This window comes from Candidatus Poseidonia alphae (assembly GCF_943787815.1).
In the GTDB taxonomy this organism is placed as follows: Archaea; Thermoplasmatota; Poseidoniia; order Poseidoniales; family Poseidoniaceae; genus Poseidonia; species Poseidonia alphae.
Genome location: NZ_CALSNW010000001.1, coordinates 461373 through 576715 on the forward strand (window position 1 = coordinate 461373; position 115343 = coordinate 576715).

Sequence of the window (115343 nt, forward strand, 5' to 3'; positions counted from 1 at the left end):
GTTTACAACCCATATTGTAAGGTCCCAAGCCACATCCACGGTCGCTGCTCCAGAAAAGGAGGCCAAGTTCAGGTCGATGTTAACTGGTTGATGAAGATGAAGATCTGATGCATCATCAAGTTGAATCATTGTAGTTCCGGATTCATCTTCAAGGCCGGACCAGTTGACTTGACTGTTTTCCAGTTGAACAAAGCCCGAGCAGGAGGAAGTGATGGTGTTACCTTGCCCACCAAGGTTTGGATGATTTGTCAGCTTCAGACACGATGTTCCTGAAAAATCACTGTCGGAAATGGTGGATGGGAAATTCCCGTTGTTATCACCGCTCCATTCCAAGCCGGTATGGTTTCCAGCAAAGGACATCCCCTCAATGTGTGCAGCGGTTCGCAACAGTTCAACTGCTGGCTGTCCAGGACTTTCCGCTGTAATGTTCGCTTGGAGAATGTTGACGCGCCCAGTTGCGCCTGCGGGCATGGTATCCTCGTTATCGATGGTAAGAGCGGGAACATCCACACTGTTTCCATAGAGCGTGATTCCCTCAAGCCACAAATCCACTGAGTTTTCAGCCAAAATACCGGCTCCGGTTGAACCCGAAACCATGCAGTTCCTGCATCGGACATCCCCGGATTCAGATTCCAAGTCGTTGGATTCTTGATAATACAAGCCCGCTTGGTTTTGAGCCAGTGGATTGGTTGCTGCATCGCCACCGTTATTGGTCGCGGTGAGGTTCTCAAAGGTCACGTACCTCGAATCAAGAACCTGTGCACCGGACTGCTCGTTGTCGTTAAGTTGGAGTCCATTAACGACCACTGTGGCTCTATCGATCAACAGACCGTGCTTTGTATTGTTGTGTACATTCCAATCAAAACCTTGCATAGCACCTCCGGAGGTTGAGGAGATGCCCGGTCCAACCGAGCCTGAAATTTCCATGCCCTCAAAGTTGGGTGCGAAAAAAGACGACCTGACAGCGAGTCCAGCTTCATGTGGTCCCTCACCAGGATCGCCCGAATCTCGAATCGTGAGGTTTCGGAAGGTGGTCGTATCGTCAACGAAATACAAACGTACTCCAACGGTCGTTGAATCTTCAATGAGGGTGTTGTCAAACCATGCACCGGTTGCATTGACTTCGAGTGCAGCATATCCAATGTTAGCCGTTGTCGCTCCGCTTGTCCCGGTGCCTCTGATGGTCAAATTGGTGAAATCTGCCGTTTCATAATTGGTGTAATTGGTGTGATTGTTTTTGTCAACATAGACGCCTCGATACATTGAATTTGTAATTGTTGCATCACGGACGACTGCGCGAGTGTAACCACCGTCGTCGATGTGACGAATGACCATTCCCGTGTCTGATTTGTCAATGGAAACGTTGGTGAGAAGGGGTTGACTGTCTTCCACCCAAATTCCTGCAGCCGTAGCCCAACTTGACCCTGAGCAATTGTCTACAGTGATGCCCTGTATGAGCCCGCCCGATGCGCCCCAAATGTTCACACCACGTGTCAAAACATCAGTGAAAACTGCACGGGTGACAATGGGGGTTGAACCTGCTCCGATTGATAGACCAATACCGTAGCGCCAGTCGCCTTGGAAAGCCAAATCACGGCCAGCTTCATTGATGAATAGATCTGTGATTCTTGGGGCAGCATTGTTGAACATGTCAACGCCCACGCGGTCAGCATTGACCACGGTCAAATTCTCGATGACTGGGTTAGAACTGTAAATGGTCACCCCGTAAATGGAATCCTCAATCGTCAAATTTTGCAGAAGAGAGCCGCGTCCTGAGGAAGAGGAATTGAATTGAATGCCCTCATGGTCTGATAGTCCGCTTGCTTCAAGGGTTACGGGACAACTTTGAGTCCCCAATACAGTCAGCCGTCCATCCACAACAATTCGCACGCCCCCATCCATCTGTACGACTGTGCAAGCCTGAATCACCAATTCATCCGAAACAGGTACGGTATACGTGTTCGTGAGAACCTGTGTACCCGACCACGTGATTTGGGCTCGAGCCCCGGTATTCTGAACGATTGGGTCAACCGATTCTGATTCATTGAGAGGGTGGATGGCTGTCAACAACGGCAGAAGGAAGAGAAGTGTGACAAATATCACCCGCGAGGCTGGACGAGGGAGCACTGTCATATCCCTCAATCACCTGCTTTACCCTTTCAATGGTTCGCTGCTTTGTATCGGGAGAAGAAATGCATCAAGAGGAAGCCATAAATCCCGACTTTCATTCCAACATACATGCCTGAGGCATTTATTCTGTTCAAAACCGAACCCACGCATGAACGTGAAGTGTACCTCTCGCTCACTGGACATGAAGACGTCGCAGAAGTTCACGCACTCTACGGGGAATTTGACCTCTTGGTCCGTATTACCGCTTCAAATTCAAAACGTCTTTCCGACCTCGTCATGAATACATTTCGAAAAATCAAAGGCGTCAAGGAAACACAAACGCTGATTGCAGTTGAAGGATGAGTGATGAAATGGCTATTGGATTCGTATTGATTACCACCCTTCCTGGCGAAGAGGATAACGTCCGTAATGCACTTGATAACATCGATTTAGTGACCAACCGGTGGATGCTATTTGGCGAATACGACATCATCGCTCGCGTTCAGGCTGATGAAGAGTTTGCACTTACCCGATGCATTGTAGAAGACATTCGTTCTCTTTCCGGAATTGCTGACACCAAAACATTGATCGGAGCAGAACTCTAATCACAACAATCGATGCATTCGTTTAACGAGTGTACGGCTCGCTGAATGACAGCCTGCTGAACGGAAGCAGCGGCTTGCTTCCCGCATTGACATGAGCGACGTGTTTGGCGTGATTTTTGAGTGTAAATACCACCACCTACCTGCATAACGCTGATGAGCAACTCCTTTGGAACGGAGCACATCAGGTGATGGAACATCTTCAAACACGCCTTGTGCCTTCTTGGAATCATGCGCCCATAGGAATTCAGCGAGGGTCAGTTGTAAAGCCGCTTTGTGAAAGGCCGTAGGCTGGCGTTGGATGACCTCTTCAGCCTCGTTGATGATCAACTCAAGATTGTCGGATGAATGGAAGCGAAAGGATGCCTTTAATTTGAGCAGACGAACAAAGGGGTCATGCTCATCGCTGATTGATGCCAGTGCATCACGGAGTTCGTTAGCTCGTTGAACATCGCCTTCAAACAGAGCTGCTGCGTGTTGAATCATGGAAAGACTCACCATCATTGCCGCGCGTAATTCCTGCCGTTGAGGGAGTTTGACATCTTGAAGTAGGGATTGAACCGTTGACAATGCCGTTTCAGATGGTTCGTCAAACAAACGGTCTTCAAGATGTTGCACGGCTGCTGAGAGTAAAGTACGAGCCGCTTCCACATCGTTTGCATGGGCAAGAACGGACTGCAACAACCGTTGAGATTCCACCTCATTGCCCTCGAGAATCGCTTTTTGATAAGCCAATTCACTTCGAAGACTTTCGCTTGAGATGGCTTCAAGATGAACCCCTACTCGATCGAGTTCATGACGGTGCAAGGCAACTTTGCCCGCCCAATAATGAAGCATCTCATCTTCTGGTTTCTGTTCAACGGCTCGGTTCAGAATTACAGCGATTGCTGCTCCTTGAGCAGGAAGAAGGCGTTCAACTTGGCTCTCAATTTGCGATTTGAATTCGGGGTCATCAAGGGCAAGTTGGTGGTACAATCGAAGAATTTGTGAATCAGGAGTATCTTCACACAAAAGCCAGTGGTTCAAAGATGTTTGATGAAGTTCCTTGAGCCGGTCTTTGGAGAACATCGTTCGGCGAACGTTCCGAACAAGGTGTTGAATCTCGAGTTTCATGTTATCGTGTTCCCATCGCAAGAGGGCATGCACGTCCAAATCTGCGATTTCGTCCTGATGCGGGACGTCTTTTGCAGCAAGCGGTCGGGGGAAGAGAACATAGTGATCTAAAGCAGCCAATTCTTCATCCCCAAGGTTTTGCAGAATCGTTTGCTCTACAAAATTTTGAATGTCTTCTCCGGCTTCTGGAAGCGGTGTTCCTTCCGAGTATAATTGGAGAGCCATCGGGTGCCCACCCAGTGCGTTTGCGATTGAAAGGCGATGCTCCAAGTCCAAATGCTCCCCCAACAGTTGGGCCGCATCTTCAGGGTCAAGAGCAGACAGTTGCCGGTACTCAAATTCACCATCAAACGGCAGCGGAGTCCGGCCAACAAGAAGAAGCGTCGTAGTGCTGTCACATTGGAACGTTTCAATCATGGCTTTGACGTTGGTTGCGTGCCTCGGTGGTATCAAATGGACATCATCGATCACAAACATGCGCTTCTCATCAGCGGCCTCAAGAAGTGATTCTAATGCCTCTGTATCGTGGGGAAGTGGTTTCATGGCTGGAAACCACTGTTGAATGATATTCCTCATGTCTGAGAATTCGTTCACAATGGCTGAATGTATGGATGTACCTTCAAGCGAGGCTCGGCTCATCAATGCTTGAGCAACGGTTGTTTTTCCAATCCCTGATAGACCTCCAAGCAAAACGGGTTGTTGACGGCCAAACATGGATTCCAACTCAATAATGGCCTCCTTACGACCGATGAGTTCCACCTGTAGATGGTTCTGCTTGAGAGCATCTTGACCCTCATCAACCTCAGCGTCTTTGGGGTGTTCCAACAACCATAGGCGTCCTTTTTCGGTGGCGTGATACACCTGTCTTCGACGAGAACCTCCTCCGATGACATGAGCAACACGAACGGTGATCAATTGTTCAGACTCCAACAAATTGAGAGGACGATTTAACCCAGACCGCACAACACCCATCGCTTCAGCAAGACCGGGGAGGGAAAGGTTGCGAGGAACATCCCAGGCTTGATCCAAGGCCTCGGGAAAGGTACCGAGGTATCGGAGTAACTTTTCCTGTGGACGACTAAGCATATCTCTTCCATAATGCACTTCTTGCTCCTCCTTCATCAATCATCCCATTGGTTGCATGAACCCTTCTCTTCACAGGGTTGCCCTTTTGAGCCACCGTCTACAAGAGGGTTTCATGCCCGTCGACCTCAGTTCGGCTAACCTCCCCAAGGAGGCGGGTGTTTATCTTTTCAAAACCAGAGAGGGGCGGGTCCTCTATGTGGGGAAAGCAACGCGCCTTAACGAGCGAATCCGTTCCTATTTTGCATCCACCCCTGATCGACAAATGATTCCGGAACTTGTCGCAAAAGCGGATGATATCGAATGCATCGTAACCCAGACGCCTCAAGCGGCACTCGTTCTCGAACGGCAATTGATTCGAGAGCACATGCCGCGCTACAATTCAATGCTCAAGGATGGGAAATCCTTTCCCTATCTTGTTTTGACAGACCATGAGTTTCCTCGAATCATGTACACGCGTTATCCACCTAAACATTCCGAGCAGTGGGGTCCATTTCCCAATGCTGGTGCTGCAAAACAGGTCATGCAGTTGCTACGACGGCAATTTGGGATTCGTGATTGTAAAGAATTGCTTCCGCAGGGATGCCTTTCCATGCACATTGGTTTGTGTACTGGCCCTTGCGTCTCACCAGAAGGCTACAATGAGAATGTCAAGAACGTCCGCCAAATTTTGAACGGAAACGCAGCAGCCCTCACGGACGAATTGGTTGCTTCCATGGAAAGCGCTTCTGCTCGTGAAGCCTTCGAAGAAGCGGCAAGATACAGAGACACCATTCGGGCTGTGCGGGCTACGACCAGCCAACATGTCGTATCGAGCAAAGTCTACCGCGACTGTGACGCCATAGGTCTCGCCACTCAAGGGGAACTGGCTGCTGTTGTTGTATTGCATGCTGACGAAGGTATGGTTCAGGGCCAAGAAGCGTGGCCTGTGGTCTATGGAGGCGACATTGGTGAAACCATTTCCATGTTCATTTCAGAACATTATGCTCACCGAAGGCCACCTCGACTTCTTCTAAGCCCTGTGCCCATTTTCGATGGACTTCAATCGTGGTTAAATCAACGAAGAGGAGGTTCGGTGGAAGTGCGGACACCTCAGCGAGGCGACCTCGAAAATTTGGCGACACTGGCTCGCCAAAATGCTGAGATTCAACTGCAACGGATGGCCACAAAAACAAGCGGCTCCCTTGAACAAAGAGCCGCAGATGACGGGGCGGCAGTCTTGGGATTGGACCAACTGAATCACCTGGTTTGTTTTGACATGGCTCAACTCCTTGGAAGTGAACGAGTCGGTGCGAGCGTGGTCATGAGAAACGGACGGCCTGCCAAGGATGAGTATCGAAAATACGTGGTAAAAGGAGACGCTATCGATGATTTACGAATGATGAAAGAGGTGGTCGTGAGGTGGGCGAAGCGGCAAGAAGAATGGCCTGACCTGTTGCTCATCGACGGTGGAGAAACTCACCTCAGTACCATCACAACGGCATTGGAAGAGCACGGTTGGGCCGGGCGATTTCCTCTGGCTGCCTTGGCCAAACGCGAAGAAACCGTTTATCGAGACGGTCACGAGCCACTGATTCTTGACCGGCAGGGAAGGGTGATGGTTCACGCAAGAGACGAAGCCCATCGCTTTGTCAACACCTTCCATCGCAAACGGCGAAGTCGGAACCGCCTGGCAGATCCACTGGAAGCCGTTGAGGGATTAGGGGCCAAAAAACTGCAAACACTTCTTCGCCATTTTGGCGGAAGAAAAGGCATTGAACACGCTGCGGTCAATGAATTGTTAACCGTCCCAGGCATTGGTCCATCCTTGGCCCAACGAATCTATGATTCAATGCACTGAGGGTCAGTAATCATCGATTGAAGCCATGTCTTCAATGGACTCCCCGCGCCGTAATCCTGGGCTTGAAAACCCTACCAAGTCCGAGAACTCATGGTCCCCAAGTTGAGCCTTGTTGATGTTGCTTTCCCGCCGCTTCAAACGTTCCTTCTTGGCCTTCTTCTTCCTACGACGGCGTCGAATAAAGAGGACCAAAAGGAGGATCACGATGGTCGGGTAAATCCAGAATTGAAGCAAGAAATACATCCAACTGACATGGATACTGAATGAAATGTCATCGTTGAATTCGCCTGGTGGAATCACGTAAGTTATGGTTTGTCGACCTCCATCTTCAGTGACCCTGAGGTTGCCTGATGTTGAATCCCAATCCTGAATTTCTACGCCCCAAGGGAGCGAAAAAGAAATCGGACCGGCGATATTGAGGTCGTAATCATCTTCAACGGTTGTATTCACATCCCCTGTGCTGAATTCGTAAGGATAGGTAATGCCCTTCATGTTTGCAATTGAATTGGTCAACCCGGTGGTCAGAGCATTAGCTGCCCGTTCCATAGGTTGAATAAACGAGGTCGTAAGGGCATCTGCAACAACGCTAAGGCCAAGTCCAGCAGGGTCTTGGTTCTGTATTTTTTCCGTATCAAGGTCCAAGCCAATAGTAAACGTAACCCTTGGTATGCTAACCTTCAACGTAATGGGCTCCTCATCTGATATGGTCTCATCCGGAGCATCTATGCCTGAAATCTGCGTTTTAAGTTCAAAACCACTCAGGTCCATTTTTTCAACACCTTCTTCAGATTCAAGGTCTGTTCCAGCCTGATGCATGAGTTTGGTTACGGTTTCTCCGAACTGTACGGTAAAGTCCTTCATTCCCTGCCGCGTGGCCACCATCTCGATTTCATCCCCATCCAAATCCACTGTATGGTTCAAGGGCTCTTCCATTCTGCTGGACAAGTCAATAATGAGACGAATGAGGTCTGAAGGGATTGCTTCCATGGTGACTTTTGTATCTCCGTCTTGCGGAAGGTCCTCTGTTGGGATTCCAATTCGGTAAATGCTAAGTTCCGCATCTAAAGCAAAAGTGAAACTGACGGATTGGCTCCATTCATTCAAATTAAACTTCTCCCAATCCAGGGTAATTTGACTGTTGATGCATGTGGACTGGTTTGCATAGCAGATTACGTCATCTTGTTCGTTCTTAATTTCGCTCTCCCATGAATAGGAAGGGCCCGTTCCTGTGAAGGAAATATCCGTTTCTTGTGAGCCTTCAATGGTCTTTGTTAAGATGATTTTTGAACTTCCATCAAGGGTAGTAATCCAAGAGGGAACGAGAATTTCAACGGTGAGTTCAGATGGAGGAAGATTGCTTGGAATGATGTCGTCAAGGTAACTTGAATCAAGCACTGTCTCAAGCGTTATTCCGGAATTCATCAACCGTTCCAAATCGTTTTGCTGCACTCCATCAAGGAAGTCATCCACCATGTCATTGGTATTGTATTCCTTGAGAATACTGATGAGATTCATGTTTTCAATAGGTGCACTCGTTGTTTGGAGGTAAACCGGATATGTGGCATCCATTGCAACCGCCCCCTCAAGACAATAATTCAATTCTTGGCCCGATAGTATGGGTTCGGAACATCCTGTAGAATGGCTGTAATTAAGCCCTCCAGGCTGTTCAAAGTTCCCTGTTCCGTCGGATTCTGAAACCCATTCTAAGTCGCTCATGGTGATCTCTCCAACGCCTGCTACCGTAGAGCCAATTCCTTCCACGATATCTCCAATCGGGAATTGATCGGTAAACTGCGTTAGGTCAACGATGCCGTTATGGTATGCAAGACGTATTCCATCGGAGGTAATGAGCGGAATACTAGCATCTGAAGAGACTTCAAACATGTTGACTCCCCAGTCTGAGAGCGTAGCCTCATCCAGATAATACAAGCCTGCAACAAAGTCAATCGTGGCTGCATCTTCATCGCGTAAATCCAAAACGAGATTTAAGTCAAGGGCTTTTGTTCCTTCATCCACCCACACCGTAGGGGTTCCTGATGAGTTGCGGTGTCCCATCTTCAAGTCGACGCTTTGAAGCAGATCCGTGTCGACTTCTTGAGCGGTTAGGTGGTCCATGGACCATTCTGCAGCCCAGTAACTTGGAGGGCCGTTACGGGCAACGAGCGACCCGTTATCATCCACTGACAAGACCGTAGAGTATGCTGGAGGGTTGATGACGAAGTCGGCTTTGTGCCCGGGTTGGGTCGTTAACTCAAATCCAGTGTTGATGTCTGCGCCCATCGTCAAAAGCCCCTTGTAGGTACGCTCAAGGTCTAAATTTTCATTTCCAGCGAGATTGAAATTTGAGGACATCAATTCGACGGAAGCCACTGCAGTAAAACACAATGGAGGTTCAAACACGTTGTCTTGACTGGCCCCTTCTGCAGCTGAATCGGTTGTTTCATCGGTGGAGCATTGCGTGACTGTGCCTGCATTGGTATATTGATTGACATAATTTGTACTGAGGCTTGTTACCGTTCCAAATCCACTTGTAAGGGCGTCTTCGATAGCATCATTCACTTCGTTTTTCAGTTTTTGACCCACCGTTGGAGTTCCACTTCCACCGGTTTCTGTGTTGAACATTTGACGGATTAAATCAGCAGGGGCTCCGTCGTTAGAATCGAGTCCATCGGTATTTTCAAGTGTGTTTCCTACAATCGTTCCGGAACCAAGCCCGAGAGAATCTCGCTCGAATTCACGAACGGCCCAAGTCAGTTCAAGTTCGATACTCGAGGTTGAAACCAAGTCGAAAACGTACATTCCTTCGACCCAATCCTGACGATTCGGAGTCATGTCTTCGGCGTGGTCGTATTCGTCACACTCACCTCCCAGAGAACTGCAGGATTGCATGCCCGCAGCACTTGCAAGAGGCGCCCAAACCTGGAGGAAAAGGAATCCAACAATGAGGGTTGGAATGAGCGGATTGGACCGATTCTTATTCAAACATAGTGCCGACATCGTACGGGCTATGAACGGGAACTTGAAAGCAGTTCCCCTCATGCCCTTACCATGAACCATGAGGAAAGCGTACACCCTTTCCTTGCAGTTCATCGCCTTCAAGGAGCGCGCGTCCATGCGCTGCTCAAATCCCAAAAAATCTTGCATTTACACATCGCACCGGTTGAACATGAAGATGATTTCATCGCGTTCCCCCTCCTTTCTATCGACCTCTCTGCATCGTTGAAAAACGACATTTCTGCAATCACCAATCGCCCCGTGCAATTGATTTTGCGCACTCCTCATGTGATGGAAACTGTGGACCCACACAATCGGCTTCGAAACGTGGTGGAGGGAGTGGTTAACCCGCTTGGCCTCCAAACAACAGATAGCCAACCTCCAGCCCTTCCTTGATACACTTCCTAAGAAGTGGGAACGTCTTGGAGAACTCGTGCTCTTTCCATCAGGCAGTTTCAGTCAAGAGATTTGGGCGGGATGTTCTCCCGAAGACCAAAGTGAACTTTGGCGTGCCGTCGCCTCCGCTCTTAACGTCACAAGTGTAGGCATTCAATCACCGATTGCGAACGATGCTGTTCGTTCATCTCAAGCCACCGTTCTTCTCGGCACCTCGCTCGTGAAGTTCATTGACCACGGTATTCACTATGAGTTTGATGCCGCTCAAGTTATGTTTTCCTCCGGCAACGTCACCGAACGTCGTCGTATCGGGGCGATGGACATGAGGGGTGAAACAATTGTAGATGCTTTTGCTGGAGTCGGTTACTATTCGTTTCCCATGCTCCTCAATGCAGGGGCTGCTCACGTTCATGCGTGCGAAATGAACCCACCATCCATTGATGGACTTGTTCGAGGAGCGGAAGCAAACGGCATTACCAACAGGATAACCGTTTATCGCGGAAACAATCAGAAGTCGCTTCCCCAACTCAAAGGAATCGCTGACCGATGCCATCTTGGCTTGCTTCCATCGTCAGAAGCCGTGTGGGGTCTGTGTTTACAAGCTCTGAAACCCCAGGGAGGTTGGTTGCACGTCCACATGAATGTAAAAGAGGAAGAGATCAGCGATTGGAAACGCAGTACGATTGAACAATTTCAATCCCTGAGTGACAGTATGAAACTTGGATTTACCATTCGAGGTGACCATCTTGAGCGGGTCAAATGGTATGCCCCATATGTCCGCCATGTGGTCTATGACGTTGAATGCCGACCCTAGGGTCATGACCATCCGGTTGTTTCATTGAAGCTCGCAATCAACGTCGCATTCCAAATCTCTCCAATCGTGGTTTGATTGGTTCGTTTTCCGACCTCTGTTTGGAACACGTACCCTTGTTCGTTGACAAAAGCGACATGGGGAATTGACTTCACACCCAATTCGCTTGAAAATTCCGGCATGAGCATGAACGGCCGGTTAATGGAACGATTGAGGTTGGATTCCGTGGTTTCGTGCCAGGTGCTCATGTTGGAAAAATCAGGGTTATCATCTTGGGAAAAAACCATCATTCTACCTTCTGGAATCACGCTGTCGTAAGCATCAAGGGTGGTTTCACAATGCGAACACCAAGGTGCTGAAAAGTAAGCGATGTAAGCACCTTGGGCCATTATGGTTCGGTTAAATTCAGTACCGTTATTGGAAATTGCGGTCCATTCCGGAACATGTTGTGCTTCTACAACAGAGGGTTCATCAACGGCACTTTCAGGTTCCTCTATCGCTGAATCGGAGGAGATACAACCTGAGAGAAACAAGCAAAGTACCAAGCAGACTGTGAACCGGTTTGAACATCCCATAGCATCACAACCCATCATCAACAAGTTCAGCATCAATTATAATGGCTTCCTTGTACATTCCCAATGGCTCTTCACTCCGCCCTCGATAAACAATGACGGGGATGGCTGCGAGCAGAAGAAGAACAAGTGAGATGGTCATGATCTTCACGACGGTCTCACCAAATGAACTGCTCTCAATAACATCGGCAGGGGGATTGCGGATTGTACCGTCCGGGTCCGCCACTCCAATCATTTCCATCGAGATGATTTTCGCTTGATAAAGGGGCCTTCCCCCCGAAGCAAACGGGTTGTCCAAATCGGTCCCTGTAGGCTCATCGGACGTTGGCGTTTCGGCAATTGCACGGATGTGCGACATTCCATCTCGAACAATTCCAAAGGTAGCATAGCCCTCATCGTCTCGGCTTTCCGGGTCCAAATTGTGAGCTTCTGTTTCAGCGATGTACCACTGCGCGTCTGCGGAGTCAGGGTCTTGACCTCGGGCCATTCCAAGGGCGCCATCCACATGCGAAAGGTTGCCATTGAGTTCGAGAGGTATGGTCTCGCCCGTACCACCGCTTCCACAGGATGGTGCAGTTGCAGGATAAACCCCAAGAGTTTTGCATGTCGGGTCACCAGATTGTGTCACGAAATCATTGATTACACGGTGGAAAAAGATGCCGTCATACAACCCTGATTCAACGTGTGAGATCATGTTGTCCGTTGTAATAGGGGCCCATTCTTCAAAGAGTTCAATGATGATGATACCATCCGATTGCCCTGCAAGATGCCCTTCTTGATAGGTCACTTGAACTTCAATGATAGCATTTCCTTTGTACGACTCCATCATCGGCGAATCTTCTGTTTCAGGGCGGTCATCCCACAGCGTCGGGTCAAGACCGTTGCTGCGCCACAAGGGTTCAGCTTGTTGTGCCCCAATTGTTGAGGGCAGCAAGACGGTTAGAAACAGGCCGACCATAAGCAGCGACCGTATCACCATCGGGCGAGTCATGGTTGTCGCAGGAGCATCTCCCCCATGAATCGTGCGGATGATGTTAGAAATGACCGCTAGACAGAAAAAGCAGAGGTTCTATTCCCCCACCATGGAAGGAAACTCGACCAATGAAAACATGCTCAAATACGCTCGATGGACGGTTGTCATTGTCATCATAACAACGCTCAGTCAAGCCTCAACCGGCTTGTCATCACTGTACGATTACAATACTGCACCAAGTCATGCTTGGACCGCTCAAATCGGATTGCTTGCCTGTATCGGATTGGTTGTCTTTGTCGTGATGTCCAAGACTGACGACTCCAAAGTCAAGGGTATGTCATTCGGTTTGCTGTCTGCATGGGTTCTGCAGTACGGCTTGGGTGAAATGTTTGCTAAGATGCATTGGGTCTCGCTTGTCCATGGCGTCATCGCCATGGGGATTTTACTCCACGCAATGGGGCTGCTGCGAGCATTGCCGAGCCCCAATGCAGAGCCTGCCGTCTGAACACGTCAAAGCGTCAGCCTCTTGAGACTGAACTCGGTCGTCATGGTATGAGCGCCGTCCCGCAGACCGTAAGTGTCAGCCTGGCACTCGATGCTGCCCTTGTTGATGCGCCAACCGATGAAGGTGCTCCTTTTGAGCCCGTGGAAGGCAAAGGGCGTCGCCAGTTGAACCTCTCAGCCGGAGCGACCATCGCCGTTTCCATCGCCGTCCTCATGCTCGCAATGACGCTTGGAACTAACCTCACACAATCGGCCAAAGAAAACGGTGCTTTCTCTGGGGAATGGTGGGAGACTCCCCTTGAACTTCGTCACACAATGGACCTCCCAATGGATACGTTGCGAGCTCAACTCCCCGTGAATGGAACCTACGAGGCACTCCCTTACGAAGAACATTTCATCGAAGTTGACTTGCCTGCGAGTGAACAAGACGCGGGCTTCCCTGGAGATGCACTGATGCATGTTTCCCTGTGGCTGCCTGATGTTCCCGAAGGAGAGAAAATTCCAGTGATCATGACCATTCATCCGTACTATGATTTTGGTGGAGAGGGCGTGGCTGGCGATGACTCCTCCCCCAACACCGTACCTGATGGCGGCGTTGGAAAATGGGTTTACGATACGTTTGTACCGCACGGGTATGCGCTCGCCCAAGCCTCAACGTTTGGAACGGGTCAATCCACACACTGCCAAGACGTGAAGGGGCTGGGGGAACAGACTGGAATTCAAGCCGTTGTCGACTGGCTCGGCGAACAGGAATGGTCCAACGGTAACGTTGGCCTCATGGGTAAATCCTACGCTGGAACGACCAATTGGGAGGCAGCACAGCAACCTTCTGAACATCTGAAGACCATCGTACCCATTTCAGGGTCAATCGGCGTTCAAGAAATGTTCTACCGCAACGGCTCTTCAGAGGCAAGAGCCATGCTTTACGACGCTCTCTACGAAGGTGCAACAACCGACGGTACAACCGACGACATGCGCATGTGCAGTGACGACCTCATCGGGCCTCTCAACCCGTTTTCTACTTGGGCCGGAGCGGAATTTGGTGGCGCAGAATGGAACGACTATTGGGACGAGCGACGCCACCTGCCTGATGTTCTCGAGAATTATCAAGGAAGTGTGTATTTGGTTTGGGGGCTTCAAGATTGGAACGTTGACCCTTACCATGCCTTCCCAACGTACCAGCTCCTTCGGGATGCAGGCATCAATGCTCGAGCAATTTCAGGCCAGTGGGCACACAATTACCCCGACCAACCTGACCGACACAGTGAATTGTCGTCCGGCTACGGGCGAGAGGCATATCCGAACATGAGCAGAATGGATTGGGCCGTGGAACTCTTTGCTTGGTTCAACTACTATCTCAAGGATATCGGAGAAGAACCTGAACCCATGGTACAAATTCAAACCAACGACGGAAAATGGCATGTTGAGGAAACCTGGCCCCCTGAAGACATGACATGGTGGCCGGTAACGCTGGACGCCGCCGAAGGTTCAGGGGGAACGGTCAACGCCAACAATCAACGTTCGTTCCAACTCGAACCCCTTGAGGAACCGATTCACATCTCAGGTATGCCTACGCTTCATCTCTCCGTAGATACACTAGCCTGCCAAGGGGGCCAAATATTCGCCACAATGTACGGGGACGGTCTTCGATTGGGTCATGCAACGATGGATGTGCGTTACCGTGATGGAGGCTATGAAGCCAAAACTGCACTGCCGTTCCAATCGTATATCATGCTCATGGAATTCAATCCACTGGACGTCATGCTGACGGAGGGAACACAAATTGAAATCGTTCTAACGGAGAGCGGAGAAGACTACCTCCCCAGCCCGTGTGCTGCCATCGGCCTTAACGTCAATTTTGACGAATCGTCAACCCTTAGCCTGCCGCTGATCGATCGACCTGTGGGTGACGAACGGTGGTTCCTTGCACCACCGTGGTGGGAACAACAGCCGATTCCAGAATGAGGGTCATCCATGCGAGTCCTCGCCTTTGAAGACATGTACGACATTGAAACCATGCTTGTTTCATCAGGCATTGACGTCAGTGATTTAACATTTCAACAGCGATGGAATTCCAGTGATGCTCTCGCACACATTGAATCCTTCAACCCAGATGTGTTGCTGCTTGACCACTTCATGCCCCCAACCAGTGGATACGATGTTTTGAAAGAACTTCTTGCATCTGAAGTGCCGAGGCCTCATACCATCGTTGCAATGTCAAGTGAACCGTCCAAAAACCAAGCCATGCTTGAACTCGGAGCAGATTATGGAATGATCAAGTTCACTGTGACAGAACTGGACATTTGGTCCAATCACTCTTCGTCGTAAGGTTGCCAGTCGGCTTGGCCTTCCTCTCGGTACCACCAGTAGCCATCTTCGTCCTCAAACCATTCAACACCGTTTTCATCAATGGAATAATTATCATCGCCTTCGTCCTCTTCTTCTTCAAGAACTTCTTCAACTTCTTCGGCAGCACTGGGATTGGCCATTCCAGATTCCTCGGAAATGCGGCGCTTTGCATCGTCAACATCCGATTCGGCTCCTCCAAAGACGCGGTTTGTTGTTCGAATCTCTGCTTGGTGGTCACCTTGACGAATTGCATTGTCCGACTCTTGATAGAAATCATCGGTCATCTTTTCACGGAATTCATCGAACTCTTCTTTTCCAAAACTTCCGGTGAATTCATCACCCTTGGATTTCATGAGGTCGTCTAAGTTGATCCGCTTGCCCGTGTTAAGGTCAGGCGCATTGGGAACATCACCTGCATAGAATGCGTCTTCTTCCGTCCCTAATTTACCGAATACACGACCTTCTGGGTCGGCTTCTTCAATGGCTTCGACAAGGAGGTCATGTTCTTCTTCATCGATGTCTTCGGCCTCGAACAAATCTCCTGCCTGGTCAACCAGCGCTTCGAGTTGTGAAGCGAGTTCTGCTTCTTCTTCGCCGTATTGGTCAACCAGTTTGTCAACCTGTTTCAACATCTTTTCGTAAGGGCTACCGGTGATGGCCCCGAGAAACCTACCGAATCCGCCCTTCTTCTTCGCCATGGTTTACCCTTGCCATTACCCTTCTTCAAAGATTGTCCTCGTCGGACCCTTGATGGTGAACTTCTCCTTGGGTGGTTCATGGTGGAGGATTGGTTGGAGACATTGATGGTGTCCTATAACCGCGATTCTTACGAGCAGCGTAGCGGTTACATGGCTCAGATACACCTGCCTGGGCCGGTGTTTCAGTCGCTCGTATGGTGGGCTTTACAGGCGCTTCCAGACGAAATATTGGTTGGGATTGACATCGACCCAAAGCAACCCCACAAACCTCAGGTTGATGCCTATTTTTCCGGTGATGAAGTCCATGGGAATTTGTTCCAAGGCCAGGGCTACACCATCAGTGAGGCTCACATCGTAAATCGCGGCGATTCCTACTCCGTCCACCACCTCCCGGAGGATTGGACCGATGACATGTTTTCGAGCCAGCGCGGCTCAAGAGCGGGCCGATTTACGCATTGGCTCCATACACATCCAAACGCTCCCGCAATCCCCAGTGGACCCGATGCTGATGCTGCACAAGAGACCACTGGAATTGACATGATTTTGGGCCTGAGGTTTTCTCCCGAGGGGCCGCTACCGTGGTTTGATGATGTTGAGGGGACGCGTCGCTCAATGAAAGGGGTAGGCGAAAAAAACGCACCGAGAAAGCGGTCATTCTTCGCTCGCCATCGCCTTCCGGTTCTAGGGAAGGCCCCAAGTGGTCACAGCATCCATGAAATTCAGTTGATTGGCTTTCATAAATCCGGGCATGGCGTCAATATTGTATTTGTAGATGAAAACGGATGGCCCTATGGTTGGGACGGGGAAGCAGAGGGATTGCAACCTGTTCAGAAGTGAAACCACCTAAGCGTCTTCCAAAAGTGAGTGAAGTTCAAGCAAACGGTCAGGATTAACCCCAATGTCACTCTGACCGAGCCGTGATTGGGAGTGAAGTTCGAACTCAGTGCCGCCGGTACTCAATTGTCGTAATTGAACAACCACGTCGTCGGGAAATCTCCAAAACGGAGTGATTGCGACCGCGTGAATGTAGTACTCCTCGCCTTCAACTGATTCTTCCACGAGTATTTGGAAGTTGTTTTCCACAACCCAATTTGTGAGAGCGGCAAGAGATGTATTCAGTTCAACACCGTTGGTCGTGTTGAGTTCCAGGTCCATCCGAAACGTACTTCCACCACCCAAATGAGCGCAATTTTGGCTGTTGGATTCACAAGAAGGCATGGTTGTAAAGGGGACATCAGGCGCAGCCCCGAAAATCCATGCTTGCACCAAGAGAAGAGGGGAAAGTAGAGCGAACACAATCAACGCATTTCGTTTGATCTTTGAAGGTGATTCAACGTCTTCCTCAGATTCCAATTGGCAACCCCCCAGGACTCCAGTTTCGATACTCGTAATAAGCGGCCATGCACGCTTCTTCATCGGATTCATCGACGAAGGATACCATTCCAGAAGCAACGCCACTCGTTACGGGTTCGTTTCGTAGTCGCCACGAAAGCAGATCCTCATCCCTGGCATCTTTTCCTTGTCGCACCCAATGGTCCACATTCCATTGGCGAGCAGTGTCCCACTGAACTTGGGCTCGTTCCATGAGGTCGCTCCATGTACAGCCCTCACCGGTAATTGCATTCCATGCATCGAGCATGATGTGGTCGGGTGTGGCCCCTTTTGCAAAGGCACACAAAATCATTGAGTCGCGGATTACGATGCTGTGCTGACTGGTGACAAGTTCACCCATGAGGTCAACTGCTGAACGGTTTGGAAGACCTGTTGGGTCCTTGTAGTTCGCACGCATATGGTTGGCTCCAACGTTTGACGTCATGTAGGCCATGGCGTTTCCACGCTTTCCACGTGGGTCCCATGCTGGTAGATCAAGGCCTTTGCAGTGAGCGGTTAGCCGTGTTGTCGGGTGTCCCGTTTCGTTCTCTATCCATTCACTCATGCCGACTGCTCCCGCCGTAAGCGTCCCGAAGAGCGTGCCGTCCCCTGGGGTTGCATGGGCCAAGAGATGAAGGGCCAATGGCGGCAATTCTGGAATTCCAAACCGCCACGGGACAACATCTCCCTCCCTGAACGAACCAAAATCAAAGGGTGCGTGGAAATGGTCCGACCAAGATTCGGGCAACCATCCTCTCTCCGCTGCTTCACAGACAAATGAGAGCGCAGCTCCAGAGGAAATCGTATCCATTCCCAGTCGGTTGCATGCATCGTTTCCATCCATCACATCGAGACTTGAGCCGATGCCAAGGTTGGACCCCAACATCGCGAGGGTCTCGTATTCAGGACGGTCAACGCGATTCATGTGAACTGGCCGGCCGCGAGTCTTCGTTCCATCAATCACCGGGCGGTCAGCGGCCTCACATGCAATCGGGCATGGAGCACAGCACCCCGACTGTTTGGCGTCTGGGAGCGATTCATGCCAGTGTTCTCCTGAAAGTTCATGCGTTGAAAGTTTGACTTGAACGGGAACAGGAGTTGCTCCTTTTCGAACTGCTTCCGCAGTTTGGCCACCCTTGCCGCCTCCTGCTTTGAGCGTTGAGAGGTCCGGCATCTGGGCGTCTGTTGATGCGTAATTTGCCGTCGGCATCCGCCCGTTTTCAGCAGCATAGAGTGGCCCCCGACTTGTTCCAAAACTGTAGAAGGGGTCCCCGGATTTCCTTCGTAAGCCCATTTCACTCCGCTGCTTTTTGACAGCATCACCGAGGGAGAATTCGTTTGCATAACGGACCATGGAAGACGAATCCGAACTCGCCTTGACGGTGACTGCTTTGAGGCGCTTGAACCCGAATGAGGCTCCCGTCCCCCCACGCCCCGCAGCCCGTCTTCCAGCCGTCAATGGCGAAGCAATACGAATTCCGTTTTCACCCGCAGGGCCGATTGAAAGGCACTCTCCGAGTTCGTCAAGGTGTTGCTCAACCTCCCAAGTGGTGAGGCCTAGCAGCGGTTCTGCATCATGGAGAGTCGCGCATTGGTCGTTGATTTCAAGACGCACCCAACGCTCGCTTGCGCCCGTGATAAAGAGGCCGTCCCAGCCAGCTTTCCTAAGATCATGTCCGATGTTTCCACCGATGTAAGTGTCGATATAACACTCGGTCAAGGGAGACCGAGTGACGACGACGGCGCGACCTGATGATCCGATCTTGGAAGCCTGATAGGGGCCTGTCATGAACAACAGTGGGGTCGTCGGATGTGATGCTGCATCCATTCTCCCCGTCACGGGGTGCAGTTGTGCGGTCGCTGAATCGTAATCCGTTGTATCCCATTCAACGAGCAGTTTGGTGGCGAGAGCTTTACCGCCCATTGATGAAATGCACCATTCGTATGGAATGTCTCGCTCCTCGCAAGTTCCTTTGGATAAATCAACCCAAAGGACGCGGCCTGGAAAACCATCAAACCTCCATGGGTGTGCCATGGTGAGAACTTATCTCGGACTCCTAAAAAGACTCCACTTCATTTCGTGGAAATCGAAGGCCGTCACGCTTCGTTTTCAACCGCAATGGTCCCGAGCGCGAAATAGCCAGAACGCCGCAAAGCGAGGGAATCCTCGCTCTTGTCCTCAAGGGCAGGTGGAAACAAAAGGAATCTCAATCCAACGCTGAAACAAACTAAACACGCTGCTAAGATCATGCATAAGAGCAACATTGAGTTGTATTAGGGGTCGGCGCCAGCTGCGACGGCCGAGCGGTCAATGTAGGTGCACAGAATGACGACCAGTCCTAGTGCTCCGATCTGCCAACCGTTTCTCAAAAATGGAATCGGAACCAGAAGCATCAAAAAAAGGTGAACATAATAGAAGTTCATCGATGAAAGATAAGCAGTTAGTTCAACAACCACCCCGCTCACATCCGGATTGTCAATACCCACTGCAGGGACCAATTCTTGTAACCTGCGGAGAATAAAATACAACAGCAGCCAAATGACCAATGACGCTCCCATTTTACGATCCCATGTTCGTTCATCTTTGCGGTCGGGACGAAGATGGAAATACGAAATGAAGAGAAGAATGAATACGCTCAAAATTTATCCAATGTCGTCGAGCAGGTCAAGACCTTCCGCCATAAGATGGAATGATTCCAACGAGTTATAATATTTTTAACGACAAAGCAACAATTCAGTGCTATTCTCAATCATTTACACGATGATGGGTTGGAGTTAATCCCCTTTCCATTCTACTGGATTAATACATCTAGAACTTCTTATCCGTTGTCTCATCTTAAGCGATGAAATGAAAGCGGCGGTTGTTCTCTCACTCGGGAGGGATTGGAGGGGCATATCCACCAGCAACTGCTTCTTTGACGATGGTCATGTCTGAATCAACCATCATTTGAACCAATTCTTCAAATGAAGTACCAGGTACCCAGCCGAGTTCTTTTTCTGCAAGAGAAGGGTCACCGATCAACAAATCAACTTCAGCCGGGCGGAAGAACTTGGGGTTTGTTCGAACACGAACATTGCCGTCTTGGTCAGTAGCGATGGTATCAACACCATCTCCGGACCATATTAGATTCATTCCGACGTGTGAAAAGGCAAGCGTGATCATGTCACGAACACTGTGTGTACGACCGGTGGCAACGACATAATCGCCTGGCTTGTCCTGTTGGAGCATCCGCCATTGCATCTCGACGTAATCGCCGGCGAAACCCCAGTCACGCTTTGCATCAACGTTTCCAATCCACAGGCACTCATCAAAGCCTTGAGCGATTCTGGCTGCGGTCATGGTTACTTTCCGAGTCACGAATTCCAGTCCACGCCGTGGGCTTTCGTGATTGAAAAGGATTCCAGTACAAGCGAACATATCGTAAGATTCACGGTAGTTGCGAGTGATTTCAAAGGCGAATACCTTGGCGCATCCATACGGAGAACGTGGATGAAATGGAGTCATCTCCGTTTGAGGTACATCACGGACCTTACCGTATTGTTCAGACGAACCTGCTTGATAAAATCGGCAATTCGGGGCATGCTTCCTAATGGCTTCAAGACAACGGAGTGCCCCTAGACCGGTAATGTCAGCGGTCATCATTGGAGAGCGCCATGATTCGGGAACGAAAGACATGGCTCCGAGGTTGTAAAATTCATCGGGTTGGGTTTGAGCAACCGCGTTGTCAATTGAATTCTGGTCGGCCAAGTCTCCGTTCAACAAATGAAAGTTTTCGTGTTCCATCAAGTGATTGATGAGGCTTCGCCCGGAGGTGGGTTGAGAGACTCGGCGGACCAAACCATGGACGGTGTATCCTTTTTCAAGAAGCAATTCAGCCAGATAAGACCCGTCTTGTCCTGTGAGACCTGTAATCATAGCCGTCTTTCCGCTCATAACCTCCCGTTAGCGGCTCCCTTTTTCAATCGTCGCGTCCCCGGGAAGACCGAAACAAGGGCTAACCCACTAAGAGTGGGAGGGTTTCAAACGGGAGGTAAGGGACTTAAGTTCGATCTGTTTGACGGGTTCATATGGCTTCTTGAACCGATGGAGCAACAACCAAAGACAACGGTACCAGTTTATGTTCTGCACAAAGATTGGAAGGGAAAGCAATCACAGGTAGTAACCCAACTGAGGGTTATTGTTTGAGTCGGTATTCTTGTAAAAATTTGCCTCAGGGAACGACCATCATGACCTGTTTAGCCATAATTCCAAATAGCAGACCATAACAAAGAATTGCATGAGAGTTCATTGGAGTGTCCGCAATATCCCTCGTTTAGAAAAACAAAAGGATGATGGAGATGAAGGATGGTTCACTGGTGAACAATCTCACTCCGCAGGAGTAGCCGATGGCGTTAGTGTCTTTTTGTGCATGAGGATTCGACATGCTTAAGGCGTTTTATTGGCGCCTTAATCTTGGGTTTAAGAAAATCAAATCAAAGCGACTTAGAAAGAAACTCGGCAATAATATCAAAGCCATCATCACGAACAGTGAAAACGGTTTATTCGCAGTTGACCCAGAGGACCTTGAAGTAGGCCAAAAGTTACGTTCAGGTGGATTTGGTATTGAAGAAGTGCAACGACTGAAGAAGTTCATCAACAATAATTCAAAGGTTTTGATTGTTGGAACGCACATTGGCTCTTTAGCAATTCCACTTTCAAAACATTGTAAGGAAGTAACGGCGATTGAAGCGAATCCAAACACCTTCGAATTACTGGAAATAAATCTTCAACTTAACAATGCTAAAAACATAACACCGCACAACATTTTTGCTAATGATTCTCATGAAAAAGTAGAATTTCTACTCAATACAGTAAACTCAGGTGGAAGCAAGAGGAAACCAAAAAAGAGCAGTTTCATGTATGATTATGACAACCCAGAAATTATTGAATTGGAATCTCACAGACTTGACGATTATTTGCCTGAGCATGATTATGACCTCGTTCTGCTGGATATAGAGGGGTCAGAGTACTTTGCAATGAAAGGTATGGAAGACATTCTATCCCATTGTAAAACATTAGTTGTTGAATTTCTGCCACATCACCTAAAGAATGTTGCAGATATCAACGTTGAAACATTTCTCTCAGTATTACCAGGTCATTTTACCAAATTTAAATTACCAGATCATAACCAAGAACACAACATTTCAGAAGTCAAGGCAGTGCTGCAGAACATGTATGATTCAAACATCGGCGAGGATGGAATAATATTCACTTCTAACTAGAAATTAATTCTACGCTAACGGCTCAACATTATAGCAACCACCCCTCTCACATAACACATGGCTAACCTTCAAAGAAAGCGCCTTTTGCTTGTGAAAGGCTCTTTTGAGCACTTCGGTGGAGGGGAAAGAGATTTGATCAATAATCTCGAAGCCTGGTCAAAATATTTTGACTTGAGTGTTGCAACATTACATCCCAATAAAGAACTCATAGAGAAATCAAATGAATTGAACATACCGCTCTTTTCTCCGGTAAGTAATTGGTCTTATTCGCGCGGAATATTTTCAGAAATATTTGCAAGGTCATCTCGAAATGCATCTAAAAAATGGTACTCTATGCTTTCTTTAACAAAACAAGGAGTTGGCTTGAATACATTGTTTTCTAACATTGATGCAGTCAACATAACAACTGGAATGGCCTCATTAGAACTCCTTCCACTGATACCTAACAACATCCCCATTCATACACTCATGCATGAACCAAACCGCGGTTTACACAGCAACGACCTCCACTTTGACGTCGATGGAACACCCAAACAAAATCTCAAATTGACAAATTTCCTGTTGTCAAAACAGAGAAAGATCGATGAAAAATTAGTAACACTCGCTTCCAAGAGAGGGAAGATTAGTGGTAATTCGAAAAACACATGCGATCGGATCAAACAAGTTTATGATGTCGAATCTAACTTTATTTATCCCAGTATAAATCCAAATCTTTGGCCGATTAAACCAACCAAAGACGAAGACTGGGGGTCTGTTAAAAAAGAATTTGGTCTTATCAAAAACAAGTATGTCATCACCATTGGCCATGCTATTTTTGCGAAAGGCCTATGGGAAACCATCACAAAACTAGGCAGTTCTAATTTACAAATTGTTCAAATCGGCGGTGGGGTTAATGAAAAACACAAGGAGCACGCCAGAAAAAATAACGTCGAATTAAAAGCTCTGCCCAGAGTATCACAAGCGACCATTAGAGCATTGATGAGAAACGCTAAGGCAATGGTGAGTCATGCTATCAACGAACCGTTTGGTTTAACTCCACCAGAGGCATATTTTGTCGATTGCCCAGTTATCGTTTCGAATCAAGGAGGATTTAGAGAAACTGTTGTTGATGGAAAAACAGGACGCTTAATGGATGAAGGAGATGATTGGATTGCAGCAATCGATGAAGGGCATAAAAACAGAAAGGAATGGTCTAAGGCTGGCCGAGAACACATTCAAAAAATCGATCTAACGCCTGAAACGCAGGCAAGAAAAGTATTCGAATCCTTCACTTGGCATTTTGAAGAGGAATAATCACAACATGTTTTGAACCATGCTCTTCAATCCAGAGTAAATCAACACAACTGGCAACAGTGGTTTTATTGCTCTTTCATTAACGATTTAAACACCATCATTCAAACCGATGAGTCCACCAAGCAAGACAACAAACACAAAGTATGTCAAAACCCTCAAATTGAAGCCATGGCCGTAGAGTACTCGCGTTAATGGTTGGTGAAGATGGCTTCCAATGCACGATGACGCCCGTTGAACCTGTTGGGCTTTTCAGAAGAGATGATGGAGGGGCTTCGAAGTGTGCGAAGACTTCACTGGAGGATGGAACCTTGCGCGAGCGTTGCGCAAAGGCTGGGGGGTTATATGTGGAGGAGAACTTTGTACTGCCCGTTCAAATCACAGCATTGGAACGTCTGTTATCCGATTCGTGATTTATTCATAAAGTGTGACGGGATTAAAAGTTCATGAACCTCGAAACCCCAGACAAAAAGCTGCTTGTTGTCGGAGCCGGTGGCATTGGTGCAAGCCTCTTGGAAAACTTGATTCCAGCCCTAATCAGAGTCGCTCTTCCGTGCTCTGTGACCGTCATGGATGCAGACACTGTAGAACCCACCAACCTCGGCCATCAACGCTACAGTTTGACCGATGTAGGTCATCATAAAGTCACTCAGTTGGCTCAGCGCCTGGATTCAGAGCATGTGAGCGTTGTCGGACTTCCGGAGAATTTGCGGCAGTCCAAGCAACTCGAAGGTTATGATTTGGTCGTGGTTTGTGTTGACAGGCCAGAACCTCGTCGCTTGGTCCACAGTCTTGACATTCCTTGGATTGATTTGCGTTGTTCTGGAGACGGATGGGTAGCTCTCACATCCCAAAGTTCACGAGGATTGGTCCAAGAAATGACACCGGACCACGAACCAAAGAGTTGCCAGGTCGATGGTGCATTGGAATCTGGGAACCTTGAATTCGGATTTGCAGTTGCTGCCGCCATTGGTTCTCAATGGGCCATTCAAGAATTGCGAGGAAGACCATCGCCCACCCAAACCATGGGCAGCATCACTTACGGTGCTCTTTCTTTCCCGGAGGTGAAGGCATGATGGTCGAACTTCCGGAATTCGCCCAAACGGGTTTGGATGAAGCGACATGGGATGAAGCCTGCCTCGCGGCGAGTGAACGACAGGTCGAAAACTCTCAACTTCTCTTGGCTCAAGAGACCTTAGCTGCTCACAGTCGTTGGGACGGAGTGTACATCTTGTCTGTTCTTGCAGGCTTGGAAACCTCCGTTCTCATCGACGCTGAAAACAACATATACATCGATTGGGGAACGGCTGGACAAGTCACCCTTCAACCACCAGTTGGGGCGAAAAGTCCGTTCAAATTGTGGGTTCACACCCATCCTGATTTCGCCGCATATTGGAGCACGACCGACACCAACAGCCTTTCTCTGGGCACCATGATTTTGGAAACCGCCATGGTATTGGGTGAACCTGGCCCTAAGTTCACAAGCAATTCTACCTTCAATAAGCAACTGAAGGCTCCCTTCATTTCCGCCGAAGGTCCTCTTTCAAATTGGACCAATGAAGAACCAACTCCCTGGCATTCATGGTACCAAAGCAACAACATTGCGGTGGAGGTGGATGCATGAGTGCTCGGCGACCAAAAGACGAAGAAGAATTTGTAAAAGCGCTTCTTGCTATTGAGGAAGGTCGAGGGAAAAGCATCGCCGAAGTCATCGAAGAAATCAGTGGTTCTGCGCCATCCGGCGAAACCATAGAAGCCGTTCGTAATCGGTTGCAACTCGCTCAGGAAAATGGTGAATCCGTTGACATCGCAGCGATCGTTGAGTCCCTCAACAGTCTGATGTCAAAGTGGGTTTAGTTTCACTCGTTGTTGTACGTCGCTCTACGGTTCTCGATAAGCGCAGACAAGCCTTCTAGCGCATCTTTCGTCGAGAAAATCGTGTCCAACCCGTCCAGTTCCATCTGCAAACCGTCACCCAGAGAGGTTGATGCTGTAGCATTGATGAGTTCGCTGGCCATCCTCAACCCAATGGGAGCTGTAAAGGACAAACTCTTGATTTGACGCAAAACCGTCTTGTCTTCTGCCTCGAACCCTTCCGGGCAAGCTCCATTCATGAGAGCAGCCATGTTGGCATCTGAGTAAAACGAAGATGCAAATTGAGCGACCTTAGAGTCAGGGTTTGACGGTTGCCCGGGATATTTGTTGGCTGGCTTTCCTTCCGATGCGATGGTTGCTACGCAAGAGTCAACGCTGGCAACGTCCACGAGGTGGGTAATCAAGCCGAGATCTTTTGCCGTTTGAGCGTTCATGAAGTTTCCAGCCAATACAGCCCAGCGGGCTGCAGGGATTCCACAGATTCGTGCCGGTCGTTGTGAACCGCCGAGTCCAGGGTAGATTCCAATCGAAGTTTCAGGGAAGCGGAATTGCGTCCTACGTGTACCGATCCGGTAATCGCAAGCAAGCGCAAGTTCCAATCCTCCGCCAAGAGCGAGGCCGGTCGTGAGGGCTACCGTTGTCTTGGATGAGGTCTCAAGCATGTCAAGCATGGTGTGGCCATCTGCAGTGAAATCGTAAATTTCTGGGATTGCATCTGCACGGATTTTGTCAACAAAGAATTTGACATCAGCTCCCGCAACAAATGCCTTTCCGGCTCCATCGAGGACAACGGTATGAACGGAATCGTCGGAGTTTGCCGCAGATACCGCGGCGGTGAGTTGCTCAACAACAGTGACATTGAGTGCGTTCATGGCTTCGGGCCGGTTGATGGTGATGGTTGCGACACCGTCTGAAACGATGGAATCCACGTAGGAGAAATCCCAGTCGTTCCCGCCTTGTTGAGTGAAGAACGCAGGAACGCTCCAGCCCTCTCCAGCCATGTCAGCGTACTTGACTGCCATCCGATGTGCTTCAGCGACCCCGATTTTATTCATCAATTCAAAAGGCCCACGAGCCCAGCGCAGTCCAACCTTTGCGCCGCGGTCTACGTCTTCCATGCTGCAAATATCTTCGTCCACGATTTGTGCCGCGACACCAAATACAACGCCGAGCAGGCGTTCTGAAACTGCAGTGTATTGATCTTCCGAATGTTCATCATCACCGGACACGTCCCAGTGCGCATTTGCTTCAATCAAGTCTCGAAGGTTTTGAGCACCGGTGTAACGAGGGGTTTTGAGTTGCTCAGCGAGATAGTCCGTAGAGTGCAGTGCAATTGGGGGGCCTGTGAGGTTCATCAGACCGAAGGGGCCAAGCCCGATTCGGAATGCTTTGCAAGCGATGGCATCAATTTGAGCCGCAGTTGCTGCGCCTTCTTCCAATAACAAACATGCTTCATTCAGCCATGGGACGAAAAATCGGTTGACGACGAATCCGGGTCGGTCTGCACAAACGATGACGACCTTGCCCAGCATTTTGCAATACTGTACGACTTTGTCAATGGTCTCTTGGCTTGATGATTGAGCCGGGATCACTTCAACCAAACGATTCTTGGCGGGGTGATAGAAGAAATGAAGGCCAACAAAGCGGTCAGGGCGTCCGGTCGCTTGTGCAAGAGCATTGACTGATAGGGAAGACGTGTTGGATGCGAGGATGGTGTCTGGTCCGCAGACTTCGTCAAGTGTGGAAAACACTGCTGTCTTCACGTCAAAATCTTCGAACACTGCCTCGATCACCAAGTCGGTATTGGCTGCCGTTTCCTCAACTCCGATAACACCGGTTATGCGGCCCTGAATATCTTCAACTTGTTGCGGTGAGAAGATTCTTCGTTCAACCGCCTCCGAGAGGAAATTCGTTATGATGGACTGCCCCCGTTCAACCCATTGTGCTTCGCGGTCCACCATTTGAACATCAAATTCTTCTTGAGCACTTTTCTGGGCAATTCCCGACCCCATGTTTCCTGCGCCGACGACGGCTACGCGCTGAATAGGTTGCATGTTACTGCGCAATCAAACGATGCTCATGAAGCATACGGATGGTTCACGATGACGAAATCTCAGTCCAAGCATGGCTCATATCGCTGTGGAAACGCTCTGGAGACAGAAATTCAACGTGTTTGATAAGAGCCTGGACAGGTTCCCGATCTGCCCCGTTTCGAGCCGACCAGCTTGAATGAACCTCTTGAATTGCTTGACGCCAAGCGTCTTCGTCTTCAGCACCAAGGCAGTGTCCGTCCGGCATCAATTCATTGTGTGCAGGTCGGTCAGATGCAAGAACAGGTTGGCCTGCCGCCATTGATTCAACGGGAGGGTAGCCAAATCCTTCAGCTCCCGAGGGAAACAGTAGAGCCTCGGTATGCCAACGGTAATGATTGAGGATACCGTCGCTTATCTCGCCGCCAACATGAGTCCAAGGAACTCCGTGCTGAGTTGCATATTCACTGGCGGTGACACCCCCATAAGGGCATGAATCGCCTCCAATATGGTGAATCATCAACGATTGAAGAAGTTCTTCAGGCAGTTGACTGAGCATCCTGATGAGGAATTTCAAACGCTTTCTAGGGGCGTGACTTCCCACAACCAAGAGGTTGCAGGTTGTTGATGAAAGACCACTTGGGGCTGGAGGGAGTGGAAGCGTTGGCGCAAATTTAGCTGTGTCCAATCCATAGGGGATGCGGTAAAGGGGTATGTTGGGGAAGTGCTTTCGACACAACGATTCGGTTGCTTGCGTGTTACAGATGATGCCGTTCGCTCGGCTTATTCCTTTCATCAGGCGCTTCAAATCCGAGCGGCGGTACCAGGGTGGACGTTGTTCACCCACCTCAATACGTTCTCCATTGAGGGCAATCGTCTCTGGAAAGAGATGGAAGAAATCATGGATATAAACGACAACTGGCGCAGGTGATCGCTTCGGAATAAGATGCGCCTGTTCTTGGTCTGCGACATGAATCAAGTCGACTGAACTGGCTTTGTGCAAGCGGCGGATTGTTTGCAGCACCTGCTTTGGATGGCCAAACCAGCGTTTCAAAAGACGCCGCAATCCAGAAGCCCCTACAGGCAAAGTGTACTCTTCAATACCTGCGCTTTCCCACCCTGTAATTTGTTCGGCTTCCAACGAGGTTCTCAGGTCGTGAAAGGCTCCTCCGAGTCCGGAATACCGTGAGAGGGTTCCTCCGCGAACAAGCAACACGCGCCGCCGAGGGTGCGCGTTCTTGTCTTGAGCCATGAACTGCGGAAGACGCTGGACTTCTTCAAAGAACCACCTTGAGGGCTCCTTGGGGTTTGCTTCTTGGGAGAAGAATGTACATTGGGTGTGGAAAAGAAACCAAGTAGTGGTGACGCTCGCGAACGGTTGAAGCCCATGCCGACCCCACCAATGAAAATTCCAGCTGATGCGTTTGAAGCCCTTCAAAACAACATTGAGGGCACGCTCAACAACGGTAAAATCATCCGTTCAACCCTGGCGAATTACTCCAACCAAGGGCCCTATAACGCAGACTGGGAAGTGGAGGCAGCAGTTGAAGCACTCCATGTCTTCGGCTCCCGTTGGACCATTGAAATTCTCGCAACATTGTACATTACGGGCCCTCGCCGCTTCAATGAAATGAAGAACATGCTCAGCGGAATTTCTAGCCGAACTCTCTCCGATAAGTTGCGGTTCCTTGCAGAGGAAGGCTTGGTCTTACGCCTGGTCACCGAAGGTCCGCCTGTCAAAGTCAATTACGAACTCAGTCAGCACGGCTTGACCTGCGGCAGACTTCTTTCACCTATGGTGGCCCACTTGAAAGTAAAGATGGGCTCTGTCCAATCTGAATGACGTCAGGGCTCAACACGGTTTTGCTGTACAACACGCCCGTCTTGAAGATTAAACGCTGTAAGGACTGCAGGCATTCCTTGCTTTGCGTGATACAAACACGTATCGAGGCCGATGGCCGCGGGTCGGGCATTGTTCAAGCAAACTTCACTCCGCCAAACCTTGCCCCATGATTGCTCATCGTGTCCTGGAAGACTTGCCGTTGGAGTATGACCAAACACCACGGTTCGCTGATGGTCAACAGGTTCCGAGACCTCATGAAATTCCTTTCGTATCCACAAATATTCATCTTCTGTTTGCTCATCAAGCGGGAGATTTGGCTTATACCCCGCATGAACCAGTCGCCATTCCTTCAGGACAATATGGAGAGGGAGGGTTTCAATCCATTCGTTATCATCCTTGATTTGCTTCTTCATTGCTTGATGGTCAGGTTGGGTTAATACATTGTTAAATGCATTAAGATACGAACGAACGGTTGTGTCTCCGCCGTTCTTGATCCAAACCAACAGGTCTATGTTCGGGTCTTGGAGTCCCTCAAGAGAGAAGTTTTCAGCCATCATGGCCTCATGATTTCCTTTGACGCAGAAGATTTGTTCATTCGTTCGTGCAGTGTGGACAACTCCGTATGAGTTTGGACCTCGGTCAATAAGGTCGCCGAGTAAAACCACTCGGTCGTTTTCCCCAAGATTCAACTCGTCAATGAGAGAAATAAAACTTTGATAGAATCCATGAATATCTCCGATGACCCACACGTTTGCGCCATCGTCCAATGCTGTTTGCAACTGCATTTCAATCGCTTCATTCCTCTTGTAATCCATCATAAAAACCCACCATAATATCACTCCTTCAAGAGTATATTAACACCTTAATCGTCGGTTGCAATTGCGACTCAAATCAGCGATGGTTTAAGGAAGGAGAAGACAAACCTCACCTCATGCCTCTTCTCTCCCAATGGGTACGGCAGCGACCATGGTTGGCTGCTGGCTTGGCCGGAGCAGCCAGCAGTGTTGCTGGACTTGCTGGAGGGGTAGCGGCTGCTGCCGGCGCAGTTGGAGCCATGACAATGGGAGGCATCCGAACCAAAGCAACCCACCACGAACACCCCTTGCGGCGAAGAATTTTGTCCACCTTGGAGGCGCACCCCGGCTTGTGCTATCGTGAATTGCAAACTGCAATGAGTACCGCCAATGGAACCCTGAGGCATCATCTTGATGTTCTGCAAACCCGCAAGTCGGTCACGATTCTCCCAGTGAACGGACGAACATGCTATTTTGCAGGAGCACCAAGTCAGATTGAAGTTCTCCGTAGCACAGTGATCGGGGAAGAGAGAATGGCACAAAGTCTCCCGATTGGCCTTTCCCTTGTACAACGCTTAATTCTAGAGAACATCGAACGGGAGGGCGTTCCTCGGTCGCAAGCCGAGCTTGCTCGGCGCCTTGGAAGAACTCGAGCTACCGTGCACAGCGCTGTAAAGGTACTACGACGCCGGGGGATTTTACGTGATGACAAAATTGAACTCATGCCCCATATTGACCTAGACATGTGCTGGCAGCCGCACGGTAGCGTGGATTACGAATGGAAGGACGAACGAAGGACGGCGTGACCGCTGCTTTGAATTTCTTTTGAAATCTATCGCTTGAGCGGCATTTACTGCATAGACTTCAAAGGCTCTCGCCATTGGCTTCCCTTCGGTTGTCAACATGTTCTCGGTACGAATGGTCGAACTTCCCCTACCCTCGACCGACCGCGAAGTTGATGCGCTCGTTGAATGGATTACCGACACGCTTTGTCTGGTCCGAAAACGAGGCGATGCAATGGCTGACAACGGCAGAGCTGGGCCGGTCCACCGACTGTTGCGAGACCATTTGTTTGGTCAACCCAACACCGCTTGGGACGCTCAAATGTTGGCTGATGAACTCGCCTTGATGCCGGCATCGCTCAACCATCACCTCACACGGCTTGTAGAGAGTGGAATCGTAGGCTATACCAACGAAGGGAAAGGATGGCGTCGTTATTTCTTAAGAGGTGGTTCATTGAGCAATGCAGTGGCCTTTTTCCAACAAAATTGTTCGCTTGTCCTCCATCAACGAATGGCCGCTTTGGAACCGTATTGGAAGCGAGCAGGTGAACCGATGGAAGTGGAGCTTCCCGAACCTGAACATGCTTCATTCATGCTTGGTCTAACCGACCATCGACCAATACCGAACGATTCCAATGGAACCGTACTTTCACATTGGATGAGTGACTTTGGGATGCTCGGTGAGCGTCCAGGCCAAGAGATCGTAGCGGACTCGTTATCCGTTCGCTTGATGACAACGCTGTTGGAACGAGATCTCCCCCTCTCTCTTGACGAAGCCGTTGAATCCCATGGAGGACAAAAGGCTCGCATAGGACGGATTTTAGACCGTTTCAGAGCGTCGGGCATGGTAGAGAGGGTTGCCCGAACCGACCGGTTAAGCGTCGCATTATGGACGGCAATGACCACACAATATCAACGCCGAGGAGAGGATTGGATGTTGAGAAAAGGCGGATTCCAACGTTTGCTTAACAACAAACAGCAGAACAACCTACTGGATTCATTGAAGAAAGGAAACCTCAATGTTGATGACGTTGGAACGCATTTAAACACCATGGAGGCACGAGACCAAATGCTTCTTCTGAACCTACTCGGCGGTCGTCTTCCGATGGGATACCGACTCTCAGGGCCCTCCCCCCAAGCCATACAACGACGCGTTCAGGAACGCATGGACCGGGTGCTTCGGAGAATGGTTCGAGTCGCCAACTTACTCGATGAAGCCCTTGAAACCTCAAGAGTTGAGGGGAATCCATGACCGAGCACATCCAACCCGCCCCTGGGCCTTGGGACGGTGACGCTCGTCCACTTTTTCTGGCACCGATGTCAGGAGTTTCAGATCTACCGTTCCGGTTGCTGTCAAAGGAATGCGGTGCGGACGTGACCATCACGGAGTTTACAAATTCCACGGCACTCACCCGAGAAGCCGCCACATCATGGCGTCGCATGGAAACCCACGATACCGAAGTCCCCTTTATTCCTCAAATCTTTGGAGGCGACCCCGGAGACATGGCGACTGCGGCTGAAATGCTTGCACCAAGTGCTGACATCATCGACCTCAACTTTGGTTGCCCTGCTCCAAAGGTAACCAATATTTGTGCGGGGGCCGCCCTCATGGGCGAACCAGAACGGTTGGTTGGGATGGTGGATAATATCGTTGAACGTGTAGATACTCCGGTGACGGCTAAAATGCGTCTTGGAACCGGCAGCGGTCATAACAACGCGACGGAACTGTGCAAGCGTTTGGAGGAGGTAGGAACTCAGCGCCTCTGCATCCACGGACGAACCCTTCGCCAGAGGTATACAGGTGTTGCAGACTGGACTTCAATCAAACAAGCAGTGGAGGCAGTGGAGGTCCCGGTCATTGCGAACGGTGACGTTGTAGATGCCGCTTCGGCTGCAGCATGCCTGGAGCAAACGGGCGCTGCAGGACTCATGGTTGGCCGAGGTGCAATCGGACGCCCGTCTGTATTTGCCGACATCAAAGTGGGACTCGGATGGATGAAGGAGGAGGATTTGCCTTGGATTGCCTCCAATGAGGGATGGTATGAATTGGATGATGTCCAGCAATCGTTTGCATCACGAAGATGGTGCTGGGACCGCTACATCGATTTGTGTGAGGAAACCGTCGGCATTCAAGCTCGTTGGATGAAGCGTCATGCGATTGCTTTCACCAAAGGGTTGCCCAATGCAAAGAAGGTCAGGAACATCATGCACGAACAAAATACGCCCAAAGCAATGGCTGATGCGATAAGCACGTACTTGGCTAACGGAGTGTAACACTCAGAAGGTGGATTCCCAGTCTTCAAGGTCGTTGGCTTCTGCCCACGCCTCATCGGTGGTTTCTCCACGAACCTTGAGGACTTCACGGGCGAGGAGCCAGTAAATCAAAGCGAGTGAGCGACGACCCTTGTTGTTCGCTGGAAGAGCGATATCAACGTTTCGAAGGTGGTTGTTTGCATCAACAATACCGACGATTGGAAGGCCGGTAGCAACTGCTTCACGAAGTGCTTGCTGGTCTGCAGCAGGGTCAGTAACGAACAAGACATCCGGTTCAAGGTAGGAGCGGAGAGCAGGGTTGGTCAAGGATCCTGGAATAAAACGGCCAACGGCTGAGTGGGCGCCGACTGCCTCTGCAAATTTACGAGCAGGGCGTTGTCCGTATTGGCGGGCGCTGACAATCATAATCGAAGGGGCATCAAAGGTGTTGAGGAAGGCTGCAATGGACCGGATACGTGCGTCGGTGATGTGAATATCAAGAAGGTAAAGACCGTCTTCACGGACTCGGTCGATGAAGCGACCCATATCGGCACTCTTCTGTTGAGTTCCGATGTTGACGGCGCTCTCCTCATAGGCTTCGGCGGAGACTAGCAAACTTCCTTCATCGGACATAATAGACCACAGTAAGCCGCCCACAGACCCCCTGTATTAAACCGCTTCGTCCCAAAAGTGTTCACCGACCTTAGGGTTTTTGAAGGAATCAAGGAGGGAAAAGGTATCAAAAAGAGAACACAGCACGGCATCGTATGGGGGACGAGGGCAAGGAAATGTCAGCGGCTCACGAACCCACAGACCCGAACGCCACCGTTGACGCTGAAGGCTACTGGAAAAGGGAGAATGGAGATTGTTTGCCGGTCAGTGCGAGCGACCTGGAACGTTACACCTATTGCCCACTGTCTTGGTCTCTAGCAGCACATGGCCATGCTGGCCAAGGTGAAGAAATTATCAAGGGACAGGAACGTCACAAAGCGATTCACCACATCTACTCAGAATACCAACACCTGCGAATTCAAACAAAACGCAACTTGCTCATATGGCAGTGGTGGTACGCCATCGTACTCTTATTGGTTGTTGATGCTGTCTTGTTTCGAGGATTCAGCAGCTCAAATTTTGATACCGATGAATTTTCTAAATTGCTCGCGACTTGGGCGTTGTCTTGTCTTGTGGTAGGAATCAGTGCACTGCTCCTCCCTTGGCGGAAGTTCATTGGGATGGAGATTTATCAAGATTCAACCATTCACTTCAGTACCGAGAATAAAGCTGTGGTTGAACCTTATTTTGAACCAAGAGACTTCAAAGGTGGATGGTTCGAAGGTGGGCGTATTGAAGTGGCCTTCTTTATGGCGGCTATCGTCATGGCGCTTCACTCCATTGCACTTCGCTTTGCAAGCGATAAAGAGCAGGCTGCCTATGTTTTTGCCTTCATCGCCATCTGTTGGACGCTCATAGCCTCTATCCAACTGCAGAGAGCCTTAGTAGCCAACAGTAAATCCTTGGACTTAGCAGACGAAAACAACATCGCCATCGGGACCGAGGTCGCATATTCTGACGATGAATCAACCAGTGATTTGCTTGTTGATGGGAAGACTGGACTTAGAGGCCGGCCCGACCAAATCGTCATTATTGATGGCGAATTTATTCCTGTAGAGCAAAAAACCGGAAAGGTACCTAAGCGCCCCCATGATTCTCATTCAATGCAAGTACTGGCCTATGCCCATCTCATTGAGACCACGACGGGACGGGCCCCTCCCTACGGCATCCTTAGATACGGAGAAGAGGATTTGCATGTTATCGATTGGAATGCAAAAACAAAGGTTTCTCTCTTTGAGCGGATCAAGACCATCCAACAAGTTATGGCCCAAGGTGGGGCTGCTCGAAATCATAATCGGCCCGGAAAATGTAAGAATTGTTCGCGCCGCTATGCGTGTCCCGACCCGTTGGACCCGTGATGAACAGCGCCCTGAATTGTCCCTTAGGATTGATAATTGTTGACACAATTGAACAGTTCCCTGAGTGCCGGCCCTAAGGATTGACCTTTTTCGGAGAGTGAATATTCGACGCGTGCTGGGACTTCAGCGAACACTTTTCGCACTAATAAGCCCCTTTGGCTGAATTCATCCAATCTGCGGCTAAGCGTTGTTGCGGTGATGGATAATTCACGTTTGAGTTCGTTAAAGCGGACTGGCTTTTGGTGGGTGTTCATAAAATAAAGCATCTCGAGAACATAGGACTTGCCAAGTAAGGCAATCAGGTATTTTCCTGCAGACTGCAGACAGACTGGCTTAATTTCCAGATGTGGTTCCATAACATTACCAAGTACAATTGGTATATCAATCTGCGAGTATCTGCTGAGATACTATCAAGATTCAAGGCATCATCGTAACAACGCACTTCCCTTTGGCTCTGCCCGAAAATGAGCGAGTAAAGGCCCCCTGCCAGCCGGATTGAATGTCTTCTGAATGAAACTCCCATGTGCCGTCAAGAACAGGTTTGATGGTGCCGGCTTGAAGATGGTCTGCAAGGACCCGTAAATCATCTCCACTCGGTGATAAAAAGAGATAGGTCCAAGATGCATTAGCGGCCTGTGCAGCCTTGAATTCCTTTCTCTTTTGTTTCCGCTTCAAAAACAACTTGAGAATCCATGCAGACCCACCAATCCGCCGAATTTCCTCAAGGGTCGGCATCCCTGCAATCGTGACGATGCTTCCTCCTTCTTTGACGATCTCTGCCATGTCCAAGCTTTCAGCAGTAGTGTCAAAGCAGACGTCAAATTTATTGCTGACATCCTTTGAATAGAGGTCTACAAACTTTTGAGATTTGTAATCTACGACTTCATCTGCACCCAAGGATTTGCACATCTCGGCTTTCTCGCCTTTTGATGCAGTGGTCACCACGCGACCTGCTTTGAATACATGCTTTGCAAGTTGGATGGCCAAGGTACCTACTCCTCCTGCGCCCCCAGAGATGAAGATGGAATCACCTTCCTTGAGGCCTGAGGTCTTGAGAACTTGAAGAGCGGTCATACCAACAAGCGGGATTGAAGCGGCTTCTTCGAAACTAATATGTTCTGGCTTCGACACTGCATTCGAGATGTGGGCCACGCAGTATTCAGCCATTGCACCACGGAACCATGGTGTTTTGTTTCCATCGCTTGAATCACCGAAGAGTCGGGCAAATACGGGCTCACCAACTGTGAATGTTCCATCCTCATCGGCTTGTTCAACAACCCCTGCAACATCGTAAGAGATGACGTGAGGGAATGAAGCGACTGGACGAACCATCTTCAAATCTCCACCAAGGAGGGCTTTGTCAACGGGATTTATTGAAGAGGCATGCACTTTGATGACGATGTTTGTTTTTGGGTCAAAGCCGTGCGGGAACGGGACATCTATTTTCTTCAAATTGGCCGGTTTACCGTATTTTGAAAATCCAACGGCTTTCATTGTTCTCTGATTCGGATGATTGCTCATGAAGCGAACGGACTGGCTTCCATTGATAAGGGGATGAGTGGCGCATGTGTCATCTTGTAACAAAGTTGTAACCTGTGTGCTAATAACAATCTGGTACTTAGAAGAGAACATGACCCAAGAACAGAACCTTCGGTTGCAATCGATGTGCGATTCAGGAAAGGCCCATGTCAACGATTTGTTCGTCTTACTGTCGAAGTCGAAGATGCTAAACATCCTGTATGTTCTCAATTGCAATCCAGAACCCTTGCGATTTTCGGAGGTCAAAACAAGGGTGAATTCTTCCTCCACAACGGTGGCCCGCAGGCTCAGTGAGTTGGAAGCCCATGGGTTGGTCACGCGAACTGTTTTTCCCACGGTTCCGACCACGGTTCAATACGCACTCACCAGCGACGCAGTGGCCTTGAAGCCCTGCCTTGAATCACTCTTTGACTGGGTGCTTAATCGGGCTGATGGACTACCGGCTGTGCAGGAAAAAATCTCCTGATTGATCCGACCAGCAGCCTTTCGGGCAAAAGAAGCAATATAGTTCAATCTTGAGCCTTTCGTATGGAAATTGTACCGTTGGGGAAAAAAGACATCTCGGCGGTGTGGGAAATCAATCAACAAGGCCTACCAGGGACCGGAGAGGTCACCCATCAAGAAGTGGAAGCTTTGCTTGAATTGGCTTCATTTGCAGTCGGTATCTTTGATTTGGAAGAACTGCTTGGTTTTGTGATTTGCATGCCCCCAGGAACACAATATGCAAGTTTGAATTATTCTTGGTTCAACGAACGTTACGATTCGTTCGTTTATGTGGACCGTATTGCAGTCTCAGAGCAGCACAGAAACAAGAGCATAGGGGCACATCTGTACGACTTCGTTGTAGAGGCTGCCATGAACATCAATGCCCCAGTCGCAGCAGAAGTGAGCCTAAAGCCTCCTAACCCTGGTTCAATGCGATTTCATTCAAGGTTTCAGTTTGAAGAGGTTGGAGTACTTCATCACGATTCCAAATCGGTTACCATGTTAATGCGACCAGCTGATTCGTGAGACCTTCACCAAGCCGAATCACGAGCACTCTTCGACAAGAGGGTATTGCATGCAGGTGTTGGTCACGGTGACAAGAATGTTGAAGTTATCTTGAATCGTTCCAAAGGTGCTTTCTCCCCATCCACGGGCTTTGACGTCAAGCTCCCATTCTCCGTATGCAAACCTCGGGTTTGGCGAGAGCCGCTCTTCAAGTGGAGAGGAGTCTTCACTCACGTCTTGTTCCCATACAATGTTTCCATCAGCATCAGTTAGAGTCGCACGGACATAGCGGGTGGTATTGTCCGATGGAAGGGTATCGGAAAACGAAAAACTCGCCTTGAAGTAAATACGAACCTCTGTCGTAGAGCCATCAACGAGGAATGTGGAACGGTTGGTGAATTCCTCAAAACTCACGACGTTGAAGGTATGGGCTACCTCAACCTTGGTATAATCCAGACTTTCATACGCCTCAGGCCTCAAATTCTCCACGGTTTCTCTTGCCGCAATCAGACTCAAGCATCCGGACATTGAACAAAGCAGGGCTGTTAACAACAACGCCATTACCCTACCTTGCTGCCTCATCATGCCTACCGAAGATGATGGCCCCTATCAAATCCGCGACCGAGTGTTTCCGCTGAGTTCAAGTGGATGAAGGCCAAGCGCCCGATGTCTGAATGAAGCGAGCACAAGGCCGAGCTACGGCGATGACGAACCCTATGAACGCTGACAGACGCTCAACCAAACCGTGCTCCACAGGTCCCACATTCATCGGCTTCCGGAGGTAGGTCTGCGCCACAAGCACCGCATTCGGCAGACGGGTCAGAAACCTCTTTTTCAGTTTCATCCTTCTTGCGTTGACGTGCACTTCGGCGACGAACAGGTTTGCGTGCTTTCGCATCTTCTCGCCGTTCCTCAGCGGTCTTGGTCGATCCGGATAGAGGGAGATCATCATCATCAAAGGAGAAGTTAGCCGTAGCTTCAACCACTTCATTCCCTGCAAGGGCGGAATCGGTGAGCGTCATGCCGACCGTAACCTTCTCACCAGGCAGAACGCCTTCTTCTCCGGTGATTTCGAACAAGCGCTCGCGGATGCTAGCATCCGACGCACTCAATTCCCCATCGTCCGCGTCCAATGAACGCAATTCACCCTTGGAAGCAAGGATGGCCTCGAGGTCGTGGTCAGGCGATTCGTCCCGAGACGATTTGAGTGTTGTGACGACTTGAGATTTGTACTCTTCAACCTCCTCGTCTGTCATTTCTTCGAGAGCAACTTCGTCCGCATGGCGACGGTCATATGCCGCCTCAACCTCAGCCTCGGCAGCCTCAATATTAGCATCCCATTCTTCCTCGAGGTGTTCTTCATCAAATCCGAATTCCTTGACCGTCTCAGCAAAGTTCTGAGTTCCAGTAACGATCCTGTCTTCATCTTCTTCCTCAGGTAGGGCAACGGTTTCCTTGACGGTTTCCTTTCGCTCTTTGCGTTGCCGTTGTTCAAAGAAGGACGAAACATCTTGTTCTGCACCACAGTATGCACAATTGTCCAGCAAGTCAGGAATTGATTCGCCGCATTCATGACAGTCGTGGAACTGGCTTCGAGCCTTCTTGAGATTAAAGGAGCAGTGTGGACAGCGATCTTCTGTTCCTTCCAGCTCTCCGTCACAGGCAGGGCAGTAATCAAAGATGTCGCGCTCAACTTCTTCTTCACGCTCTCGGGTAAGAAGTACGGCAGCAACCAAAACTCCAACGAGAATGAGCGCTCCAATTCCAAACAGCGTCATGGTTCCTGCATCTGAGGAGGACGAATCGTCTGCGGTGTCGGCTGCAGCCATGGTTGCAAAGGACATGGTGAAGAGGTCAGCAATACTGGTTTCTTCTGGAATAAAGCGAACGGTAGTCATCGCTGCTGTTGCTGTGAATGTACACGAAAGCGACACGCGATCTCCTCGCACAGCAACCGTCGTCGCCACCGTGGAGAGGATGTTTCCTGACCCATCATCACATGAGAAATTAGCGCTACCTGTTTCTTTGCTCGTCATGTTGATGGAAAGGGTATATTCGGCGCCGTCTTGAAGTGGGCTTGCAGCAGGTGCATTATCAGCATCTACAACGCTCAAAGAAGCGTATTCCCAGCTCAATTTCAATTTTGATTCGACCTGTGCAGAGGTTGAAAACTTTGAATTCTGCTTGTTGTCGTCCCAACTGCCCACTGCAGCAACCCAATTGCCGCTGAACAATGCTTCGTGCTCTCCCAGGTTGGTTGGTAGACTGACGGTCCATGTGAGAATCTCTCCATCGGCGAGGGTGATTTGTGGCGATTGGCCGTTAATCCCGTCGAAGGTGTATTCGATGTACCCTCTTACCGCCTTATCGCCAGTGTTGGTCACCGTGATGCGCCATTCAACATCATCGCCCGACTGAACGGTGCACGCAGTGCATAGAGGCGGGTCGACGTTCACGTCTGGAATCGGAGAAATGGTGAGCATGCCCGAGGCTTCGTCGTTATCGGTGGACTCTTGTTCAAAACCTGATTCCCCAAATGGATTAATTCGCGCTGTGACCACGTGATCGCCATCAGGGAGTGAACCGATAGTGGACGAATTGAGTTCAGCCGAGAACGCTTGTTCCGCATAGCCAGTTCCTATGATTTGAACGGTAAACGGAGCGCCCATGACAACACCGCCAAGCGGGTTGTTGATTTCAAGAACCATTGGGATGTTTGCAGGTCCGGTGCCATTGGTACGGACGATGGTCCCGGAGACCATCCAAGGTCCTTCGAGGGCTTCAGGGTCACTTTCAACCGTCAGACCGTCTTTGAACGATAGGTCCATTCTGCTTGAGACGACCAATTGAACGGTCTCTGTTTTTCCAGTTTCGGACGCTTCATATATTGAATTGTCAATATCCGGTGTTGCCTCAATCAAGTGAATGCCGCTGCTTGGAGCGATTATTGTTGTGTTAACCCAAGCAGAGGACCCAGCGGTCAGGGCTGGGGTGGAAAGTATAACATCTGCGGATTCTGGAACGCTGAGCAACAGATTGCTGCCTGCCGCATCAACCGTACCTGAATTCAATACAAGAGCCGAAAAATCAATGACATCTCCAGAATAAACCGGTTGTGACTGGTCAACTGAAGCGGAATCAACCCGAAGATTGGGCAGACCCTGTACCGTGAACTCTTCGTTAAATTGGACCGGTGTGTCGCCTCCAGCACTGAATTCAAACCAAACCTTTTGCACGCCTTCTGTCAATCCGTTCCACGTAGCACTTACCGTTGTAAATTCTCCACCAGTAATGGTAATTTCATCTTGAAGAAGACGGTTTTGAGGGGAAATGGAGTTCTTGTAAAACGCAACCTGTACGTTGAACGCATCGCTTTGAGCACTGTTGTACAGGCCGACTTCGATGTCAACTGAACCCCCCATGACTGGGTTTTGTGGGGTCAGTGAAAGTTGAGTCGCAGACGATTGAACTCCTCCGCTATCACCGGCTTGAACGGAGAGCGGAATTAAACCGACCAATAACAAGGCTACGATGATGGCGGCCTTCGGCGTTCTCTGCATGGATAACTCTTGCACATGCAAAGCACTTGAACCCATCTCTTCTTGACCCGTTTAAGCGCAGTGCTTCTTCACAGAATATGAATGCGGGAGGGTGTATGAAAGCCGGAAAGGGTGAAGGAACGCAAAATCGGAGGGGAGGATTGAAGGACAATCGCACCTGTCGTGAATGCATGGGACGGAGTTATGTGGGCATCTTGCTTGTGCTCACCCTCCTCGCTGGGACTGTCCCATTGCCGCAGCAAGGAGAAACCATGCTCCTCAATGACGCCATTGCGCCCCTTGAAAGCGGTACATCGAGTCTTTCAATCGCCTTCTCAAACGGACCATCGCAAGACGACGAGATCACTGGGCTCCAAACGCTGACCTTCAGTTTGACTGGAACGGGTACGCTGGATTCTCTTTTGCTCGAAATTACCGATGATGATACCTCGATATCTCAACCTGATTGGAGTACTGTGATTAATTTGACCGAGACCCCTTGGATGTACCCGTTTGACAGCACCGATTACACCAACGGAAGTTACACGTTACGGGCAACGGGCTGGGACAGTGATGCAGAAGCAAATACGACCACTCTATCCGGCTCCTTCAATATCACAAATCAAGTTCCCGTGATTACCATCTTCACCGCACTCAACCCAGATGCGGGTGGCGGCACTTCGATCAGTGACCGTGCGTGGTTCAACATCCCAAGCCAGGGAACCATTGCTTTCCGTTGGGGTGCAAACGATGACGACTTGAAACAAGCAACACTCACGACCGTCCCCGGCCCTGGAACCCCTGCAACCGATGGGCCAACATCGCTTGCCTATGGATGGGATTGGGCATCGGGTAACATGCCGGAAGGCACATGGTCACCCCGACTCACCGTGTACGACCAATCCGGACTTTCCAATACCTCAACCCTTCACATCGGGATTGACCGAACAGGGCCGACCGTTGGAACCATCACCGTTGGGGACGGTTCAACGTGGCACCGCTCAGGGAGCATTACCCTAAGCAACATCATGAGTTCAGCGAACGACGGTCAAGGATCCGGGGTTGCGAGCATCCAATACATGGTCGCTGGGGCGTCATCATGGACGACCACGACGAGTGATTCAGTGACGCTCTCCTTTACCGAAGGAACCCATGAACTCATGGTTCGGGCCATTGACCGAGTGGGGAATGTTGGGGCAAACCAAACGATTGACATCAACGTTGATGAAACTGACCCTGTGCCGCTTGGATGGACGGTCGATGAACTTACAACCAGCAGAATTGGACCAGCAAACGTTTCCTTTAGCGCAGAAGACCTTGGTTCAGGGATGGATAATGTGTCATCCTACATTCAATACGGATTTGATTCCAATGGCGTAGGCCAAACTCCCGATATTTCTGGCCGATGGTTGAATTTGGGAGTCAATGGACTTGACGGCCAAATCGGCCTCTCCAGTTGGGTTACAAAATCGCGCCAGCACATCATGCTCAGGGCGTTCTTACAGGATGAGGCAGGCAATACCTACACCACAGAAGCATCATCCTTCCAGATCCTCCCTGGATTGGACCTCTATTGGAACGCAAGCCAAACAAACCTTGACCGCTTGGTTGTACGCCCGGGTGAACAAAACGGAAACATCACCATTACAAGCGTCCTTGAGTCAAATCAGGATTATCCTGGGAGCATCATCGTTCGCTTGGAGTCCGCACCTGCTGACCGCTCATCGACGGTTGAATGGACGGTCATGGAAACACGAAATTTGCCCCTTGGAACACTATCAAACAGTACCGAAACCGTAACCTGGCATTATACCGTCCCTACATCAGGCCAATTTGATTTACGACTTATCATTGACTTCGCCAACGTCATTGATGAATTTGATGAAGGCAACAATGCGAATTATCTCGTCGTTACCGGAGCGTCTCTTGATGCCCCAGGAACGGTCCCTTCATTTGCCCCTTCATTGCTCCTCCTCATCCTCGTTGGGTTTGGAATCTCCTTGCTCCAACGCAAGACAAGGGATTGAAAAGAGAAGGCAGGCAGGGTGAGCCATGCGACAGTCCCTACCACGGGTACCCAAAGACCGCATTGCGGTCATCATTGGAGCCAAGGGTGAAACAGCGAGAGCCATTAAGAAGGCTGCAGGCTGTAAAGAGTTCAACATTGATTCTGACAGCGGAGATCTGGAAGTTCTTTGGGGAGCAGCTGGCTCTTACGACCCTGTAAAGGCCATGAAACTCCCCGATGTGGTCAAAGCAATTGGCCGAGGAATGGCCCCGAATGCCGCCGTTACCCTTTTGCAAGACGACCACTTTTTCGAACTCGTTGACCTCCGAGATTTCGTCGGAAAGCGTTCCAACCAACAGCGTAGAATTCGCGCACGAATCATTGGCCGAGAGGGGAAGATTCGAAAACTCATCGAGAATCTCACCCAAACCCAAATCAGCATCTACAATTCAACGGTGGTCCTGGTTGGAGAAGAAGGTGGATTGTATTCTGCCCGCCATGCGATTGAAATGCTAGCAGGTGGCTCTGAACATGGCAGTGTCATCAGTTTCCTTGAACGAGACCGGAAGCGAGCACGCCTTGAATCAAAGTCGCTCGATGCATTTGAAGAGCGGGAAGACACGCAGCGCCCAACATCTGGCTTTGACAGCCTTGTCCCCGGCCTTGCTGAAATATCAGAGAGCAGAAATCACCGTAGAATGCGAGCAGCACAGGTTGACCCTGAGGACGGTGACGCCGTTTCCAACATGATGGAACTGGCTGAAGACGAAACCGTCAATTGGGAAGAAGAATGATCAGTTCCATTCTTCAGGGAGTTCAATTTGTTTTACATGGGATACATCCATGTTAAGCACTTCATACATAGCCTCTGCAAGGTCTACATCAAGGTTGTTTTTCTGCCCCCATTCAACCAGACGAGTCACGTCCCTCACGAGGAATTCTTGCGACTTTGGATGGCTTTCAACCACGCCTTGCCCCACATCAATCACTTTTGCACGACCGTCGTGCCAGAGAATGTTGTAGGGTGAAAAATCTCCGTGAACCAAGTTCGCTTTCTGCCAAGAAACGGCTAGAAATTCGATCAAGTCATTGTAGACAGACTGCGGGTCATCCACGAGGACATCACGTAGTTTTGGGGAAGGGGATTGTTCGGTGCCAAGATAATCCATAATGAGGACATTCTTGTGGATGCCTCGTGGAAGTGGAACGTTCAATCCCCAACGAGCCAAGCGAGTGAGGTTGCGATGTTCTTTACGAACCCATACCTCGACGAGGTCTCGATGCTTTCTTCGCAAACCTGTGAACCGTGGGTCGCCTTCTATGTATTGAACGAGGTTCTTGAAAACTGCGTTTGAAGTGTGAAAAATTTTGACGGCAACAGGCTCCCCAGAGAGACTTGTCCCGTGAAATACATGCGCTTCTTTCCCGCGTGCAACTGGGAAGTCAAGTGTGTCAATAACGCCGGTCTTCATCAATTTGTAAAGGGCCATGAGTGTCAACCGGTCAAACACTTGGTCGAACACACGACGGTCCACCCAATCAAAGGAACCCGTGCCCATAGCGCCTTGGATTTTTTCTTCGATGTCTCGGAACATTGAGCTGTAACGCTTTTCCTTCATCCAAGCGTACTTTGAAGATTTTTCTTCCAAGTCACGAACAAATTCGTTTTGCTCTTTCCGTTCAAAATCCGAGTCCAATTGTTGTTCTCTGGACCGTTTCTTATCCACCTTGAGAGGACGTCGTTTCCGCGATTGACGACGGGCGAGTTCTTCCCAATCATCGTCCTTGGCCATGCTGGCACCTCATTGAATCAAGTTCATGCGAAGAGGGCGTCAATGTCATCATCGTCATCGTCGTCGTCATCACTGCTCTCTTCCTCTGGAAATTCCTCTACTGGAGCAGCAGCAACTTCAGGCTCTGAATCTTCCTCAACGGCTTCTTCAACGGCTTCTTCATCATCAGAAAAGAGGTCGTCACTGTCATCAGCATCATCAGCAAAGAGGTCGTCACTGTCATCAGCATCATCAGCAAAGAGGTCTTCAGGTTCTTCTTCCGCGGGTTGAGCCACTTCTTCGGAGGGGGAACCTGCTGAACTGAACAAATCGTCGTGTTCGTCATCATCATCATAGCGGGTGCTCATACCAAACATATCCACATCGTCGGGCAGAACCCCTTTTCGTGAGAGATACATGGCCTGAGTTTTGGTGTAGCGGTGCTTCACATCAGCCTTTGAATCTTGGAAATCCCAAGGCCAAACGATGATGAGGTCACCTTCACGAACCCATTGACGGCGACGCATCTTTCCGGGAATCCGAGCCATACGGGTTTCACCGTCAGCACAGAGAACGGTCACACGACGACCTCCTAGGATTTGTGAAGCGAGAGCAAACATTTCGTTCACTTTCTTATTCGGCATTTTGACACGGATCTTACCGTCGCTTGAGCCTTCAGGATTCTCAAGACGTGCGAGTTCTTCGACGTCTACTTTTTCCTCATGTCTACGACCCAATCAGTCTCACCTGTCTGCGCTATCGGCCTACCCTTCTTGAAGTCATCACCCCAAGAAGGTGTTTTGGACGCCTGCGGAAGGGATTCACCAAGCCCCAACGAGGGCATTGGCTGCTGATTCACACAATGCAATAAGCTGCCCTGCGCCGACACCAAAGTAAATTGTTGAAGCAACACAGGCGACGATCGCTAAGCGGACTGAAGACCCTCTCGGAAGCGGTCCTTCACGGCCTTCCTCTGGTTCGTTGAAGAACATCACCAAGCCCACTCGGAGGTAGTAGAAGACTGATATTGCTGAATTGATAACCATGATGAGGGCAAGATACCAAACCCAGTGAATCTCGCTGAATGTAATGCTGCCTGAGGCGCCTGATTCCAAGAGGGCTGCTTTGACGATACCCATGATTACGAGCAGTTTCGAGAGGAATCCAGCAAGAGGTGGAACACCAGCCAGGGACATCATGAAGATGAACATAGCAACAGCGAGGAAGGGTTCGCGCTTGACCAAACCGCCCAACGATTCGAGGGTATGGCCACCGTTTTCGGATTCAAGTAGGGAGAGTACCAAGAAGGCTCCAAGTTTGAAACAGACCAGTACAACAAGGTGGAACATCAGTGCAGTAACGACTGCAAGTGCAGCAGTTCTGCTCGCATCGGCATGGTCGGCCTCCCAGTTCAAAGCCCCGATTGCTGTAATCGCAGCCAGCATGTAACCCGCATGGGCAACCGATGAGTAAGCGAGCATTCGCTTCGGATTGGTAGAGCCAAGGGCGGCAAGGTTCCCCCAGGTCATGGTAACGACGGACAAGACGGCCAGAGCGACAAGCCATACCGTTGTACCGTCCTCCATGCCTTCTGGGGATGCAACGACCAAGAGAATACGTAGAAGTCCTACAATTCCCATGGCTTTGCTCGCTGTGGCTAGGACACCTGCAACAGGGCCGGGTGCTCCAGCGTAGGCGTCAGGTGCAGCAAAGTGGAACGGTGCAGCACTGACCTTGAAACCAAAGCCGACGAGAAGCATTCCAAGCGCTGTGAGCGGTAGAGGGTCCATTCCTGTAGCGTTGAAGTGCGCGGTGAGTTCTTCGAATTGAAGGGAGCCAGCCCACAGGTAAAGCAGGGAAAGACCGTAGAGGCCAACACCGGATGCTACCGAGCCGACGATGAAATATTTCATTCCTGCTTCAGAGCCTTCCTTGGTTTCTTTCATGAACGCCACGAGAACATAGGTGGAGAACGACGCCAGTTCAAGACCGATGAACAACAGGAACAGATCTTGGGCTAAAGCCACGACTGACATCCCAAGACCGCAGGTCATGAGCAGGATGTAGAAGTCAACTTGGCGACGATTGTTGTAGAGGCCTGAGACACTTCGGTCCTTACGACTGGTCGCTGGAAGGCGGTCAATCGATGCGATCGAAGCCAGGGCAAGAGCGCCGTAGAAAATTAATTCAAACAAGCGACTGAATTCGTCAACTTTCAGGAGTTCATTGGTACCTGATGCGATGGTTTTGGTTTCCATTCCACCGATAAAAGAGATGGCTGCGAGGATGAACGCCATCACAAAGAACACGGATGCAAAGATTCCAGGGAGACGAGGGTCACTGTCTAACGTTCCACGCTTTCCACCAAACAACCACGGGATTCGAACTTGAGTTAGCGGGATTCGGAATTTTGCATCTCCGAGATTGGGTACAATCATCAGTGTGAACAGTCCAATGACAAGAACAAATTCTGGGGCTAAGGCCGTTACAAAACCTTCTCCAAAGGGTTCGATTACATCATCCATATCAGACACCTCCGTTCAAAATTGGAATCAACAACTGCTCAAAGAACCCAACCGTCCATCCGTTCATCATGTCCAAGGCAATCCAGGGCATGATTCCGAAAAGGATGGTAAACGCAGCCATGATGACCATGGAAATCTTCTCCGAATCTGCAATGTCTGGAACGGGCTCACCGTGAAGACTGGCAGGAGGTTGGGTGTCATCCCCGCCCTCGAAGATGGTTCGTTGCATGGACCACAGGTAGTATGCTGCAGTGATAGCAAGAACGAAGGCAGGACCAACCATCCAGAAAACACTCCAGTTCTCTGCTGCAAGGAAGTGCCACAAGGCGAGGAACATCATCAGTTCTGCGACGAACCCAGCGAGGAGCGGAAGACCGAGAGAGGCCATCCATGCGAACATCATCGAAGTTGCGAGCCAAGGTGAGTGCTTGGCCATACCTCGCATGGCCCCGATCTCCATGCTGTGATAGTGATGCTTGAAGGCACCACAAACTGCGAAGAGCATGGGGCTGATGATTCCGTGAGCGAACATCATGAAGAGCGCGGCTGCCCATCCAAGAGGTTGCATGGTCGCAATACCGATGAGAATAACACCCATGTGGGACACAGAGGAGTAGGCAACCATTTTCTTGAGGTTGGTTTGGCCTAGACAGACGACTGCTCCCCAAACGAGTGAGACCATTCCGAGTGCAAGAAGCCAGAATTGGAAGAACTCCGCTGCATGAGGGAACATGGCAAGAGGTAGACGGAACATACCGTAAGCACCCATCTTGAGCATGACACCGGCAAGCAACATCGAACCGCCAGTAGGTGCTTGAACGTGAGCGTCGGGCAGCCAAGTGTGGAATGGAACGGAAGGGAGCTTAACGAGGAAACCGATCATCAGCATGACGAAGAGAACCTTCTGCATGCTTTCACCGAGGAACCACATTCCGCCTGCGTTTTCAGCTTGTGAGTGACTGATGAGTGTTGGAATGTCAAACGTTCGACCGGTCCACGTACCTGAATAGGACAACGCAGAGTCGGGTTGCAAGAAGTACATGGTAACCAATCCAAGCAACATCACGACCGACGCGGTAAAGGTGTAGATGAAGAATTTTTGAGAAGCGTACTTGCGGTCTTTTCCACCCCATTTGAGGATGAGGAAGAACATTGGAATGAGTGTTAACTCCCAGAAGACATAGAACATGAACAAGTCCAAAGCGACAAAGACGCCAATCAATGCACCTCCCATCATGAGTATGAGTGGGAAGTACACGGATGCGTTCTTTTCATTCCACGTAGCAACGATGGTAATGGGCAACAAGAAAGTTGTCAGCCATACCATTGGGAAGGAGAGAGCGTCCATACCGACACTCCAATGGATTCCCAGTGCTTCGATCCATTCATAACGGAATTCAAAGTTAAACGAACCGAAATTCATCGTACTCCAGTCGCTCATGTTGTCCATTTGTCCGAAGAACATCATGGTGGTCACGCCGAGCATGATGAACGAGACGATGAGAGACACCATACGAATGGACGGACCCAATTTTTCACGGGCCGCATTGGAAGTGTTTCCGATGAACATGAGCAGAACGATGCTGCTGATCAGCGGGAGTCCAACAAGGGGTAGCGAGATCCAATCAATTCCTGTGTTCATGCAACCACCCCCCAGATGAGGCCAAAGAGAACGAGAGTTCCAACCGCAGCCATCAGAATGTAATCACGGGCAGAACCGGTGGTCAAAGCCCGTAGTTTCGTAGAGAGTTGTTGTGAAGTGCGCTCAATTGTCTTGATGGTTCCGTCAATCACGCCCGAATCTGCTTCTGCTGCTTTGAAAGAGAAGGCCGCCACAATCTTCAGCATGGCCATGTCGTAGTAGTGGTCGAAGTAAAGGCGGTTGCTCAATGCTGTAGCAAGTGTGGATTCGCTCAGGGCAGAGTTGTCCCAATGGTAGCGCCCTTTGACGGCGGCATTGAGTGCAAGAACAGGAGCGAACCACGGCTTGGCTGCTTCACCGTCATCCAGTTTACCGCCGTACAATGACAGAGCAAGTCCAGGGCCTACGATGGCGCCAAAGAACAAGGCAACGTAAGAGAGAATGAAGAAGAACGAATCGTGGTTTGCAAAGGCATGTTCCATTTCATAGAGGAATCCATCGAGCAGGGAATCGTGGAGCAGTTCTCCCTTGGACTCAGGAGCCCAGTGTGTGAAGCCCATGCTTGCTAGAATGATTCCTGACAGCGTGATGAAGGTAAGAAGAAACAGCGGCGTCTTGATCCAAGTATTGGTCGGCCCAACATGTGCTGCAACCTCTCCTTTGGGAGAACCTGCAAAGGTCTTGAGCCACATTCGAGACATGTAAAACCCGGTCATTCCAGCGCCGAGAAGGACGCAGAGAGCTGGATACATGAAACGGGGGTCATCAAGAGCAACTCGCCAAGTGTTAGCGATGATTCCTTCCTTGGACCAGAACCCTCCAATGAGAGGGAATCCCATGATGGAAAGTGAACCGACGAGCATGGCTGTTGCGGTAATGGGCATCTTGGAAGCCAGCCCGCCCATGTTTTCCATGGACTGCGCATCGAATTCCTCGTGGTGGTCATCGTGGCCGTGGGCTTCCTCAAGAAGGACACGGCTCAGGGTAAGGTCAAGTTCAGGAACGTTGATTTTGCCGTTGCCGTCAAGATCGATGGCGTTCATGAGTGGTTCCATTTCCCATGGCGGCAGGTCAGCGATTTCTGCGCTCTTGAGAGCTTCTTTGAATTCATAGGTGTCAATTTCACCAGAACCATCCAAGTCGATTGACGTGAAGAAATCGAAGGCAGATTGGTCTTTTTCTTTGAGGTAAGTCGCCAGCATCAACAATTCCTTGGGGCTTGAGTCGTGATGATGGTCGTCATGGTGCAAATGGTGGTGTGCGTGGTGAACTTCGTGAATCACTGCACCGCTGGCCATAAAGAGCATTCCTTTGGCCATAGCGTGGTTGAACAGGTGGAAAAGCGCAGCGCCAAAGGCAACAACAACAATGCCGTGTTCAACTTCATGCCCTGCACCGTGCCAGTGCAGCGTGTTGGCGAGATAGAGCGCAGCACCAAGTCCAGTGAAGATGTATGCTAATTGTGACATGGTCGAATAAGCGAGGACTTTCTTCAGGTCTGTCTGTACAAAGGCAATTGCTGCAGCCATGACGGCGGTTGTTCCACCGATGGCGGCGATGATGAAGGCAAGGTCGTCCAATTGCCCAAACATGTGTTCGGAGCCAAAGAACGGGAACATACGAGCAACGAGGTACAATCCTGCGTTGACCATGGTCGCTGCGTGAATAAGAGCAGAAACAGGAGTTGGCCCTTCCATAGCGTCAGGCAACCAAACGTGAAGAGGGAATTGTGCAGACTTGCCAACTGCGCCGATGAACATCAAACCAAGGGCCCAAGCCAAACTTGCTGGGTCAACCTTTGCGATGTTGTCATCGTTGAACACATAGGCATAATCGAGATGTCCGTCAAAGAGTGTCCATAGCATGGCCAAACCGACCATGAGGAACACATCACCAACACGAGTGGTGAGGAAGGCTTTCTTGGCGGCGTATGCTGCACTGGGGCGTTCATAATAGAATCCGATAAGCAGGTAGGAACAAAGGCCCATCAATTCCCAGAAGATGAACAACCAAAGGAAGGAATCGGCGAGAACCATTCCAAGCATACCCGAGCAGAACAACACGAATTCAGCATAGAAGCGATGGTTTCGGTTGTCGTTAATGGGGTCGGTATTCATGTAGCCAATAGCGAAACTGTTGATGAGAAGACACAAGAATGAAGCAACGAAAAGAAGCACGACCGTGATGTGGTCAACGTGTACTCCGAATCCAAACACAACCGTGTCGGTTTCATTACCTGAGTTCCACATACTGGATGTGAACCAGGTCCAATCGGTGAACTCGCTCATCGAATCAAAGCTGCCGATGAAGTCCTTGATGAGCCAGAGGGATAGAAGGAGGCTGGCCCCCATGATGACGAGAGCAATCAATCCACCCTCCTTGACATTGTTCTTCCAAAAGGGATTGCCGTTGAAGATTTTCCCAAGGAAGAGAATCACTGGGAAGGCCAACATGGGCAAAATGAGGATAAGAGGTGCGTATTCAATCGCACTGCTGTGAATAATTACTTCGGAACTGCTTGTACTACCCATCATATCACCTCAGTTCTTTAGGACGTTGATATCGTCCAGTGTAATCGATTCGTGTTGCCCGTACATGGCCAAGAAGATGGCCAGTCCAACCGCAACTTCACTGGCCGCAATAGCGATGGCGAAAATGGTGTAGACCCAACCCGTTGCATCGCCGTGGTGGATGGCTGCAGCGGCAAATTGCATGTTTGCTGCGTTCAGCATCAACTCAATGCACATGAGAACGATGATGGCGTTTTTACGAGTGAAAGCACCTGCAAGTCCAATGACAAACAACAGTGCTGAAAGACCTGAAACCCATGCTGGATCAATCATTCTTCTTCACCTCCAAATTCCCACAAAAGATTTTCCATTCGTTCATCACGAACAAGATAGGCAGCACCCATCATGGCCATAGCCATGAGCAAACCAAGAACGGCCAATGCCAGTCCCCACTCGTTGAGCATTGAATCGGCGAGTCCTGAGGTGGTGGGTGTGCCGGTGCTTGGATTGCTCCAAACCTCATCGTCGTTAACGATGGCGACGAGAATAAAGCCCAGAGCCACGAGGCCAAGACGGGTAAACAATGAAAGGAATTTCATTCAAAGTCCTCCTCAAGAATTTGACGGCGTGTCAGCATGATACCAAACAGCACCACTAAACCTACGCTCGCCAGATAGACAAGAATCTGAATGGCCGCCAGAAATTCTGCACCGAGCAGGATGAAGATTCCAGAGACAGCCATGAAACAGAAGATCAGCGAGAGCATCGAGTGTGCAACCCTTTGTGCGAAAATAAGGCCCAGCGCACCGCCGAGCGTAATCGCAGCAAAAAGGAAGAACACACCGGTTTCAGCAGCACTCGCTATGTCCATCTCAAGCGTCCCCCTTTGCGGCTTCCTTTGCAGCCTTCTTGGCTCGCTTGGTACGTTCCTTAGAAGCACGCTTTGCTAGTTCAGCATCCACGGCTTCTTGGTGTACGCCAGGAAGAACGCGAGTACGGGAGGCATCAAACCAAAGGTCTTGGCGAGTAAAACCGGACATGCCGTCGTACTCGTTGGTCATGAAGAAGGAAGTGAAGCCACAGGACTCCATGCACAGCCCACAGAACATACAGCGTCCAAGGTCAATGCGACCGGAGACGATTTGGTCGTCAGCAGGTCGGAGTTCGTCTTGGGAAACAATGGCCTCTTCTCCTGAATCGTTCCATCGAACCGTTGCAGTATCTCCTGAGAGGTCCAGAACTTCAGCAAAGCGCCATTCGTCAGGCGCATCAGTGTGTGCAGTAACAAGATTGAACTCTTCAAGTTCTGCCTTCACTTCTGGCTTTTCAACCGCCGCATATTTACCGACTTCAAGTTCCATACCTAAGCCACCGTCTTCACCGTCTGCGGAATCCAAAACGTCAACCCGTAGTTCCGTTGTCATGTGAAGGCAATCGTTAGGACAAATGTTGACACACATCTTGCACGCCGTACAGGTTTCCCAGATGACACCAATTCGTCCGTTGTAATTCCCTGGAACGAAGAGCCATGGCTCCATGTCTTCGAGTCGTTCGTAAGGGTATTGAACCGTTTGAGGCTTCCATAGGGTCGGCTTAAGGTCGGAAGTCACGCGGTCAGGAGCGAATTCCTGACGGGAAATATCGTTCATTACAACCGATGATGCAGCACGGCTACGGCTTCCATCGTCTAAAAATTCAGGGTGGCTGGTGTTGTGATAATCACCGAGCTTCTTTCCGAACCGCTTGCCGATGAACGGGAAGGTTCGAAGAGCTGTAATCAGAGTAATCTTAAACGGGTACCAAAATAGGTTTCTAAAATTCGGTTGTGCGTGTGGATGCATTGGCATGGTTTCACCTCACTCCTGCCCCGGGACAACGGTTCCCGCAGGCTCTACTGTTTGCACGTGGAACATTCGCTCCTGTGCAACTGATTTGTCTTCATCGTTGAGATAGATCCAGAACATTCCTATCCAGAACAAGGTTGTTGCTGCTGGTACAAAGAAGGGGATACCAAAGGCGTCCCAAGCCATACCGCCTGCGACGTCATTCTGAGCGGACATGTCATCGGGGTTGAACAGGTAAAGCCGGTACACAAGCGAGAGAACCAATTGAAGTACGGCAAGAGGGAGAAGCATACGCCATCCGAATTCCAAAATTTGGTCGGTTCGAATCCGCGCTAGAGCAAAGCGAGCCCAAACGAACACGATGAGGAAAACGAGCCACGACTTGATGAGCGTCATTATGGCGCCTGGAATCAGCAGATAGAGTCCGCCAAGTCCCAAGAATTCAATCGACCCAATGGTTCCCTGCAGCGGGAGATGCCATCCGCCGAGGAAAAAGTGAGTGAAGAGGAAACAGGCTGCATAGGTGCGTATGTATTCCGCCATAAACAGCATACCAAACCGCATACCACCGTATTCTGTCCACCAGCCTTCAACCAATTCAGCTTCGGCTTCAGGCATGTCGAACGGGACACGCTCAACTTCTGCAATCATCGTGATGAGGAACAGTGCTGCCCCAAGTGGCATCAAGAAGATGTTCCATGAACCAGCAGCATGCTGGAAATGGATGCTTTCGATGATGTTGAACGTCCCTGAGAGAATCGCAACGGATAAGAGCGTGAGAAGCAATGGAATTTCGTAAGCCGTAAGTTGGGCAGCGGAACGAATTCCGCCGATCAGAGTGTACTTGTTGTTGGAAGACCAACCAGCGAAGAAAACACCGATTGGAGCGATACCAAAGATGGCGATAGCGTAGAGAATTGAGAGGTCGGGGTTGGTAGCATAGATGCCGCTTGAAAGAGGGATCATACCCAAAATAAGCAGGGTTGATGAAACAATAAGGAACGGAGAGACTTCGAAAATCAATTTATCAGCACGTTGGGGGACCATGTGTTCCTTGACGAGAAATTTCATTCCGTCTGCGACGTTCTGGAAAAATCCTGGAACGATGGTCTTGCCCATCCAGGAACGGTTGTTTACACGGTCAACGGTTGGGAAGTTCTCATCTCGGTTCCCGTATTTCTTGTTCAACCATTTGTTGATGGCTCCTACGGGTTTGCCTGCGCCAAACGGCAGCATGTTCCACCATTCACCGGCAGTAACTCCGTTTTCACCGACCCACAGGGAACGCAGAGCAGTCGTTGCTCCGTATCGGTCTTGCATACGAGCAACAGCCTTTCGTTCAATCCATAGAATGGCGAATTGAGAGAAAAACAGCATCAAGAAGACGATGTTCACTGCTGCAAATGTACCGGCTGCAAATGAGATGCTCGAGGCACTTTCTTCAGCGGCTGTCCCATCCAAGAGCTTGATGATGTTGGAGCGGAATACACCTTCCTTATCCAAGAAGAATCCTACCAAATCGTACTTGTCATCCATCTTATCACCTCAACGGTCGGTTTCTCCAATGCACGGGTCAAAGCTCCCCATGATGGCGGGGATGTCGGCCACTTTGTAGCCAATCATGGTCTTTGCAACGTAAGGAATGGTGATGAACATCGGCGAACGGATGGACAACCGGTACGGGTTTTTACCACGTCCATCGCCACCGCCCTGAATGTAGAACTTGGATGCACCACGGGTGCACTCGTAGTTGGAAAACCCTGTGGCTCCTTCTGGAGCACGGGTTGGGGCCTTTGCGAGAATCATTTCGTCACCGTTGGAATAATTGGTGTTCTTTCCACCAGGGATTTTTTCAATGGCGTCAAGGATCATTCGGCAGGACTGTCGCATTTCTTCCATGCGGACACGGTAGCGGTCGTAACAATCTGCACCTTTGACCGAAGTTGGTTTTTCAACTGCAGGCTCCCAGTCGACTTGGTCGTATACGGAGTAGGGGTGTGCCCAACGAGCGTCGTAGTTCACACCAGCCGCACGAATGTTTGGGCCGGACACTCCGGCGTTGACCATGTCTTCGGCATTGGCGTAACCAACACCTTGGAGGCGAACGAGCCAAATGGTTGATTCGTCCAACATCATTTCGTATTCTTCAATACGCTTCTCGAAGAGCTTCACTTTGGCGACAAGGCGGTCGGCGAAGCCAACGGGAATATCTCGCTTAACGCCGCCGATTCGGGGATAGTTGTAATGCATTCGTGAACCGCCAAGTTCTTGAAGCAAATCAAGGAACATTTCGCGGTCTCTCATGCACCAGGTCATCAGTGTGAGGCTGCCGATATCGGGCCCGTAGGCACCGAGCCACATCAAGTGGGATGCGAGGCGTTGGCATTCAGCGGAGATGAGGCGAATGTATTCTGCTCGTTCTGGAACTTCAACTTCCAGCAGGTCTTCTGCTGCATAGATGTAAGAATTGGCCCAGGTCATTGCACTCACATAGCAGAGTCGGTCGCAGTAAGGGGTGATTTGGGTGAAGTCGCGGGATTCTGCGATCTTCTCGACGCCGCGGTGGATGTAGCCGAGTTCGGCTTCAGTGTCCACTACAGTTTCTCCGTCAACCTTGACGCGAAGCGTCCAAAGTCCGTGCGTCATCGGGTGTTGAGGCCCCATTGTAATCCACATTTGTGCCATGATATCACCTCACTTAACCCGACCCTCATCGGTTGGTTTACGACCGAACCCTTGGGCGTCATCGTACATTTCATTGTAATCATGATATCGCAGTTTGTGTTGCTTTTGGAGCGGATGGAATCCCTCTGGGCTGTCGTGGGGGTTCAATACGCGGTGCATGTTTTCGTGGCCTTCAAAACGAATACCTACGAGGTCCCATGTTTCCTTCTCGTTCCAATCGGCTCCGACCCAAACGCTCTGAACGCTTGGGACACTGGGTTCGTCGCCTTGAGGCAATGCAACAAGGATTTCAAACTCCAAAGGAATGTCTGAGCCGGTAAGTTCGGAAGCAACGAGCACTGTGTTGGTGAAAGGTTTCTGGTCAACAACAGGCTGGCGCATGAGGTGGTAAACAACTTCCCAGCCTCGGTCGTCGCTGCCTTCAGGGAAATGTGTCCCTGTTACCATTGAACAGTAATTTGCTCCGTGGTCAAAACGCAAGGACTTGGCAACAGCCGGCCAGTGTTGAGGCGGGCAATGGATGCGAACAAAAGCCATCTTGAAGGCGTTGGAGTGGTGTTCCACCGTTGAAACGACGTCGGACCCTCCGAAACGCTTGGAAAGAATGGCGACGCAGGATTCTGCTGCAGAATCGCTTTGTTCGTTGCTCACACGCATTCCCATGTTCAATCCTCTCCAACGATGATGGGCTTCTCGCCCTTTCGTCCACTGCTTGGAGCAGCGCCGATTCGAATGATCTTTTCACGAAGCAGTCCAAAACCGTCGATGAGGGCTTCGGGCCGCGGTGGGCAGCCAGGAATGTAAACGTCCACTGGGATGACCGTGTCAACGCCTTCCAACACGTTGTAGGATTGGAAGTAAGGGCCGCCCGAGATGGCGCATTCGCCCATAGCAATGCAGTACTTTGGCTCCGGCATTTGTTCCCAGAGGCGGACGACCTTGTCGGCGAATTTCTTCGTGATTGGGCCGTTGACAAGAAGGACGTCGGATTGACGAGGGGAAGAGCGGAACAAAACACCGAATCGGTCTCCGTCAAAACGTGGAGTTGCAGCAGCAGCCATTTCAATGGCGCAACACTTGATTCCCAAGTGGAGCGTGAACAGTGACTTTCGACCTGCCCAATTGAAGTATCGTCCTGCGAGAACACTCAAAAATTGCTTGATTTTGGTTGCTTTAAGTGCCTCATCGGTGACGTCTCCTACCATTTCAACAAGTGCACGGCTATTGAACGCCGCATAGTTTTCGTCTTGACCTGCCATATCATTCACCTCAGATGTAAATGCGACCCCGCTTGCGGAACACGTACCATACTCCAAGAGCCATGGTTGCGAAGAAGATCGCCAATGTAGAGAGTGCCTCGGTTGCGCCGGCCACCGCCGCAGTGCGGTCTGTGACGTCTGCTGCCGTAGCGTCTGCAGCGACCATTCCTCCCAAGACGAGGAACATGAAGGCTACATCGAAGACGAGGAAAATGATGGCGTACCAGTAGTACTGGAAGTGGAACTGAATCATTGCATCTCCGACGGGTTCGCTCCCACATTCAAAGGTCGTGAGGCGCCGAGGATACAGGCTGTGGTCTCGCTCGTAGCCTTCGAGCAAGTAGGAGCGCGTGATGTGAGGGCGGGCCGGGTCAACCTTGGGTCGAACGACCCACGTGATGAGGAAATTGGTCAGCGGCATGATGATGCCCAGAATGGTGAGGAAACCAATAGAAAGGTATTCACTGGGTACGGATTCAATTCCAGACATGTTGACACCCTCAGAGAACGCATACGCTCTCTGTTCTTACCGAATTGAGCCCCCTCAATAAGCGTTGTCAAAGACCATAAAGCAAAATCGGCTATCTCGATGGTTTTTTCCCGGGCATAACCGAGGTTTTCTTCAACCGAAATTATGCCGCAGTGCTCTCTTTTTAATCTCTGCGGATGAGGAAGAGGAGCAAAAGTGCAACAATTACCGTTGCGCCGATAGCTTGGAGGGTGGTATTGCCGGCCAAGTCCAAAGCGCCTCCTGCAGGTTCTCCTTGAACGATAAATTGCAGATTCTGTCGATCGAGAACTCCCGTATCGGTCGGTTCAGCCGAAAGCGTGAATTTGTAGGTATCTGAAAGTTCAGCCCCATACGGCGCTCGGATGGTGGCGTTGACGTACAAGCGCTCACCTTCTTCAACCATGCAGGTTAGTTCATTTTGTTCAAACGTACAATCACCGTCATCGCTGTTCAATACAACAGACCATCCACGGAGGTTCTCGGATGTAAAGACGCGGATTTCTGTTCGTACGTTGCCCGTGTTGACAATTGAAATCTCATGTTCAATGGCTTCTCCACCGTAGACCAAATCAAGTTCTTGTTGAGCACCTGCCTCAATAAACTCGAGGTCTTGAATCACGGAAACATCGAGCATGATGGAGACCATCCCCGTTCGGTTTGCAGCGTTTGAAACACTGGTAACAACGACCTCCAAGAGACCGCCTTGGCCTGTTTCGGCACCCGCGCTTACGCGGATCGTTAATTCGAAGTAAATCTTGTACGCCCTTGCCTCATAGCCCACCATGAGACCCTCGTTGAGTTTTATGCTCTCGACGATGCTAGGTGTATCCCCCAGTATTGGGGCTCCATCCTCAAGGACATACGTTTCATTAGCGATGTCCCAGATTCCATACCCACGAGGGATATCAACTTCTCCAGTGACCGGAAGGCCGTTGAGCGTGAGTGAACGGGTAGCGACTCCTTCAAGCCCGTTCATTGTAAAGACGGCGGCGTCACGTCCGTCGCCCATGTTCGTGACCCAAAGGCCGTAGGTGACCTCTCCGTTAGGAGGTAGGGTTTGTGACCCACTTTTGTCCGTTTCACCATCCACCAATTCCAGATTCATGGCAAAGTTTCGATCGGATAAAATTGCGAGGAAGTCCGCTTCTCTCTGGTTGTCTGGAATGCCATCGTTGTTCAGGTCTTGTGAATTTGTGTCGTCTTTGTTGCGCACACGGATGGTGAGAAGCGTGTTGTCAAGTTCTTCACCCTGCGGAATACTCACGACCAAATACACCACAGTAACCGTTTGAGGGTCGAGAATAATTTCAGTGAATTGCATTCCATTTTCATCTTCAAAAAGGGTATCCCATTCGGGGCTTTCGGATTGATCGATGACCGATAGAGCCATTCGGTCTCGAACGTTACCCAAGTTGGAGATTTCAATCGGGAAGCTCACATCGGTTAGCGAGCGCCCTGTTTGCTCGGTCGCTGGCGTTATCACTTCAAAATCATGGATTGCTCCAACCGTCACCCGCAAGACCACGCTATCGTAGGTTGCGCCACCACTTGATGGGAGAACTGAGAGTGTGATTTCAACAGCTTCGGTAGCGAGAGCGCCCTGAGGAACGCGAATCGTCAAATCGACTGAAACCGAACCTTGATTTCCATGCCGAGAACCAACCAGCACCGTTGATTGCTCCAACTGAATGGCCCAGCCAGCCGGTGCACTTGATGAGGAGATGCGCAGATTGTCCTGTCCGTTTCCTTGATTTGCAACGGTGACTACCGTAGATTTGTTGGTGCCGGGGTCAATTCCATCAAGAAGCGTAGTAGCCAGTGAAATACTTGCACCATAAGATTGCCCAACAACAACACGAAGTTGCTTTTGACAGTCCGGATCTACGCTGCTTCCATCTTTTCCAAGAATGGTAATGACCGCTTCAGAACCCGCGTCGATTGAATCGTCTGGCGCAACATCCAAGTCAACGGAAATTGTTCCTTCTCCGCCATCATAAGAAAGCAGGCGTGTCGAGGCTCCATCAACGCTAACCCATGATGCTTTACTGCCTGTCGATGCGATTGTTACGGTCCAGTCAACGTTTCCTGTGTTGGTGAAGGTAGCCGACAGTGATGCTTCTGCACCGGGATTCACCGACAATGATGTCTTGCTCAGTTCAACAGAACAGGTCTTAAGTTCGGGGACAATGAGTTTGAAATCGTCCGTGTCCTTTGCCTCATTCGTTGGATCATTGGTTACCGTCCCCGTGACGTCCCAGCAGTAATCGTTCGCAGATTGTCCATCTGGAATGACAACCGTTGCCGTAATGGTTTCAGTTTCCTCGCTGTCGAGGGAGACTGTGGTATCGCTGAGGGAGACGCTGAATTCAGAGGCACTGCCGCAACCGGGGTCGTTGTTTTCTTCAATGGCAAGAGCAATTGTTTCGTTGGTCTGCCCGGTGTTCTCGACCTCAATTCGATAGTCCAATTCGTCTTCACCGGCCCAATCTTGCTCCTTATCAACGCTGTTAACGGTAAGGTCAACACCAAACACAGCACTTCCAGAGCCATCGCCGGCTGTTGTCGTGACGGTAGCTGTTTCTTGAGCAGGAGCGCCAGCAACATCAGGTGGAGTCGCCTGTTCGTTTGCGTTGACGGTGATTGTGGTATCACAGGTTCCTTCAGCCCCTTGGGTAAGCGTCACGTTCATTGTAGCCTCTTCGTAAGCACCGGCATCGATTTGACCAGGGATTTGAGTGATGGATGACGAATATGCGTTGCATTCCTGTGTTGCTTCTTGAGTGGTGCTCAATGAAACGGACACGGGATTGGACCCCGTGTTTCGAACACGAATGACGTATTCACCTGATTCACCAGGATTCACTTCCAATGCAGCGGGGATGGGAGTGACCGTGATGGAAGCATCTCGAGCGCCGTCTGCAGAAACGGTGGGTGCGGCCAAAGGCAACACCGATAGAGACATCAAAACGACGAGAAACAGCGCCAAACGCTGGTGGGGAGCGGCCGCGGCGTCACGAGGGACCATACCATTCCCTCATGGTCATCCTATCAAAAGCCTATGCTCTTTTTGACTCAAAAGTGGCCTCTAGAAGCATCAGGCTTGAACAAAGTGTTCAGAGCTTTCTGAGCAATTTACACACTGGTCAAGTTGAGTCGCCTCACAGTTACCATGAGCCACTCCATGATACCGAGCCCCACAGGTGGGACATCCCAAAGTCGGGCCGATGACCGGCTCTCTGCAGGACCAGCAAATCGGGGCGGGTGTGGCCGCAACATCAGGTTCCGGAAGAGCGTTGACCGGGAGTTGTGGAACTCCGTAAGCAGGATGGTTTTTGATGGGGAGCATTGGCCCGTCTTGTTGACTCGGTGTTCGGCGTAGGACGACGGCTCCAAAGGCGCCAAGAACTGCGAGAAGCACAACCATACCAAAGAGAACTGAGGTACTGGTTAGTCCAGACGTCAAGGAACTACCGACGGGCTCTCCTTGAGAAACCACAGGGAAGGAAAAGGAGGCTGAAGAATCCTCACTTCCAACCAGGTTCAAGTTCACCGTAGTTTCTCCGGGCTGGTCTGCACGAAGGTCCAAACGAACCAATGTTGATTGGCCCACTTCAAGTTCAACAATATCGTTACCGTCGATTGAAGCGGTCCAATCATCTCCTGCATCAACACGTACTTGGCGCTCAAAGCGGGTGTTCCCTAAGTTGGTGATTTCAATGACAACTTGTTCGCCATCTCCTGTTTTGAATTCAGGGATACGTTCCACACTCCATCCCGCAACTTCATTCTCACCCACCAAGAGGCCTACGGTCTTTGTCAGGCTTACTCCTTCTCCTTCAAGCGTTAAGGTAAACGACGGTTCGGCAAAAGGCAAGGCTCCGTTGGCGATGAGAATGGAACATGTAATCGGTACAAATTGACCGAGTTCAACCGTTTCAGAGAAGGTACAATCACCAAACAGACCTGAATCGGTTTGCAAGCTTACGCTTGGCGACCATGGCGTGGTTGCCTCGTTGGTCACCAACCAAGTGAATTTCATGGGGTCGCCTGTCGGATGAGACCCAGAGGCTTGAGGGGTTGGAAAGGTCGTACCGTCAGAAAATTCCAACCCTGCAAAGGTGAGCGATGGTGCAGCCAGCGTTTCTACGACCAAATCGCCATCCCAAGAAAAGAGGGCGTTTTGAGCCTCTAGGTTGAATTGGATGGGGCCGGACTTAGCAGCACCGTTCCCTTGTAACGTGTAGAGAAGATTTGTGCTGCCCCCCCAAGGCAAGTTGATGGGTTCGATGACTGATGTAATGGACCAACCCGGTGGGAGCGTGAACGACGGAGTCAATTCAAGGTCAATGTTTCCATTGTGTTCCACCGAATACAACAAAGAAACGGTTGAGTTGGGGCTCAGTTTCGAGTACGAGGACTCCAAATGGATGTAAACATCACGGATGGTTTCTACTTTGATGGGGATTTCAAAGACAACCGTCTTTTGCAGTTCCGTTTGGCTGATTGCAATCAATTCAACAATGCGTTCTGCGCCGGCTGCAGTCAGCACCAATGGGGGTGTGATCACAAGTTCTACCGACCTGAAACCAGCACTGTCGATCAATCCCGTTGAGCCGGACAAGGCGCCCCCTTCACTCCCCAAATTTGAGAAGCCTGCATTCCAACCCGTCGGAGGTTCAAGGAACAAATCGTAACCAATTGCTGTGTTTCCATTGTTGAGGAAGCGGACCGTTAGATTGGTCGGGTTTGAGGGGTGTACTGGAACAATGGAATAATCAATCTCGAGGTCAGCGTTCGCCAAATCGGGTACGATGAAACTGAGTTCAAATGGATACGTCACGCTGTTGTCTACATCAAGGCCCAGCAGGTCAATCCGGTAATCGCCAGGAAGCGGAGGCGCTGGATGAACCAGTGTAACCGTGATGTATTGTGACTCTTGACCTTCAAGGCTGAAGTTTGAAGTGGTGCTTCCAATGTACCACGGTAGACTTTGCCCGTTAGCGTGATTCACAACTTGGCCAGTTTGCATTGAAGCATTTGTGGAAATAAGGGCCGTATTCGTTAGCGTAAGGTTCCATGAGGTTGTCGTGATGTTGGACTCGGTTAAGGTCATGGTCGCAGAAGGTGATTCCAATTTGACGCCGGGGGCGGTAATGTTCACCGTGATGTCGTGCCGGTTGTTGTTTTCTCGTATCTCCTCAATGGTGTCATCGGGGTCAATGATGAACGAAAGCACGCTTGTCCCTGCTGATTGTGGCGTCCATGACCATACCATCTTCTTGGTTGAACCAGCGCCCAATGCTGTCGACTGGCGGCTTATTTCAGAACCATCGACCTCAAAAACGACGGGGAAGGTATTGGCCATAACGTTCCCAAAATTGAACACCGATGTTGTCAATTGAACGGGGTCACCAACTTGTGGAATGCCGACATTCATTTCGAATTCCTCCGGCTGAACCATTGGGTCTGGTCGTAAATCATTCACGCCATGACCCAAAACAGCGACGGCATAGGGTTGAGTTTTTGAGCCACTGTGTTGACCGTCTTGGACCTTAACCGTCCATGTCCCCGTTGCTGCAGAATCTATCAAGATGACTTCCAAATTGTTCACGGTATCTCTCGAACCACCTGTTGTTGAACGGCCGTTTGCAAAATCATTGCCCAAATAGACCGTCCCATCGGGAGAGGTGACGATCAGGTCAAGGTCATTGACGAGTTGAGAGTTTGAAAACCTGGAGCCTCGCTCATCGGACCATGTCAAGACGGCTTTGAACAAACCAGAGGCTTGAGACACATTGAATGAGTACGTTTTGCTGTTGCCCGTGCCCGACAAAATTGAACGGTCGTCAACCCAGATACCTTGCCCCGTATTCGGAGCGAGCGTGTTGCGCAAGTTGATCCGCCCCCACCCCTCGTCATCGTTGGGTATATTTCTCGACCCGATATCTTCCGCTCCAAGGACCAAGAGTGCTTTCACGAGGGCACCTTGTGGGGATGGGCGTTGTGCGATTTCTTCCAAGTACTCCCGGATCATCAAGGCCATACCTGCAGCATTGGGCGTTGCCATTGAAGTCCCGGTGTATTCCAGGTAGTAGGAATTGCTCCAAGTAGAGCTGCCAACGTCGGTGGCTTCTTGGGCACGGCACGAGCGAACATAGCCGCCTGGGGCGATGAGGTCCGGCTTGATGCGACCGTCTTCAGTGGGCCCTCGTGACGAACCTTGCATGACCGTATCGGGAGCGCCATTGTAGCGGTTTTGATGATTTCCAACCGAAACAACGTTTTTCGCCGTTGCTGGAGGCGATACCGTTCCGGAGTCGGGTCCATCGTTTCCTGCCGCAAACAGAACGGTTAGGCCCTCTCTTCCAGTGTAATAGCGGTCGTAATAACTTGCTCTGTCATCAACATCTTCAGTCTCTGAATTGTACTTCCCTTGCTGGCTTGCAGAACTGGACCCCCATGAGTTGGTGTGGGTGCGGGCGTCAGCATTGTAAGCCGTGTTCAATAAATTATTGAGAGAAGGCGATTGGAAGTTTCCAGTGTTGTCATTTTCCATGGCTTGGAAATACAAATCGGCAGCACTGGCAACCCCTGAATATCCCCCCCGTGTTCCGTCCCCGAGGACGGTGCATGACACGTGAGTTCCGTGACCAGAATGCTTGTCAGCAGTAGAGCCGTCTCCAATCACATCAAAATTACCGACCACTCGAGAACCAAAATCGCCGTGGTCATCGTCCAATCCAGAATCAGCAACCGCCACAACTTGGCCGGAACCGTCCAAGTCGGTCGTGAAGTATGTCCTCATGGTGTTGGTCCCCATATGACCACGTGCGTTGTCATTGAACGCTGTAAAGGCCGGGTCAGGACGAAGGTACATGACCGAAGGCTGTTGCATGATGGAGAGGAGGTTTCCTTCCCCCACAAATCCCTCATATCGGCCGTTATCCCAAGCCATTGCATCGTCAAGTCCTGAATGGGCGACGTCGCCGAGGTGTTGGTCAATGATTCCGTTCCCGTTGTCAATCAACATGACCCGTTCCATGGGGCCTTCATCGTTGCGCCACCCCTCCAACCGTACCAGCATCGATGAGAGTGCTTCCTCGCCGCCTTCCATCAAAAGAAGGTCCATCAAGGTCGAATCTACGAGCATGCCTTTGGGAACCTCATGACTTGCAGCAATACCCTGAACCTGTTCCGAGGTGCGAAGAGCAGTAGGCGTCCCTTGCACCATCAGTCCAGACGGAGCGATGAACTCTCTGACCTCGAGTCCGTTAATGGAAGAGAGTTCGCTTCGAACTTCATTCAGGCGTACCTCGTCCGAGACAAGCAGCATCAAGAGATCAAAGCGCGGTTCCATCCATTCGGAAGGCACCGGCCGGTTCAGTTGCAACCCGTTGGTGTCAAAGGTGCCAAAGGGGCCAATTGCGAGTGTATCTCGCTGTTCGCTCTCCAATGATTCGTCTAAAATACCCACAGCGTCATGGTAGACATCTTCCTTGATGTCAAATCGAACCCACTGCGGTTCAAGAATTCGTTCTTCGTCGGGAACAGAGGTCGCGTTCAACATCGGACCGGTTGAAGCAGCAAGCAGGAGGAACAGAAAGAGGATGACCCATCTCCGGTTTTTTCCTCCTGACATGATTTCTCCTCCATCTCCTGCACTTTATCGCTTCGCTTCTGTTGGACAAACGATGCTTCAGTTAATTGGCCAATAATGACGAGGGGCCTTATCCATGAAAATTTCTTGAGACCAGTCCCCTACCGGGTGACTCAACTGATTTATTTCTCGTAATTGCCCTGAATAATCGACATAACTCAGCGAGATGACGAGTTGATAATCATCCCATACCGTGTGACCGATGATCATCATCTCCAATTCATCTCCAGCAATGGACGAATGTGCTGAAACTTGGCTGATTGAGATTTCCATATGGTCCAAGTATTCCCCATCGAACGCTTGAAATTCAACTCGAATTTCTACATCGGTGATGTCGCGACTTCCATCGTTGTGAATTTCCGACATCACGAGATGGCCGCCGCGCTGCATGTAGTGCGTCTCAAGGGATACAGAATCTCGAGGAAGAAGCCAGTACCATCCGCTAAAGGTTAGCATGATGAACAGGAAGACGACAGCGCCGGCCAATCCAACCCTCGATGGTGTGATCTCTTTACCGAGGGTTTGGAGAAGTTTAGCGGCCTCTTGGGCAGCTTCCCACGCTTCAAGGTCTTCACCTTCAAGCGTTTCACGGTCGCTGCGAAGGTCTCCGGCAGTTGGTTGACTCATGCGATCACCCAAACAAAAGTGCCAACCCACTGGCGACGGCAGAACTGATGGGTTCAACCACCATGATGTGCCGTGTTTCAACGAATTCTCCGGTTAATGAACCGACGAGAGACAGGTCCGTCACCATGCCGTTAATTCCGATTGAGGATGCCGTTGGGACAATACCAGTAAATTGTGCATCGAGTAAAACTGCTCGTCCGTCGAGGCGTAAATCACCAAGCATGGGGAGGTAATAACCGGGTTCAACAAAGGCTTGAGCACTGGCAACAAGACGCCCCTCATTGATGTCGTCGATGATAATCACTGGGAATTCCCCCGGCCCAGTGTAGATGTGAATGGTTGCACCCTTGAGGTTTTCACCAACGACTTCAACACGCTCAATGGTAACTCCAGGGGCTGCCGGAAGGTCTGTCTGCTTGATGTACACCCGTTTTACGCCGCTATCGGAGGAAACGATTCTCATGCCGTAATCATCGGTTTGCTCGAGCACAAAGCGCTTAGGAAGGTCTTCTGCAATCATCAACACGTCGCCCTTTGCATCAATTGACCTTCCCGTTGCCTCCAGATAGAGATCCATATCGTCGGTATTGGACGAATAGTCAAGCGTTCTCATCCCTTGGAAGGCTGTTTGTTGGCGAATGTCAAACCGACCATCGGGTGCTGTTGAAAGGTTCATCACACCGGGTAAATCTTGCATGAAAGCAGTCGATGGCCACCAAAATCCATCCACATAACGAAGTTGCTTAAGCATCAATGAATCTGCGGAATGGTCGTTGATACGGTAAACCTCGGGCACGAAGAGGTCAAGTTCCAAAACGTCACCAATGGTTGCAGACACGTCCGTTGATTGAGGAATGCCCATGACCAATGCCTCAACCCGTGTGAGGGCTTGATGGTCGATTAAGAGGGCATAAGCCGACTTTAACCGAACTCCAGCATCATAACGCATGTCCATTGACACACGCGGCACGGTGAGGTTTTCCTGCGTTGAAAACAAAACATTGACTTCTACATTGTTGGGTTGGGTCGTATCCAAACCGTCAATCAACAATTCAAGATCCTGGCCCTCAAGCCCTCGTGCGACGATGGATATTTGTTCGCGTTCAGGCTGCCATTGAGACATCTTCAGGTCGATCTCATAAGTTGGAACATCACCGATCATACGGAAATCATAGAGAATCTCAATCTTTCCAGCAGGCAAGGAAGGCAGCCACGCTTTGATGTGCCAAGACCGACGATCGGTCAGCGTGATGCCTTCTTCCTCAAGGAGCGTGAGGTTGACTCCGATTAATTCATCGTCGTAAATCCTGCCGTCCTCAAGAGCGTCAATGAGTTCTTCTGCAGCGGTAATGTTGGCTGCATTAGCAATGGAAAGAGCTTGGTTTCGTTCAGTTTGTGAGATTTTACCGTCTTCAAGAATTGCGGTCATGGTGACTCGGCTTGATTCTACAAAGGTCGGCATTCGAGAGAGATTGAACGTAGGAAGCGTCTGTTCAATGGATTCAACACCAATTCCATGCGACCATTCTGGTTCAACAAGCAAGTTGCTTCCTTTCTTCATGTCCACGGTCATGTTGAAGGCTTCTCCAGTGAAGAGGTCAAGGCCAAGGCTCATGTTTTCGTTTTCTCCGATCACACCACCAACGTCAACCGTGAGTGCGTGTACGAAATCGTTGACGACCGTCCCAAAGTCTACCAGATCGCCCAAGAAGAACGACAAGGCTTCAATGCCCTCGTCTTCCCCAAAGGTCGGCAACTCAAGGCCGTCAGAATCAACATCGCTCGGCAATGTGAGGGAGATGTTAGCAGGGAGAGGAGCAAAGTACACTTTGCCGTTGAGTCCGAGGAACGGGTCCTCGTAATTCGTATCGTCTTCAACCGACACGCCAAACGGAGAGGATTGAGAACGAACCAGTTCAACTACAGAATTCCCTTCCGGGCCAGACGATCCCGGAATAAGCGGGCTCAAGCGTTGAATTGAGGTCACATCCGAAATTTGAGTGCTCAAACTTGCTTCTGCCGTATCTTCATTCACCCAGAAGCGCATGTGGTCGCCGTCCATGGTCAGGGGGACCGTGGCGTTTGTCATCTGAATCTGAATGCTTTCCATTGGAACATCAGCGACATAACCCACCGTGTCTCCAAGAATCAATGAGAAGGTCGCAGGCAAACCGTCCAGGCGAATCGCATTGCGTTGGCTTCCAGATTCGCCGCCGTAGGTAATGGTCCCAATGGGCTCACTTGCGCTGTACTGGAGTGCCTCTGCTTCTTGCAAAATATTGAACATACCGGGGCGGTTTGAAACAGTGGCCGATTGTTTGACGGCATCGTCCAAGTTCCCGTCGTCGTGTCGAATGTGCCCGATGAGGAGGGAGCCTGCCGCTTCGCCATCCAGTTCCATGTTGCGTATTTCATTCACGGGGTCAAACGAATGCCGGACATGGGAGATGCCTCCGATTCGCATGCTCATGGCTACAGGAACCAGCGGGTCTTGGGGTCCTAAGCGACCGTTTACCACCTCGATATTGGTATCTTCAGAGAGCAAGATGTGGTCCATTTCAGGCAACCAAGGCTGAGGGCTGCTGGCCAATGCAAAGGCCATTTCGCCGAGGTAGGTCGCTTCTCTTTGGGACGTGGGTAAACTTTTCTTCACCTGGTTGAAACACTGAATGTCAACTTCTCCACCGGTTGAACCCGCAGTCCCAACAACCGCATTGGGCAATCCATTGAGAATCGTACCGATGTCCAATACAACCTCAATCACCGTCAGGAGAGCATTGTCAAACAATTGCGCTATTGAGTTTAAATTCGGGTTATCAAAATTGATCCGACTGGTCCCACTCGAGGGGATGAGGAAGCTCCCTTGAATGACAATAACTCGAGGCACATCTTCTACTCGGACAAGCATTGACGAACTGTCGTCTTCGTAGCCACCTCGTTTGAACGTGGAAATGAAGTCCAGAGAGGAAATCGAGCCCGTTCCAGCAATCAGCAACAAGGTATTGGGGGGTGCCGCCGGATTGACAGGCAAGGTGGGGTCGTTGATGTTGTTGGTTTGGTCTCCAGTGAAATTCTTGATGGCGATAATAAAAGACAGGCGTTCGGGGATTTCGCCCGGCAGGTTTGCTGAACCTGGTGCTTCTCCAATCATCGTGAAGATGGCATTGATTTCGTCCTCGTGCAACGAATCCGAAGGAAGGCCGCGAATCCATATGCGTGAATCCGTGATGTTCCCGAATGGACTGTCGCCTTCCGGGACGTTTGAACGGTCCTCAAAGTAGTGGAGGTACACGTCGATATCAACATCGGAGTACAATTCAACGGTATCAAAGGAGTTTTGTCCGTAGTTGTCGTTGCGTAGCGTCAAATCAACTTCGGCCGGTAGAATCGATGAACCCTTGTCGGGATGGAATCCTACGTCAAGGTAAGCCACTTCAAGAATGGGCACCGTACCATCGCCTCTTGCTTCACCAAAGTGAACGTAACCGATACCGATTCCAATGCTGCATTTGTGGGCTCGACTTTCCGCTTCACCGTCCGTAGCAGGGTCGTAATTGAACGTTTGACTGCAGTCTGTCTGCTTCTGACCTCCGTCGGCATTTGGATTTGCTAAGCGTACGGCGTAAGGGGCAGAGACACTGGTGAGCGTGAGGTCGCTCGAGTTGACTTGACCCAGGAGAAGGTCGAGGCCCAACTGACCAACCGATGCGTACAAGGCGTTGAGATTGAACGTCATCTTTTGGATGCCAACCCCGAGTGTTACGTCGTGTGGAGGTTGAGTAAATCTTGTATCGATGACAATGGCGTAAGATTCTGAATTGGACAAGGTAATATCAAAGGCGAGTCCCTTCATCAACGACACTTCAAGATGCTCAAGTTCATCCCAAAGAGGGTCGTTTTCGTTGAGGGCTTCAACGTTCCATTGGAAGGTCGGGCGAAGCCAGATTTCTTCGATGACCGGTATGATCCCATCGCTGAATTCCACGCCCCATCCTTCGTTGAGGGTGGTAAGGCCCTCGATGGTTAACGCAACGGAAAGGTCGTCAGTGCCATCCCCATCAATGTCAACGAAATTCTTGAACAGGACAAGATCGGTTCCAACAATAAGTTCTCCAGTGAAGGTCCCCGAATCCCAGGCCTCGTAAGAAGGCCCGTTGTTTCGAGATGTGAAATTGACGTAAATTGCATACGTGTTGATGCCAACGCCGAGGAGGTTGTCAATCCCGAGATTTTCAACCGAAAACAGCGTCTGCCAGAGATTGTAAGGCCAATCGTCCGGGCTCGTGGCCAGGTCGGTCAAGAAATTGTAGGGGCGTGGATGATCTTCGACCAGAGGTGAAGTATCCCGAAGTTCAACTTGGTTGAGGTACCCCTCTGCGTCAGCAAGAGCGTCTCCTGCCTGAACTGGCCGCTTGGAAGCGTCGAGAATAGCGAAGGAATTCTGCGCCCCGTTAATGGCCACCAGTTCTTCATTCGCATCAGAACGGCTTGCAAGCGTTTCTGCGAGCGCATCAAGAACCCCGAAGTCATCGCGGTCCACGCTAGAATCTGCGGAAACAGGTTGCATCATGGAAAGCATCATGATGATCACAAGGAGCAATGCTGCCTTTCTTGGGTCACCCGATTGAGGAAGGCCAGCACGAATAACACGCGTAACCTTCTCATCCATGGGTGCAGGTCGGGGGTCATCCTTTGAGAAGGATTCGCCGGTTTGCTCATACAAAGTGGTGTTCTTCATTGCACATCAAGAGGAGGTTTGGGTGATGGTTTGGTCAACACCGCAACCGGGGCAACCGACAACCGCAAGTTCAACGCCCACCGGCATATCGATTTCAAACACTGCATTGCATGCTGAACAGGTGTGACGGATGTTGACAGGCGCATCCGGCTGTTCCACTTCTTTCGGAGCGGGTTGAGGCTCGATGGCCGTGGCCGGCATCTGGATTTCCGAACGGGTCATCACAGGTTCAGCAGCAGGCGCTTCCGGTTCATGAATGGCGGCTGCTTTCTCCACTGGAACAGGAACGGGTTGAGTTACGGGCTCGGGTTCGTCGTCCATAAATGCTGCAAGTGCATCAACTGTGACTGCCGAAGTCGGGGTTGCAGTCTGCTCCATATCAAAGAGCGATGCTGCTTCTCGAGCCGCTTGACTGCTTCCTTGTGAGATCACTTCGGTTTGATATTGTGGAGGAGGAGCAAACGAAAGGTTCGGGTCAGCAGTACTGGCGGCGGTGCCGTAAATCGCTTCCATCTCTGCGGCCTTTGCATCGGCTACCAAATCGTCCTTGGATTTGATTTCTCCTTGGTCCAATCCAGCGATTTCTATGGCCTTCGCAAATAAGGGAAGTTTACGACGCTGAGCTACCATCCCAATTTGGCCATGCGCCTCGTCTTCATTGAGGCCTCGACCGGTCAACATATCGACGGCAAGACGACGTTGCCAGGAACGGAACCCAAGAACGGAAACAGCTCCGGCTATACAGAGCAGAATCAGTACCATCATGACAGGCCCAGCAAAGCCTGCGCTGGATGATGGAGGGTCCACTTCTACTTTGAATGCAAACGAAGCCGTGTTGTTTGACGCATCAAATACCGTAATGACGATGTCTTGGACTCCTTCATCGTCGAAATTAATGTTGGGTTGAAGTCCCATCAGGTCTGCATCGTCTCGAGTATCTCCGTTACCGTCCGAATCTTTTAACGGATTCAAATCCCAGTGCACTCGCAAGGCAGTGTCGCTATCGTATGCATCACTGACTTCAATTTTGAAGGTGTAACTGTCACCTGCGGAAACTTTGGCTGGGAAGTCGGCCAAGAGCGATGTGTTGAATGTAGGGATGGTCGGATCGACGGAACGAATTGTAGCCGATGTGGTCGCAGTATTCCCTGCGGCGTCCGACACGACGAGCGCGAGTTCGTAAACTCCAATCTCATCCCAGAGCAATGGAAGGGTTGTTGCGTTTCCAAAGGGTACTCCATTAAGCGTCCAATCGCATGCTGCTATTGCATCGTCGTCGCTACTGGAAAGGCAGTTCATCGAAATGCCAGCACCTCTGTCGACCTTCCAACCTCCAGAAATCGGTGTGCCGTTTGATGCAATACGAGCGGTTGGTTCTTCGGTATCAACAACGGTAACTGAGTGGTCAGAGAAGGCTTGCTCTCCGGTTGGAGAAGTGGACGTTACGGTGACCGTTTTGACACCGGGCGTGCCCCAAGAGGGAGATGCTGTGAACCCTGAGCCGTCAGCATCGTTTTTGAAATCCCCGTCGTTATCTTCGTCCACCGTATCATCAAAATCCCACTGCAACGAAGCGATTTGTCCCAGACGGTTTGCTGTTGTTGAACCGTCAAGTAGAATGGATTCCCCTATGGATACCGTTGATTCGCTTGCGTCCGTAACGACCGGAGTCAACGGAGGTGCCAGTTCAATTCGTACCGACATGCGCAGGTCATCTGTGCCATTGCCTCCACCAAGAGGGACGTCTGTATTGTCAACAACCAAAAGCAATTCTTCGCCGTCAAGGTCATTGGGAACCATCCAGGTCACTGATTTTGGAACATCAACGTTCTGAAGGGCACCGCCGTCGATGTACTGAACGCCTACTGCCCCTAATTCGTAGCGTTGATGCATCAGGCGTGTTTGCAAGTATACGTCTCCAATAAAGTCCAAGTCCCACGCTGAAACCACAACGGTTGTTCCCGCATCCAGGCGCAAATCATCACCCGATAAGAGGATGGAAAAATCGTTTTCACCTACGGCGACCAAGTCGTGGTAGGGCGTCCAGTAGGCCTGTTCAAGAGAAGCAACCGAGGCCGATACTTTGCTGCGTACGCCGCCCTGGTCACCGGCACTTGCATCACCATCATGAGCGAGATTGTCCAGGACCATGTACCAGTTTTTCGATTGGATGGAAGGAGGGACGGCCCAATGGAACTCATACCCGCCCAAAGCAGATTCTGTGGATGCTGGTTGTTCCATTGTCGAGCGGTAGGATTGTCCCAATTCATAGGGCTGAATGGTGTTCTCATTGAAGAACAGAACATCCAGTGCATCGTCAAGGATAACGAGTTCGATTTCAAAGACATCTCCGGGGGTAAGAGCGCCCAAGTCCACGATAATACAGACGCCTGGGTCAATGTCTACCGTAGAGGCAAGGTTAGCAATGCTTTGTGTCAAACAGCCAGGACTGTCTCGTCCTTCAGTTGCAGATGTTGCCATTGGAACGCAGGCCGCTGATAGCAAAAGAAGGACCAAAACGAACGAGCGCATGAAACGAGGATGAGCGTTTTCCTCTTCAACGATTTGGTGACATGTTTCGCTTTGACCAGCCTTCTTGGGTGAACGTGAGGTGACTGACTGAGCCGTCCTCACCAATACGGAGCCGGTCACCATCGTTGAGGCAGACGACATGAAGCGATGCATCTCCAATATCGATTTCATTTGATACCGTTTCAATATCTTTGATCCTGCTGCTGTAGTGGGTAAGGGCGAGGTGGTTGACCTTCATCTTTTGAGCAGTTCGTACGGCCCCGGAAACGGTCGAATGGAGGTGTTCATCCGCTTTGTCGCTTTGAGCCTCAAGGAAGGTTGCTTCGTGAACGAGCAAGGTTGGTGTTGCCGTAGTGAGGAGTCCCGGAGCTCCCTCGGCAGTATCACCGGATAGAATAACGCTCAATTCCGAGCCAGATTGGCCTCGAAATGAACTGGCATTGAGGCGATCCCCATTCTCAAGTGTGATGTCATCCCCGCGAGCAAGACTCATTCGTTGCTGTTCAGTAAGGCGAAGTTCTGCCGCGCGGAGGCGGTCAAATTTCCCCCGCTTGCCAACTTGTTTGATGGCCCATGCGCATGAGGGGACGGAGTGGCGTGTTTGCAACGCCTCGATTTTGCACGAAGACCATCCGATGGGTTGAGGCATGCTTTCCAAAGCTACGGCTTTGCCTGTTAGCGCATCGAGTTCGACCCAACGGTGCTCCGCCATGTCGCCAAGAACCCAACGGGTTGGGAACGAGAGCCCCGAGTCATTAGCACCCAGAGAATGCCAACTGCGCCATTGGCGTGCAAGTTCGGATGGCGGTGTGTCGGCCGGCAATTCGGAGCCACTGAGCAGAGCATCAAGTACCGGTTTGGAGCTCGGGCCGAGAATCAACAGAGGCGCTTCCCTGTGGTCAAGGCTCATGGTTTGCATCCAGGGAAGTGCACCCCAGGTATGGTCAAGGTGGCCGTGGGTAAAGAGCAATACGTCAACGTTTCCGGGTTTGAGCGTCGTTCCTTTTTCATGTTGTTTTAGCATCTTACGCTGATGAGAAAAACGACTTTGAAACCCTTCACCGCAATCGATAACGGCAATGCCGTCAGGGCATTTAACTGCACTTCCACTGACGTCCCGACGGTTGGTTGGGCGTGCCGAAGCAGTACCAAGAACGTGAACGTCAATACCCATCTTAACACCTCAAGAATTCATCGGTATTGGAGTCGGTGGAAACCAACGTAGCAACACCACTTCATCGATTGCACGGACCCATCGCCAAGGAACCGCAACGTGCAACTTTCCTTCCACCAAATCCTCAGGCGTATCACAAACAAAGAGATGCGTACAATGGAGGGTATTGGTGTCGATGACTGCGTCGTAAACGGTACCGAGTTTCCTTCCAGTAGGCAAGTAGACTTCAAGGCCGGCCCAACGGGACATGACCTCTTCTCCTTGCACCATGGTCATCCACTACCGGCTAGGGTCAATAAAGCAACGGCTCAAGATGGTTACAATTAACCAAACATCAGCACTGCTGAATGCTTCACTTACCGCGGTTGAGGTTTGCTTTGAGCGAAGGACGCAACTTCTCTGCACCCTTACCCTTCTTGTGCAATCCACGTCCTCGCTTACCGGCAGAAGTCTTACCTCGGTATGCACGTCCACGGTGGGCGGTCTTGCCGTTTGCACGGGAGAACACACCGAGTTGCTTGTCGTTAACGATAGCAGGGTGGTGTGTGTCGATCATGATCACTTCGAAGAACTTGTGCTTTCCGTCTTGGCCAACCCAGTACGAGTTGAGGACTTCCAGGTTAGGGAAGTGACGTGCAACACGCTCTTCTGCGATACGCTGCGTGTTCTTGGCCATGGTAATCTTGGAAATACCGGCCTTGGATGGCTTGCGCTTCATGTGAATCTTACCCTTACGAAGTCCACCTCGGCGGACACGGGTGCGGATGAGGACAACGCCTTGCTTTGCTTTGTAGCCCATTCGGCGGGCGGCGTCAAGGCGAGTTGGGCGTTCGATGCGGCAATTGACCGGCTCGCGGCGCCATTGGGCCATGCGAGTCTGCCGGTACATGTGGGGCAGTGCATCCTTTGGACGCTTCCAAGTTGAACGAACATGTTGGTACAAACCTTGAGTCATCATAACCACCTACGCTTCTCAGCATCCTGCGGACAAAACTCCCCTTTATGAGTCTGCCCACGCGATGAAGAGAACTATGCCTTCCAAACAGGTAGGCCTTCGGCTTGGATTCCACGCCATCCGCCCCACAGCGATGATACATTCGTCCATCCCATGTCCTGCAACGACTTCGCCGCTAATGCGCTCCGGTATCCCCCACCGCAATACAAGACTACACGAGCATCATCGGGGATGTCCTGTTTCTCAATATCCCGCTCAAGCACACCTTTTCCAATGTGAACCGCCCCCTCCAAGTGGCCAGCTTCGAATTCATAACGTTCCCGAACATCAACGACCAGAAGCGGCTGACCATCGGACAGCATGTGCTTCAATTCTTCAGCATTGCATTCAGGAATTGATTCTCTTGCCGCTTCCACGATGGCTAAGAAGCGAGGGGCATGTTGTTTCGCCATGTCCTCCCCAGAAGGGTTAGCCTCTTGAGCATCCCGCTCCAGCCCAAGACATGGCTGGCCAAATCACCGGATTGACCGCGGTCATGGACGCCTTGAACAGTGGAGTCGCCATCGACAGGGTCCTGGTTGACCGTGAACACGACACTACGGAACTGCGGGCCCTGTGTGAAACCTTGGACGTGCCGCTTGATGAAGGTTCAACCAACGACCTCTGGAGAATGTCGGCAGATGGAGGCCAAATCGCCCTCGCATTGACGGGCCGACCCCAGCACAACACACTGGAAGAAGTCATGAGTGCCGGTGGGTGTGTTTGGCTCTTTGACGGCGTTGAGTATTCAACAAACCTGGGATTCACCATCAGAACCGCTGAAGTTTCTGGAGCAGATGCTGTGCTGCTTAACGTCGTTAAAACGCATGAGGAACGCCGCACCATCCGCCGCGCAAGCATGCGAGCCGACCGATTTATCCCTGTCATTTACACCACGACCGAAGAACTGCTCGTCAGCGCAAAAGAGAACGGTTTTCGGATCGTTGCTGCTGAAGACATCGGCACGCACGGACCGTGGGACGAGGACTTGACTGGAAACGTGCTGCTGGTTGTGGGCGCAGAACGGCATGGCGTGAGTCAAGAGGTCTTGGACGCAAGTGATGCTGTGGTCAAACTGCCCATGGCCGGTTTCGTTCCATCTTACAACCTTCAAGTTGCAGTCAGTGTTTTAGCGGTTGAAGCCCTCCATCAGCGCCAAATTCGGGAAAACTGAATTAAAGCAAGGGCGCTTCGGAGAGTCATGGGATTCTTCGCAACCATCGGACGCGGCTGGCAAATGAGCAAATTGAGCATGAGTGTGGTCAAAAAAGACCCCGAACTCATGGTCTACATGATCATCTCCGGTGTGCTGAGCATGGCCGCATTTGTTGCTATAGCCATTCCACAAATCATGGAAATGTCTTGGGCCATCGACGCAGAAGGTGCCGCTACCCCGGCTTATCTTGGATTCACCTTTGTCGGCTACATGCTCGTCAGCATCATCGTCGTGTTTTGGAATTGTGCTATTGTCGCCAATGCCAACATTCGTCTTTCAGGCGGAGACCCTTCGTTTTCCGATGGATTCAGAGCTGCTTTGAGCCGCCTACCCATCATCATTCTATGGGGTATTATCGCCGGAACCGTTGGACTTCTGCTCAAGATGCTCGAAGGAGCCGCTCGCAGCAGTGATAATGATGCTATGAAAGTCCTTGCAACCATTGTCCACCTCATCGGCGGACTCGCATGGTTTGTGATGACCTTCTTCATGCTCCCGTACATGATCATCGAAGGCAAGAGCGTTGGAGAGAGCCTGAGTTCAAGCAAGGATATGTTCTTCAAGACATGGGGAGAGCAAATCACCTCTGGACTTGGAATCGCCTTGATCGCTTTCTTGATAGGAATCCCAATCGTCATCATCACCCTTGCATTGACGGTTGCAATAGGCCCCATTGGCCTAATTTTTGGAGCCATCTGTATCGCTCTGTTGGTCGCCGCAGTCAATGCAGCAGAACAGGTTGCAGTCGTCGCCCTTTACCACTTCGGAACGACTGGCCAAATGCCTCAACTCTACCAAGATGCAGGCATGATGACCTACACCTTTGGAAACGCTGCTACCGTTTGAGTTGAACACTCAACGGTCGAACCCTTCGTCCCGACGAAGTTGAAGTTGCCGTTGACATTCAAGGCGCACGCCCCTGTATTGAGACTCCATTCCTTTGAGGAGTACAGCTCTTGTCCGAGGATGACGCTTGAAGGATGCAATCCAGACATAGGCCCTTCGGGATACGAAGCGCAATTCATGGTTGGTTTGACTCTCGATAAGGCAAAACGCTTTGTCGGTCCCTACATTTGCTAGATGGGGCATCAACGATGTTCTTACGCTTCCTGACGATGAGTTAAACAGGTATTCCCATAGCCTGAAGTGGTCGAACGAAGGGTTCAGGATCGTGGCATTCAGCACCCCACGGTTCAGCCTGCTTCGGCCGAGTTGAAGTTGCTCAAATGCAAACGCCTCAAACCATGGGCCATAGGTTTGCACCTCCATGAGAAACGATGGGAGTTGATGGGACCCAAGTTGGTTGAGAACGGTTTGCACCCGTTCATCCATGTTGCGGTAATTTGACAACCAAGCAAGCAACCTGGATTTGAATTCAAGTTGGTCCGATCCTTCGTATATCTGCTGACAACGGTCCAACAAGCGTTCCCGTGAATCGGGATACTCCATCAAGCGGAAAATTATTTCCCAAAAGGACGGTTCACCGTCTGGCTGAAGCAAGGGTAACCATGTATCCCACGCCTCTTTTTCATCAGCGGGTTGGAATTGTTGGACCGCAAAAATAACGATTTCATCGCTCGGATGAACCATGAACCTTGGAAGGTGTTTGTTGTTGCCGTCTTGGTCGAGAAAGAGCAGCGACTCCAAGGCCCAGAGAACGTCCCTGTTGGTTGCGACAGATGCCGAGAGGATGCGCTCTGCGTGGAACTGTGTGCATTTCGGATGGTGATGCCTGTCCAAAAGGTCACGGCAATGCATCCACCGTTGGTCGTCCATATGCGTGAAGAATTCAATCGCTGCTTCGTCGTTGGTAACCTCCTCTTGAAACAAATTTTGGAGGCGAGCACGTTCGGGGTTGTGGCCCATTGCATCGAACCTTCCCCCGGGGAAGGCTTTGGGATAGAGGGCTTTTCCAAGGGTCCGAGGAAGTTTGTTTAGAGGTGGGTGTTCAACACAAAACAACTGCAAAAGAGAAGCGACTAAATCCGTGTGGAGGAGGGTGGACCTCTCTCGCTCTTTGATTCCAGAAGAAGGGACGACGCACACGGATTTGCCGTTGACCATCACCGGGAGATGATGACGTGAAAAGCCGGTTTGACCGTCTCCGAAGTCCTGCTTCGCAGCTAGAACAGGAAAAATCGTCACCAGTTCGCCATTGACCTGCCGTTCTACAGCAAGATGTTTTGAAACCTTCCTGTGTTCCCAAAATGGACTTGTTTCGGTAATGGTATTGCACCACTCAAGCGCTCGCTCGACCGCGCTTACGCGCTCTTTTGGCACACTGTGGGGAACGTGAACAGAACCGAACGGTGTAATCAGACCCATGCTCGCATAACCGTACAACCGCATATAAAGAAACGAAAAGATGAATTCAATACCGTTCCGGATGAACCTGGGTCCGCTTCGGTACGAACAACCAAGAATGAGGTCAGTGCGATGTGCAACACCCCCTCTTGTTTTAGGGGAGGGGGCGGACCGAACGCTGTTCTGGATGGACATGCTTGCCTTGCACTACCGTCCAATTGGAGAATAAAACGATGGAAAAATTCGAATCACTCGGCCTTTCAAAGGACTTGCTACGAGCCGTGGAAAAGCAAGGATATACGATCCCGACACCGGTCCAAGAGCAAGCGATACCCCCTCTACTCGATGGAAAAGACGTGCTTGGTGTTGCTCAAACAGGAACCGGAAAAACCGCAGCCTTCGCCCTACCGGTCTTGCAGGTGATGAGTCGTTCACGGCCGCAGGGGAAGCGGTACATTCGCGCCCTGGTCCTTTCCCCTACTCGAGAACTTGCAGCGCAAATTGATGAGCGCTTCTCTGCATACAGTGAGCATTTGGACATCCGCCACAAGGTCATTTTCGGTGGTGTAAAGCAAAATCCACAAGTACGCGCCCTACAGAAAGGACTGGACATCTTGGTGGCAACACCGGGCCGTTTGCTGGACCTCATCGGGCAGGGATTCATCGACCTTGGACGCGTTGAATTCTTCGTTCTTGACGAAGCCGACCAAATGCTCGATATGGGATTCATTCGCGACATTCGCAAGGTGCTCAAGTTGCTCCCAAAGCGACGGCAAAATCTGTTGTTCAGTGCAACCATGCCCAAATCCATCGCCGACCTTGCATCTTCCTTCCTCAACAAGGCCGTGATGGTTGATGTCAGTCCAGAAGAGATTACCGTTGAGCGGATTGCTCAGAAGATCATGTTTGTTCGAAAAGCAGACAAACGCCGACTCATCGCTGATATCATCAAGGAGGAGGAGGTTGCTCGAGGCATTGTCTTCACACGAACCAAGCACGGTGCGAATCGTTTGGTCAAGCAACTTGACCAGGACGGCATCAATGCTGCAGCAATCCACGGAAACAAGAGCCAAGGGGCACGAACAAAAGCTCTTGCAAACTTCAAGAGCGGTACAACTTCGATCTTGGTAGCCACGGATATCGCAAGCAGAGGCATCGACGTGGATGGAATCACCCACGTATTCAACTACGATTTACCCAACGAGCCAGAGAGTTATGTTCACCGAATTGGAAGGACTGCTCGGGCTGGGAAATCAGGAATCGCATACGGCTTTTGTGATGAATCCGAATCCGGGTATTTGGTCGGCATTGAACGACTGATTGGATTTGAAGTTCCCCGAGATGAGGAGCATCGTTACCACTACCCTGCAGCGATTCCAAAACCCGGTCAAAAGCCAGGGAAAATCAAGGACGGGAAGTCTTCAGGGGGCCGCTCAAACAATTCACGAAACCGGAGAAAGCCCAACAACTCTGGCGGAGGAGGACGGAACTCCAGACCCAACCGTGGCGGTGGAGGCAATCAAGGCTCAAACCGTTCACGAGGGCAAGGCAACCGTGGCGGTGGAGGCAATCAAGGCTCAAACCGTTCACGAGGGCAAGGCAACCGCGGCGGTGGGGGCAATCAAGGCTCAAACCGTTCACGAGGGCAAGGCAACCGTGGCAGCGGCGGCAACCAAGGCTCTGGTCGTTCAAGAGACCGCTGATTAACGCTCACTTCAAGTGCTTAAGGCGATGAGGATTCAAGCGTCATTGGCTCTTCGGTAAGTTGTCCTGCAATCAACAATGAAAGTGCGATCATGCCTGTTTGGGCAATCAAGCGTAGCACGTGCCAAAAATCGGCGTATGTGTTGCCCCCAATGGCGATGTTGTTGACCCACATGTTGAGGTTGGCCCAATAGACGACGACGAGAAACGCTGCGCTCCACAGCCCGGCTTGACGTCGAGTTTGAGGGATGATGAGTCCAATGCCAAGAGCGATTTCAATGACGCCGGTCAGGTAGACCCAAAAGGCTGCGTCACCAAGAATTGCGGGGACGATAGGCTCAAACCAAACCGTATTGGTGAAGTGCTGAACGCCGACATTGACGTACATTCCACCAAAAATGATACCCACCAGCACAATTAAGCGACCAATTATACCTCGGGAGACCATGTTTGTGGCTGGAGGCTTTTGTTATTGAACAAATGGCCTACATGACCACTTCATTGCATGAATAATATGTGAAATACCTCGGAAAGCAGAAAGTTGGGTTGCGACAGACGAATATACAAGGTCTTGTGAGTATATTCCGAGGAGATTGAATGGCGCCCCAATCCCGTAGAGTTTACCTAGCCTGGGCAGAAAAGGCGGATGATTTCATCATCCCCGAGCCATGGAGTTCATTTGCTGAACGCTACGAAGTAGATATAGAAAAATACCCGAATCCGTTTCGACTGCTCACCGATTTGTTGCAGCAGTGGCCTGAGAAAACTCTTACTGCCGAAGAAGATGATAAGATTAGAATGAAACGATTGGTTGAATCAATTGCAGGCTATCCGCTGATCAGCGTGGGAAGGCGTCCACTTGACTTCCCTTCACATCCAATGTCACCTATTGCACTCGCATTGTCATTGTACCTTGACCAAATCCCAAGCCCTGAACCAAAGTTGAATGACACCATGGGTGACCTTGGTAGTTGGTACTCTCTTCGGAACTATGTTCTCATGTGCTCCATTAATGATCAGAACGTTGAACTTGCAAAAATGACATTTAACATAATTGAAACAATTAGAAATTTCGAAAATGAGCACATGAATACGACGTGTTATCGCCCTGACAAATTGGAGGTTGATGAACGAAGGTTTCTGTCTGTACTTCATTCATCTAGCCATGACCGAATCGATTTTTGGCCTCAAAAGAACGAAAATGGGATTAATTTTGGCCCATCTATCGATTTAACTGGACATCGAAACAACTTTTTGAAAACTTACAATTATCATGAATTTAAATTCAAGAAAATACAGACATGGATTAAGAAATGGGTGGCCAATACTGAAGACTACAGCAAAAAATCTCAAAACTTTATTACGGGAACATCTGTGATTCTTGAGAGTCTCTTTGCAAGAATTCGATCCCTCCTCCTACGCGGTGGTGAGAAGACCCACATTGGCGTGGGAGGGATTTGTATTGATGGCGGAGGTCGGATTTCATACTATTCGAAGAACGCGCCAGATGAAGAACAGAATTTCATTAGAAATTTTGTCAATAATTCACTCCTCGATCTAAACGAGAATCGTGTGCATGAACACCCTTTCATGAACGTAATTTCAAAAGAGATTGGAATTTATTTTGAACAGGCTGAGAAGGATAAACTCGATTGGTTTATGAAACTTAAGAATCAAATTATTCAGCCTCAAGAATTGTATAAAGAACTGCTTGGAGATGCATCCTCGTGGTTTTATCCTGAAATTAGTTTTGTAGAGCCAAAAAAGGCGAAGAAAGAAGATGAACCTGAAGAAGCGGAATGTACGCACGGCAATTCTAAATCAACTGAAGAAAAACCGCAATCTAAATTTCCGTGCATTATCTGTGAGAAGGAACATGTAGAAGAGTTCAAATTGTCGTCAGGCAATTGCTCAAGGGTTTGCCCCCCACATTGGCTCATCTTTAACATCGCAAACTCTTCGAAACTGAGGAATTTGAGCCTTCCTCACGAATTAGGCCCCGAAGGCGGAATTCGAACAACGGAATTTGGCCGTCCCAAGGATATTATAGCCATTGATGCAAACAGTCTAGGGACAATATTCAAGAGTGATTTTGTATGGAATCCTCAAGTGAGTTTGATTCAAAAAAACGACAACCATCCATTCAAGCCGATTGAACCTGAAATCGGAAAAGAGTTCATGTCGATTTATGATGAGAACCGTGATTCTATTGAGAATTACAAAGTATCGATGGATGAGGTTTTTAAACAAATAGAACAAATCAAAGATGAAGAGTTCAATGGTGAATTCATCGTCCCAAGTGGAAGGAAAATTGAAGCAGGAAAGACCATTGAATTTGTACAAAAAGAAGTTAGAAAGACGTTGTCAAACCTTAGAATAGCCATCAATACACGAATCATTCGAAGATCGTTTAGTTTCAATGCAAATTGGTCGATATCTCTCCGCAACAAGATACTCGCCGGAAAATATAGACTTACTCCGTGGGTTGCAGCAGGGGATGACCTCATTCTAATTAATCGGATTTTATTGACGCAGGAAGAAATATCTGATGTTCTGACCGAATTTCACAAAGACCTTCAATCTAAACTGCCAAAATGCAATCTTTCTTTTGCAGGAGGATGGAGTAAGCGCACTGAGAAAGGACAGGATCGAAAACAAATTATTGAGTGCATCCATGAAGCATTGGACAATGAAAATATAGCAAAACATACTTGGAAACAACGCATGCGTAGCTCGGGCAAGGAAGATTTCAGAAACCTCATTGAAACAAAGGTTCCATGTGAAATTTGTTCTAAAAAAGGAAATGAATGGTTAACCAATGCGCGGAAAAAACTTCACTACTACGATGCTGAAAACCCCCAGCCAGCGAGCCTCACCATCAATTTAACCGCTGAAGAGTTGAAAGAACTTGCTCAAAACAAACCAACGAAGTACACGAAATGATCATTGGTACGTGTGTCATTCGCCATCCACATGCTCTGTGTTATGTTTCGTCTCGGAAGCAAGGGGTTGTTGTAGTTCATCTTTCTGTAGCCTTTCAGCACTCACATTCTCAATATCCTTAGTTTCCATTTCTTGTTCCAGTGAAACTTCAGATGTGACCTCAACTTGCGCCTCTTCAGGCTGGATCTTGTCTTTTGATTCTTCAATAGGATGTTCGCTAACCGGTTCCTCTTCGGCATCGTCAATCGACTTGGTTCCAACTTTGAACTCATCCATTTGCACGTTCAATGTGTCAAGTTCCTGACGTTGCTCATCGATTTTCTTCTTTAGAATTTCATCTCTGGAGTAGAGTGTTTGGATTTTCGACTTTTGCGAATCGATTTTGCGCTTGAGCTGAGCCACTTCTCGGTCAACCTTTGACCCTACATCACGAATGAGACTCTCCATTGCTTGAATGCGTTGGAGTGCCGTTGCAAGACGTTCGGTTTCACTGATCGAATGGAGGTTCAACTTATCGAGGGTTTGAAGTTTGGCTTCCATGATGTCGTCAACATCACCCATAGCAACACGTTGTTGGTACAAGACACCAGGCAAAATAAACGGAATCTCTGTCTTTCCCTTCTTGGTTTGTACTGCGCGTAGGCGGTTCAGGAACTTATGGTATCGAGCTTCCAGGTCTTCAGCAAGGTTGACCTCCGCATCTGCCGATGAAGCATCTCGGTTTTGAGCCTTCTTTTCGCTGATAAATACACCATGTTCCTTGCGAATAGGGTCAACGACCACTGCTACACAGCGGTTTTCGAATGAATGGGTTCGCAAACGACCAAAGGTGTCAACGTCAATTCCTGAAAGAAAAATACCAATGTCCGGATGGGTATGAATCCAACCAATAACCCTGAGGTCTGGCGTGTGTGGCCCTCCGGCCTTTTCATTGGCATAATCGCATGCTGCAGCAGCAATGGCACTAAACGAGCCATGGAATTCACAATATCCAGAGGATGCTTGGTCTTGGCGAGGGAAAAATCCGCAAACTACGACGTTGTTACCATACGAATCAACATGCCCGATCAAGAGCCCGCCCATTTCGAGGCGCCCGCGCGGCTGAGTGAAAGCGGTGGTTTGTTCAATAATCTCCTTTGGCACAATAGCAGGATGAGGATCAGGATTACGACGGAAAAACTTCGTTCGTCCCTTATTCTTGACTGAACCGCCACCAGGGAGAACCCTCATTTGGATACGGAACGACCGACCGACCATTCCTGAAGCCATTCGGCTGCTTACGACATTGCCGTCGTTGTCCATAACCTCCATTGGTGAACCGTCTCTTGGCCCACCAACCGCACGTTTGTACACCTGAATGAGCATCTCACCTTCATTCGGTTGGGCATTCTGGCGCTCTCCACTGGGAAGGATGAAAATTACTTCGCGCGGCTTAACCAATGGCTCGTCATCGTCCAAATCCCATGCGTCATCATCATCGAGGTCAAGGCCGGGATGGTTTGCCCCCCCAGCAACCTTAGCCACACCTACGTAGACGGTGCTGTCGCGATGGTTCGCAGCTTGCTGGTTGGAAATGACCTTGCCCATTTGATCGTACACGTCAAAGTCGCCTTCGGGCGAGAGCTTCTGGGCCTGAACGACCTGCTTCAAGGGTTTGATTTGGCTTGGCCTCGATGCGTTGCTTTGCAGTTTGGTTGAGTGTATTTGCTACGGTTAGGGGGATCATTGTGTTCATCATATTCTTCATCTCCAATTTTTTCTTGTTTGATTACGTGCGCTCTCACCTACAACGGGGTTCGTTGAGTTTGTTTTCTGTCATTAGTGACAGAATCACAATTCAAAGGCTTCCTCCATTCCATTGTAATGCTCTGGACGAACTGTGAGCGTCGTTCCAAAGAAAGAAGATACCTTTTGTTGTTGAGAGACTCTTCTTCGACCCTTCTTCAACACGAGACGTGTTCCGTCTCTGGGGAGATAACCCATACGTGCAAACAATTCTGTAAACGTTTCATCTTCAGTAACCTCGTCTATCAAAACTGAAGGGTTCCAGATGAAGTCGAGCGTGAGAGGCAGTGGGGTGAGGCTACTCCATTCGATGTGAACTCCTGAAATACTGGTTAGGTGAGAATCATCGTCTCTCTCAATAAGAACTTCACCCTGGATGTTTTCTTCCTCAAACAAGTGGTCCTCGATACTCTTGATGTATTGATTAAATGTGATTGAAACGCTGAGTTCTCGCTTCTTGTTAGAAATTTCAATAAACGGTTCTGAGAGGTCGCAATTGAGGACATACTTTTTACGAAATTTGACATCAATACTGTTTTTTCCAGCCTTGGCTGCTTTCTTGATCTCCTTATCAAAACGGTGAGTTTTCATCAACTTAGAAATTTTATTCTTGAGTTTGTTCTGAGCGATACTCTGTAGTTTCAAACGAGATTGTTCGCGTTTTTCTCGCTCTCTCTCGATAATATCGACCAAGCCCTTCTTTTTTAGGAGAATACTGGGGAAGGTTATCTCGTTCATAGTGACACCTCCTCATCAGGCCAAAGTGCTCGTTCCAATCGCCCAACTTGGGCTGCCCGATCCAATCTACCATCGGAATGTACGAGATGAAATTCATTCTCGAAGGCATTCCAGTAGACCGATTTAACGACAGAAGTTTGATGCTTTGATAGACGTTGTACCGCTGATAGGGCTTGGAAGGCCCCAACAAGGGCATTCGTGAGAACCATTGATGACTGCGGGACTTCACCGTCTTCTTGACACGAACTTACCTTGCGGTCTTGAGCGATTGAGGCCCCATAGAGTTCGACCAGTGATGATGTCGAAAATTCCCTAAACTCGCCAGAATAATTTGCAATTCCTCCGTTTGAGTAGGGTAGGCCTCGTTGAGCGGCGATCAAATCGGCCAACACTCGCGGACGCATAGCATCCAAGCAACCCAGCACAAGATCGGTTTTATTGAGATGTTCAAACACTTCTGAGGCGTCCAAAACATCTGCAACTTCACTGTCCGAATCAATAGGCTCATCGAAAAATTCATCCAAATCCGCTCCGTCTTCACACGCCTCAATCTCATGAGCCATCGAATCTATCAATTCATAGACAATGTTAACCTTTGAATTATCAAGCCGCTGGGCAAGCCAGCGACGGGTTGCTTCAATTTTAGGCAGCCCAATATCGGCTTCGGTGAAAATGACTTGACGGTTCAAATTATGCCGCTCGACTTCCATGTCCTTGTCAAAAATCAAGAACGAGACGTGCTGTTCCTTTGAGCGACGCAGTCCTTCAACAAGCGTGTGCAAACACCATGTGCCAAGACCTCCAGCTCCAACAATCGTCAAGTGACCCTCAAGCCTTGGAGCAACGGGAGGCAATTCAAATTCCAAACATGGATTTTTGGGATCTTGGTATTCATTGAAGGCCCGAATTTCTAGGGCATCTCGCAGTTGAATTGCAATAGGGTCTTCATCGTCCAAGCGAAGGAGGACCCTCCTGTGAGCACTACCATCATCCGTCTCACGAACATTTTGGTGAGCGAGGTGCCCCTTCAAGCCAAATTCGAGTTCCGAGATATTGGTATGCAGTGAGTTTTCATTCACCCTTACGTTCACTGAAACAGAAACCTTCGGGATCTCGACAGGCGTGTACGCCTGAGAACGACGAAGGATTTCGCTCCAAACCATGCAGGCTGCAATGGTGGCGATTGAGGGTTCGTAAACAGGGTCAACCGCTGAAGCAGAGGCTCTTCCATCCAAATAGATACCATGCGTGTCGTAGGTCACTGCAATTTTATTTGGGTTAAGCCCAACCTTAACTGCACCTTCGCCACTCCAAATCACGCTGTAAGAAGCTTCTGATGGGGTCGCAGGAAATGTAACTACGCCGAGGTGCTCTCCCAAACACATCATTGCATCCTTGAACGACTCCGGCATTGTGTTCTCATCTGGCAAGGTGGACGCGAAGTCCTTGGACTACCGATTGACGAATCAGTCCACGTTGGCGGGAAAAACGGTCACTCATGGTATCACCCAATCATCATCATCATCATCATTCCAGTCATTTGGTTCAGGAAGTTCATTTGCATAACCTGCAAACAAATGAGGGCTACTCGCAAGAGCCGCGATCATGTCTCTCTCTTCCAGAGATGCATCGAATTCTCCATGTTCAATGGAACGAGAAACCGCATAACGTTTTGCGGTGTTGATCAGGCCAAAGAGGTCTGCCCCTGTTGCCTCATCAACCATTCTGTTGATCAAAACATCCCACTGGTCTTCAGTAATCGAAGAAAGACATTCCTTTACCTCGTTCTCAAAGAAACGCTTGAATGAATTCTTTGGAAGGGGCCCAACATGAATGGCACGCTCAAAGCGACCAGGTCGCAAAAAGGCACGATCAACCAATTCAATTTGGTTCGTAGAAGCCATGAGGTAGATGTCTTCGTTGTTTCCGAGCCCATCCATTATGGACAGCAACTGAGCGACAACCGAGTTTGAATGGGAGGAGCCTTCTCCGCCGTCTCTTTGGCGTCCGAGAGCATCGAATTCATCGAAAAAGATGACAACCGGGGCTGCTTCTTGAGCAGCTTGGAACAATTCTCTGACAGCACGTTCAGATTCCCCGACCCACTTTGAAAGCAACTCGGGACCAGACACTGCCATAAATTGAACCTCGGATAGGCTTGCAGCTGCCTTGCCCAGCATCGTTTTACCAGTACCAGGTGGCCCGTGCAAAATAACACCTCCATTGCAGTTCAATCCCATTGCAGCAAACTTTTCTTTGTGGAGAATTGGCAGAACCAAATGCTCTCGCAACTCTTGCTTCGCCTGTTCATGTCCAATGACTTGGTCCATGTCATGGTATCCCATGTTTGCAGGGCGACGGTTTTCCAACTGATACGGCGTTGCTCGGACCATCGCGTCTGAAAAGTCTTCATCCATGATTTCCAACTCTGAAAGTTCCTCATCACTGAGAGGTTCTTGCTGCTTCAAACGCTCTCCAAACACGCGTCGCATGGCAACCACGGCTGCATGTCGGCAAAGGTTTGCAAGGTCGGCTCCGGTAAATCCGTTGGTCTTTCTCGCCCAATCTTCCAAAGCGAACTCAGCTTCGAGAGGCATTGAAGAGGAATGAATGGTCAAAATTTGTTCACGGCCTGAGATGTCAGGATAAGGAACGTGGATTCTTCGGTCAAAACGACCCGCTCTTAGAAGTGCTCCGTCTATGGAATCCATCATGTTTGTAGAGCCCACAACAAGAACCTGTCCGCGATCCTCAAATCCATCCAATTCGGTGAGCAATTGCGTCAAGATGCGCTTTTCAAGTTGGCCCTTTCCATCCTTACGAGACCCCGAGATAGCATCGATTTCATCAATATAAATCACTGATGGAGCCTCTTTCTTGGCTTGAGCAAACACTTCTCTGAGTTTCTTTTCAGATTCTCCATAATTTGCTGAGAACAATTCCGGCCCGTTGATTGAAATGAAATTGCACTGAGCTTCCCGAGCAAGGGCCTTAGCAAGGAGGGTTTTACCAACACCAGGTGGCCCGTACAACAAAATGCCCTTTGGTGGATCTTGCCCAGCCTTTTGATACACTTCAGGATGAACAAGCGGAACAATTGCAATTTCCTTGACTTCTTCGATGGTCTCGTCAAGACCTCCAATGTCTGAAAAGGAAACACTTGGGATGTTCTCTCCCTTACGGCGAACAGGGGTTGATTTAATCACAACACGAGTGTTTGGAACCAACCATCCATGAGCGGGCTTAATGCCTGAAGCACAGACTTCGATCGGTTCACCGTTCACAGTAGCGACAAAACGATCGCCCTTTGACACGTACACTTCTCCAAGAAGTTTGACTGCTCGCTCTAGGTCTCCTTCATCAATCCCATGCTTGAGGGGTTGAAACCTAATCCGCTGAATAACTTGAGCATCCACCGGTGCAAGGGACACAACATCTCCTTCGGCGACATCAGCGTTAATTCGCATTGTAGCTCCCATCAACATATGACCGGATTCGACCTCATCAGAGATCACCAATTGGGCAACGGTCTTCTTTGAACCGTTCAGCATTACTGGCGAGCCGGCGTGAAATCGTCCTTGCGCACTATCCTCATAACAAATAGCAATCTTGTTCTCTCCAAGTTCGGCTGTTGCTTGACATGTAAATTCCATCATTTCAATCTCCTCATCTAATACCGGTCGTTCATTCCTCTTTTTTCTGTCAAATATGACGCAAACATGGTTCGTTCAACCAAGGTGGCTTTGAATTCACTTGGATTCGCTGAACTGCGCCCTTATGCCACTGCAAGCGGGGCGCAGACTGTTCGGTCAGTTCAGATGCCTCAATGAGGCCAAAGTGCCGCCATCAACGCACCTGCCCAAGCCGTTGTGGTCGCAATGGAAGCAATGGGTCGTGCACCTTCTTCAGTACAGGAGATGACCTCAGATTCATACGCAGAATCCCGCCCGTAACGACAGACCATACAACCCTCTGAAGCATTCAACCGTTCTACAATGGCGTGAATGGATTCGCTTCCACCGTTGATCATCGTCGCCTCGAACTTCAATGCTGCTTCGTTAAGAAGCGTTCGAGCGCGCATGTTATCGAGACAACCAAAATAAAGAGAACTGGACGTAAGGGCATCGGTTAGATAACTCTCAGGACCACCTTCGTCAAGATCAAAAATCTGCTCGTCATTTTCTTCATCTTCTTCGACGTTCAAATGTCCAGGCAGAAGGTGTTCGCCGTGAGCAACGATGTTGATGTTAACATTGAGTTCTTGGAGACGCTGCTCTGCAACTACGGCTTTGGCTTGTCCAATGTGCGCTTCATGATAGAGCACTTGACGATTCAAATTATGGCGTTCAATTGAAAGGTCGCCGTCAACAACATGAAGCGTTCCTGATGGCATCTGTTGCGCCAACAATGGTGCTGCCCAGCTGCCCAGGCCCCCAACTCCCAACATCACAGCATCAACGGGCAAGATTGAGGACATTCCATCCAATTCTGTTGGACTTGAATCCCAATCCACCAATCCAACATTATGATGCAGGTTGACCTGATCTTGCTTCAATTCCTTCTTGATGTTAAGAAATTCATATGGATTCCCGGGCATTGGATGAGGGATCCTCATACGTGCAAGAATCGCTAGTCCGTCGCTTGTTGGCTGGTAAGACATTGGAAACCCATTCATCCCCGTAACATATTCTGCTGCCTTGTTGGTGTCGGTTGTTTCAATTCGGCAGGTTACCGTGAACCAAGCATCGCTAACCATGATGCCGTTTTTTGCCCCGATGGAGGTCAACATTGCTTCAACCAAAGCTGAAGCACAGGCGATGCGAAGTGATGGACTCAGCGGATGGGTGTGATGTTCGAACTGTTCCATGGCAATCGGTTCACTAGAAACCAATGCCCGAGGACCCCATGAACGTCCATACAGGTTGGCCCCAAGTTCTGAACTGCCGTTCAATGAAAGATGAATGTCCCAATCTTCAGTGTGTACGGAATCTACAACAATGTATCTGTTTCCGTACACTGTTACAAGGTCGGAAAATTCATTGCACTTCGGGAAAGCAAGGTCCCAAAACACAGATGTTGATGTCTTCTCTTCTCCACAAAGAATACCGATTTGACCATCTTGTTCCCCAATACCAAGTTGTTGAAACAGAACAAGCAAGTCTGAAATTCCTTCATGTGACCCAGAAACAAGCACATTGAGCGATTGAAGGCGCTCTTGGTCAACCAACCCAAGCTGTCGGAAAAAGCGGTTTTGCATAACTTAGACCTCCCTTGCATAATCATCAGGGTTTGGATGCTTCAATACATGAATAAGATGGTCGAGAAAGACGCCAAACTTCATGAGGCGGTCCGCAGGGGTTATCCTGCCATTCCGCTGCCCATTGCGTCTCGTGAACGAGTCGCCTGTACAAATTGCACTCAGTTCATCTGTTCGGGGCAATTGCAAAGACTTCGGCCACGGTAAATGTTTGAGTGTTGAATCTCTGAAGAATACGGGGAAAGAACATAGGCAGATGGAAGCGACGGAAACGAACGAAGGTCAATCAGCACGGTGTATTCAATCGTTGACTTGTCCCGATGTGACTTAACACCTGGAAGGGTCAATACAAGTGCCCCGACATGCGCATCAGAGGAATACTTCTTGACGTGACGCATGCGAGGAAATTCAATTGTTTTCAACTGCTTAAATTCTTGGCGAGAAATACCTCCAATTGCCCCCCCAGCCACCTTAGCCACACCTACGTAGACGGTGCTGTCGCGATGGTTCGCAGCTTGTTGGTTGGAAATGACCTTGCCCATTTGATCGTACACGTCAAAGTCGCCTTCGGGTGAGAGTTTCTGGGCCTGAACGACCTGCTTAAGGGTTTGATTTGGCTTGGCCTCAATGCGTTGCTTTGCAGTTTGGTTGAGTGTATTTGCTACGGTTAGGGGGATCATTGTGTTCATCATATTCTTCATCTCCAATTTTTTCTTGTTTGATTACGTGCGCTCTCACCTACAACGGGGTTCGTTGAGTTTGTTTTCTGTCATTAGTGACTGAATTGACGTTGAAGTCCTGAACATCTTCTCACCCATCAAGCTGCAGCAGCCGCATGACGAGCGACTGAACTTATTTTTTCAATGTCGAAATGTTGCATGCAACGTCCGAACCTTCGAGTAATGTGTTTTGGGACATGAGCAATCCAGCTTTGTGTGCGGTCGTTCCATTCAAACGATGGCTTGCACTTCGAAACAGCAAGTGCAATGATCTTGTTACGAGCTTCAACGCTCTTGGGTTCGCAGCCGCACGAACGGAAATAAGTGTTGGAGTTGCTGCGAGCAGGGTCGTCCTTTCGAGTACGGCGATTGCCGTTGTGGTTCCGCTTGTGATGATTCATAATTATCTTGTTCTTTCCCATATTCTTCACTTCCTGATTCATTTTGTTCGCTGTTCTGTATTTCGGTTGGTTTGGTTCCTTCATCTAATAGGGGCCATGATAATGCTGGATTGTGTATATTTTGACAGAAATTTTGCCTCGGTTCTGACACTGGGTTTTGTTGAAACATAACTACGAAAAGAAACCGAAGAACCAAAGAAGAACGCTATTAGCATACATGAGAATTGAGTAGATGAGCCAAAATGGAAAGATGATGATCGCCACTGCAGCCCAAATGAGAACCTCAATCACCTCGAAAATGAAGGTGACAATCGAGACAACAAGATTGATGACAAACAAAATCGCTTCAACAATTGCATTGATCACATCAAGAATAAAACCTACAACTCCAAGTACGGCATTAACGATGGTTTCAATGACATCGAATACAAATTGGACGATTTCAAGGACAATGGACACCACAACGATTCCTGTAACTACTGCAACGTAGCCACCTGCGAGAACCACTGCAAACAGTATCAATTTGGAAAGGAGATCCCAATAATCAAACGATTGATTATGATTCGGTGGGTAGCCTTGGTAATGGTGATGGCGACCCCTGTGCCTGTCTGCGATATCCACATAATGCTGGGACGGTCGTTGGCGAACAGGTTCGGGACGAAGCTGCCGTTTTTTGGGTTTTGAGAGTGCGGCCTTGCTTACACTTCTTCGAGCAGGCTCACCCGGGAGGTCATTCAAATCCAATCCATCATCCATGAGATTCACCTTTGTTCGCATGTCATGAGTTGAGCAGATTCTGAATATGATTCACATAAGCGCCAACGCGTACAATAGGGTCACTGCCAAGTCGATTCAGGTGCGGTAGAATATTTCCATGACAGACCCAATGACCACGACGACGAGTGCCCGGAATTGTTCCATTACCCGACCCACTGGAATAAGATACTGAAGGCGGTGTTGCATACAAAGAGACCCCTGGGCGGATGACGATTTCACTGAAATTAAGGACATAAGCATGCATAAGGCCGGAAGTGGCATTAGGGCAATAAATAACAATCTCCCAAAAACCACTCTTTGTCCTTCCGTTGGATGGAACTCTGAGCCTAAGCATTGGGGCGCTTGTCGGCGTCAAATGTTGCTTGGTTGGTTGGAGCGAGGGATACTCAATTTGAAGTTCCTTCACCCGATTGCGAGGAACAGAACCCCCGGCCACCTTGGCCACACCTACGTAGACGGTGCTGTCGCGATGGTTCGCAGCTTGCTGGTTGGAAATGACCTTGCCCATTTGATCGTACACGTCAAAGTCGCCTTCGGGTGAGAGTTTCTGGGCCTGAACGACCTGCTTAAGGGTTTGATTTGGCTTGGCCTCGATGCGTTGCTTTGCAGTTTGGTTGAGTGTATTTGCTACGGTTAGGGGGATCATTGTGTTCATCATATTCTTCATCTCCAATTTTTTCTTGTTTGATTACGTGCGCTCTCACCTACAACGGGGTTCGTTGAGTTTGTTTTCTGTCATTAGTGACAGGTCTTATCCATGTGCAACAAGCCCCCAACTCGAAAAGAACACATATGCCAATGCACCTGTGCAAATGAGTAACGTCAATCTTGAAAGACCATACGTGAACAAAGGAGAATCATCTTGTTCCGGCAATAGTTCTCGTTTGACTTGAACTGAGTCCGTAGAGACATACACAAATCCGTGACTTGGATGAGGGATTTTCGCAAATCGCTTATTTTTTGTTTTAACTCTGTATACCGACCCGGTGCACTTTGGAGTATTACCTCGAAGAACACACAGGAGAAATGTTCGCCAACCTGATGCATACAATCGAGCAACTTGAATCTCATCGGTTAGAAATACTAGAGGGGGAATCACTTTTCGATGGGCCGGATTCTTTATCCAATTTGATCTCGGCTCAATCTCTTTCAGACCTTCCACGGGTGAACCATGATACAGAGGGCGGTCGACTGAATCTTCATGCTTCAGACGAGGTGGGCGCCGACCTTCTCGGTTTATTGAACCATCTCGTTGGGTGTGTTGCCATAGCATATAATCACCTGATGTGTTTTCTATTGAGGCATCTAATTGACGTCATACTGCGTACCAGTAATGTAGAAATATTCTTCGTTTGACCTCCATTCTCCAAGATTGTCATCGCAACAGGCACAATGAAGGTAATCACCTCTTGTGATCAATTTTGGATGATCGCATTCTTCGTAAAATCTACTGCAGGTTTTGGTTCCACACTTCTTACACGTTTTCTTGGCCATAATGACTTCTCCTTTGGGGGGTTATCTACAACGCAGTTCGTTGGGTTTTTTTTCTGTATTATTTGACACAACTGTCACCAACAGTGAATCACCTCACAATGATGAAATGGTTCACATGTTCATGACTCCGAATATGTGCCCAAAGGGTCAGATGCAAACATAAAGTGTGCTTCGGGAAAGCGACCTTTCTTGAATTTCAGCTCAAGATCCTTGAGCCGGTTTGATAGACCTGCAGGTGAAAGCCCTACTGCGCCTGCAATACGTCCAAGCTGATGCTTTTCCATGCCCAGGAGATTCAAGGTCGAATACATGACACAACCTGACAAGAAACCGATGGAAAGATTAGCCATAGGACCGTCGACAGAAGGTTCCTTTATTTCGGTCATAAGGTCCCAAAAGATTTGTTGAATTGACTTCATATCGTCATCATCGAAATGCGGAGCAAGAGCTACCACCAAGTTCTCTGCTGCAATATCGAGTTTATCGGCTCTTAGAGAAGAACGTTCCATGACGTCTGGAATCACAGCCCACCCCATTCGGCAGCGGGCTTTGTAGGATTTGGAAATGGTTTGCATTGCATTTCTTACCTGCTTCGTTGAGATTTCATACTGTTCCATGATCGGCATTGGATTAAAGGCGGGTGTCCTCAACCATTTGTGAGAAAGGGTAGCAACAGCAAGAGCCATAATTTGCAAATTATGTTGATGGCTGTTCCCTCGGATGCCCTTGGGTTTTCGAGTGATGGAAGTCTTTGGACAAATAAGCGCAGCTTGTTCTCCCGATGACAAGGTCCTCCGGATGGCCTCCCGTTCTGGGGACAATTTTCGGCAAGTGGCATCAGCAAGATGTGTTGTGGCGCGGGCGAGGTTTTCACCAAACATGGATGCCAGCGTTTGCTTCAGTTCACGGCACATTGGATCTTGTTCACGTTGGCTGGAGCGATCAGCTCGTCCCAAACGAATGAACATTTGGCGCTGTGCAGGAGTAAGGCGGTTTCCTGCATAATCGGTTCGATCCCCAAAAGGATTCATACGCCCTCCTTTCGCTGAATTCGGGTTGTTTGAAAAAACATCTATCGCTTCGCTATGACGAGTATCACCCAAGCTTGAACTGCTGTTGGTATCAGCATCAAGAGTGTAGTGATTGTCAACCAAACCGCAATCTGAACAGGTACGTTCTGCCCGAGAAATATCCAACTCAAATGTAGTTCCGTGGCAGTCTTCGCAAGGGGTATTATTGGTCATTGTATTCATCTCCGTTTGAGTTGGGTTCTCATCAATTAGGGGTACTGATTAAGCCGAAGTTTGTCACTTTTGACACAAACCGAAACGATGCCTCATTCATTGATTCGGCCCCCTTTTTTGTGGAAATCACTGGGGAAAGCAACAATTCGAAGAGCTCGCTTGTATCGCGTATGGCGCTTTAATTGAACAATGACCCAGCGACCGCGATAATCGTCAAGTGGATGCTCTTCGCTGTTGATCAGGGTGCATTCCACATTATCCTTCATCATCGGGTTATACAGGGCGACCGTACGCCCCTGTTCTGGAATCTTGATGAACTGCGTCATTCCATATGAAAATCCCTCGAGGTTCACCATGTTAGGACGTGATTGGTTGCTCTTTGCTACCAAGACCCCACGCTTTGGTGATGGACTGCTCTGCGCTGAACCGCAGACCAATACAGGCCAGGAATTGGGGCCTGTGGTACGACTTCGGTGAATGGGTGGGTCCAACTGAACGGTTGAGATTTCACCAATCTCCACAATCCTGCTCCGGGCACGACTTCTAGGCCTTGTCTTAGGCTGATATGGTGCAAAATCCCTCGGGATCGGTGTGATATCTCCGCGAAACTTGACTGCGTGCAGGCCTCCTGTGATTTCCCATGCGGACCAAAGGCCTCTGATTGCATCAAGTTGTTCCTTTTCGACTTCCAACTTCACCTTGTAATCACACAATCCAGTTTCAGGATTATAGAGATTTGATGTGGCTCCCTTCAATGGTACCTGCAGAAATACCAACCCTTGTATGGAATAATACGGGGCCGAAGGGGAAAACTGATAGCCAACCAAATGGTCTCCTCTTTTCCAAGAAGTAGTATAAGCAGTGGTGAACGTGTCAACCACGCCCCCCAGCACCGTAATATCACGGCCAAGATGATCCTGTGAAGGAGCGAAATATGGGCCTTGTAATCGGTCAATCCAGATTTGAGCTACATTTTTTGGTGGTTCAACACGAATAACATCAGGACCTGAATGCGCTTTTTGGTAATTGACCATCATGCCATCAGAGTCGGATAATAGGCGATAGGAGCCATCTCTTGACTGAAGGCCGTTGGTCCTCAAGACATCATTAAGCGTTGAACTCTCATCATGGACGGGAACAACGGTGGAAAAATCCGCATCTGGAAACAGGATTGTGAGCTGCTTAACTTCTCCTGTCATGACCAAAACCGGCCTTGACAAGAGATATATGTGTCAAAAAAGACTGAACGACTGCATCTAAGCCCTCGACCCTTACGAGAATGGTATATATGGTGTCACATCAAGCGTATATCATGGATGTAGTGATCACGGCACACGGCGCTGCAGGCAGTAACAGCGTTCTTTCGCAGCACGTTATTGATTGGCTTCAACGAACTTCAATCTCAAGATGCGTGTTGCTTGTTCCGAGAGACGAGGAATACGGATTGATTGAAGAAGAATTAAACAATTCTCTTAGCGTAGCCTGTTCAGTTGAGCGTGTGGTATTACCAAAAATGCAGACCAAAAACATACAAACTCCTACAGATCTAAAATCACAACCATGGGCAATACTCAATCACATCCAAAAATGCATGAACCTCCACAACGAAACCACCGTTTTTCTCGGGCGTGGCTCAAGATTGCATGACCATCTTCTGTGGCTGAGTGCACAGTGCCATCCTAACGCTCATCTTCTCCACATTGATTCACTTCAACCAGCTCTTTCAATCAAGCGCACGGGTTCAACAACAGACATCGCTACCAGCACCCTCCGTGGACTGTTGCATTTCCACCTCCAAGACATCGAAAACAAAAGACCTGAGCACCTCGGTTACAGTGACGCAGAACGATTGAGTGGATACGCTGGAGCAGGCACCACGCTGGGAGTGCGCCCTGCATTGCAGACATTTGTTGAAAAGAATCTTGTCGAAAAGTTGCCGGTCGCCAAAGACTCCGTTTCGTACAAACTCACTCCGGCTGGTTTTGCTGATGCGTTCGCCTCATATTGTGGCCGTCGCTTTTCTGAGAACGACACTATACGGCGAAATCTCAACATTGTGTTCGGGAGACTGCCCCACATCCAAACGGAAAACGAAAGGGGGGAAAAACAGGATTTTAATCTCTTTCAATACCTCGCACCCCTCCAACCAATTGATGGGCTTCTTGTTGTGTTGCAACGTCATTCAGATGAAATTGAAGGCACACATGTTGTCACTTTAGAAGATGCGATCGTTCAATTTGAACACTCTGATGCTCACTTTATTGGGGATTTACGTAATGCGCACCGAGTGCTGATGCGACGTTCTCAAGAAGACCTGATCGATATGAAACGACACTTGGTTGTCATCAATCCTGAAGCAACACAAGAATTCCATCTTGATTTTTTGCTTCGCCTCCTCAATGAATGCCAAATCTTTGAGGAGAACTTTGGGCTGTCAAGGTGGAATATTGATCTAACACAGCCCCTCGGTAAATTACACAGTGCCGTTTCCTTTTTCACACTGCTTTCAGGCGCCATAACAACATACATTTACAAAAATCAATTACCAAACGAAGAGCAATCCCCATTCACACGAAAAGAGCACCTTATTCCAGTCCCAAACAAAATGGCTTACGAAACCCTCAATGCATTTAAAAATCCACATGGAAACACAAAAGATGCTCCAAATTTCTTGCAGATTTTGCTGCTTTGGGAGCGCTATCACGAGGGACAAAATGCCAGTTTAGAAGGTAATTTGTTCGAGGCACCGAAGTCCACAACAGCACAACAACAAACTGCTAACAACGCAAACCTCTCTAAATTTTATGAGCGTGAATTGAAGTCCAAATATAAGGAGATATTTTATCCTACAAATTTTAATCGCATCATAAAGAATCTCAATGGACATGGATTGGTCGTCAAACAAGGAATGGCATACTTGCTCACCGATCTTGGTACTTTCGTTGCAGAACAACTCCTAAAAATAACAGAAAAGGAGGCATTGAATTGATACCCCCTGAAGTGTATTGTGTTTGTATGAAATGCAATGATTACAGTAGGTTGGATTTACATTCATTTCATTGCGAAAAAGGGCACACTCAACTCCCTGGTTTCCTTCTTCATGATGGGATTGATTATGTTTACAATTGTGGCTCTAAATGCGTGGGAGGGGCTGAGTATTTGATGGGAAAGTGCACCTGTTGCGATGAAGAAGTAGGGAAGGTGTACAAATTAAACGAATCGCTCCAGAAAAAACCAAAAAATTTCCAGATACTGTACACAAAGGACGAGGTGGAGGCTGACCGAGTCGAAATTGCAAAAAGGAAGAAATCCGCTCCAGTGGCTCAAAGCTTACCTGTCTGTCTGTATTGTGAGCGAAATAACAAAGGGACGTTTATCACCGAACCAAACCGTGTTGAAGAACTTGGTTTTCGTCCGTATGGCGAACCTACAGGCAGTCAATCATCAGACGATTTTGCGCCTCTCGGTTTGTGCATTTCCGTGGTGTGTCTGCGTGAGGCGGGAAGAGAGCATGACTTCGGAATACCTCTTGTCAGCGAGGAAGTCTTTGACCAAAGCGTGACAATTCAAGCACCAGAACCTTGTGAAGCGTGTGGCTCAGGGATCATAGTGATCAATGAAAAAGAGACATTTTATGTGTGCAATAATCCATCATGTGGCATTCAGTACGGTAATGAATTTGACAGAGGCACGGGGCATGGAGAAAGAGGAGATGAATCCTTATTATTACAAAAATGCTATTCGGACGCAATTGCCGACAGAAGGCATTTCGTTGAGCCTCCCTATCATTTTACCATTGCTGAAAATCCATTTAAACAGAGGAATTTTATTGATGAAGCCTCCAAAATTGGAAAAGATAACAGGGCTTCAAAGTACAAGAATACAAAAGATTGGTTCATATGTTTGGGGCCATACTTATCGACCCTCTACAGAACAGAGATTGGAGAATACAAAGAGCACATTATTTTGGCAACATATCTCGACAAATCATACCACATGTACCACATTGAACCTTTATGGCTCTTTGCCAACAGGATAGGAATCAATGACCGCGTGGTAAAACGTTCTTTTGACCTCTATGAGCATGCTGAACTTGCCTTTGAACATATACTTCGTCAAAACCAAGAAGAAATCCTTGTCACGCGACACCGACTCGGACCAATTGTGTCTCATCTCAAAGATCAAATCTCACCTTGGCCGATAAGCGTTGACGATAATGAACTATTTGCTGCTGGAATCGAGTGTTACGAAAAAATGAATCAGGCTGGATACCTACACAACTTGCTCAATGCATCCTTGCTCAATGAGGACTTCACGCTCAATGGAAAAATCAAGACACCCATTGGTTTTGTTGAAGCGTTATGCCTTCTAGGAGGCTTTTTCAAACTTAATCCCCAGTTCGCAAGAGATGTTTTGAGGTATATGTTCCCGACCACAGGCGGAAACGACCTTTGGAAATCAATACTCAATGAAAACGGAATACATTTTGTGAACAACAACTTGATGACATTATTACGAGCAATTTCTTCCTAAGTCATTCGCCACTGCTAAAACGGGCAACTACTCGCTCATGTACCTCATTTCATGCTTGCGAGTGCCGTCAACTTCGTCATCGGGATTGATGTACACTTCTACACCATAATACTCCGCCAACGGCCCGGTTGCATCAACTGCAACTTCCGGAGAAAGCAACGAAAACAGGGCGTACAACCCTTCTGTGGTCAAGAGGTGAACTCCCGGGTCGAGAAAATCGGAATATTTCGCCTGCGCCTCAGGATGATACCGTGTGCTCTCAAAGTCATGGTTTCTCACAACAATCGCCTGTACCTTCTCGTGCTTGAACGTCCTCACCTTACCAACAGCTATGGGTTTAGGCATGGAAGAAACGCTACCTGGAGCACAAAAGTGAACGATGGGTCACGGCTACAACGGTGTTCTTTGGCGTCATGTTGATGCCCGTCGGTATCGCATTGCATGTGGCGTTGGTTCGGTCAAACAATGGCGAAGAAGCCAGCGTTTTGGCTTGATTGAGTCCTCGTTAGCATCGTAACCTCATTCTATTAGTTGGTATAGATACAGACTACCATGTCGGGGAGAGGTCCGCCCCCCACAATGGGGAAGCGACATCGGAACTTTGTTCCCGATTGGGAAAGTCTGCCGGAAGGCGAATGGTTGGAGACCGACGAAAGCGGGACTCACTGGTACCTTGATGTGGAAGGGAATTACTGGCACTCCACGGATGACGGTTATCGTATTTGGGTTGATGAAGAGGAAGTTACAACCTCGTCCGTCACAGAATCATCAAGTCAATACGAGCAGGAAGATGATGATGAGGCTGATGGTGAAGGGGACGAACCATTCATGCCGGTTCCTCGTTTGGGCTCCGGAACGGCAATGTTGGGGATTGGTCTTGCCTTTCTCGTCATGGTCTGGACTTATTTTATCACCATGCCAACTGCAAAACTGAACATTGAGTTGCAATCTTCGGAAGCGACCCGGTTTGGAGGTGAAATGAGCGCCGTGTTCTTAGACGGGTTGGAACTCTACCAACTCCTCAACATCGCAACCCTCGTAATCGCAGTGGTTATGATCGGCCTAGCGGTCATGACCATCACCAAAAAAACACCATGGTGGACAGTCTCTGCATCTAATTTCGCCCTTCTGTGTGTTCTTTTCATTGCATCATTGGTTGCTTTTTCTTCAGAGCAGAAGAGTGTAGATGCCTGCGACCCTCTAGAGTATTATTGCTACCAATTTGAACAACCTTCGTTTTTCCTTATTGATGCGGTATACCCTGCGATTTTTTCCATGGTTGCTTTCTTGATCATCTTTAGTTGGTCGTTGAAGGCTTGGGCCAATTTTGACCCAAACGAGGTGCCTGAACCTGAATTGGACGTTCAAATCTTCTCAAAAGATGCTCCTCCGTTGGGGGCTTTTGCTGCATTGGTTGGCTTGATTGCATCACTCGCAGTTCTTGCCTTCACACAGATCTTTGCCGTTCCTGCCGTGGAAGAAAACCTTGACTTCGCAAACGATCTAGGATTAACGGAATTTTCTGAAATGTTTGAAACGGTTCTGCTTTACAATCAACTGGCTGTTGGACTTTCAGGAATGGTCGTGCTCGTATCTCTGCTCACGCTCATCAAAAAAGTTCCTTGGTGGGTCCTGCCAGCGTCCTACCTTCCTTTGATTGGAATCCTATTCATGACCGTCAGTAAAAGTGATTTCAACGGTTTAAGTTCGTTTGAACAAGACGCTTTCATCCCAGGAAGCGGTTCCCTGATTGCAATGATGGTCATCAGCGCGAGTGCCTATCACACCTTGATGAATCATGAATGGGAGGAACTCGAAGACAACGAAGGGCACGATGACTTTGGTGAAGCGAACCATTACGATTTTAACGATGACGAGGAAGAACATCTAGAGTGGCGAGGTAAGGTCAAAACCGTCGTCATGGGCCTAGTGATTTTGATGACCGGAATCGGAGGCTTCGTCTTGCAACAATACGTAACCTCTGCGGCAAATGAACCAACGTTCAAGATACGAGATGCAAACGGTGTCCTCACCAATGGATCATCCGATCAATTAGTCGTTCTGGATTTGATGGATAAATCCAAGATGTTCTCAGAAGAAACCATCCGAATTTCCATCCAAATTGACGGAAGTGAGGCCGCGGATTGCACAAGGGTGTGGGATGGTTCTTGCACGTTTGAATATCTTGAAATCTTTGAGGACCGAAGATTAACGGCTATGGAAAGCATTCTCATCACTGAAGGTAACAATCAGAACTGGTGCTCCGGCGCTGCTGAAGAATCGTGCCAAATTACGGTACGCGTCACTCAGAAAAATTTTACGGAAGATGAAGACATGCAGGTCTCGGTTGAAGTAATTGAGCTTGGTAGTTACACGATTACGGTTGTTTGAGAGCGCTCAACCTCTCGATAGAGCGTGGACGTACCGTAAGGCTTCGATAAGAGTCCCCGCTCCCATGAGAGAGGAAGTGAAAGAAATCGCTCAACCTCTCGATAGAGCGTGGACCACCGAAGCGGTCTTGCAAATGTGGTCCCCGCTCCCAGACTTGAACTGGGGACACCCTGATGTCTGCTGAGACGTTTGTTTTTACACAACTACAGTCAGGTGCTCTACCAACTGAGCTAAGCGAGGTATTCTGTCGCACTTGCCTCCAGTACTTAACCCTCATCAATGAAATGAGCGAGGTTGCACACCGTTTCCCCAGGAGAGGGAGAGGCTTTTCAAAGGTTGAGGACTCTGTTCCGAACTAGAGATAACGGAGCCGAGAATTTACCTCCAAAATCGCCATCTTCGCCATCGTTTGAAGGGTCGCGGTTATGTAGGGTAAGGAGAGGCTCGCAAACGGAGGAGTGAAAGGATGGGACCTGGGCATGCTTCTAGTGGTACAAACGGTGGGGCGAGCGGTAACGATAACGCATTCGCCGACATGATACAGGGTCTGAAAGATGATGCCATTCATCGCGGCGCTACAACCCTCATGGATGAGGAAGTTGGCTCGTTTGGAGTCCCGAATCCAAGAATTCTCATCGTTGGCTGTGGCGGCTCTGGAAACAACACCCTCAACCGCATTACTCACCTTGGTGTGGAAGGCGCTGTCACCGTCGCCATCAACACCGATAAACAACATCTCGACCACACACGCGCCCTGCAAAAGTTGCTCGTAGGCCGTCACATCACCCGCGGATTGGGTGCTGGAGGCGACCCGTCAACAGGACGCCGTTGTGCTGAAGCAGGCCGTGAAATGATCAAGCGAATCGTGACCGGCGCAGACCTCGTATTCATTGCGTCGGGTCTCGGTGGAGGTTCCGGAACCGGCATCTGTCCCATCGTCGCTGAAGAAGCAAAAGCTGCTGGCGCTCTTGTCGTCGGTATCGTGACCACGCCGTTTCATGTTGAACGCCGTCAACGCATGAACCGTGCCTTGGAAGGATTGGAATCGCTTCGTCGATGTGCCGATGCCGTCTTGGTATTGGACAACAACCGTTTGCTTCACTTTGTACCAAACCTCCCTCTGGATGAGGCGTTTTCCATCATGGACCAATTGGTTGCAGAGATCGTCAAAGGAATCGTCGAGACCATCACGTTGCCTTCCCTCATCAACCTGGACTTTGCTGACATTCGGGCCATCATGGCCAACGGCGGCGTCACCATGATGCTTTACGGTGAATCCGACCGTGGTCCCGAAGAAGTGGTTCACGAAGCACTCAACCATCCACTCTTGGACGTTGACATTTCGGGAGCGACCGGTGTACTCATTCACGTAACAGGCGGACCCTACATGACGCTTGAAGCAGCCAATCAGGTCGTGGACCTCTTGACCGCCAAGGTGAGCGATAACGCCAACGTCATTTGGGGTGCCCGACAAGATGCTGGATTTGGAGACACCATCAAGGTCATGGCCATCATTACCGGCGTAGGCGGAACCACGCTCAACGTCGCCCGAATGCAACCTGATGCCCTCGGTGACGCCCTTCGACTTACACGCCAGCAACAAGGTGACCGAGCCAACAACATGGACTTCCATCGCTTTGAATGAGGCTTTTGTTCGGCGCACAAGTACCGAGAAGGTTTCAAAAGTAAGGCGCGGCGTGCGTTTATCATGCGTGGTAAATCCGTGATTGCCCTTGTCTTGGTTGCAATGTTGCTCGTTCCCGTTCAAGCAGGCGACGTCAGTGCTCAACAAACACAACAGGAAGACCCCAAACAACCCAATGCCAACAACACCACGATGTACATGTACCACGATGGTTTTGCCGACGCATGGTCTCATTTTGCAAATAACGATACCGAATCCACTGAAGAAGGAGAACTTCGTGAAGAAAAGGACAACGGCGTCATCGACATCAACCTTCGATTCCGCATGAAGCCCGACCTTGACAAGCGCCTGCTCATGACCACTGACGGAGAATTCCGTGGGAACTTCAAGATCGACGTCGGCGGCGATTGGACCAACGGCGACAACAACGGACCCTGCAACAACGATTGCGAGAACCTCAACATCACCGTCTTCCGTGGCGGTGCTGAAGTGTGGACCAACCAGTTCACCGGCATCCAAGAGGGCGAACAAAATGTTCCCTTCGCCTTCGCCGTCACCGAAGACCATGCAGAATGGGACGGTCGAGACGACAGCCCCATCATTGAAGTCACCATGAAACTGAAAGGTACCGTACAATCAACAGCGGGTGGGGTTTTGTTACGACCAATGAACCCGCATGGTTCGCCATCAAACTCGGTGAAGAAAGCCGCTTTGAGATGCCCATCAGCGACGACAGCTGGAGCGAAGAGTTCCAGGCTGGAGATGACATGATGGAAACAGAAGACACACCAGGTTTCACCCTCGTCGTAGCCTCAGCCGCTCTTGGCATGGCCCTCTTCGTCAACCATCGCAAAGAGAACGAAGTCACCGAGTGAAGCCAGCGCTAAGGACGCTCACAGAGCGTTGAGCACGGATGAGGCGTTGAGTTCAATATCGGTACGGTCGCCCGTTTTGAAATTGATGAGGCGTCCTGTACCCTGTTCCAAATCCTCAGGTTTGACCACCAAAAGGTGGCTGGCACCGATGCCTTCGGTCCATTTGATGATGCGTCCGTAATTCTTCTTGGTCAGCAACAACTCGACACGGGCGCCCTTTTCTCGTAACGAGGCAACCAGCGGCAAGAGCGGCATGGAATCGGCCTTGTTTGGAGCGATGGCGATGTGAGGACGGGCATCTGCCTCTCCCGGAACGACTTCTTCACGTCCCGAGGTTTTCGCTTGGGCCTCAAGGGCCAAAAGAACGCGGTCAAAGCCCAGTCCAAAGCCGCAACACGGGTCCAGGTCTGGCAGTCCAAACAGGTGCAGGAGTTTGTAAGAACCACCACCGAGCACCTGTCCTTCACCGCCCAGTTCAGCGACCTTGACCTCAAACACCATTCCGGTGTAGTAGTCAAGTCCTCGGGCGACGGTCAAGTCAACGGCCAATGAAGGTGGAGCAGGGGCAAGAGCCGCAAGCGCCGTCAAGGTCGTCTCCAACTCGTCCAACGCTTCCAACGAGACACCGTCCATACTCGAGAGCAATTCCCGAGCAGGTCCCAAGGTCTCCAAACCGCCTTCAAGCGACGCCAAAGCGCGCAGGGGTTCGGTGTTTGCTGGATCAAGTCCGTGAGCCGTGAACAGTCCGCTAAGGCCCGCATCATCGCCTTTGTCAAGCAACCGCATGGCGCTTGCAATCGGTGGCTCTCCGGTGGTTGCATCTACCTCACTCGATAACCCAAGACCGGTTAGAGCATCCTTCAACACGCCGACGTGACCAATTCGAATTTCCCAGTCCTCAAGGCCCGTTGCGTGGAGCATGTTGACGGCCAACGCCAACACTTCGGCTTCAGCCAGCGGTCCAGAAGCACCGATCAACTCAACCCCGTACTGGAAGAATTCTCGATAGCGCCCCGTTTTGAATTCTTCATATCGGTAGCATTGACCGTAGTAGGAAAGGCGCAGCGGTTTGGTGTCCATGCGCATTTCTTCAGCGACCATTCGCATGACTGGGGCTGTTAATTCGGGGCGAAGTGTCAATTCTCGCTCGCCCTTGTCTTGAAAGGCATAGAGTTGGTTGATGACACCAGGACCGGATTTAGCGGTGAAGAGTTCCAGAGATTCGAAGACCGGAGTCTGGACGCGAGAGAATCCGTGACGCTGAGCAGCATCTTCCAGCAAGCGCTCCAAAGCAAGACGGCGATTCATTGCCGCTGGTGGGAAATCTCGAGTGCCGCGTGGACGTTGTACCATTGTTCTTGGCGAGCCGCCGAGGCTTCATCACCCCTTCGCTTGATTGACGTCGGAAAATGTGTTTCCTAAGGCTCATTCCTCAGACCATTGAGCACCGGCCCAAGGGTCGTCGTTATCGCTTGATTCCCAGATGGCCTCGTCGCTGGTATCGGTCGCATCTTCGATGTCAGGCGCTTCTGGATGGACTTCCAGTTCATCGGATTCTGTTGGAGCGTCAAGAGAGAGGGCGAGGAGTTCATCGGATTCTGCCGGAGCCTCAAGAGAGAGGGCGTGGGGTTCATCGGATTCTGCCGGAGCCTCAAGAGAGAGGGCGTGGGGTTCATCGGGTTCTGTCGGAGCGTCAAGAGAGAGGGCGAGGAGTTCATCAACCGAGGGTAAATCCGGGGCATCTGGTACTTCTGGAACCTCCAGGTCGTCTTTTTCTGCAATTTCAGTGATTTTATCGATCAGTTCCCAATCCGGTTCTTCGGTTCGTCCACCCACGCCTGGGTCTTGACGAACCTGAACCAATTCGTCAACGGAAAGAACATCATCGTCGTTGGCTTCCTCGACTTCAAGCCCACCTTGGACACTTGCACGCTGCAATGCATTAGCATCGATGCCGTCCGTTTTAAAATCGGACGTCGAAGCTGCCGGCGTTGGTGTCCCGACCCCTAGCGCACCCCAAGCATTGGCGACCTGTTCTTGTTTTGGAGGCTCGGCTCGAGCACGTTCCTGTGCTTTGCGTTGGTCGTATTGCGCCTTTGATTCGGCTTCAAGGCGTTCCGCTTCCATTTTGGCTTCGACCTGGCGCCATGTTTTGCGTTCTGCTTTCAGGCGCTGCTTTTCTTCCTCCCGTTCAACCATCAAAGGTGTAGGACGGTCATAGCGCCGCCAGAAGAAGTAACTCACTCCGATGAAGAGGACCGAAAGGATAAGGCCGATGGTGAGGGTTTCCCACAACTCGGCCATAAGTCTCCCCCTCAACCGGTAATCTCTGCTTCAAGGATTGTCTCTTTTGCAGCGAGGTGTTCAAACCCTGGCACGACGTCTCCAAGAGCAACAACGAGTTCATCATCGCCACCAGGTAGAGATGAGATGTCAACATCAGCACCTTCGGGAATGTTACGGAACAAGGGGCGAGCAATGAGGAATTTGTTGAGGAACATAAAGGTCACAGCAACAACGCCCCAGAACAGAAGAATGATGCTGAGTCCCTTTGGATTTGATGGATCCCAAACGTTATCGGTATTGGCGATCATATCGGTGAAGTACGATCCCATGAGGACGACAAAGAGAATGGGGAACGCAAGGTAAATCGTGACGTCCCACCAACGGCCAACTTCCAAATCGTTGTCACCGGTGTTGATGAAATCGTCACGGAACGCTGAGACGCCAAATCCCATGTAGCCAGCAAGGCCGTCCGGTGCAGTTCCTTCGTCAACCTGCTTGCGCCACTTGATGTAACCGTACTTCCAGATGGAGAAAGCGATGAACAGTCCAGAGAACATCAGTCCGTATCCCCAAATGTGGTCTTGGACTTCCAAAAATTCGGGGAAAGCCACTCCTGCGCTGTCAAGTTTAATCCACATCACTGCGGAAGGTAGACCGAACAAAAAGATAGCAATCCCTGTGATGAGGACGGAGCGCTCTCGGTCGTAGCCGTGGTCAACGAAGTTTCGAACACACAATTCAACCGTGGAAATCATGGATGTAATCGCTGCAAACGAAAGGGCGAGGAAAAATCCTGCCATCATAAAGAGCGGGCCAATAGCGCCCCCTGGAGCCTGTGCAAAGACTTCGGGCAAGGCGAGGAAGGTAATGGCGGAAGAACCGCCGGTCACGGTAGCCAAGGGGTCAGGGTTCACGGCAAAGATGGCCGAAAGCACTGCGAGTCCAGCAATGATGGAAATGCTGTTGTTGGCAAGCCCCATGGTAAAGGCGTTGAGAACGGTATCCTCGTCCTTACGCATGTACACGGCGTAGGTGATGCACATGCCCATTCCCGCTGAACATGACCACGCCGATTGAGATAACCCGTTGATCCAAACCTCCGGCTCAAACAACATGTCAAAGTCAATTGTGAACATGAACATAGCTCCATCCAGTGAACCGTCAGAGGCGTCCATCCAAAGCGAAAGGAACAGGGTGAGGAACAGCAAAGCAAAGAGTGAAATCATCAGGTAAAAGTTGACTTTCTCAATGGCTTTTGCACCTTTCCAAATAGCACCGAGTACCAAAACAACGACGATGAATTGGAAGAAGATGACCTGGCCGGGTGATTGAAGGAAGGCATTCCATACTTCCGTTGTATCTACTTTTTCTCCAGTGAGTGCGCCGCTAATTCCCAGTTGGAAATACTTCAACGTCCATCCTGAAACAACAGCGTAATAGAAACCAATAGCGGTGGAAATCCAAGCGGTCCACAGGCCCATCCAAGCGAACCTACGTCCTGCGAAGATACGGAAGGTACCGATTGTTCCAGTTCGGCTTCGCTTACCCATAGCGTATTCTGCAATCACGAGTGGAATCGACCATACAAACAAGAAAATGAGCCAAGGAACGAGGAAGGTTCCTCCGCCGTTTGCTCCGACCATCCGGGGGAAACGCCAAATGTTTCCCGTTCCAATTGCTGCACCAATGGATGCAAAGATGAGGCCCATACGGCCGTTGAACTGGTCTGAATCTGACATGGTATCACCTCAAGCAAGTGTTCCTTCAACGGCAGAACGCAAGTCACCTTCGGACACGACGTCTTCTTTCTCTTCAGGGTTGAGCATGATGCGCAAAGCAACTGCCAAACCACCCCAAACGAAGGTTGCTACGACGGTAAACATGAACATGGCCCCAAAGAAATTGCCAAAGGCAGCGCGATAGGTGATTTGCATGGTGTAGTATTCACCGTTTGCAGGGTATTGATAGAAATCTGCACCGCTGAGCGTTGAAACCATGGCCTTGTAATGCAACTCCCCGGTTGTTGACTCAGAAACAGGAATCATGGCCCGCAGCACGGTTCCGTTACCGTTTCCTGTTGTGCATGCTTCATCCACGCGTTTGACCGAGGCAGTGGTCCATTCCGTGGTCGACCATTCACGAGGGCCGTAGTCGCTTTGCAGGCGACTTGGTTTGACCATACGCCACTTGACCTCGCTGTTCTCCTGGCTGTACGGGAAGAGGTTGTTGATGCAAATGTCAATCGGGACATTGCCTTCGTCTGGAATGGTGAGCATGGTCGGTTGCAACAAGTAATTCTGTTGTGAAATATTGGCGATGGCCAAATCTGCTCGTTCCTTCGGATTGTCTGCAATTTCAATCATGTACATGCCCATGCCGACGTTGCGCAGAAGAATGTCGTCGATGTTCTCTGGGCGTTCGTGGAAAGCATTTCCGATTTCCATGGTGTAGCAGTAGGAGTTGAACAAACCGTAATGCCAATCGCAGAAGTCTCCGCTGGTTGGGTAGAGGCCAGAGGATTGCATGTTTTCGTAATTTGACATGGTCGCCATGACATCTCCGTGGTACTTGAGTTGATCTTGGTCGGGGTTGTCGCAGTTTTGACAGTGGCCCCACGGGTAGAGGATCAATTCCGAGAATGAATGCCAGGTGAGCGTCACGGGGAAGTCGGACCCACCGTTGTCGTTGTCATCGTTCATTTCAGTCAAGTCTTGGATGAATTTGGTTTCTGGTTCGCTGTTACCGCCAAGCCAGTCTTCGTCAACCAGGCCGTCACCGTCGTCATCTTTTCCGTCAACGCCGTCCTCATTGAGGCGACCGTCGCCGTCTTGGTCAACCGTGTCAACGGGGCCGTTGTAGACGTCGTTGTTTTGACCGGCGTAGCAGGCTCCCGGAATCAGTGGTCCAGTAGCGCCCAATGGAGCACCCCATTCAAACTGATAATTTCGGTTAAGATCGACACCGTCACATCCCTCATCGACTTGTTCGTCCAAATCTGGCAAAGGAGTGATTCCGGTCACGGTGTTGTCCCTGAGGTTCTTTCTCCATCCACTGGTTGCGCAGTTCTCCCAAGCGGTTTCACCGCAGAAGACTTCACGGTCGTAGCGGTTACCGTCGACGTTGAGCATCGGTACGACGTAGATTTCACGGTTGTTGACCAGGTCATGAAGCGTCTGCTCGGAGAAATCTTCGTCAACACCCAGGTCTCCAGGTCCGCACTTGATTCCATCACCATCGCTGTCTTGAACGCCTTCGTCCAAAGCGAGACAGTCGCCATCATCGTCTAGAACTCCGTCGCCGTTGCTGTCGCCCCATGGATCTTCATCGACCAAGCCATCGCCGTCGTTATCGTAACCGATGTTGTCGTAGGACCAAATGAGCGTCTCGATCATGAACATTGGAACTTCGTACGACATCCACTCACGAGCGTGGTGGTTGCCCACAATGAGAACGTCTTCACGGTCTTCGTAATTGCCTGCATCTCCATTGAACTCGTTGTACTCGCCGTCTTGTACCCCAAGTGTGATTTTCATCCACGGTGAAGCATGGCCGTAATACCAGCCCTTGTAGGTGTCCTCGGTGGTATCTTGACCTCTTGCGTTCATTCCGCCGTTGAGCCCTTCATGGAACGAGGCGATGTCAGGGTTGTCTTCTGCGAGGCGAAGCATACGTGTTCGCATGGACTCATAGGTGTGATACTCTTTGAATTGGATGGCTTCATCGCCACCCCAAGGGAATTCATAAGCGACGTATTCGCTTGACCACGTGCTCTCAGGGGTTGATTCAATCCCTGTTTCAGCAACGGCAATACTCCCTGCAACAGGGCTCGCCAGTGAAAGAAGAAGAGGGAGACAAATCAAGAACCCCAGCGAAGGACGCGGTGCTGCGAGATGGGATGTTTGAGTCGTGGTCGGCATCATGCTATCAGTCCCTCCAAACCGCTTGACTTCTTGAAGGAATCGTGCCTCTGAAAGAGAGGTTTTTCCATGAAATTATAACGCGGGAGAGGAAAATCAAGAGAAAAGCACAACCCATAGAACCGTGTGGCCTCGTCATGGAAGACCTATGGACGCCCGCAGCCGACTCCACTCTTCGCGATGAATTTCTCGGATTTACCACGTATACTTTCGCCCTCATTTTCGGCATCTTGGTCGGCATTCTCATCATCAGGCAACTGACCATGATGTTCGCCCCAACCGTTCTTCGAACCATGATTCGTTCTGAGGCCATCAAAGGTAAAACAGTCCAAGATTCTGACAAGGCACTTGGAACTGCTGTTGGTGTTGGGATGGCCATGGTCGTCATCAACATCATGATCGAAGATATGGAACGAACGGGCTCGCCTATTCTCATGCCGTCAATAGCCGTAAGTTTCCTGCCGGGAGTTCTGCAATTTATCGTTGCCATTGCATTGGTTGTATGGGCCTTTAGATTGGTCAACATCGTTCAGGATGTCGTTGCGCTGTTCGATAACGACGAGGTTCTTGACGGCACGGAAAAAACACTCATCTCGGCCGTGCAAAGCACACTGCGATTCGTCATCATCTTCGTTGGGGCGGTCTTCGTAGCAGATTCCATGGGCTTTGACCTCACCTCCCTCATCGCAGGGCTGGGAATTTCCGGTCTTGCTTTGGCCCTCGCTGCTAAGGACTCCATTTCCAACTTCTTCGGTGCAATCACCGTTCTGCTCGACCGACCGTTCAAGATTGGCGATTGGGTTGTTGTTGGAACCGCTGAGGGTGAAGTCATTGAAATCAACCTGCGAACAACCTTGATTCGGACCTCAGCCGATACCATCATCACCATGCCCAACGCCAATTTGGTGAGTTCCCCCGTGGAAAACTGGGGCAAGCGCCGATGGCGCCGATGGCAGACAAAATTCCATCTCGACATCAACGCTGACGGTGACGCCGTTGCAAGCTTTTGCGAGCGCGTGATGGACGACATCAAAGAGAATCCAAAAACGCTCAAGGAAGACTCGTCATTCTGTCAAGTCAGTATGATTTCAGCGACATCGCTCGATGTTGACCTGAACCTCTACTGGGATGTTGCGGGTGGCGTGGAAGAGCGTGAAGAGCGAGCCAAATTCATCATCCGCCTCAAGAACATTGCAGAAGACCTCGGCATTGAATTCTACGATGGCCGTGTCCGTCAGCAACGCTGAATCAATACGGCTCAGGAATGTTTTGCTCGGTATAACGGTACAGTGCAACCGCCAAAAACAGGACAACGGTCGCCAGCATCATTCGCCCAATTCCTCCAGTAGAATCGGTGAACGGCCCACCCGCAAAGAAAATCGTACCAAGTGAAATCAAGAACAACATCAACGAAGTTTTGGCCCCCAAATTTGTCATTCGCAGCACTCCTAATTTGGCTTGGATACGGGACACATCGTTGAGCCAGCCCGTGCACATGGATTCTGCCTCGGGTTGTTTGAATGCTCGGGCTCTGGCCAGTTCGAGCAGAATTGCCTCGTACCTCCAAATCCAAACGCCACCCTTGAGCGTGCGAAGAAAACGACCGCCCCATGTGGGTGGAGTTTTTGCCTCCCAGCCAGCATAGAACGAAACACGCGGGACGGATTCGCTGAATCCACCTCGCAGAGCGATGGTTTGTTCTAAATTTGCAAGCGTCGCGATGGCGGGCATGCGTTCGCTTTCGCACAACAGATCGTCGACCAAAGGCCGTGGCTGAGGTACAAGAGTTACATCTTCGTCCCATAGAATCCCATCAAGACTGATGTGAAACGGCGGGAGACCTTGAACGTGTTTTGTATGCGGTGCCCGCCATAATGTGGTTGTTTTCAAGGTCCCTTCAATGGCTTTGAGACGTGCGTTCCAACGCCATTCAGTATTCGGAGTAGCCTCCTGCTTCAACGCTGAATGAAGGCGCCCAACGGCACCGCCAAGAGCATGCAACTGGTTGCGGTTCTGAAGGTTTAGGGCCGCCTCTTGCGGCGTGTGAACCTCATGATAAGGGAACATGCACAGTTGGTCACCGTTATCGTTTTGCAACCCGCCGATTGGAAGAATGACACGCTCTTCTTTCAGAATCTCACCCCATGGCTTGTAACGAACAAGCGTAGAAACATCAGAACCGGTTTGAAGCGGATAGATGTGGGCGATAAAGTCCTCACCAAGGGCAACAATGATCTTGTTTTGAGTATGTGCTACAACGCGAACAGAATCCACGTTTTTGGGCCAAACGCCCCACCAAGAACCTGGAGATTCCTGCCACCATGACGCGTCCAATGCCTCGCTGTAATCCCAACCCCAAATTCTGCCCCAAGGTGTTCTTATTCCAAGTTCAAGAGTCGATGAATCAAGAGGCTCAGAAGTCAATCCTGATGGATACCACGGCAGCAGCCCGGCATCCGCAACATCGGTTGAACCGTCGCCTTCTGCCCGCGAAGAAGATTTCTTCGGTTTTTTGGATTGAGCCGTCTTGGGTGAATGCACGGGAATCTCCCATACCGGCTCATCCACCATGCTACTCGCACTGCATTCTCCCCTTCAAAGATGATGCCGCCACCGTCGAGTTGTAAGGAAAGCAATCAAACACCGTATGCCCTCAGCAGAGAAGGGAGGCGAAGCATGGGTATCTCGGAACGTATGGGCGATGTGCTGGGCCACGCGGTTCAGGCAAAGTTGATGCGAGAAGTCCTTGACCACCCCCTTCAAGTCAATCACCTTGCCATCATTATGGACGGCAACCGCCGTTTTGCTTGGAAGAGCAAACTCGCCACAGGCATCGGTCACCGAATCGGTAAGGAAAAACTCGAACGGGTCTTGGACTGGGTCTTGGAACTCAAGATTCCTTGGTTCACGGTCTATGCCCTTTCTACCGAGAATCTCAATCGGCCTCAAGAAGAGTTGGACATTCTGTTCAAACTCTATGCTGAAGGCCTTCGTGACATTGCAGATGACCCCCGAATTCACGAGCACAACGTCAAAGTTCACATCATCGGACGA

97 protein-coding genes and 1 tRNA gene (2 of these 98 cut by a window edge) are annotated in these 115343 nt (G+C 49.9%); 36 read left to right on the forward strand and 62 right to left on the reverse strand.

Annotated elements, in window-relative coordinates:
• Nucleotides 1-2133 carry the start of a right-handed parallel beta-helix repeat-containing protein gene (locus tag AAA857_RS02060; RefSeq protein WP_338172571.1) on the reverse strand. The gene continues 2637 nt to the left of window position 1, outside the view, so the window shows 2133 of its 4770 coding nt (coding positions 1-2133); its start codon is at nucleotides 2131-2133; its stop codon lies off the left edge, out of view.
• A gap of 105 nt (nucleotides 2134-2238) precedes the next feature.
• Between AAA857_RS02060 and AAA857_RS02065 the strand changes: the two genes are divergently transcribed.
• Together AAA857_RS02065 and AAA857_RS02070 are read left to right on the forward strand one after the other, a co-directional pair.
• On the forward strand, nucleotides 2239-2472 hold the full coding sequence (locus AAA857_RS02065; RefSeq protein ID WP_338172573.1) for an Lrp/AsnC ligand binding domain-containing protein: 234 nt from the start codon (nucleotides 2239-2241) through the stop codon (nucleotides 2470-2472).
• Nucleotides 2469-2714 carry an Lrp/AsnC ligand binding domain-containing protein gene (locus AAA857_RS02070; protein WP_338171366.1) on the forward strand — a complete coding sequence of 82 codons (246 nt, stop codon included), beginning with the start codon at nucleotides 2469-2471 and terminating at the stop codon, nucleotides 2712-2714. Before AAA857_RS02065 ends, AAA857_RS02070 begins: the two co-directional genes overlap by 4 nt.
• On the opposite strand, the gene AAA857_RS02075 is transcribed toward AAA857_RS02070, so the two are convergent.
• The gene (locus AAA857_RS02075; protein ID WP_338172575.1) at nucleotides 2715-4910 is read right to left on the reverse strand and encodes an ATP-binding protein; all 2196 of its coding nucleotides are present in this window, start codon (nucleotides 4908-4910) and stop codon (nucleotides 2715-2717) included.
• A 112-nt stretch (nucleotides 4911-5022) separates the two neighbouring features.
• Here AAA857_RS02075 and uvrC point away from each other — a divergent pair, with 112 nt between their 5' ends.
• On the forward strand, nucleotides 5023-6747 hold the full coding sequence (gene uvrC, locus AAA857_RS02080; protein WP_338172578.1) for an excinuclease ABC subunit UvrC: 1725 nt from the start codon (nucleotides 5023-5025) through the stop codon (nucleotides 6745-6747).
• A gap of 3 nt (nucleotides 6748-6750) precedes the next feature.
• Here uvrC and AAA857_RS02085 read toward each other — a convergent pair whose 3' ends face one another.
• Complete coding sequence (locus AAA857_RS02085; protein ID WP_338172581.1) at nucleotides 6751-9729, reverse strand: hypothetical protein; 2979 nt, start codon at nucleotides 9727-9729, stop codon at nucleotides 6751-6753.
• A 66-nt stretch (nucleotides 9730-9795) separates the two neighbouring features.
• On the opposite strand from AAA857_RS02085, the gene AAA857_RS02090 reads away from it, so the two are divergent.
• Nucleotides 9796-10137: a hypothetical protein gene (locus AAA857_RS02090; RefSeq protein ID WP_338172583.1), complete on the forward strand. Its 342-nt coding sequence runs from the start codon at nucleotides 9796-9798 to the stop codon at nucleotides 10135-10137.
• Nucleotides 10094-10951, forward strand: a complete 858-nt coding sequence (locus AAA857_RS02095; protein WP_338172584.1) for a hypothetical protein — start codon at nucleotides 10094-10096, stop codon at nucleotides 10949-10951. The genes AAA857_RS02090 and AAA857_RS02095 overlap by 44 nt, the downstream gene beginning before the upstream one ends.
• A 2-nt stretch (nucleotides 10952-10953) precedes the next feature.
• On the opposite strand, the gene AAA857_RS02100 is transcribed toward AAA857_RS02095, so the two are convergent.
• On the reverse strand, nucleotides 10954-11523 hold the full coding sequence (locus AAA857_RS02100; protein ID WP_338172586.1) for a hypothetical protein: 570 nt from the start codon (nucleotides 11521-11523) through the stop codon (nucleotides 10954-10956).
• 4 nt (nucleotides 11524-11527) lie between these two features.
• Nucleotides 11528-12511 carry a peptidylprolyl isomerase gene (locus tag AAA857_RS02105; RefSeq protein WP_338172588.1) on the reverse strand — a complete coding sequence of 328 codons (984 nt, stop codon included), beginning with the start codon at nucleotides 12509-12511 and terminating at the stop codon, nucleotides 11528-11530.
• A 91-nt stretch (nucleotides 12512-12602) separates the two neighbouring features.
• On the opposite strand from AAA857_RS02105, the gene AAA857_RS02110 reads away from it, so the two are divergent.
• Genes AAA857_RS02110 through AAA857_RS02120 form a run of 3 tightly spaced genes read left to right on the forward strand, consistent with a single transcriptional unit; the run spans nucleotide 12603 to nucleotide 15325 of the window.
• Complete coding sequence (locus AAA857_RS02110; protein ID WP_338172590.1) at nucleotides 12603-12998, forward strand: hypothetical protein; 396 nt, start codon at nucleotides 12603-12605, stop codon at nucleotides 12996-12998.
• 47 nt (nucleotides 12999-13045) lie between these two features.
• Entirely contained in the window at nucleotides 13046-14962 is a 1917-nt protein-coding gene (locus AAA857_RS02115) for a CocE/NonD family hydrolase (RefSeq protein ID WP_338172592.1), read from the forward strand.
• A 9-nt stretch (nucleotides 14963-14971) separates the two neighbouring features.
• Nucleotides 14972-15325, forward strand: a complete 354-nt coding sequence (locus AAA857_RS02120; RefSeq protein WP_338172594.1) for a response regulator — start codon at nucleotides 14972-14974, stop codon at nucleotides 15323-15325.
• Here the strand turns inward: AAA857_RS02120 and AAA857_RS02125 are convergent.
• The gene (locus AAA857_RS02125; protein ID WP_338172597.1) at nucleotides 15310-16044 is read right to left on the reverse strand and encodes a hypothetical protein; all 735 of its coding nucleotides are present in this window, start codon (nucleotides 16042-16044) and stop codon (nucleotides 15310-15312) included. The two genes, AAA857_RS02120 and AAA857_RS02125, sit on opposite strands and share 16 nt — an antisense overlap.
• Before the next feature lie 78 nt (nucleotides 16045-16122).
• Between AAA857_RS02125 and AAA857_RS02130 the strand changes: the two genes are divergently transcribed.
• A complete protein-coding gene (locus AAA857_RS02130; RefSeq protein ID WP_338172599.1) occupies nucleotides 16123-16881 on the forward strand; it encodes a hypothetical protein in 759 nt (252 codons plus the stop codon).
• A gap of 6 nt (nucleotides 16882-16887) precedes the next feature.
• Here AAA857_RS02130 and AAA857_RS02135 read toward each other — a convergent pair whose 3' ends face one another.
• From AAA857_RS02135 to gmd, 4 genes are all read right to left on the reverse strand, one after another.
• Nucleotides 16888-17397, reverse strand: a complete 510-nt coding sequence (locus tag AAA857_RS02135; RefSeq protein ID WP_338172601.1) for a DUF1499 domain-containing protein — start codon at nucleotides 17395-17397, stop codon at nucleotides 16888-16890.
• Nucleotides 17387-19450: an aldehyde ferredoxin oxidoreductase C-terminal domain-containing protein gene (locus tag AAA857_RS02140; protein ID WP_338172603.1), complete on the reverse strand. Its 2064-nt coding sequence runs from the start codon at nucleotides 19448-19450 to the stop codon at nucleotides 17387-17389. The genes AAA857_RS02135 and AAA857_RS02140 overlap by 11 nt, the downstream gene beginning before the upstream one ends.
• A gap of 239 nt (nucleotides 19451-19689) precedes the next feature.
• The gene (locus AAA857_RS02145; RefSeq protein WP_338172604.1) at nucleotides 19690-20055 is read right to left on the reverse strand and encodes a hypothetical protein; all 366 of its coding nucleotides are present in this window, start codon (nucleotides 20053-20055) and stop codon (nucleotides 19690-19692) included.
• Between the two features lie 229 nt (nucleotides 20056-20284).
• Entirely contained in the window at nucleotides 20285-21349 is a 1065-nt protein-coding gene (gene gmd / locus AAA857_RS02150; protein WP_338172606.1) for a GDP-mannose 4,6-dehydratase, read from the reverse strand.
• Between the two features lie 343 nt (nucleotides 21350-21692).
• Between gmd and AAA857_RS02155 the strand changes: the two genes are divergently transcribed.
• From AAA857_RS02155 to AAA857_RS02180, 6 genes are all read left to right on the forward strand, one after another.
• A complete protein-coding gene (locus AAA857_RS02155; RefSeq protein WP_338172608.1) occupies nucleotides 21693-21845 on the forward strand; it encodes a hypothetical protein in 153 nt (50 codons plus the stop codon).
• Entirely contained in the window at nucleotides 21838-22677 is an 840-nt protein-coding gene (locus AAA857_RS02160) for an FkbM family methyltransferase (protein WP_338172610.1), read from the forward strand. Before AAA857_RS02155 ends, AAA857_RS02160 begins: the two co-directional genes overlap by 8 nt.
• Before the next feature lie 57 nt (nucleotides 22678-22734).
• Nucleotides 22735-23970, forward strand: a complete 1236-nt coding sequence (locus tag AAA857_RS02165; RefSeq protein WP_338172612.1) for a glycosyltransferase — start codon at nucleotides 22735-22737, stop codon at nucleotides 23968-23970.
• A gap of 443 nt (nucleotides 23971-24413) precedes the next feature.
• Complete coding sequence (locus AAA857_RS02170) at nucleotides 24414-25043, forward strand: ThiF family adenylyltransferase (RefSeq protein WP_338172614.1); 630 nt, start codon at nucleotides 24414-24416, stop codon at nucleotides 25041-25043.
• Entirely contained in the window at nucleotides 25040-25591 is a 552-nt protein-coding gene (locus AAA857_RS02175; protein ID WP_338172617.1) for a hypothetical protein, read from the forward strand. The genes AAA857_RS02170 and AAA857_RS02175 overlap by 4 nt, the downstream gene beginning before the upstream one ends.
• Nucleotides 25588-25824: a hypothetical protein gene (locus AAA857_RS02180; protein ID WP_338172619.1), complete on the forward strand. Its 237-nt coding sequence runs from the start codon at nucleotides 25588-25590 to the stop codon at nucleotides 25822-25824. Before AAA857_RS02175 ends, AAA857_RS02180 begins: the two co-directional genes overlap by 4 nt.
• A gap of 2 nt (nucleotides 25825-25826) precedes the next feature.
• On the opposite strand, the gene AAA857_RS02185 is transcribed toward AAA857_RS02180, so the two are convergent.
• Nucleotides 25827-27896 carry a 3-hydroxyacyl-CoA dehydrogenase NAD-binding domain-containing protein gene (locus AAA857_RS02185; RefSeq protein ID WP_338172621.1) on the reverse strand — a complete coding sequence of 690 codons (2070 nt, stop codon included), beginning with the start codon at nucleotides 27894-27896 and terminating at the stop codon, nucleotides 25827-25829.
• A gap of 43 nt (nucleotides 27897-27939) precedes the next feature.
• Nucleotides 27940-29124, reverse strand: a complete 1185-nt coding sequence (locus AAA857_RS02190; RefSeq protein WP_338172623.1) for a glycosyltransferase — start codon at nucleotides 29122-29124, stop codon at nucleotides 27940-27942.
• Between the two features lie 135 nt (nucleotides 29125-29259).
• On the opposite strand from AAA857_RS02190, the gene AAA857_RS02195 reads away from it, so the two are divergent.
• A complete protein-coding gene (locus AAA857_RS02195; protein ID WP_338172625.1) occupies nucleotides 29260-29715 on the forward strand; it encodes a helix-turn-helix domain-containing protein in 456 nt (151 codons plus the stop codon).
• Nucleotides 29716-29717: 2 nt separating this feature from the next.
• Here the strand turns inward: AAA857_RS02195 and AAA857_RS02200 are convergent, their stop codons facing one another.
• Nucleotides 29718-30533 (reverse strand): metallophosphoesterase family protein, encoded by an 816-nt coding sequence (locus AAA857_RS02200; protein ID WP_338172627.1) that lies wholly within the window; start codon nucleotides 30531-30533, stop codon nucleotides 29718-29720.
• Between the two features lie 113 nt (nucleotides 30534-30646).
• On the opposite strand from AAA857_RS02200, the gene AAA857_RS02205 reads away from it, so the two are divergent.
• The 3 genes from AAA857_RS02205 (at nucleotide 30647) to AAA857_RS02215 (ending at nucleotide 33565) form a co-directional block, all read left to right on the forward strand.
• A complete protein-coding gene (locus tag AAA857_RS02205) occupies nucleotides 30647-31315 on the forward strand; it encodes a winged helix-turn-helix transcriptional regulator (RefSeq protein WP_338172631.1) in 669 nt (222 codons plus the stop codon).
• Between the two features lie 97 nt (nucleotides 31316-31412).
• Complete coding sequence (locus AAA857_RS02210) at nucleotides 31413-32543, forward strand: helix-turn-helix domain-containing protein (RefSeq protein WP_338172633.1); 1131 nt, start codon at nucleotides 31413-31415, stop codon at nucleotides 32541-32543.
• Entirely contained in the window at nucleotides 32540-33565 is a 1026-nt protein-coding gene (locus AAA857_RS02215; RefSeq protein WP_338172634.1) for a tRNA-dihydrouridine synthase family protein, read from the forward strand. Before AAA857_RS02210 ends, AAA857_RS02215 begins: the two co-directional genes overlap by 4 nt.
• A 3-nt stretch (nucleotides 33566-33568) precedes the next feature.
• Here the strand turns inward: AAA857_RS02215 and rpsB are convergent, their stop codons facing one another.
• A complete protein-coding gene (gene rpsB, locus AAA857_RS02220) occupies nucleotides 33569-34177 on the reverse strand; it encodes a 30S ribosomal protein S2 (protein WP_338172527.1) in 609 nt (202 codons plus the stop codon).
• A 134-nt stretch (nucleotides 34178-34311) separates the two neighbouring features.
• On the opposite strand from rpsB, the gene AAA857_RS02225 reads away from it, so the two are divergent.
• The gene (locus AAA857_RS02225) at nucleotides 34312-35514 is read left to right on the forward strand and encodes a PD-(D/E)XK nuclease family protein (protein ID WP_338172636.1); all 1203 of its coding nucleotides are present in this window, start codon (nucleotides 34312-34314) and stop codon (nucleotides 35512-35514) included.
• Between the two features lie 23 nt (nucleotides 35515-35537).
• Here AAA857_RS02225 and AAA857_RS02230 read toward each other — a convergent pair whose 3' ends face one another.
• Entirely contained in the window at nucleotides 35538-35870 is a 333-nt protein-coding gene (locus tag AAA857_RS02230) for a helix-turn-helix domain-containing protein (RefSeq protein WP_338172638.1), read from the reverse strand.
• 61 nt (nucleotides 35871-35931) lie between these two features.
• On the reverse strand, nucleotides 35932-37008 hold the full coding sequence (locus tag AAA857_RS02235) for an NADP-dependent oxidoreductase (RefSeq protein WP_338172641.1): 1077 nt from the start codon (nucleotides 37006-37008) through the stop codon (nucleotides 35932-35934).
• Between the two features lie 136 nt (nucleotides 37009-37144).
• On the opposite strand from AAA857_RS02235, the gene AAA857_RS02240 reads away from it, so the two are divergent.
• Together AAA857_RS02240 and AAA857_RS02245 are read left to right on the forward strand one after the other, a co-directional pair.
• Nucleotides 37145-37519, forward strand: a complete 375-nt coding sequence (locus tag AAA857_RS02240) for a helix-turn-helix domain-containing protein (protein ID WP_338172644.1) — start codon at nucleotides 37145-37147, stop codon at nucleotides 37517-37519.
• Nucleotides 37520-37581: 62 nt separating this feature from the next.
• On the forward strand, nucleotides 37582-38064 hold the full coding sequence (locus AAA857_RS02245) for a GNAT family N-acetyltransferase (RefSeq protein WP_338172646.1): 483 nt from the start codon (nucleotides 37582-37584) through the stop codon (nucleotides 38062-38064).
• An 18-nt stretch (nucleotides 38065-38082) separates the two neighbouring features.
• Here the strand turns inward: AAA857_RS02245 and AAA857_RS02250 are convergent, their stop codons facing one another.
• Together AAA857_RS02250 and AAA857_RS02255 are read right to left on the reverse strand one after the other, a co-directional pair.
• On the reverse strand, nucleotides 38083-38628 hold the full coding sequence (locus AAA857_RS02250; RefSeq protein WP_338172648.1) for a hypothetical protein: 546 nt from the start codon (nucleotides 38626-38628) through the stop codon (nucleotides 38083-38085).
• 149 nt (nucleotides 38629-38777) lie between these two features.
• The gene (locus AAA857_RS02255) at nucleotides 38778-41603 is read right to left on the reverse strand and encodes a CARDB domain-containing protein (RefSeq protein WP_338172650.1); all 2826 of its coding nucleotides are present in this window, start codon (nucleotides 41601-41603) and stop codon (nucleotides 38778-38780) included.
• 170 nt (nucleotides 41604-41773) lie between these two features.
• Here AAA857_RS02255 and AAA857_RS02260 point away from each other — a divergent pair, with 170 nt between their 5' ends.
• Both AAA857_RS02260 and AAA857_RS02265 read left to right on the forward strand, forming a co-directional pair.
• On the forward strand, nucleotides 41774-43609 hold the full coding sequence (locus AAA857_RS02260) for a hypothetical protein (RefSeq protein WP_338172653.1): 1836 nt from the start codon (nucleotides 41774-41776) through the stop codon (nucleotides 43607-43609).
• A 25-nt stretch (nucleotides 43610-43634) separates the two neighbouring features.
• The gene (locus tag AAA857_RS02265) at nucleotides 43635-44384 is read left to right on the forward strand and encodes a KH domain-containing protein (protein WP_338172656.1); all 750 of its coding nucleotides are present in this window, start codon (nucleotides 43635-43637) and stop codon (nucleotides 44382-44384) included.
• Here AAA857_RS02265 and AAA857_RS02270 read toward each other — a convergent pair whose 3' ends face one another.
• The 23 genes from AAA857_RS02270 to AAA857_RS02380 all read right to left on the reverse strand — a co-directional run bounded on the left by AAA857_RS02270 (nucleotide 44385) and on the right by AAA857_RS02380 (nucleotide 76473).
• Nucleotides 44385-45383 (reverse strand): serine protein kinase RIO, encoded by a 999-nt coding sequence (locus AAA857_RS02270; protein ID WP_338172658.1) that lies wholly within the window; start codon nucleotides 45381-45383, stop codon nucleotides 44385-44387.
• 23 nt (nucleotides 45384-45406) lie between these two features.
• Entirely contained in the window at nucleotides 45407-46099 is a 693-nt protein-coding gene (gene eif1A / locus AAA857_RS02275) for a translation initiation factor eIF-1A (protein WP_338172660.1), read from the reverse strand.
• Between the two features lie 84 nt (nucleotides 46100-46183).
• Nucleotides 46184-47887, reverse strand: a complete 1704-nt coding sequence (locus tag AAA857_RS02280) for an NADH-quinone oxidoreductase subunit N (protein ID WP_338172662.1) — start codon at nucleotides 47885-47887, stop codon at nucleotides 46184-46186.
• Between the two features lies 1 nt (nucleotide 47888).
• A complete protein-coding gene (locus AAA857_RS02285) occupies nucleotides 47889-49529 on the reverse strand; it encodes an NADH-quinone oxidoreductase subunit M (RefSeq protein ID WP_338172664.1) in 1641 nt (546 codons plus the stop codon).
• Nucleotides 49526-52060, reverse strand: coding sequence for a proton-conducting transporter membrane subunit (locus AAA857_RS02290; RefSeq protein ID WP_338172666.1), 2535 nt, complete (start codon nucleotides 52058-52060; stop codon nucleotides 49526-49528). The genes AAA857_RS02285 and AAA857_RS02290 overlap by 4 nt, the downstream gene beginning before the upstream one ends.
• A gap of 9 nt (nucleotides 52061-52069) precedes the next feature.
• Complete coding sequence (nuoK, locus tag AAA857_RS02295; protein WP_338172151.1) at nucleotides 52070-52372, reverse strand: NADH-quinone oxidoreductase subunit NuoK; 303 nt, start codon at nucleotides 52370-52372, stop codon at nucleotides 52070-52072.
• Nucleotides 52369-52638 (reverse strand): hypothetical protein, encoded by a 270-nt coding sequence (locus tag AAA857_RS02300; RefSeq protein WP_338172668.1) that lies wholly within the window; start codon nucleotides 52636-52638, stop codon nucleotides 52369-52371. The genes nuoK and AAA857_RS02300 overlap by 4 nt, the downstream gene beginning before the upstream one ends.
• The gene (locus tag AAA857_RS02305; protein ID WP_338172670.1) at nucleotides 52635-52910 is read right to left on the reverse strand and encodes an NADH-quinone oxidoreductase subunit J; all 276 of its coding nucleotides are present in this window, start codon (nucleotides 52908-52910) and stop codon (nucleotides 52635-52637) included. The genes AAA857_RS02300 and AAA857_RS02305 overlap by 4 nt, the downstream gene beginning before the upstream one ends.
• Before the next feature lies 1 nt (nucleotide 52911).
• Nucleotides 52912-53886 (reverse strand): hypothetical protein, encoded by a 975-nt coding sequence (locus AAA857_RS02310; protein ID WP_338172672.1) that lies wholly within the window; start codon nucleotides 53884-53886, stop codon nucleotides 52912-52914.
• A gap of 9 nt (nucleotides 53887-53895) precedes the next feature.
• Nucleotides 53896-55419, reverse strand: coding sequence for a complex I subunit 1 family protein (locus AAA857_RS02315; protein ID WP_338172675.1), 1524 nt, complete (start codon nucleotides 55417-55419; stop codon nucleotides 53896-53898).
• Nucleotides 55420-55428: 9 nt separating this feature from the next.
• Complete coding sequence (locus AAA857_RS02320) at nucleotides 55429-56568, reverse strand: NADH-quinone oxidoreductase subunit D (protein ID WP_338172677.1); 1140 nt, start codon at nucleotides 56566-56568, stop codon at nucleotides 55429-55431.
• Nucleotides 56569-56577: 9 nt separating this feature from the next.
• Complete coding sequence (locus tag AAA857_RS02325; protein WP_338172680.1) at nucleotides 56578-57231, reverse strand: NADH-quinone oxidoreductase subunit C; 654 nt, start codon at nucleotides 57229-57231, stop codon at nucleotides 56578-56580.
• 2 nt (nucleotides 57232-57233) lie between these two features.
• The gene (nuoB, locus tag AAA857_RS02330; RefSeq protein ID WP_338172136.1) at nucleotides 57234-57827 is read right to left on the reverse strand and encodes an NADH-quinone oxidoreductase subunit NuoB; all 594 of its coding nucleotides are present in this window, start codon (nucleotides 57825-57827) and stop codon (nucleotides 57234-57236) included.
• A gap of 10 nt (nucleotides 57828-57837) precedes the next feature.
• Nucleotides 57838-58317: an NADH-quinone oxidoreductase subunit A gene (ndhC, locus tag AAA857_RS02335; RefSeq protein WP_338172683.1), complete on the reverse strand. Its 480-nt coding sequence runs from the start codon at nucleotides 58315-58317 to the stop codon at nucleotides 57838-57840.
• Nucleotides 58318-58480: 163 nt separating this feature from the next.
• The gene (locus AAA857_RS02340; protein ID WP_338172685.1) at nucleotides 58481-61363 is read right to left on the reverse strand and encodes a hypothetical protein; all 2883 of its coding nucleotides are present in this window, start codon (nucleotides 61361-61363) and stop codon (nucleotides 58481-58483) included.
• Nucleotides 61364-61432: 69 nt separating this feature from the next.
• Nucleotides 61433-65977, reverse strand: coding sequence for a S8 family serine peptidase (locus tag AAA857_RS02345; protein ID WP_338172687.1), 4545 nt, complete (start codon nucleotides 65975-65977; stop codon nucleotides 61433-61435).
• A 57-nt stretch (nucleotides 65978-66034) separates the two neighbouring features.
• Entirely contained in the window at nucleotides 66035-66622 is a 588-nt protein-coding gene (locus AAA857_RS02350; RefSeq protein WP_338172690.1) for a hypothetical protein, read from the reverse strand.
• A gap of 4 nt (nucleotides 66623-66626) precedes the next feature.
• Entirely contained in the window at nucleotides 66627-71291 is a 4665-nt protein-coding gene (locus AAA857_RS02355; protein WP_338172692.1) for a hypothetical protein, read from the reverse strand.
• Nucleotides 71292-71366: 75 nt separating this feature from the next.
• Complete coding sequence (locus AAA857_RS02360; RefSeq protein WP_338172694.1) at nucleotides 71367-73892, reverse strand: hypothetical protein; 2526 nt, start codon at nucleotides 73890-73892, stop codon at nucleotides 71367-71369.
• 25 nt (nucleotides 73893-73917) lie between these two features.
• Complete coding sequence (locus AAA857_RS02365; RefSeq protein ID WP_338172696.1) at nucleotides 73918-75066, reverse strand: MBL fold metallo-hydrolase; 1149 nt, start codon at nucleotides 75064-75066, stop codon at nucleotides 73918-73920.
• Between the two features lie 9 nt (nucleotides 75067-75075).
• Nucleotides 75076-75336: a PRC-barrel domain-containing protein gene (locus AAA857_RS02370; RefSeq protein ID WP_338172698.1), complete on the reverse strand. Its 261-nt coding sequence runs from the start codon at nucleotides 75334-75336 to the stop codon at nucleotides 75076-75078.
• Between the two features lie 82 nt (nucleotides 75337-75418).
• Nucleotides 75419-76021, reverse strand: coding sequence for a 50S ribosomal protein L15e (locus AAA857_RS02375; RefSeq protein WP_338172700.1), 603 nt, complete (start codon nucleotides 76019-76021; stop codon nucleotides 75419-75421).
• 74 nt (nucleotides 76022-76095) lie between these two features.
• Nucleotides 76096-76473, reverse strand: coding sequence for a rhodanese-like domain-containing protein (locus AAA857_RS02380; protein WP_338172703.1), 378 nt, complete (start codon nucleotides 76471-76473; stop codon nucleotides 76096-76098).
• 50 nt (nucleotides 76474-76523) lie between these two features.
• Here AAA857_RS02380 and AAA857_RS02385 point away from each other — a divergent pair, with 50 nt between their 5' ends.
• Both AAA857_RS02385 and AAA857_RS02390 read left to right on the forward strand, forming a co-directional pair.
• Nucleotides 76524-77234 carry an RNA methyltransferase gene (locus AAA857_RS02385; RefSeq protein ID WP_338172705.1) on the forward strand — a complete coding sequence of 237 codons (711 nt, stop codon included), beginning with the start codon at nucleotides 76524-76526 and terminating at the stop codon, nucleotides 77232-77234.
• Nucleotides 77235-77312: 78 nt separating this feature from the next.
• The gene (locus AAA857_RS02390; protein WP_338172707.1) at nucleotides 77313-78122 is read left to right on the forward strand and encodes a DUF6159 family protein; all 810 of its coding nucleotides are present in this window, start codon (nucleotides 77313-77315) and stop codon (nucleotides 78120-78122) included.
• Between the two features lie 9 nt (nucleotides 78123-78131).
• Here the strand turns inward: AAA857_RS02390 and AAA857_RS02395 are convergent, their stop codons facing one another.
• Nucleotides 78132-79601, reverse strand: coding sequence for a hypothetical protein (locus AAA857_RS02395; protein WP_338172709.1), 1470 nt, complete (start codon nucleotides 79599-79601; stop codon nucleotides 78132-78134).
• A gap of 212 nt (nucleotides 79602-79813) precedes the next feature.
• Here AAA857_RS02395 and AAA857_RS02400 point away from each other — a divergent pair, with 212 nt between their 5' ends.
• Entirely contained in the window at nucleotides 79814-81283 is a 1470-nt protein-coding gene (locus AAA857_RS02400; RefSeq protein WP_338172712.1) for a DEAD/DEAH box helicase, read from the forward strand.
• Between the two features lie 20 nt (nucleotides 81284-81303).
• On the opposite strand, the gene AAA857_RS02405 is transcribed toward AAA857_RS02400, so the two are convergent.
• Nucleotides 81304-81732, reverse strand: coding sequence for a hypothetical protein (locus tag AAA857_RS02405; protein ID WP_338172714.1), 429 nt, complete (start codon nucleotides 81730-81732; stop codon nucleotides 81304-81306).
• A gap of 149 nt (nucleotides 81733-81881) precedes the next feature.
• Between AAA857_RS02405 and AAA857_RS02410 the strand changes: the two genes are divergently transcribed.
• Nucleotides 81882-84227 (forward strand): hypothetical protein, encoded by a 2346-nt coding sequence (locus AAA857_RS02410; protein WP_338172716.1) that lies wholly within the window; start codon nucleotides 81882-81884, stop codon nucleotides 84225-84227.
• A 15-nt stretch (nucleotides 84228-84242) separates the two neighbouring features.
• On the opposite strand, the gene AAA857_RS02415 is transcribed toward AAA857_RS02410, so the two are convergent.
• The 12 genes from AAA857_RS02415 to AAA857_RS02470 form a co-directional block, all read right to left on the reverse strand.
• Nucleotides 84243-85814: a hypothetical protein gene (locus tag AAA857_RS02415; protein WP_338172718.1), complete on the reverse strand. Its 1572-nt coding sequence runs from the start codon at nucleotides 85812-85814 to the stop codon at nucleotides 84243-84245.
• 13 nt (nucleotides 85815-85827) lie between these two features.
• Complete coding sequence (locus AAA857_RS02420; RefSeq protein WP_338172720.1) at nucleotides 85828-85965, reverse strand: hypothetical protein; 138 nt, start codon at nucleotides 85963-85965, stop codon at nucleotides 85828-85830.
• 92 nt (nucleotides 85966-86057) lie between these two features.
• On the reverse strand, nucleotides 86058-86750 hold the full coding sequence (locus AAA857_RS02425; protein ID WP_338172722.1) for a hypothetical protein: 693 nt from the start codon (nucleotides 86748-86750) through the stop codon (nucleotides 86058-86060).
• Nucleotides 86747-88162 (reverse strand): ThiF family adenylyltransferase, encoded by a 1416-nt coding sequence (locus AAA857_RS02430; RefSeq protein WP_338172724.1) that lies wholly within the window; start codon nucleotides 88160-88162, stop codon nucleotides 86747-86749. The genes AAA857_RS02425 and AAA857_RS02430 overlap by 4 nt, the downstream gene beginning before the upstream one ends.
• 84 nt (nucleotides 88163-88246) lie before the next feature.
• Entirely contained in the window at nucleotides 88247-90406 is a 2160-nt protein-coding gene (locus AAA857_RS02435) for an AAA family ATPase (protein WP_338172726.1), read from the reverse strand.
• A gap of 167 nt (nucleotides 90407-90573) precedes the next feature.
• Nucleotides 90574-92007 (reverse strand): ThiF family adenylyltransferase, encoded by a 1434-nt coding sequence (locus tag AAA857_RS02440; RefSeq protein WP_338172729.1) that lies wholly within the window; start codon nucleotides 92005-92007, stop codon nucleotides 90574-90576.
• A gap of 161 nt (nucleotides 92008-92168) precedes the next feature.
• Entirely contained in the window at nucleotides 92169-92699 is a 531-nt protein-coding gene (locus AAA857_RS02445) for a hypothetical protein (protein WP_338172731.1), read from the reverse strand.
• A 125-nt stretch (nucleotides 92700-92824) separates the two neighbouring features.
• Nucleotides 92825-93148: a hypothetical protein gene (locus AAA857_RS02450; protein ID WP_338172733.1), complete on the reverse strand. Its 324-nt coding sequence runs from the start codon at nucleotides 93146-93148 to the stop codon at nucleotides 92825-92827.
• A gap of 150 nt (nucleotides 93149-93298) precedes the next feature.
• Nucleotides 93299-93904: a hypothetical protein gene (locus tag AAA857_RS02455; RefSeq protein ID WP_338172735.1), complete on the reverse strand. Its 606-nt coding sequence runs from the start codon at nucleotides 93902-93904 to the stop codon at nucleotides 93299-93301.
• A 1-nt stretch (nucleotide 93905) separates the two neighbouring features.
• Nucleotides 93906-94562 (reverse strand): hypothetical protein, encoded by a 657-nt coding sequence (locus tag AAA857_RS02460; protein WP_338172736.1) that lies wholly within the window; start codon nucleotides 94560-94562, stop codon nucleotides 93906-93908.
• Between the two features lie 955 nt (nucleotides 94563-95517).
• Nucleotides 95518-96642 (reverse strand): TFIIB-type zinc ribbon-containing protein, encoded by a 1125-nt coding sequence (locus AAA857_RS02465; protein WP_338172738.1) that lies wholly within the window; start codon nucleotides 96640-96642, stop codon nucleotides 95518-95520.
• A 92-nt stretch (nucleotides 96643-96734) separates the two neighbouring features.
• On the reverse strand, nucleotides 96735-97841 hold the full coding sequence (locus tag AAA857_RS02470; RefSeq protein WP_338172741.1) for a hypothetical protein: 1107 nt from the start codon (nucleotides 97839-97841) through the stop codon (nucleotides 96735-96737).
• Nucleotides 97842-97954: 113 nt separating this feature from the next.
• Between AAA857_RS02470 and AAA857_RS02475 the strand changes: the two genes are divergently transcribed.
• Nucleotides 97955-99631, forward strand: a complete 1677-nt coding sequence (locus AAA857_RS02475; RefSeq protein WP_338172743.1) for a hypothetical protein — start codon at nucleotides 97955-97957, stop codon at nucleotides 99629-99631.
• Nucleotides 99632-99657: 26 nt separating this feature from the next.
• The gene (locus AAA857_RS02480) at nucleotides 99658-101175 is read left to right on the forward strand and encodes a hypothetical protein (protein WP_338172745.1); all 1518 of its coding nucleotides are present in this window, start codon (nucleotides 99658-99660) and stop codon (nucleotides 101173-101175) included.
• Nucleotides 101176-101202: 27 nt separating this feature from the next.
• On the opposite strand, the gene AAA857_RS02485 is transcribed toward AAA857_RS02480, so the two are convergent.
• Nucleotides 101203-101454 (reverse strand): hypothetical protein, encoded by a 252-nt coding sequence (locus AAA857_RS02485; RefSeq protein WP_338172747.1) that lies wholly within the window; start codon nucleotides 101452-101454, stop codon nucleotides 101203-101205.
• Nucleotides 101455-101754: 300 nt separating this feature from the next.
• Between AAA857_RS02485 and AAA857_RS02490 the strand changes: the two genes are divergently transcribed.
• Nucleotides 101755-103566: a hypothetical protein gene (locus AAA857_RS02490; protein WP_338172749.1), complete on the forward strand. Its 1812-nt coding sequence runs from the start codon at nucleotides 101755-101757 to the stop codon at nucleotides 103564-103566.
• A 136-nt stretch (nucleotides 103567-103702) separates the two neighbouring features.
• Here AAA857_RS02490 and AAA857_RS02495 read toward each other — a convergent pair.
• A tRNA-Tyr gene (locus AAA857_RS02495) sits at nucleotides 103703-103806 on the reverse strand.
• A 226-nt stretch (nucleotides 103807-104032) separates the two neighbouring features.
• Between AAA857_RS02495 and ftsZ the strand changes: the two genes are divergently transcribed.
• The 3 genes from ftsZ to AAA857_RS02510 all read left to right on the forward strand — a co-directional run bounded on the left by ftsZ (nucleotide 104033) and on the right by AAA857_RS02510 (nucleotide 106086).
• Nucleotides 104033-105211: a cell division protein FtsZ gene (ftsZ, locus tag AAA857_RS02500; protein ID WP_338172751.1), complete on the forward strand. Its 1179-nt coding sequence runs from the start codon at nucleotides 104033-104035 to the stop codon at nucleotides 105209-105211.
• A gap of 63 nt (nucleotides 105212-105274) precedes the next feature.
• The gene (locus AAA857_RS02505) at nucleotides 105275-105982 is read left to right on the forward strand and encodes a hypothetical protein (RefSeq protein WP_338172754.1); all 708 of its coding nucleotides are present in this window, start codon (nucleotides 105275-105277) and stop codon (nucleotides 105980-105982) included.
• Nucleotides 105982-106086: a PGF-CTERM sorting domain-containing protein gene (locus AAA857_RS02510; RefSeq protein ID WP_338172756.1), complete on the forward strand. Its 105-nt coding sequence runs from the start codon at nucleotides 105982-105984 to the stop codon at nucleotides 106084-106086. Before AAA857_RS02505 ends, AAA857_RS02510 begins: the two co-directional genes overlap by 1 nt.
• 18 nt (nucleotides 106087-106104) lie before the next feature.
• Here AAA857_RS02510 and hisS read toward each other — a convergent pair whose 3' ends face one another.
• From hisS to AAA857_RS02530, 4 genes are all read right to left on the reverse strand, one after another.
• Nucleotides 106105-107439, reverse strand: coding sequence for a histidine--tRNA ligase (gene hisS / locus AAA857_RS02515; RefSeq protein ID WP_338172759.1), 1335 nt, complete (start codon nucleotides 107437-107439; stop codon nucleotides 106105-106107).
• A 72-nt stretch (nucleotides 107440-107511) separates the two neighbouring features.
• Nucleotides 107512-108390, reverse strand: coding sequence for a hypothetical protein (locus AAA857_RS02520; protein WP_338172761.1), 879 nt, complete (start codon nucleotides 108388-108390; stop codon nucleotides 107512-107514).
• Between the two features lie 11 nt (nucleotides 108391-108401).
• A complete protein-coding gene (locus AAA857_RS02525; RefSeq protein WP_338172763.1) occupies nucleotides 108402-110111 on the reverse strand; it encodes a sodium-dependent transporter in 1710 nt (569 codons plus the stop codon).
• A 9-nt stretch (nucleotides 110112-110120) separates the two neighbouring features.
• On the reverse strand, nucleotides 110121-112289 hold the full coding sequence (locus tag AAA857_RS02530) for a M14 family zinc carboxypeptidase (protein WP_338172766.1): 2169 nt from the start codon (nucleotides 112287-112289) through the stop codon (nucleotides 110121-110123).
• Nucleotides 112290-112426: 137 nt separating this feature from the next.
• On the opposite strand from AAA857_RS02530, the gene AAA857_RS02535 reads away from it, so the two are divergent.
• The gene (locus AAA857_RS02535; protein WP_338172768.1) at nucleotides 112427-113536 is read left to right on the forward strand and encodes a mechanosensitive ion channel family protein; all 1110 of its coding nucleotides are present in this window, start codon (nucleotides 112427-112429) and stop codon (nucleotides 113534-113536) included.
• Nucleotide 113537: 1 nt separating this feature from the next.
• On the opposite strand, the gene AAA857_RS02540 is transcribed toward AAA857_RS02535, so the two are convergent.
• Nucleotides 113538-114860 carry a hypothetical protein gene (locus AAA857_RS02540; protein WP_338172772.1) on the reverse strand — a complete coding sequence of 441 codons (1323 nt, stop codon included), beginning with the start codon at nucleotides 114858-114860 and terminating at the stop codon, nucleotides 113538-113540.
• 105 nt (nucleotides 114861-114965) lie between these two features.
• Here AAA857_RS02540 and uppS point away from each other — a divergent pair, with 105 nt between their 5' ends.
• Nucleotides 114966-115343: the 5' portion of a polyprenyl diphosphate synthase gene (gene uppS / locus AAA857_RS02545; protein ID WP_338172774.1), read on the forward strand. The gene runs 402 nt beyond the window's last position; 378 of the gene's 780 nt are visible here — the first part of the coding sequence; it begins with the start codon at nucleotides 114966-114968; its stop codon lies off the right edge, out of view.

Coding starts and splice junctions, on each gene's coding strand:
- AAA857_RS02170 (WP_338172614.1), top strand. CDS start 24,414: ATGAACCTCGAAACCCCAGACAAAAAGCTGCTTGTTGTCGGAGCCGGT.
- AAA857_RS02420 (WP_338172720.1), bottom strand. CDS start 85,965: ATGATGAACACAATGATCCCCCTAACCGTAGCAAATACACTCAACCAA.
- AAA857_RS02265 (WP_338172656.1), top strand. CDS start 43,635: ATGCGACAGTCCCTACCACGGGTACCCAAAGACCGCATTGCGGTCATC.
- AAA857_RS02185 (WP_338172621.1), bottom strand. CDS start 27,896: ATGCAACCTATTCAGCGCGTAGCCGTCGTCGGCGCAGGAAACATGGGG.
- AAA857_RS02110 (WP_338172590.1), top strand. CDS start 12,603: ATGGAAGGAAACTCGACCAATGAAAACATGCTCAAATACGCTCGATGG.
- AAA857_RS02365 (WP_338172696.1), bottom strand. CDS start 75,066: ATGGGTATTGACGTTCACGTTCTTGGTACTGCTTCGGCACGCCCAACC.
- AAA857_RS02395 (WP_338172709.1), bottom strand. CDS start 79,601: ATGGGTCTGATTACACCGTTCGGTTCTGTTCACGTTCCCCACAGTGTG.
- AAA857_RS02370 (WP_338172698.1), bottom strand. CDS start 75,336: ATGGTGCAAGGAGAAGAGGTCATGTCCCGTTGGGCCGGCCTTGAAGTC.
- AAA857_RS02360 (WP_338172694.1), bottom strand. CDS start 73,892: ATGCGCTCGTTCGTTTTGGTCCTTCTTTTGCTATCAGCGGCCTGCGTT.
- AAA857_RS02350 (WP_338172690.1), bottom strand. CDS start 66,622: ATGAGTCAACCAACTGCCGGAGACCTTCGCAGCGACCGTGAAACGCTT.
- AAA857_RS02070 (WP_338171366.1), top strand. CDS start 2,469: ATGAGTGATGAAATGGCTATTGGATTCGTATTGATTACCACCCTTCCT.
- AAA857_RS02215 (WP_338172634.1), top strand. CDS start 32,540: ATGACCGAGCACATCCAACCCGCCCCTGGGCCTTGGGACGGTGACGCT.
- AAA857_RS02430 (WP_338172724.1), bottom strand. CDS start 88,162: ATGCCGGAGTCGTTCAAGGATGCAATGATGTGTTTGGGAGAGCACCTC.
- AAA857_RS02120 (WP_338172594.1), top strand. CDS start 14,972: ATGCGAGTCCTCGCCTTTGAAGACATGTACGACATTGAAACCATGCTT.
- AAA857_RS02425 (WP_338172722.1), bottom strand. CDS start 86,750: ATGAACGAGATAACCTTCCCCAGTATTCTCCTAAAAAAGAAGGGCTTG.
- AAA857_RS02245 (WP_338172646.1), top strand. CDS start 37,582: ATGGAAATTGTACCGTTGGGGAAAAAAGACATCTCGGCGGTGTGGGAA.
- AAA857_RS02140 (WP_338172603.1), bottom strand. CDS start 19,450: ATGGCACACCCATGGAGGTTTGATGGTTTTCCAGGCCGCGTCCTTTGG.
- AAA857_RS02435 (WP_338172726.1), bottom strand. CDS start 90,406: ATGATGGAATTTACATGTCAAGCAACAGCCGAACTTGGAGAGAACAAG.
- AAA857_RS02250 (WP_338172648.1), bottom strand. CDS start 38,628: ATGATGAGGCAGCAAGGTAGGGTAATGGCGTTGTTGTTAACAGCCCTG.
- ndhC (WP_338172683.1), bottom strand. CDS start 58,317: ATGTCTGGAATTGAATCCGTACCCAGTGAATACCTTTCTATTGGTTTC.
- AAA857_RS02125 (WP_338172597.1), bottom strand. CDS start 16,044: ATGGCGAAGAAGAAGGGCGGATTCGGTAGGTTTCTCGGGGCCATCACC.
- AAA857_RS02445 (WP_338172731.1), bottom strand. CDS start 92,699: ATGATGAACACAATGATCCCCCTAACCGTAGCAAATACACTCAACCAA.
- AAA857_RS02505 (WP_338172754.1), top strand. CDS start 105,275: ATGCGTGGTAAATCCGTGATTGCCCTTGTCTTGGTTGCAATGTTGCTC.
- AAA857_RS02525 (WP_338172763.1), bottom strand. CDS start 110,111: ATGTCAGATTCAGACCAGTTCAACGGCCGTATGGGCCTCATCTTTGCA.
- AAA857_RS02470 (WP_338172741.1), bottom strand. CDS start 97,841: ATGACAGGAGAAGTTAAGCAGCTCACAATCCTGTTTCCAGATGCGGAT.
- AAA857_RS02310 (WP_338172672.1), bottom strand. CDS start 53,886: ATGCCAATGCATCCACACGCACAACCGAATTTTAGAAACCTATTTTGG.
- AAA857_RS02090 (WP_338172583.1), top strand. CDS start 9,796: ATGAACCATGAGGAAAGCGTACACCCTTTCCTTGCAGTTCATCGCCTT.
- AAA857_RS02480 (WP_338172745.1), top strand. CDS start 99,658: ATGAAATGCAATGATTACAGTAGGTTGGATTTACATTCATTTCATTGC.
- AAA857_RS02375 (WP_338172700.1), bottom strand. CDS start 76,021: ATGACTCAAGGTTTGTACCAACATGTTCGTTCAACTTGGAAGCGTCCA.
- AAA857_RS02440 (WP_338172729.1), bottom strand. CDS start 92,007: ATGCAAAACCGCTTTTTCCGACAGCTTGGGTTGGTTGACCAAGAGCGC.
- AAA857_RS02065 (WP_338172573.1), top strand. CDS start 2,239: ATGCCTGAGGCATTTATTCTGTTCAAAACCGAACCCACGCATGAACGT.
- AAA857_RS02380 (WP_338172703.1), bottom strand. CDS start 76,473: ATGGCGAAACAACATGCCCCTCGCTTCTTAGCCATCGTGGAAGCGGCA.
- AAA857_RS02540 (WP_338172772.1), bottom strand. CDS start 114,860: ATGGTGGATGAGCCGGTATGGGAGATTCCCGTGCATTCACCCAAGACG.
- AAA857_RS02465 (WP_338172738.1), bottom strand. CDS start 96,642: ATGACCAATAATACCCCTTGCGAAGACTGCCACGGAACTACATTTGAG.
- nuoK (WP_338172151.1), bottom strand. CDS start 52,372: ATGATTGATCCAGCATGGGTTTCAGGTCTTTCAGCACTGTTGTTTGTC.
- gmd (WP_338172606.1), bottom strand. CDS start 21,349: ATGAGCGGAAAGACGGCTATGATTACAGGTCTCACAGGACAAGACGGG.
- AAA857_RS02405 (WP_338172714.1), bottom strand. CDS start 81,732: ATGGTCTCCCGAGGTATAATTGGTCGCTTAATTGTGCTGGTGGGTATC.
- AAA857_RS02100 (WP_338172586.1), bottom strand. CDS start 11,523: ATGGGATGTTCAAACCGGTTCACAGTCTGCTTGGTACTTTGCTTGTTT.
- uvrC (WP_338172578.1), top strand. CDS start 5,023: ATGCCCGTCGACCTCAGTTCGGCTAACCTCCCCAAGGAGGCGGGTGTT.
- AAA857_RS02225 (WP_338172636.1), top strand. CDS start 34,312: ATGGGGGACGAGGGCAAGGAAATGTCAGCGGCTCACGAACCCACAGAC.
- AAA857_RS02180 (WP_338172619.1), top strand. CDS start 25,588: ATGAGTGCTCGGCGACCAAAAGACGAAGAAGAATTTGTAAAAGCGCTT.
- AAA857_RS02475 (WP_338172743.1), top strand. CDS start 97,955: ATGGATGTAGTGATCACGGCACACGGCGCTGCAGGCAGTAACAGCGTT.
- AAA857_RS02535 (WP_338172768.1), top strand. CDS start 112,427: ATGGAAGACCTATGGACGCCCGCAGCCGACTCCACTCTTCGCGATGAA.
- AAA857_RS02155 (WP_338172608.1), top strand. CDS start 21,693: ATGAGAGTTCATTGGAGTGTCCGCAATATCCCTCGTTTAGAAAAACAA.
- AAA857_RS02190 (WP_338172623.1), bottom strand. CDS start 29,124: ATGGCTCAAGACAAGAACGCGCACCCTCGGCGGCGCGTGTTGCTTGTT.
- AAA857_RS02530 (WP_338172766.1), bottom strand. CDS start 112,289: ATGCCGACCACGACTCAAACATCCCATCTCGCAGCACCGCGTCCTTCG.
- AAA857_RS02455 (WP_338172735.1), bottom strand. CDS start 93,904: ATGCGAACAAAGGTGAATCTCATGGATGATGGATTGGATTTGAATGAC.
- AAA857_RS02255 (WP_338172650.1), bottom strand. CDS start 41,603: ATGCAGAGAACGCCGAAGGCCGCCATCATCGTAGCCTTGTTATTGGTC.
- AAA857_RS02355 (WP_338172692.1), bottom strand. CDS start 71,291: ATGGATGAGAAGGTTACGCGTGTTATTCGTGCTGGCCTTCCTCAATCG.
- nuoB (WP_338172136.1), bottom strand. CDS start 57,827: ATGGCAGGTCAAGACGAAAACTATGCGGCGTTCAATAGCCGTGCACTT.
- AAA857_RS02230 (WP_338172638.1), bottom strand. CDS start 35,870: ATGGAACCACATCTGGAAATTAAGCCAGTCTGTCTGCAGTCTGCAGGA.
- AAA857_RS02075 (WP_338172575.1), bottom strand. CDS start 4,910: ATGCTTAGTCGTCCACAGGAAAAGTTACTCCGATACCTCGGTACCTTT.
- AAA857_RS02115 (WP_338172592.1), top strand. CDS start 13,046: ATGAGCGCCGTCCCGCAGACCGTAAGTGTCAGCCTGGCACTCGATGCT.
- AAA857_RS02105 (WP_338172588.1), bottom strand. CDS start 12,511: ATGACTCGCCCGATGGTGATACGGTCGCTGCTTATGGTCGGCCTGTTT.
- ftsZ (WP_338172751.1), top strand. CDS start 104,033: ATGGGACCTGGGCATGCTTCTAGTGGTACAAACGGTGGGGCGAGCGGT.
- hisS (WP_338172759.1), bottom strand. CDS start 107,439: ATGGTACAACGTCCACGCGGCACTCGAGATTTCCCACCAGCGGCAATG.
- AAA857_RS02415 (WP_338172718.1), bottom strand. CDS start 85,814: ATGGGCAAGGTCATTTCCAACCAGCAAGCTGCGAACCATCGCGACAGC.
- AAA857_RS02130 (WP_338172599.1), top strand. CDS start 16,123: ATGGTGGAGGATTGGTTGGAGACATTGATGGTGTCCTATAACCGCGAT.
- AAA857_RS02290 (WP_338172666.1), bottom strand. CDS start 52,060: ATGGGTAGTACAAGCAGTTCCGAAGTAATTATTCACAGCAGTGCGATT.
- AAA857_RS02175 (WP_338172617.1), top strand. CDS start 25,040: ATGATGGTCGAACTTCCGGAATTCGCCCAAACGGGTTTGGATGAAGCG.
- AAA857_RS02305 (WP_338172670.1), bottom strand. CDS start 52,910: ATGGACATAGCGAGTGCTGCTGAAACCGGTGTGTTCTTCCTTTTTGCT.
- AAA857_RS02340 (WP_338172685.1), bottom strand. CDS start 61,363: ATGGTCCCTCGTGACGCCGCGGCCGCTCCCCACCAGCGTTTGGCGCTG.
- AAA857_RS02520 (WP_338172761.1), bottom strand. CDS start 108,390: ATGGCCGAGTTGTGGGAAACCCTCACCATCGGCCTTATCCTTTCGGTC.
- AAA857_RS02270 (WP_338172658.1), bottom strand. CDS start 45,383: ATGGCCAAGGACGATGATTGGGAAGAACTCGCCCGTCGTCAATCGCGG.
- AAA857_RS02195 (WP_338172625.1), top strand. CDS start 29,260: ATGCCGACCCCACCAATGAAAATTCCAGCTGATGCGTTTGAAGCCCTT.
- AAA857_RS02165 (WP_338172612.1), top strand. CDS start 22,735: ATGGCTAACCTTCAAAGAAAGCGCCTTTTGCTTGTGAAAGGCTCTTTT.
- AAA857_RS02410 (WP_338172716.1), top strand. CDS start 81,882: ATGGCGCCCCAATCCCGTAGAGTTTACCTAGCCTGGGCAGAAAAGGCG.
- AAA857_RS02325 (WP_338172680.1), bottom strand. CDS start 57,231: ATGGGAATGCGTGTGAGCAACGAACAAAGCGATTCTGCAGCAGAATCC.
- AAA857_RS02240 (WP_338172644.1), top strand. CDS start 37,145: ATGACCCAAGAACAGAACCTTCGGTTGCAATCGATGTGCGATTCAGGA.
- AAA857_RS02315 (WP_338172675.1), bottom strand. CDS start 55,419: ATGGATGACAAGTACGATTTGGTAGGATTCTTCTTGGATAAGGAAGGT.
- AAA857_RS02345 (WP_338172687.1), bottom strand. CDS start 65,977: ATGTCAGGAGGAAAAAACCGGAGATGGGTCATCCTCTTTCTGTTCCTC.
- AAA857_RS02210 (WP_338172633.1), top strand. CDS start 31,413: ATGTTCTCGGTACGAATGGTCGAACTTCCCCTACCCTCGACCGACCGC.
- rpsB (WP_338172527.1), bottom strand. CDS start 34,177: ATGTCCGATGAAGGAAGTTTGCTAGTCTCCGCCGAAGCCTATGAGGAG.
- AAA857_RS02490 (WP_338172749.1), top strand. CDS start 101,755: ATGGGGAAGCGACATCGGAACTTTGTTCCCGATTGGGAAAGTCTGCCG.
- AAA857_RS02235 (WP_338172641.1), bottom strand. CDS start 37,008: ATGAAAGCCGTTGGATTTTCAAAATACGGTAAACCGGCCAATTTGAAG.
- AAA857_RS02460 (WP_338172736.1), bottom strand. CDS start 94,562: ATGATGAACACAATGATCCCCCTAACCGTAGCAAATACACTCAACCAA.
- AAA857_RS02390 (WP_338172707.1), top strand. CDS start 77,313: ATGAGTGTGGTCAAAAAAGACCCCGAACTCATGGTCTACATGATCATC.
- AAA857_RS02200 (WP_338172627.1), bottom strand. CDS start 30,533: ATGATGGATTACAAGAGGAATGAAGCGATTGAAATGCAGTTGCAAACA.
- AAA857_RS02385 (WP_338172705.1), top strand. CDS start 76,524: ATGGCTGGCCAAATCACCGGATTGACCGCGGTCATGGACGCCTTGAAC.
- AAA857_RS02160 (WP_338172610.1), top strand. CDS start 21,838: ATGCTTAAGGCGTTTTATTGGCGCCTTAATCTTGGGTTTAAGAAAATC.
- AAA857_RS02300 (WP_338172668.1), bottom strand. CDS start 52,638: ATGAAATTCCTTTCATTGTTTACCCGTCTTGGCCTCGTGGCTCTGGGC.
- AAA857_RS02285 (WP_338172664.1), bottom strand. CDS start 49,529: ATGAACACAGGAATTGATTGGATCTCGCTACCCCTTGTTGGACTCCCG.
- AAA857_RS02450 (WP_338172733.1), bottom strand. CDS start 93,148: ATGGGAAAGAACAAGATAATTATGAATCATCACAAGCGGAACCACAAC.
- AAA857_RS02260 (WP_338172653.1), top strand. CDS start 41,774: ATGGGACGGAGTTATGTGGGCATCTTGCTTGTGCTCACCCTCCTCGCT.
- AAA857_RS02205 (WP_338172631.1), top strand. CDS start 30,647: ATGCCTCTTCTCTCCCAATGGGTACGGCAGCGACCATGGTTGGCTGCT.
- AAA857_RS02400 (WP_338172712.1), top strand. CDS start 79,814: ATGGAAAAATTCGAATCACTCGGCCTTTCAAAGGACTTGCTACGAGCC.
- AAA857_RS02510 (WP_338172756.1), top strand. CDS start 105,982: ATGGAAACAGAAGACACACCAGGTTTCACCCTCGTCGTAGCCTCAGCC.
- AAA857_RS02280 (WP_338172662.1), bottom strand. CDS start 47,887: ATGGATGATGTAATCGAACCCTTTGGAGAAGGTTTTGTAACGGCCTTA.
- AAA857_RS02320 (WP_338172677.1), bottom strand. CDS start 56,568: ATGGCACAAATGTGGATTACAATGGGGCCTCAACACCCGATGACGCAC.